This is a genomic window from Nocardia sp. NPDC102475, from assembly GCF_055584605.1.
In genome coordinates, this window is sequence record NZ_JBVJLS010000024.1 from 1 (window position 1) to 115,343 (window position 115,343).

At 65.4% G+C, this 115,343-nt stretch carries 97 protein-coding genes and 2 pseudogenes (1 of these 99 running past the window's edge); 39 read left to right on the top strand and 60 right to left on the bottom strand.

The genetic code is table 11. The features are described 5' to 3' along the window. Positions 1-223: 223 nt before the first annotated feature. Positions 224-1,441 (top strand): MFS transporter, encoded by a 1,218-nt coding sequence (locus ACZ60G_RS33895; protein ID WP_465815338.1) that lies wholly within the window; start codon positions 224-226, stop codon positions 1,439-1,441. A gap of 271 nt (positions 1,442-1,712) precedes the next feature. Here ACZ60G_RS33895 and glmS read toward each other — a convergent pair whose 3' ends face one another. Continuing rightward, on the bottom strand, positions 1,713-3,593 hold the full coding sequence (gene glmS, locus ACZ60G_RS33900; protein WP_465815339.1) for a glutamine--fructose-6-phosphate transaminase (isomerizing): 1,881 nt from the start codon (positions 3,591-3,593) through the stop codon (positions 1,713-1,715). A gap of 36 nt (positions 3,594-3,629) precedes the next feature. On the opposite strand from glmS, the gene ACZ60G_RS33905 reads away from it, so the two are divergent. After that, complete coding sequence (locus ACZ60G_RS33905; protein WP_465815340.1) at positions 3,630-4,487, top strand: dienelactone hydrolase family protein; 858 nt, start codon at positions 3,630-3,632, stop codon at positions 4,485-4,487. Here ACZ60G_RS33905 and ACZ60G_RS33910 read toward each other — a convergent pair whose 3' ends face one another. Both ACZ60G_RS33910 and ACZ60G_RS33915 read right to left on the bottom strand, forming a co-directional pair. Continuing rightward, positions 4,488-5,048: a TetR/AcrR family transcriptional regulator gene (locus tag ACZ60G_RS33910; protein ID WP_465815341.1), complete on the bottom strand. Its 561-nt coding sequence runs from the start codon at positions 5,046-5,048 to the stop codon at positions 4,488-4,490. Between the two features lie 26 nt (positions 5,049-5,074). Beyond that, positions 5,075-5,524 carry a DUF6640 family protein gene (locus ACZ60G_RS33915; protein WP_465815342.1) on the bottom strand — a complete coding sequence of 150 codons (450 nt, stop codon included), beginning with the start codon at positions 5,522-5,524 and terminating at the stop codon, positions 5,075-5,077. A 307-nt stretch (positions 5,525-5,831) separates the two neighbouring features. Between ACZ60G_RS33915 and ACZ60G_RS33920 the strand changes: the two genes are divergently transcribed. The 3 genes from ACZ60G_RS33920 to ACZ60G_RS33930 all read left to right on the top strand — a co-directional run bounded on the left by ACZ60G_RS33920 (position 5,832) and on the right by ACZ60G_RS33930 (position 8,303). Beyond that, on the top strand, positions 5,832-6,197 hold the full coding sequence (locus tag ACZ60G_RS33920; protein ID WP_465815343.1) for a DUF3558 domain-containing protein: 366 nt from the start codon (positions 5,832-5,834) through the stop codon (positions 6,195-6,197). Positions 6,198-6,212: 15 nt separating this feature from the next. Continuing rightward, a complete protein-coding gene (locus ACZ60G_RS33925; protein WP_465815344.1) occupies positions 6,213-7,376 on the top strand; it encodes a WXG100 family type VII secretion target in 1,164 nt (387 codons plus the stop codon). Positions 7,377-7,532: 156 nt separating this feature from the next. Then, complete coding sequence (locus ACZ60G_RS33930; protein ID WP_465815345.1) at positions 7,533-8,303, top strand: ESX secretion-associated protein EspG; 771 nt, start codon at positions 7,533-7,535, stop codon at positions 8,301-8,303. Between the two features lie 12 nt (positions 8,304-8,315). Here ACZ60G_RS33930 and ACZ60G_RS33935 read toward each other — a convergent pair whose 3' ends face one another. From ACZ60G_RS33935 to ACZ60G_RS33955, 5 genes are all read right to left on the bottom strand, one after another. Next, positions 8,316-8,702 carry a hypothetical protein gene (locus tag ACZ60G_RS33935; RefSeq protein WP_465815346.1) on the bottom strand — a complete coding sequence of 129 codons (387 nt, stop codon included), beginning with the start codon at positions 8,700-8,702 and terminating at the stop codon, positions 8,316-8,318. Between the two features lie 29 nt (positions 8,703-8,731). Then, on the bottom strand, positions 8,732-10,306 hold the full coding sequence (locus ACZ60G_RS33940; RefSeq protein ID WP_465815347.1) for a hypothetical protein: 1,575 nt from the start codon (positions 10,304-10,306) through the stop codon (positions 8,732-8,734). Positions 10,307-10,344: 38 nt separating this feature from the next. Beyond that, entirely contained in the window at positions 10,345-10,656 is a 312-nt protein-coding gene (locus ACZ60G_RS33945) for a hypothetical protein (RefSeq protein ID WP_465815348.1), read from the bottom strand. A 443-nt stretch (positions 10,657-11,099) separates the two neighbouring features. Beyond that, entirely contained in the window at positions 11,100-11,408 is a 309-nt protein-coding gene (locus tag ACZ60G_RS33950) for a DUF6802 family protein (protein WP_465815349.1), read from the bottom strand. 115 nt (positions 11,409-11,523) lie between these two features. Then, complete coding sequence (locus tag ACZ60G_RS33955) at positions 11,524-11,721, bottom strand: PspC domain-containing protein (RefSeq protein ID WP_465815350.1); 198 nt, start codon at positions 11,719-11,721, stop codon at positions 11,524-11,526. A 176-nt stretch (positions 11,722-11,897) separates the two neighbouring features. Here ACZ60G_RS33955 and ACZ60G_RS33960 point away from each other — a divergent pair, with 176 nt between their 5' ends. Then, the gene (locus tag ACZ60G_RS33960) at positions 11,898-13,556 is read left to right on the top strand and encodes an ABC-F family ATP-binding cassette domain-containing protein (RefSeq protein ID WP_465815351.1); all 1,659 of its coding nucleotides are present in this window, start codon (positions 11,898-11,900) and stop codon (positions 13,554-13,556) included. A gap of 61 nt (positions 13,557-13,617) precedes the next feature. Here the strand turns inward: ACZ60G_RS33960 and ACZ60G_RS33965 are convergent, their stop codons facing one another. The 6 genes from ACZ60G_RS33965 to ACZ60G_RS33990 form a co-directional block, all read right to left on the bottom strand. Then, on the bottom strand, positions 13,618-14,271 hold the full coding sequence (locus ACZ60G_RS33965) for a hypothetical protein (protein ID WP_465815352.1): 654 nt from the start codon (positions 14,269-14,271) through the stop codon (positions 13,618-13,620). Between the two features lie 308 nt (positions 14,272-14,579). After that, complete coding sequence (gene glmM / locus ACZ60G_RS33970) at positions 14,580-15,956, bottom strand: phosphoglucosamine mutase (RefSeq protein WP_465815353.1); 1,377 nt, start codon at positions 15,954-15,956, stop codon at positions 14,580-14,582. A 142-nt stretch (positions 15,957-16,098) separates the two neighbouring features. Then, positions 16,099-16,599 (bottom strand): 30S ribosomal protein S9, encoded by a 501-nt coding sequence (rpsI, locus tag ACZ60G_RS33975; RefSeq protein WP_397055801.1) that lies wholly within the window; start codon positions 16,597-16,599, stop codon positions 16,099-16,101. Beyond that, a complete protein-coding gene (gene rplM, locus ACZ60G_RS33980; RefSeq protein WP_040686710.1) occupies positions 16,596-17,039 on the bottom strand; it encodes a 50S ribosomal protein L13 in 444 nt (147 codons plus the stop codon). The genes rpsI and rplM overlap by 4 nt, the downstream gene beginning before the upstream one ends. A 144-nt stretch (positions 17,040-17,183) precedes the next feature. Beyond that, entirely contained in the window at positions 17,184-18,965 is a 1,782-nt protein-coding gene (locus tag ACZ60G_RS33985) for a hypothetical protein (RefSeq protein ID WP_465815354.1), read from the bottom strand. 64 nt (positions 18,966-19,029) lie between these two features. Beyond that, a complete protein-coding gene (locus ACZ60G_RS33990; protein WP_465815355.1) occupies positions 19,030-21,585 on the bottom strand; it encodes an FHA domain-containing protein in 2,556 nt (851 codons plus the stop codon). 162 nt (positions 21,586-21,747) lie between these two features. On the opposite strand from ACZ60G_RS33990, the gene ACZ60G_RS33995 reads away from it, so the two are divergent. Continuing rightward, positions 21,748-23,139, top strand: coding sequence for a neutral zinc metallopeptidase (locus ACZ60G_RS33995; RefSeq protein WP_465815436.1), 1,392 nt, complete (start codon positions 21,748-21,750; stop codon positions 23,137-23,139). A 332-nt stretch (positions 23,140-23,471) separates the two neighbouring features. On the opposite strand, the gene ACZ60G_RS34000 is transcribed toward ACZ60G_RS33995, so the two are convergent. After that, positions 23,472-24,767 carry an FHA domain-containing protein gene (locus ACZ60G_RS34000; RefSeq protein WP_465815356.1) on the bottom strand — a complete coding sequence of 432 codons (1,296 nt, stop codon included), beginning with the start codon at positions 24,765-24,767 and terminating at the stop codon, positions 23,472-23,474. Between the two features lie 142 nt (positions 24,768-24,909). Between ACZ60G_RS34000 and ACZ60G_RS34005 the strand changes: the two genes are divergently transcribed. The 9 genes from ACZ60G_RS34005 (at position 24,910) to ACZ60G_RS34045 (ending at position 35,159) form a co-directional block, all read left to right on the top strand. Continuing rightward, positions 24,910-26,115 (top strand): DUF7373 family lipoprotein, encoded by a 1,206-nt coding sequence (locus tag ACZ60G_RS34005; RefSeq protein WP_465815357.1) that lies wholly within the window; start codon positions 24,910-24,912, stop codon positions 26,113-26,115. A 191-nt stretch (positions 26,116-26,306) separates the two neighbouring features. Then, on the top strand, positions 26,307-27,506 hold the full coding sequence (locus tag ACZ60G_RS34010; RefSeq protein WP_465815438.1) for a DUF7373 family lipoprotein: 1,200 nt from the start codon (positions 26,307-26,309) through the stop codon (positions 27,504-27,506). 10 nt (positions 27,507-27,516) lie between these two features. Then, on the top strand, positions 27,517-28,704 hold the full coding sequence (locus tag ACZ60G_RS34015; RefSeq protein ID WP_465815358.1) for a DUF7373 family lipoprotein: 1,188 nt from the start codon (positions 27,517-27,519) through the stop codon (positions 28,702-28,704). 49 nt (positions 28,705-28,753) lie between these two features. Next, positions 28,754-29,980, top strand: a complete 1,227-nt coding sequence (locus ACZ60G_RS34020; protein ID WP_465815359.1) for a DUF7373 family lipoprotein — start codon at positions 28,754-28,756, stop codon at positions 29,978-29,980. 10 nt (positions 29,981-29,990) lie between these two features. Further along, on the top strand, positions 29,991-31,199 hold the full coding sequence (locus ACZ60G_RS34025) for a DUF7373 family lipoprotein (RefSeq protein ID WP_465815360.1): 1,209 nt from the start codon (positions 29,991-29,993) through the stop codon (positions 31,197-31,199). A gap of 8 nt (positions 31,200-31,207) precedes the next feature. Then, positions 31,208-32,413: a DUF7373 family lipoprotein gene (locus tag ACZ60G_RS34030; RefSeq protein WP_465815361.1), complete on the top strand. Its 1,206-nt coding sequence runs from the start codon at positions 31,208-31,210 to the stop codon at positions 32,411-32,413. 127 nt (positions 32,414-32,540) lie between these two features. Further along, complete coding sequence (locus tag ACZ60G_RS34035; protein WP_465815362.1) at positions 32,541-34,145, top strand: serine/threonine-protein kinase; 1,605 nt, start codon at positions 32,541-32,543, stop codon at positions 34,143-34,145. Between the two features lie 356 nt (positions 34,146-34,501). Further along, positions 34,502-34,837, top strand: coding sequence for a WXG100 family type VII secretion target (locus ACZ60G_RS34040; protein ID WP_063039111.1), 336 nt, complete (start codon positions 34,502-34,504; stop codon positions 34,835-34,837). Between the two features lie 31 nt (positions 34,838-34,868). Continuing rightward, the gene (locus tag ACZ60G_RS34045; protein WP_465815363.1) at positions 34,869-35,159 is read left to right on the top strand and encodes a WXG100 family type VII secretion target; all 291 of its coding nucleotides are present in this window, start codon (positions 34,869-34,871) and stop codon (positions 35,157-35,159) included. 95 nt (positions 35,160-35,254) lie between these two features. Here the strand turns inward: ACZ60G_RS34045 and ACZ60G_RS34050 are convergent, their stop codons facing one another. Both ACZ60G_RS34050 and eccCa (ACZ60G_RS34055) read right to left on the bottom strand, forming a co-directional pair. Further along, positions 35,255-36,703 carry a type VII secretion-associated protein gene (locus tag ACZ60G_RS34050; RefSeq protein WP_465815364.1) on the bottom strand — a complete coding sequence of 483 codons (1,449 nt, stop codon included), beginning with the start codon at positions 36,701-36,703 and terminating at the stop codon, positions 35,255-35,257. Next, positions 36,703-40,746, bottom strand: coding sequence for a type VII secretion protein EccCa (eccCa, locus tag ACZ60G_RS34055; protein WP_465815365.1), 4,044 nt, complete (start codon positions 40,744-40,746; stop codon positions 36,703-36,705). Before eccCa (ACZ60G_RS34055) ends, ACZ60G_RS34050 begins: the two co-directional genes overlap by 1 nt. A gap of 174 nt (positions 40,747-40,920) precedes the next feature. Here eccCa (ACZ60G_RS34055) and eccD (ACZ60G_RS34060) point away from each other — a divergent pair, with 174 nt between their 5' ends. Genes eccD (ACZ60G_RS34060) through ACZ60G_RS34070 form a run of 3 tightly spaced genes read left to right on the top strand, consistent with a single transcriptional unit; the run spans position 40,921 to position 44,609 of the window. Then, positions 40,921-42,387, top strand: coding sequence for a type VII secretion integral membrane protein EccD (gene eccD, locus ACZ60G_RS34060; protein ID WP_465815366.1), 1,467 nt, complete (start codon positions 40,921-40,923; stop codon positions 42,385-42,387). 8 nt (positions 42,388-42,395) lie between these two features. Then, complete coding sequence (gene mycP, locus ACZ60G_RS34065; protein WP_465815439.1) at positions 42,396-43,790, top strand: type VII secretion-associated serine protease mycosin; 1,395 nt, start codon at positions 42,396-42,398, stop codon at positions 43,788-43,790. 60 nt (positions 43,791-43,850) lie between these two features. Next, on the top strand, positions 43,851-44,609 hold the full coding sequence (locus tag ACZ60G_RS34070) for a potassium channel family protein (RefSeq protein ID WP_465815367.1): 759 nt from the start codon (positions 43,851-43,853) through the stop codon (positions 44,607-44,609). Between the two features lies 1 nt (position 44,610). Here ACZ60G_RS34070 and eccB (ACZ60G_RS34075) read toward each other — a convergent pair whose 3' ends face one another. Further along, entirely contained in the window at positions 44,611-46,098 is a 1,488-nt protein-coding gene (gene eccB / locus ACZ60G_RS34075) for a type VII secretion protein EccB (protein WP_465815368.1), read from the bottom strand. Between the two features lie 112 nt (positions 46,099-46,210). On the opposite strand from eccB (ACZ60G_RS34075), the gene eccE (ACZ60G_RS34080) reads away from it, so the two are divergent. Beyond that, on the top strand, positions 46,211-47,860 hold the full coding sequence (eccE, locus tag ACZ60G_RS34080; RefSeq protein WP_465815369.1) for a type VII secretion protein EccE: 1,650 nt from the start codon (positions 46,211-46,213) through the stop codon (positions 47,858-47,860). A gap of 126 nt (positions 47,861-47,986) precedes the next feature. On the opposite strand, the gene ACZ60G_RS34085 is transcribed toward eccE (ACZ60G_RS34080), so the two are convergent. After that, positions 47,987-48,547: an NADPH-dependent FMN reductase gene (locus ACZ60G_RS34085; protein WP_465815370.1), complete on the bottom strand. Its 561-nt coding sequence runs from the start codon at positions 48,545-48,547 to the stop codon at positions 47,987-47,989. Between the two features lie 142 nt (positions 48,548-48,689). Here ACZ60G_RS34085 and ACZ60G_RS34090 point away from each other — a divergent pair, with 142 nt between their 5' ends. Both ACZ60G_RS34090 and ACZ60G_RS34095 read left to right on the top strand, forming a co-directional pair. Next, positions 48,690-49,532, top strand: coding sequence for an NAD(P)H-binding protein (locus ACZ60G_RS34090; protein ID WP_465815371.1), 843 nt, complete (start codon positions 48,690-48,692; stop codon positions 49,530-49,532). 252 nt (positions 49,533-49,784) lie between these two features. Beyond that, a complete protein-coding gene (locus ACZ60G_RS34095) occupies positions 49,785-50,783 on the top strand; it encodes a GAF domain-containing protein (RefSeq protein WP_465815372.1) in 999 nt (332 codons plus the stop codon). 463 nt (positions 50,784-51,246) lie between these two features. On the opposite strand, the pseudogene ACZ60G_RS34100 reads toward ACZ60G_RS34095, so the two are convergent. Together ACZ60G_RS34100 and ACZ60G_RS34105 are read right to left on the bottom strand one after the other, a co-directional pair. Beyond that, positions 51,247-52,215 (bottom strand): annotated as a pseudogene (locus ACZ60G_RS34100) (NAD-dependent epimerase/dehydratase family protein); the annotation flags it as partial. Positions 52,216-52,268: 53 nt separating this feature from the next. Beyond that, positions 52,269-53,078: an S-methyl-5'-thioadenosine phosphorylase gene (locus ACZ60G_RS34105; RefSeq protein WP_465815373.1), complete on the bottom strand. Its 810-nt coding sequence runs from the start codon at positions 53,076-53,078 to the stop codon at positions 52,269-52,271. A gap of 106 nt (positions 53,079-53,184) precedes the next feature. On the opposite strand from ACZ60G_RS34105, the gene ACZ60G_RS34110 reads away from it, so the two are divergent. Next, positions 53,185-54,009 (top strand): EamA family transporter, encoded by an 825-nt coding sequence (locus ACZ60G_RS34110; protein ID WP_465815374.1) that lies wholly within the window; start codon positions 53,185-53,187, stop codon positions 54,007-54,009. Positions 54,010-54,086: 77 nt separating this feature from the next. Beyond that, positions 54,087-54,440 carry a metal-sensitive transcriptional regulator gene (locus ACZ60G_RS34115; protein ID WP_465815375.1) on the top strand — a complete coding sequence of 118 codons (354 nt, stop codon included), beginning with the start codon at positions 54,087-54,089 and terminating at the stop codon, positions 54,438-54,440. Between the two features lie 3 nt (positions 54,441-54,443). Here the strand turns inward: ACZ60G_RS34115 and ACZ60G_RS34120 are convergent, their stop codons facing one another. The 5 genes from ACZ60G_RS34120 to ACZ60G_RS34140 all read right to left on the bottom strand — a co-directional run bounded on the left by ACZ60G_RS34120 (position 54,444) and on the right by ACZ60G_RS34140 (position 59,885). After that, positions 54,444-55,349, bottom strand: coding sequence for a TAXI family TRAP transporter solute-binding subunit (locus ACZ60G_RS34120; RefSeq protein ID WP_465815440.1), 906 nt, complete (start codon positions 55,347-55,349; stop codon positions 54,444-54,446). Beyond that, complete coding sequence (locus ACZ60G_RS34125; protein ID WP_465815376.1) at positions 55,349-56,773, bottom strand: sensor histidine kinase; 1,425 nt, start codon at positions 56,771-56,773, stop codon at positions 55,349-55,351. The genes ACZ60G_RS34120 and ACZ60G_RS34125 overlap by 1 nt, the downstream gene beginning before the upstream one ends. A gap of 40 nt (positions 56,774-56,813) precedes the next feature. Continuing rightward, on the bottom strand, positions 56,814-57,473 hold the full coding sequence (locus ACZ60G_RS34130; RefSeq protein WP_063039141.1) for a response regulator transcription factor: 660 nt from the start codon (positions 57,471-57,473) through the stop codon (positions 56,814-56,816). A gap of 46 nt (positions 57,474-57,519) precedes the next feature. Then, on the bottom strand, positions 57,520-58,929 hold the full coding sequence (locus ACZ60G_RS34135) for an MFS transporter (RefSeq protein WP_465815377.1): 1,410 nt from the start codon (positions 58,927-58,929) through the stop codon (positions 57,520-57,522). A 131-nt stretch (positions 58,930-59,060) separates the two neighbouring features. Further along, the gene (locus tag ACZ60G_RS34140; protein WP_465815378.1) at positions 59,061-59,885 is read right to left on the bottom strand and encodes an LLM class F420-dependent oxidoreductase; all 825 of its coding nucleotides are present in this window, start codon (positions 59,883-59,885) and stop codon (positions 59,061-59,063) included. A gap of 150 nt (positions 59,886-60,035) precedes the next feature. On the opposite strand from ACZ60G_RS34140, the gene ACZ60G_RS34145 reads away from it, so the two are divergent. After that, positions 60,036-60,479 carry an Hsp20/alpha crystallin family protein gene (locus tag ACZ60G_RS34145; protein WP_465815442.1) on the top strand — a complete coding sequence of 148 codons (444 nt, stop codon included), beginning with the start codon at positions 60,036-60,038 and terminating at the stop codon, positions 60,477-60,479. A 66-nt stretch (positions 60,480-60,545) separates the two neighbouring features. Here ACZ60G_RS34145 and truA read toward each other — a convergent pair whose 3' ends face one another. The 9 genes from truA to ACZ60G_RS34190 all read right to left on the bottom strand — a co-directional run bounded on the left by truA (position 60,546) and on the right by ACZ60G_RS34190 (position 66,724). Then, a complete protein-coding gene (gene truA, locus ACZ60G_RS34150; protein ID WP_465815444.1) occupies positions 60,546-61,352 on the bottom strand; it encodes a tRNA pseudouridine(38-40) synthase TruA in 807 nt (268 codons plus the stop codon). A gap of 134 nt (positions 61,353-61,486) precedes the next feature. Continuing rightward, the gene (gene rplQ / locus ACZ60G_RS34155; RefSeq protein ID WP_465815379.1) at positions 61,487-62,014 is read right to left on the bottom strand and encodes a 50S ribosomal protein L17; all 528 of its coding nucleotides are present in this window, start codon (positions 62,012-62,014) and stop codon (positions 61,487-61,489) included. A 49-nt stretch (positions 62,015-62,063) separates the two neighbouring features. After that, positions 62,064-63,122, bottom strand: a complete 1,059-nt coding sequence (locus ACZ60G_RS34160; protein ID WP_040686662.1) for a DNA-directed RNA polymerase subunit alpha — start codon at positions 63,120-63,122, stop codon at positions 62,064-62,066. Between the two features lie 107 nt (positions 63,123-63,229). Continuing rightward, positions 63,230-63,835: a 30S ribosomal protein S4 gene (gene rpsD / locus ACZ60G_RS34165; protein ID WP_327095488.1), complete on the bottom strand. Its 606-nt coding sequence runs from the start codon at positions 63,833-63,835 to the stop codon at positions 63,230-63,232. Between the two features lie 20 nt (positions 63,836-63,855). Further along, positions 63,856-64,269 (bottom strand): 30S ribosomal protein S11, encoded by a 414-nt coding sequence (rpsK, locus tag ACZ60G_RS34170; protein WP_014349147.1) that lies wholly within the window; start codon positions 64,267-64,269, stop codon positions 63,856-63,858. Positions 64,270-64,279: 10 nt separating this feature from the next. Next, positions 64,280-64,651 carry a 30S ribosomal protein S13 gene (gene rpsM / locus ACZ60G_RS34175; protein ID WP_062983099.1) on the bottom strand — a complete coding sequence of 124 codons (372 nt, stop codon included), beginning with the start codon at positions 64,649-64,651 and terminating at the stop codon, positions 64,280-64,282. Positions 64,652-64,826: 175 nt separating this feature from the next. Further along, on the bottom strand, positions 64,827-64,940 hold the full coding sequence (gene rpmJ, locus ACZ60G_RS34180; protein WP_040686659.1) for a 50S ribosomal protein L36: 114 nt from the start codon (positions 64,938-64,940) through the stop codon (positions 64,827-64,829). A gap of 116 nt (positions 64,941-65,056) precedes the next feature. Continuing rightward, a complete protein-coding gene (gene infA / locus ACZ60G_RS34185) occupies positions 65,057-65,278 on the bottom strand; it encodes a translation initiation factor IF-1 (RefSeq protein ID WP_003418601.1) in 222 nt (73 codons plus the stop codon). 186 nt (positions 65,279-65,464) lie between these two features. Further along, positions 65,465-66,724, bottom strand: coding sequence for an MFS transporter (locus ACZ60G_RS34190; protein ID WP_465815380.1), 1,260 nt, complete (start codon positions 66,722-66,724; stop codon positions 65,465-65,467). A gap of 237 nt (positions 66,725-66,961) precedes the next feature. Here ACZ60G_RS34190 and ACZ60G_RS34195 point away from each other — a divergent pair, with 237 nt between their 5' ends. Next, positions 66,962-71,050 (top strand): nucleotide-binding protein, encoded by a 4,089-nt coding sequence (locus tag ACZ60G_RS34195; RefSeq protein WP_465815381.1) that lies wholly within the window; start codon positions 66,962-66,964, stop codon positions 71,048-71,050. 262 nt (positions 71,051-71,312) lie between these two features. On the opposite strand, the gene ACZ60G_RS34200 is transcribed toward ACZ60G_RS34195, so the two are convergent. Continuing rightward, entirely contained in the window at positions 71,313-72,287 is a 975-nt protein-coding gene (locus tag ACZ60G_RS34200; protein WP_465815382.1) for a GlxA family transcriptional regulator, read from the bottom strand. Between the two features lie 100 nt (positions 72,288-72,387). Between ACZ60G_RS34200 and ACZ60G_RS34205 the strand changes: the two genes are divergently transcribed. After that, entirely contained in the window at positions 72,388-72,819 is a 432-nt protein-coding gene (locus tag ACZ60G_RS34205) for a VOC family protein (RefSeq protein ID WP_465815383.1), read from the top strand. A 218-nt stretch (positions 72,820-73,037) separates the two neighbouring features. Then, positions 73,038-73,310 (top strand): hypothetical protein, encoded by a 273-nt coding sequence (locus ACZ60G_RS34210; RefSeq protein WP_465815384.1) that lies wholly within the window; start codon positions 73,038-73,040, stop codon positions 73,308-73,310. A gap of 73 nt (positions 73,311-73,383) precedes the next feature. Here ACZ60G_RS34210 and ACZ60G_RS34215 read toward each other — a convergent pair whose 3' ends face one another. Further along, entirely contained in the window at positions 73,384-73,845 is a 462-nt protein-coding gene (locus ACZ60G_RS34215; RefSeq protein ID WP_245721274.1) for a DUF4254 domain-containing protein, read from the bottom strand. A gap of 213 nt (positions 73,846-74,058) precedes the next feature. On the opposite strand from ACZ60G_RS34215, the gene ACZ60G_RS34220 reads away from it, so the two are divergent. After that, positions 74,059-74,868 carry a GntR family transcriptional regulator gene (locus tag ACZ60G_RS34220; protein WP_465815385.1) on the top strand — a complete coding sequence of 270 codons (810 nt, stop codon included), beginning with the start codon at positions 74,059-74,061 and terminating at the stop codon, positions 74,866-74,868. A gap of 30 nt (positions 74,869-74,898) precedes the next feature. After that, the gene (locus ACZ60G_RS34225) at positions 74,899-75,504 is read left to right on the top strand and encodes a GNAT family N-acetyltransferase (RefSeq protein WP_465815386.1); all 606 of its coding nucleotides are present in this window, start codon (positions 74,899-74,901) and stop codon (positions 75,502-75,504) included. Here ACZ60G_RS34225 and eccCa (ACZ60G_RS34230) read toward each other — a convergent pair. Genes eccCa (ACZ60G_RS34230) through eccD (ACZ60G_RS34240) form a run of 3 tightly spaced genes read right to left on the bottom strand, consistent with a single transcriptional unit; the run spans position 75,486 to position 82,473 of the window. After that, positions 75,486-79,541, bottom strand: a complete 4,056-nt coding sequence (gene eccCa, locus ACZ60G_RS34230) for a type VII secretion protein EccCa (RefSeq protein WP_465815387.1) — start codon at positions 79,539-79,541, stop codon at positions 75,486-75,488. The two genes, ACZ60G_RS34225 and eccCa (ACZ60G_RS34230), sit on opposite strands and share 19 nt — an antisense overlap. Positions 79,542-79,549: 8 nt before the next feature. After that, complete coding sequence (gene mycP / locus ACZ60G_RS34235; RefSeq protein ID WP_465815388.1) at positions 79,550-81,001, bottom strand: type VII secretion-associated serine protease mycosin; 1,452 nt, start codon at positions 80,999-81,001, stop codon at positions 79,550-79,552. After that, positions 80,998-82,473, bottom strand: coding sequence for a type VII secretion integral membrane protein EccD (eccD, locus tag ACZ60G_RS34240; protein ID WP_465815389.1), 1,476 nt, complete (start codon positions 82,471-82,473; stop codon positions 80,998-81,000). Before eccD (ACZ60G_RS34240) ends, mycP (ACZ60G_RS34235) begins: the two co-directional genes overlap by 4 nt. 271 nt (positions 82,474-82,744) lie before the next feature. On the opposite strand from eccD (ACZ60G_RS34240), the gene eccA reads away from it, so the two are divergent. Further along, entirely contained in the window at positions 82,745-84,565 is a 1,821-nt protein-coding gene (gene eccA / locus ACZ60G_RS34245) for a type VII secretion AAA-ATPase EccA (RefSeq protein WP_465815446.1), read from the top strand. A gap of 4 nt (positions 84,566-84,569) precedes the next feature. Here eccA and eccB (ACZ60G_RS34250) read toward each other — a convergent pair whose 3' ends face one another. Further along, a complete protein-coding gene (eccB, locus tag ACZ60G_RS34250) occupies positions 84,570-86,075 on the bottom strand; it encodes a type VII secretion protein EccB (protein ID WP_465815390.1) in 1,506 nt (501 codons plus the stop codon). A gap of 224 nt (positions 86,076-86,299) precedes the next feature. Between eccB (ACZ60G_RS34250) and eccE (ACZ60G_RS34255) the strand changes: the two genes are divergently transcribed. Further along, entirely contained in the window at positions 86,300-88,030 is a 1,731-nt protein-coding gene (gene eccE, locus ACZ60G_RS34255; protein WP_465815391.1) for a type VII secretion protein EccE, read from the top strand. Positions 88,031-88,116: 86 nt separating this feature from the next. Here the strand turns inward: eccE (ACZ60G_RS34255) and ACZ60G_RS34260 are convergent, their stop codons facing one another. From ACZ60G_RS34260 to ACZ60G_RS34315, 12 genes are all read right to left on the bottom strand, one after another. Beyond that, complete coding sequence (locus tag ACZ60G_RS34260) at positions 88,117-88,407, bottom strand: hypothetical protein (RefSeq protein ID WP_465815392.1); 291 nt, start codon at positions 88,405-88,407, stop codon at positions 88,117-88,119. Positions 88,408-88,454: 47 nt separating this feature from the next. Next, positions 88,455-88,757, bottom strand: a complete 303-nt coding sequence (locus ACZ60G_RS34265) for a WXG100 family type VII secretion target (protein WP_465815393.1) — start codon at positions 88,755-88,757, stop codon at positions 88,455-88,457. Positions 88,758-88,855: 98 nt separating this feature from the next. Further along, on the bottom strand, positions 88,856-89,698 hold the full coding sequence (locus ACZ60G_RS34270; protein ID WP_465815394.1) for an ESX secretion-associated protein EspG: 843 nt from the start codon (positions 89,696-89,698) through the stop codon (positions 88,856-88,858). Further along, on the bottom strand, positions 89,695-90,654 hold the full coding sequence (locus ACZ60G_RS34275) for a PPE domain-containing protein (RefSeq protein ID WP_465815395.1): 960 nt from the start codon (positions 90,652-90,654) through the stop codon (positions 89,695-89,697). The genes ACZ60G_RS34270 and ACZ60G_RS34275 overlap by 4 nt, the downstream gene beginning before the upstream one ends. A 29-nt stretch (positions 90,655-90,683) precedes the next feature. Beyond that, entirely contained in the window at positions 90,684-91,016 is a 333-nt protein-coding gene (locus ACZ60G_RS34280; protein WP_465815396.1) for a PE family protein, read from the bottom strand. Positions 91,017-91,041: 25 nt separating this feature from the next. Continuing rightward, a complete protein-coding gene (locus ACZ60G_RS34285; protein ID WP_465815397.1) occupies positions 91,042-92,325 on the bottom strand; it encodes a hypothetical protein in 1,284 nt (427 codons plus the stop codon). A gap of 2 nt (positions 92,326-92,327) precedes the next feature. Continuing rightward, positions 92,328-92,639, bottom strand: a complete 312-nt coding sequence (locus ACZ60G_RS34290; RefSeq protein ID WP_387295211.1) for a type VII secretion target — start codon at positions 92,637-92,639, stop codon at positions 92,328-92,330. A gap of 138 nt (positions 92,640-92,777) precedes the next feature. Then, positions 92,778-93,077: a YbaB/EbfC family nucleoid-associated protein gene (locus ACZ60G_RS34295; RefSeq protein WP_465815398.1), complete on the bottom strand. Its 300-nt coding sequence runs from the start codon at positions 93,075-93,077 to the stop codon at positions 92,778-92,780. A gap of 28 nt (positions 93,078-93,105) precedes the next feature. Further along, positions 93,106-93,447, bottom strand: coding sequence for a hypothetical protein (locus tag ACZ60G_RS34300; RefSeq protein ID WP_465815399.1), 342 nt, complete (start codon positions 93,445-93,447; stop codon positions 93,106-93,108). Positions 93,448-93,459: 12 nt separating this feature from the next. Next, positions 93,460-94,245 (bottom strand): ESX secretion-associated protein EspG, encoded by a 786-nt coding sequence (locus ACZ60G_RS34305; RefSeq protein ID WP_465815400.1) that lies wholly within the window; start codon positions 94,243-94,245, stop codon positions 93,460-93,462. After that, the gene (locus ACZ60G_RS34310) at positions 94,242-96,053 is read right to left on the bottom strand and encodes a hypothetical protein (RefSeq protein ID WP_465815402.1); all 1,812 of its coding nucleotides are present in this window, start codon (positions 96,051-96,053) and stop codon (positions 94,242-94,244) included. Before ACZ60G_RS34310 ends, ACZ60G_RS34305 begins: the two co-directional genes overlap by 4 nt. Positions 96,054-96,423: 370 nt before the next feature. Continuing rightward, a complete protein-coding gene (locus tag ACZ60G_RS34315; RefSeq protein ID WP_465815404.1) occupies positions 96,424-97,638 on the bottom strand; it encodes a hypothetical protein in 1,215 nt (404 codons plus the stop codon). Positions 97,639-97,975: 337 nt separating this feature from the next. On the opposite strand from ACZ60G_RS34315, the pseudogene ACZ60G_RS34320 reads away from it, so the two are divergent. Both ACZ60G_RS34320 and ACZ60G_RS34325 read left to right on the top strand, forming a co-directional pair. Then, positions 97,976-98,579, top strand: a pseudogene (locus ACZ60G_RS34320) (MFS transporter); the annotation flags it as partial. Positions 98,580-98,716: 137 nt separating this feature from the next. Beyond that, positions 98,717-99,382 (top strand): response regulator transcription factor, encoded by a 666-nt coding sequence (locus ACZ60G_RS34325; RefSeq protein ID WP_465815405.1) that lies wholly within the window; start codon positions 98,717-98,719, stop codon positions 99,380-99,382. On the opposite strand, the gene ACZ60G_RS34330 is transcribed toward ACZ60G_RS34325, so the two are convergent. Both ACZ60G_RS34330 and ACZ60G_RS34335 read right to left on the bottom strand, forming a co-directional pair. Further along, positions 99,379-100,974, bottom strand: coding sequence for a hypothetical protein (locus tag ACZ60G_RS34330; RefSeq protein WP_465815406.1), 1,596 nt, complete (start codon positions 100,972-100,974; stop codon positions 99,379-99,381). The two genes, ACZ60G_RS34325 and ACZ60G_RS34330, sit on opposite strands and share 4 nt — an antisense overlap. 178 nt (positions 100,975-101,152) lie before the next feature. Further along, positions 101,153-101,806, bottom strand: a complete 654-nt coding sequence (locus ACZ60G_RS34335) for a hypothetical protein (RefSeq protein WP_465815408.1) — start codon at positions 101,804-101,806, stop codon at positions 101,153-101,155. A gap of 227 nt (positions 101,807-102,033) precedes the next feature. On the opposite strand from ACZ60G_RS34335, the gene ACZ60G_RS34340 reads away from it, so the two are divergent. After that, a complete protein-coding gene (locus ACZ60G_RS34340; RefSeq protein ID WP_465815448.1) occupies positions 102,034-102,192 on the top strand; it encodes a BRO-N domain-containing protein in 159 nt (52 codons plus the stop codon). Positions 102,193-102,342: 150 nt separating this feature from the next. On the opposite strand, the gene ACZ60G_RS34345 is transcribed toward ACZ60G_RS34340, so the two are convergent. The 3 genes from ACZ60G_RS34345 to ACZ60G_RS34355 form a co-directional block, all read right to left on the bottom strand. Next, the gene (locus ACZ60G_RS34345) at positions 102,343-102,588 is read right to left on the bottom strand and encodes a hypothetical protein (protein ID WP_465815409.1); all 246 of its coding nucleotides are present in this window, start codon (positions 102,586-102,588) and stop codon (positions 102,343-102,345) included. Positions 102,589-102,599: 11 nt separating this feature from the next. After that, on the bottom strand, positions 102,600-102,986 hold the full coding sequence (locus ACZ60G_RS34350) for a hypothetical protein (RefSeq protein ID WP_465815410.1): 387 nt from the start codon (positions 102,984-102,986) through the stop codon (positions 102,600-102,602). 352 nt (positions 102,987-103,338) lie between these two features. Then, on the bottom strand, positions 103,339-103,482 hold the full coding sequence (locus ACZ60G_RS34355) for a hypothetical protein (protein WP_465815411.1): 144 nt from the start codon (positions 103,480-103,482) through the stop codon (positions 103,339-103,341). A gap of 529 nt (positions 103,483-104,011) precedes the next feature. Between ACZ60G_RS34355 and ACZ60G_RS34360 the strand changes: the two genes are divergently transcribed. Both ACZ60G_RS34360 and ACZ60G_RS34365 read left to right on the top strand, forming a co-directional pair. Continuing rightward, on the top strand, positions 104,012-104,548 hold the full coding sequence (locus tag ACZ60G_RS34360; RefSeq protein WP_465815413.1) for a DUF6879 family protein: 537 nt from the start codon (positions 104,012-104,014) through the stop codon (positions 104,546-104,548). Continuing rightward, positions 104,545-105,384 (top strand): helix-turn-helix domain-containing protein, encoded by an 840-nt coding sequence (locus tag ACZ60G_RS34365; protein WP_465815414.1) that lies wholly within the window; start codon positions 104,545-104,547, stop codon positions 105,382-105,384. The genes ACZ60G_RS34360 and ACZ60G_RS34365 overlap by 4 nt, the downstream gene beginning before the upstream one ends. 306 nt (positions 105,385-105,690) lie before the next feature. Here the strand turns inward: ACZ60G_RS34365 and ACZ60G_RS34370 are convergent, their stop codons facing one another. Continuing rightward, positions 105,691-107,067 carry a tetratricopeptide repeat protein gene (locus ACZ60G_RS34370; protein WP_465815416.1) on the bottom strand — a complete coding sequence of 459 codons (1,377 nt, stop codon included), beginning with the start codon at positions 107,065-107,067 and terminating at the stop codon, positions 105,691-105,693. Positions 107,068-107,381: 314 nt separating this feature from the next. On the opposite strand from ACZ60G_RS34370, the gene ACZ60G_RS34375 reads away from it, so the two are divergent. Further along, on the top strand, positions 107,382-107,675 hold the full coding sequence (locus ACZ60G_RS34375; RefSeq protein WP_465815417.1) for a hypothetical protein: 294 nt from the start codon (positions 107,382-107,384) through the stop codon (positions 107,673-107,675). Next, entirely contained in the window at positions 107,672-108,013 is a 342-nt protein-coding gene (locus ACZ60G_RS34380) for a hypothetical protein (RefSeq protein WP_465815418.1), read from the top strand. Before ACZ60G_RS34375 ends, ACZ60G_RS34380 begins: the two co-directional genes overlap by 4 nt. Before the next feature lie 314 nt (positions 108,014-108,327). Here ACZ60G_RS34380 and ACZ60G_RS34385 read toward each other — a convergent pair whose 3' ends face one another. Beyond that, positions 108,328-115,343, bottom strand: partial view of a WXG100-like domain-containing protein gene (locus ACZ60G_RS34385; protein ID WP_465815420.1) — the end only. Its footprint extends 19,408 nt past the window's final position; 7,016 of the gene's 26,424 nt are visible here — the last part of the coding sequence; its start codon lies off the right edge, out of view; it ends in the stop codon at positions 108,328-108,330.

A 115,343-nucleotide genomic window follows, 5' to 3' on the forward strand; every position in this document is an offset into this window, starting at 1 on the left:
TCCTGTGGGCACTGCTGCGCGACGGGAGAGAATTCACCCTCGACACACCCGTCCCGACGGCAGTCGCGGCTTGACACGATCATTGAGAGTCCTTCTGCGTCGGGGCTCCTGCCTCCAGGATAGATGAACGCCACAATAGCCCGCGTTTGCAATTAAACCGCGTCTGCAATTATTGTTTACGCCTGTAACGCTCAGACGCAATATCACGTGGAGGCTCGTGCTCATGCCGCTCGCACTACTGGCCCTGACACTCGGGGCCTTCGGAATCGGCACCACCGAATTCGTCGTCGTCGGGCTGCTGCCCGACATCGCCGACACCTACACCGTGTCGATCCCCACCGCGGGCCTGCTGGTCACCGGGTATGCGCTCGGCGTGCTGGTCGGCGCGCCGATCATGACCGGGTTCGGCACCCGGGTCTCCCGCAAGCGCATGCTGCTCATCAGCCTGTTGCTGCTGGTCGTGGGCAACGTATTGTCTGCGCTCGCACTGACTTTCGGCTTCATGCTGACCGGACGCATCGTCGCCTCGCTCGCGCACGGCGCCTTCTTCGGCATCGGATCGGTGGTCGCCGGAAATCTGGTCGGCCCGGATCGCAAGGCCGGTGCGATCGCCATGATGTTCACCGGACTGACCGTCGCGACAATCCTCGGCGTGCCGCTGGGCACCCTGCTCGGCCAGCAGTTCGGTTGGCGGCTCACCTTCCTGCTCGTCGCATTGGTCGGCCTGGCGGGTCTCGTCGGCGTCGCCGCGCTGGTGCCCGAACAGCCCGCACCCCGCGACGCGCGCCTGCGGCACGAACTCGCCGTCCTCACCAACCCGCAGGTGCTGCTCGCGATGGCCATGACAGTGCTCGGCTTCGGCGGCGTCTTCGCGGCGATCACCTACCTCGCGCCGATGATGACCGAGGTCACCGGCTATGCGGAGAGTTCTGTCACCTGGCTGCTCGTCCTGTTCGGCATCGGCTTCTTCCTCGGCAATCTGATCGGCGGCAAATTCGCCGATCGGCATCTGATGCCGATGCTCTACACCACCCTCAGCGGCCTCGCGCTGGTGCTCGCACTGTTCACCCTCACCGCGCACAACAAGGTCGCGGCCGCAATCACGGTCGTCCTCATCGGCGCCCTCGGCTTCGCGACCGTTCCGCCGCTGCAGAAACGTGTCCTCGACCAGGCAGGTAGCGCACCGACGCTGGCCTCGGCCCTCAATATCGGCGCATTCAACCTCGGCAACGCGATCTCCGCGTGGCTCGGCGGGGTCGTCATCGCCGCGGGATACGGGTACACCTCACCCAACTGGGTCGGGGTCGTCCTGGTCGTGAGCGCGCTCGGCCTGGCAGTCCTGTCGGGCAATCTCGAACGTCGCGGTGCCGAAACATCAAGCGAGCCAACCGAATCCCTGGCAACGGCCGGGCACCCCTCCCATACCCGGCTGCGGTCCTGAATCGGCGCCGGGTCCGAGGGGTCCGCCGCGATCGGCTGCATCCAGGTCGCGAATCGCTCACCATCGAGTCCGGAGCCATCAGGGCCCGCGCAAGAATTTGCACCCAAGCTGTCGCTCACTGGATATGCGCCATCCTGCGAGAGCAGTACTGCGCGCCGAGGCATCGTCGGAGTCCGAGCGCGGCCATCCCCCGCTGGATCGCCGTCGCTCCCGGCGTTTGCACTGAGGGACGCTTGCGTTGCGGCGCTCGGCGAGCGAACCGGTTCGGGCGCTATTCGACGGTGACGGACTTGGCCAGGTTGCGCGGCTTGTCAATGTCGTACCCACGAGCTTGCGCCACTTCGGCTGCGAAAATCTGCAGCGGGACAGTCGACAGCAGCGGCTGGAAAAGCGTTGGCGCCGACGGGATCTCGATGAGATCGTCGGCGAACGGGCGCACCGTGTCGTCGCCCTCCTCGGCGATCACGATGGTGCGGGCGCCGCGGGCCTGGATCTCACGGATATTGCTGAGCAGCTTCGAGTGCAGTACCGCGCGCCCCTTGGGCGAGGGCATGACGACGATCACCGGCAGCCCCTCCTCGATCAGCGCGATCGGGCCGTGCTTGAGCTCACCCGCCGCGAATCCCTCGGCGTGCATGTACGCGAGTTCCTTGAGCTTGAGCGCACCCTCCAGCGCCACCGGATAGCCGACGTGGCGGCCGAGGAACAGCACGGTCGGCACATGCGCCAGTTCCCTGGCGATCGCGCGCACCTGCGGCGCGGTCTCCAGTACCTGCTGCACCAGGTGCGGCATGGCCTCGAGTTCGGCGAACTCGCGGGCCACCTCATCCGGATACTTGGTGCCGCGCGCCTGCGCCAGGGCCAGTCCGACCAGATAGTTCGCGGCCACCTGCGCCAGAAACGCCTTGGTGGACGCGACGCCGATCTCCGGTCCGGTCCTGGTGTAGAGCACCGCATCGGACTCGCGCGGAATCTGTGCGCCATTGGTATTGCAGATGGCGAGCACGCGCGCCTTCTGCTCCTTCGCGTGCCGCACCGCCTCGAGGGTGTCGGCGGTCTCACCCGACTGCGAGATCGCCACCACCAGCGTGGACCGGTCCAAAACCGGGTCGCGATAACGGAATTCGCTGGCCAGCTCGACCTCGACGGGCAGCCGGGTCCAGTGCTCGATCGCGTACTTGGCCAACAGTCCGGCGTGATAGGAACTGCCGCAGGCGACGACGAACACCTTGTCGAAGTCGCGCAGTTCCTGATCGGCGAGGCGCTGCTCGTCCAGCACGATCCGGCCACCGGCCTCGTCGTGAGTGAAGTGGCCGATCAGCGTGTCGGCGACACCGGCGGGCTGTTCCTCGATCTCCTTCAGCATGAAGAAGTCGTGCCCGCCCTTTTCGGCGGCGGCCAGATCCCAGTCGATGGTGAACGGGCGAGTACGCGCCGATCCGTCATTGCCCGCGAAGTCGGTGACCGTGTAGGTGTCGGCGGTGATCACGACGGCCTGGTCCTGGCCGAGTTCGACGGCCTCGCGGGTGTGCTCGATGAATGCGGTGACATCGGAGGCGATGAACATCTCGCCCTTGCCGACACCGACGACCAGCGGCGTCGAGCGGCGCGCGGCGACAATGACGTCCGGGTGGTCGGCATGGGTGAAGACCAGCGTGAACGCACCCTCCAACCGGCGCAGCACGGCCAGCGCGCTCGCCGCGAAATCACCCGCGGTGGGGCCTTCGGCGTACGCGCGCGCCACCAGGTGCACGGCGACCTCGGTGTCGGTGTCACTGCTCAGTTCGACGCCGGCGTCTTCGAGCTCCCGGCGCAGCGGGGCGAAGTTCTCGAGGATGCCGTTGTGCACCACGGCCACCTTGTTGGTGATGTCGCGGTGCGGATGGGCGTTGCGGTCGGTCGGCGCGCCGTGGGTGGCCCAGCGGGTGTGTCCCATGCCGGTGGTGCCCGCGAAGCGGTCGGCCCCCACTTCGGCGAGTTCGGCCTCGAGATTGGCCAGTTTGCCCGCCTTGCGTTCCACCGCCAACACGCCCGTGCCATCCAGGATCGCGACGCCCGCGGAGTCGTATCCTCGATATTCCATGCGGCGCAACGCGTCAACGACAACGCCGAGAGCGTCCCGGTACCCGACGTACCCCACGATTCCGCACATGGCTCACCAGAGTACTTATCGGATAACGTTCACGTCGTGTCGGCGTCTGTGAAATCACTCCTGAGCACCCTGACCAGCCGGGGGCCCCACCGCGTACTGCGCGGCAATCTCGCCATCGCCGGTCAGCCCGGCGTGGTGTTCACCCCGGAGTCCGGACTGAATCTACCCGCGGTCGCCTTCGGCCACGGCTGGCTGACCGGCGCCGCCAACTATCGCGCCACGCTCGAACACCTGGCGTCCTGGGGTTTTGTGGCCGCGGCCCCGGATACCGAGCGCGGGCCGATTCCGTCACACCTCGGATTGGCCACCGATCTGCTCACCACGCTCGATATCTGCACCAGCGTCCGGCTCGGCGACGGTGCGATCAGCGTGCATCCGGACCGGCTGGCACTGGCCGGGCACGGCATGGGCGCGGGCGCCGCGGTGATCGCCGCCGGACAGCGTCGCGTCGCCGCGGTTGCCGCCCTGTACCCGGCGCCGACCGCGCCGACCGCCGAGACCATCGCTCCGGATATCGACACGCCCGCGTTGGTGTTGGCGGGGGCGACCGATATCGAATCGGTCAGCTCGAATGCGATCCCGCTGACCGCCGCGTGGGCCGGGCCGGTGGTGCTGCGGACGGTCGACGGGGCGTCGCACAACGGCATTGTCGAAGGGCGCCGCGCGTTGGCGGCGTTGGGGGTAGGCAAGCACGAAGCCAAGACCGCGCGGACGACGCGGGCGCTGCTCACCGGGTTTCTTCTGCACAAACTGTTGCGCGATAAGACATACGCGGCGTTTTCCGATCCGGAAGCGGTAATCCCGCACGCCACGGTTGTCGATCCGGAAGCGCCGCGCGAAGAGGAGAAGCCGAAGCTCTCGGTCATGCAACTCGCGCAGTTGTTGCGCAAGTGATCATGGCCGGAGGCCGTCGAGCGCGAGTTCGATGAACCGCCGCCAATCGCCGAATCCGTCGCGGCTGATCGTGGCGACCGCGCCGACGATCATATAGAGGTCGGCGACGGTCGCATCCGCGCGAATACTGCCGTCGCCTCGCCCCCTGGCCAGCAGTTCCGCACCGAGTTCGGCCAGGTCGTCGCGTACCGTACCGCGCGGTTCGGTGTCGCCGAGCATCGATTCGATGGTGCCGGACAGTGCACGCCCCTGCTCATGCACTTCGGCGACATGGCTGAGGAAACCGGCCAGCGCCTGCCGCGTATCCGGATTGGGCAGGCTGGTGCGGCGCACATGCTCGAGGATCCCGGCGAAACGCTGCTCGGCGGCCGCCTCGATCAGGGCGCGGCGGGTCGGGAAATGGCGGTAGATGGTGCCGACCCCGACCCCGGCCGCGCGTGCCACATCGGCCATCTGCACGTCGTCACCACGTTCGGCGAACAATGCCGTCGCGGTTGCGAGGACCTGGTCGCGATTGCGGGCGGCGTCGGTGCGGAGTTTGCGGGTGTTCGGGTCGGTCATCTATCTCCCTGTCTGCCGGTCGTAGGTTAGACCCGGATCGGTGCGCGGGTGCGCTCGACGACGACCGCGACCGCCAAGGCGATCAGCATCACCAAGGCGATGAACAGTTGCGGGTCCATGCCGATGACTCTGGTGGCGTCGGCGGCGTGCTCCGGATCCTGGGCCGCGGTACCGGGGAAGAGCAGCGCGCCGAACATGGCCAGCCAGGTGACCGATCCGAGTGCGGCAGCCAGGAAGAACTGGGCGCGCAGGTGCCCCGTTCGCTGCCATAGGACCACCAGCCCGATCGCGCCGATGAGTGTGCCCATTCCGATGTATTGGGCGTCGTGGAATTTGGCATGCGGGGGCCAGGCCGCGTTGTGCAGGTGCAGGTCGGCGATGTCGGGGATGACCAGGTCGGCGAGGAGGGGGCCGATGAGGGTGTTGAGGAGGACGGCGCCGACGAGGATTCGCGGGAGGGTCCAGTGGGTGGTCATGGGGTCCTATCGGTCAGTTGATGGAACCGGAATCCGATTCCGATTTAACGGTAGGACCATGGGCCGCGGACTGTCAACGGGCCGTTGACATTCCGGGTAGTTCGGGCCGTGGACGACCAGTGGGAACTCGGTTGTGGGGCGCTTGCACGGTGGTCGACTGCTCGGTACGGTCGACCCAGCTGAATAGGGGGCGGGGAGCCGGTCCGGCCCTGTTCGATGTCATCGACATCCGGCGACCGGGGAGGACCACATGGTCGGCAGGGGGAAGCTTGTGGCTCAGCCGTCTACGACGAGTGCGGGGCCGTCGTTGGCTGCAGATGCGCCGAGCGGTTATGACCCAGGTAAAGACATCCCGCAAAGCGTGCTGGATTCGGACAAGCTGCCGAAGACTCGCGTGTCCGATGATGATACGAGCGCGGGGGTTAAATGGCGTGGTTGCGCCTTTGTTCGGCCGAGCAGCTACAGGGTGAGCATCCGCACCACCAACCTGACCATTGACGCGACTCGCGGCCGAAACTTCCCGGAGCCCACCGAATTCACCATCCATGGCAGGCGAACGATCTCGACCCGCCAATTCGACGGCGCCTACATCAAAGCAGCAAGGGCTTGGAGGAGAACCCTGCCGCAGCAGGCCCCGGCGACACCGAAGATCTTCTCCTGGCCAGGTCTGTAGGGAAGGGGCGATTCAATGTCAGGCAATGAGCCCACGAGAATCCCCCCGCACGGGGAGAACGTATTCCATTGGGAACGTACAGAAATCGAGGAAGCGTTCAAGCCGCTGGATCCGAAGAATGCCCACGGTGCGGCCATGACCTACTCCAACGTGGCCACCCAATGGGACCAAGGGCTAGAAACATTCGCCCGATCCGTTCAGGGCTCGATCGCCGAAGCATGGGAAGGCTCGGCCGCAGATAAAGCCAAGGACGCGATCAACCGCTACGTCACCAGCGCCCACGAGCTGACTCCATTGATCACCCAGATGTCGAACGACATGGAAGCCGCCGCCGACGGAGTCCGCAACGTCGCCAACGGAATTCCGGAAGCCAACCACCACTCCTGGACCGCGAACGTCTGGCCGCCCCGCGCCCACGAAGAAGAGAACACCAAGAACGAGGCGACCGCCGGCGCCCGCAACGCCATGCTCACCAACTACGTGAACAAATTCGCCGAGTTCGACGGACGAGTTCCCGTGCTGCCCACCGCACTCGACCCGACCAGTCCACTGGACATCTCCGGGCCGATCAAATCCGGCGGCAACGAACCGGGATCGTCCGGTCCCGGCGGGACCTCCGGAGGACCGACGGGCGGCACCTCGACTGGCGGCGAGACCAAGGATGGGACCGAATCCGAGGGCAAGTCTCCAGAGGAGACCACGTCCACGGACACCAACCCGACAGATGCCAGCTCGAGCTCGACGAACCCGAGCACCACGGCGTCGACGACACCGACTACGACGACACCGAGCACCACAACCGCGACAACGCCGAGCACCGCGACAACCCCGAGTTCCACCCCGACCGGCACGGGTTCGCCGGGCTCGCCAGGCAGTTCCACCTCGACGTCGCCGAGTCCCGGCCGCACCGTATCCGGCACGCCCAGCACAACTACGACCAATCCCGCTGCGGCAGCGGCCACTACATCCACCTCGACCGGACGCAGCGGTATGGGCATGGGCGGTATGGGTGCCGGCGCGGGCCGCGGCAAGTCCGATGAGGACAGCACCCACCAGATACCGGACTACCTCATCAACGCCGCCAATACCGAAGAACTACTCGGCGAGATCGCGCGCACCCTCCCCGGCGGCGTGATCGGCGAAGATCCGGAATCCCCGCCCCCGCCGGCCCGCACCTGACCGCCGCACAACACCCTCCGGCCGCGCTCGACGCAGGCCGGGATCGTCCATGCGGGCCAACGCCACCCACCCGTGGCCGAAACCTGTTGGCCAGAAACGCAAACGGACGCACCGCACCCGTCACGAACCACCCGCACGATCGATTGGAATCTCCAGATGGCTGAATGGACTTGGGAGCCGGACGATTTCGCCGCACTGTGGTTCAGCCCCGCGAACGACCGCTTCCCCAATCCACTCCGCTTCACCAGCCGCTTCGCCTACCGTGACAACTTCGACACGCACCGGGCCACCATGCGTGAGCGCTACTCCTCCGACGAACTAGAGGAGATCCACCTCGCCCTGCACACCCTCACCGCCTCGACCATCCGCATCCAGATCTTCGGCGGCACAACCCAACACAAGAACCCGGCAGGCGGCGTCCGCGTCTACCGAATCGTCGGCGCCCGTACCGACCACCACGCCATGTCACTGGCCCAAGCCACTTTTGGCGAAACCAATGGCCCCATCCGCTGCCGCCTGTTCCCCGTAGACCACCTCCCCGCCCAACTAACCAGCTCCCTGCCTCCCTGCACTCCTGGTGCCAACCCACCCGACACCTTCCACCCCGACGACATCTACGGCCGCCCCAACAGCCACCTCGAAAGCGTCACCCGCAACTCTCCTCGCGAGCGCTACCAACGCCTCCTCAACCGCCCCGCCGATGGCGGCGGCTCCGCCCTCCTGCACACCGGCCCCGCAAACAAACTCACCACCCCCCTGACCACCATCCAATGGCACGACATAACCAACGACGGCCGCTACACCGAACACCGCTCCCAGCACATAACCGTCCGCCCCACCACCCCCACCGCCCTGACCACCCACTTCACCACCTGGATCGACCAAACAACCCAACGCCTCCGACGAGCCGAAGAAGACCGCTGGTAGACCCAGCAATCCTCAGATCAGCCAGCTCTTACGGCGGTAGTACTCGGACTCAGGGTCGTCATCCTCGTCGATCGGTGTGACGACATTGTGAGCTTTGCGGGCTGCGATCGACCGTGCGATCGCCTCGCGCTGCTCCCATGCCTCGGCGGCGAGGCGTTCCTGCTCGGCACGAGCCTCGGTCTCGCGACGTTCTCGCTCGTCCGCCTCCGCCTGCGCCTTCTCCAACTCCTCAGCGTGTTCTTCCCAGAACGTGCGCATTTCTTCGTTCATTTGTTCAACGAAGTCGCGTCCCCGCTCTGCGCTTCGCTGCTCGATCTCCACCAGTTCCTCGCGCAGCATCCGAGACTGGCGGTCGTGCTCTTCGAATATCCGCTCGATCTCTTCCGAGTAGTTCGTCATCCTGCACCTCCACTAATCGCATCCACTTGCTAGAGCGGGCCGGCCTCAGCGAGTTGCGCCCCACTATCGAAAGGTTGCTCGGGTTTCTCTTCCTCGGTGCCGGTAAGCGCCGGGTCCGGCGTGTGCTCGCCGTCCTCTTCTCGCTTGGTGCCCGTTCCGGGAGGCACGCCGGAGGTTGTGCCCGGACTTCCGGTGCCCTCCTCCTGCTGCGAGTTGTCAGAGGAGGAAGCGCCCCCCGGGTCTTCGCCTTCCTTCTTGACCTCGGCGTCCGAGATAACCGGTGCACCGTTCTCGTCCAGCTTCATGCTGTACTCATGAGACTTTCCGTCGGCATCGGTCGAGACGAGTTTCAACTGTCCGTCCTGGCCCATCTCGAACTTCAAATGCTTTCCGGCCAAATCGAACTCGGCACCCGATTTACTGTTGTCATCCGGCTTGCCGTCGCCATCCTTGTCTTCAGTACTCGTCGGGTCGAGCATCTTTTCGATCTCCTGCACCGCATTATCGATCCCGTCTTTGATCGAAGTGCCCAGAGAGGTGAGTCCTTGACCAACGGTCTGACCGAGTGAAGTCAATTGCGATGCCGCAGAGGTAAGGGAGGACAGCCCGGACAGGAGATTGCTCGCCGTAGTGGTAGCGGTGGGCATCGTTGCCGTGGTTGCAGTCGTCGGCGTCGAGGTATTCGTGCTCGGGGTCGTCCCGGGGCCGGGGGTCGACGAAGCCGTGGTGGAGTTGTTGTTGGTGGGATTGTTGTTGTTCGAAGGCGTCTTGTCCGTGGTGGTCCCTTGCGGGCGTGGATAAGGATTGCTGTCCAAATCCTCCATGGCCTTGACCAGCAACGGATACGCCTCTTTAATCGCCGTATCGGTCGAGTTGCACTTGTCCACGAAGTTGGTCAGCGTGTCCTCGAACTTCTTCTTGAAAACATCATCGAGCCACTTGCGGCTGACCTTCTTTGTCGATTCCTTATCGAGGCCCAACACTCCGGCTGCGGCCGAAGTGCCGGCACCGACGGTAACGACACCAACCGCGGCAACAATACCCCAATCCTTCCACGAAAAATCCGACCAGCCGGTATTGGCGCCTTTGATTATCTCGTCGATATCCGAGGGCGACTTGCCGTCGACCTTTACTTCGCCAGAACTGCTTGCCAGTTCATGGACGTGATCCGCCTTCGATTGAACCGCCGATCGCAACTTCGGCACTACGGTTGTAATCGCATCGAGCGCAGCCCTAGCCTTACTTCGGTCCTCCTTGGCCATCGCGAGCTGCTGCCCGAACATATGCTTCGCGGCAGCAGCCGCCTGCCCCTGCCATATCGTGTCCAACTTCTGCGACAGTGCATACTGCGTATCCCACTGGGTATCAACCTCATTGAGCGATGAACGGAGAGCAGTAGCCGTATTGGCCAACTTTTCCAGGTTCATGCCGCGCTGTTCGTCATACCTGGCGTAGATTTGATTCAGGGTCAGACTCGGATCATGCCCGAACGCTTTCTTATAACGTTCGATCAACTGAGCAAAGAACTGCAGTCCTGACGACCCCGTATCGAGAATTGCATCGGCATTCTTACCGTTGAGGTCGGGCGACGTGGTATCCGCCATGCTATGACTCCTTCGAACCCGCCAGCTCCTGCATATGACTAAGCATTTTTGGTCTTGTCCGCATTCTCTTTGTCGGTATCGGAATAGACGATGCTGGCCGCACCAGCGGTATCACCGATGGCCGCACCGGCCGATCCCCAGGCTTTCAGCCATTTCACGACATTTTCCAACCCGCTATGGATTGCTTTCCCCTGGGTCCCGTAGTTACGCCCGGCATCCCCGTCACCGAACATATTGTCGGACACCCGCTTGGCGCTGTTCGTCACCACCGCCGCCGACAGCTGCAAGTCGCTGCCGAACTGACCGAGTTCCCCGGTCTTGACGCCCAACATCTGGCTCGAATCGGTCATCGGTAAGGCCCCTCCAGTCCTGTCGTCCGATCGTGCGGCGGCGATCCAGCTCGCGCCGAGTACTTGCCTTACTTCCTTCGACGCGTACGGGCGGGATCCGGTTCCATCGGATCGATCGGCCCAGGTCGTATGCGCAGAAATCTACTGGGTGGGTCTATCGGCTATAACCAACCGTCGACGCGTCGCAGAAGAACCGGTCGTCGGGTATGGCCGACACGGGATTCGTTCCGCAGGTTCCAATGATCCGCACGTGCGCCGCGCGGATCATTGCAGCCTGCGGCCGGGTGGACCCACGAAGGATCTGGTTGTGGGGGCCGTTGTCGCACAGTGTAATTGGATTTCGCACAACGGACGAACGTGTAGAGACGAAGTCGACAACGAGTCAGTCGATGCGATGAGGACGGCCCGACCCCGAGAACAGGGCCGGGCCGACAAACCAGAGGTTAGTGCCCGATCTTCCCCTGATCGGTCCGCACCCACTCCGAAGTCCCGTCCGGATGCCGATGGAACTCCCATGCGGAGTAATCGCCGTCCTTCTCGACCACGGTGACCTGGTCGGCGATGCCGTCGTGGTCCCAGTCGGTCCACACCTGCATGGCCTCGGGGCCGGTGGTGGTGATGGTGTCGAGGGTGCCATCGCCGTCGATGTCCTGGGCCGGGTGGTGCAGTTCGACTTCACCGAGGCCGTCCAGGGAGGAGGATGCGTCGATGCCGGGTAGATCCATGCCCGGGAATTCACCTGAGGTGATCATGACTCCTCCTGGTCGGGACTCGCGTGGGTGACACGGCGGTCGATCGGTGGGTACCGGTCCATAGTGTCATCCGTGAGTCCCGAACGCAGCTCCCCGCCCTAATTGTTGGGGACAATCACTTTTTCGGAATGATCAGCCACAGCACCAGATACACGACGAACTGCGGGCCCGGGAGCAAGCAGGACAGGACGAACAGCAACCGGACAACGTTGGCGTTCCAGCCGAAGTATTCGGCGATGCCACCGCAGACGCCGGCGATCCACTTGTCGCGGGTGGAGCGGGTGAGTCGGCGGGTGGGCGCGGGGGCGGTCATTGTGTTCCCTCTCTGGTGATGTTCGGTACGACATCAACTCTGCCGGGGAAAACAGCGCTGCACATCGGTCGCATGACCTATCCCGACCCTGATTTCCGCAGGCCGCGGACTCAGGGTGCAACCCCGAGCACCGACCAGACCCCGCGGTGCCGGTGCGGCACGGACACGGCAGACTCATGCTGGTGAGCACCACTCTGCACGCGCGCGGACTCTCCGCGGGCCACGGCGAACGCACCCTGTTCGACGATCTCGATTTCACCCTCGCGCCGGGTGATGTGATCGGTTTGGTCGGCATGAACGGTGCGGGCAAGTCGACGCTACTGCGCATGCTCGCGAACCGATCGACACCCACCGGCAGCATCACGCTGTCCCCGCCCGACGCCACCGTCGGGTATTTGGCGCAGGAGCCCGAGCGGATCCCCGGGGAGACGGTGCTCGAATTCCTCGTCCGCCGAACAGGTGTCGCCGAAGCACAGCGCATCATGGATGCCGCGGCAGAGCGCTTGGCCGACGGCGGTGCGGACGAATATTCGCCGGCCCTGGAGCGCTGGCTCGCACTCGGCGGCGCCGATCTGGACCAGCGGGCCGAGGAGGTCGCGGCGGATCTCGGTCTCGCGGAAAGCCTGCCGAACGGCCTCGACACCGTGATGACCGGCCTCTCCGGCGGCCAGGCGGCCCGCGCCGGACTCGCTTCGGTTCTGTTGTCCCGCTTCGACATTCTGCTGCTCGACGAGCCGACGAACGATCTGGATCTCGACGGTCTCGCCCGGCTGGAACAGTTCGTGACCGGCGTGCGGGTACCGCTTATGGTGATCAGTCACGACCGAGAGTTCTTGGCGCGCACCGTGAATCGCATTGTCGAACTCGATCTCGCGCAGCAGCAGGTGGGGATCTACGACGGCGGCTACGAGGCGTATCTGATGGAGCGTGAGATCACCCGCCAGCACGCGCGCGAGGCCTACGAGGAGTACGCCGACACCAAGGCCGGGCTCGAAGCCCGCGCCCAAATGCAGCGCAACTGGCTCGAACACGGCGTTCGCAATGCTCGCCGAAAGGCCCGCGACCCCAAGAAGGTCGATTCCGACAAGGCGGGCCGCAAGATGCGCGCCGAATCCACCGAGAAGCAGGCCGCCAAGGCCCGCCAGACCCAACGGCGCATCGAGCGTCTGGATGTGGTCGACGAGCCGCGCAAGGAGTGGGAACTGCGCATGTCCATCGCGGCGGCGCCGCGCAGCGGCTCGGTGGTCGCCACTTTGTCGAATGCCACTCTCACCCGAGGGGATTTCGAGCTCGGCCCGATTATCACTCAGGTCGACTGGGCCGACCGCATCGTGCTGACCGGCGCCAATGGTTCGGGTAAGTCCACACTCCTGGCACTGCTACTCGGAAAAATCCAGCCGGACAACGGAACTGCCACACTGGGCTCCGGCGTCGAAATCGGCGAGGTCGACCAGGCGCGCGGGCTCTTCAGCGGAAGTGCCGCCCTCGCAGAAACTTTCAGCGCCGAAATGCCCGACTGGCCCGACGCCGAGGTCCGCACCCTACTGGCGAAATTCGGCCTGCGCGGCTCACATGTCCTGCGGTCCTGCGAAACCCTCTCTCCCGGCGAGCGCACCCGCGCTGCACTCGCCCTGCTCCAAGCTCGCGGCGTCAACCTGCTGGTCCTCGACGAACCGACCAACCACCTCGACCTACCCGCCATCGAACAACTCGAGCAGGCCATCGAATCCTTCGAAGGCACAATGCTTCTGGTCACCCACGACCGCCGCATGCTCGACTCGGTCACCGCGACCCGCCGCTGGCATATGAACAACGGCCACCTCACCGAAAGCTAGGTGATTTCTGCGGCTGATCGGGTCGGGTTGCTCGCCCGGCGAACTGTGGGTGCCGCTTGCTTCATCGACGCGCAACCGGGGATGGCGTGGGCCCAGGGTCGGGGCGGGATCGTCCCGTGCAGTGCCGTCGGGTGGCGAAGGGCGATTTGGGGTGGCAGGCGGCCATGGGGATCAGTTCGGCGGCTTGGGTGTAGCCGCGGCGTCTGTGGTGGCGTTGGAGTTCGGCGGTGAGGGCTGTGTGGGAGATGCCCAGGTGCAGTGCGGATTCCAGGGTGGCCAGGGCTTCGGGGCGGGGGGCGGTGCGGGCTAAGTCGATTGCGGTTCGGGTGGGGTTGGTGGCGACTACGCCGTGGATCAGTTCCAGTTCGGCCTTGTCGACGTGGTCACGATGGACGATCAGGCGGCGGGAGCGTGAATCCTGAATGCCGAGTACGTGGGTGGGTTGGCTGTGCGGTATCGGGAAACCGTGCAGTTCGGCGGCGGTGTGATAGGCGGCGGTCAGGGTTGGCACTCCCATGGATAGTCGGGCCGCTTCGACGCGGAGTTGGGCGGAGGGTGGGGTGGTTGCTTCGCGGAAGACGCCGCGGAAGACTCGGACCCATTCGCCTCGGTCGAGTAGCGTTCGCAGCTCCGCGCGGGTGTACTCGCATAGCACCTGCCATGAGGTGAATACCCCGAATTGCTTGTCCCGTACTTCTTCCAGGCCTGGTCGCATACGCCAACTATCGGCGAAACCGAACCTCGCCCTCGGTGCCCGACCAGCGCGAACAGAAAGTCTGTGGATAACCGATTCCCTGTGGACAACTCGCCGTTGCCGCAGCGAACCTTCGAGACTCCCGCCGACCCCGCCACCGAAAGCAGCCGGCTCGCAGGTGGCCGTCGAGGCCGATCGAAGGAGCGCTCGAGGTGGGGCGCAGAACCATCATTCGATTCGACTCGACTCCTCGGCTGCATGGCCCCATGCGGCTTACCTTCCGCAGCCCAGGCGGAGCAGACGTGCGGCCGATCGTGCCGCTGCCCCAACTACACCGCGGCGACGCGCTTGGCCAGATCGTCGGCCAACTGCTGGGCTTGAACCGGGTCGGTCGCCTCGACCATCACCCGAACCAGTTGCTCGGTTCCACTGGGGCGCAACAGGATTCGCCCGGAGTCCCCGAGGGCTCGTTCGGCTTCCGCTACCGCCTCGCGGATTTCAGGTGCCGCGGCGACCGTGGCCTTGTCGGTAACCGGGACGTTCACCAGCACCTGCGGCACGGTCTGCAATACCGAAGCCAAATCGGACAGCGTTCGGCCGGTTTGCGCCATACGAGCCATCAGTTTCAATCCGGTCAGGATGCCGTCGCCGGTGGTGCCGTAGTCGGGGAAAACCACGTGGCCGGACTGTTCGCCACCGAGGTTGTAGCCGCCGCGACGCAACTCCTCGAGGACGTACCGGTCGCCAACGGCGGTGGTGCGCAAGGCGATTCCGGCTTCGCGCATCGCGATGTGCAGACCCAGATTGCTCATGACCGTGGCCACCAGCGTGTTCTGGACGAGCGAACCGGTCTCGTGCATGGCAAGCGCGAGGATGGCCAGGATCGCGTCACCGTCGACAACGGCGCCGTCGGCATCGACGGCCAACGTGCGGTCGGCATCGCCGTCGTGGGCAATGCCGAGGTCGGCTCCGTGCTCGCGTACCGCGTGCTGAATTTGTTCGAGATGCGTTGAGCCGCAACCATCATTGATGTTGAGGCCGTCCGGTTCGGCATTGATCGCGATGACCGTCGCACCGGCCGCTCGATAGGCCGCGGGTCCGACCTCGGAGGCCGCGCCGTGCGCACAGTCGACGACGACGGTCAGCCCGGACAGGTCCTGTCCGGTCGCCTCGACCAGATGCTCGACGTACCGCTCGTGTGTGCCCGCCTCGCTGTATTGATTCGGGATCACCAGCCCGTGATCGCGGGCGCCGGAAGCGTTCAGCACGCGACCGATCCCCGCACCGATCGGCCGCAGCGCCGCGTCTTCGGCGATCAACGCCTCGATCCGGTCCTCGATCGCGTCGTCGAGCTTGTGCCCACCGGCCGCGAAGATCTTGATTCCGTTGTCCGGCATGGGATTGTGCGAGGCCGAGATCATTACGCCGAGGCAGGCGTCGTACAAACCGGTCAGATACGCCACGGCCGGAGTCGGAAGTACACCTACCGAAAGCACATTCACGCCCGCGGCGGTCAGACCCGCGGTGACCGCGGCTTCGAGCATCTCACCGCTGGCGCGTGGATCGCGACCGACCACGGCGAGCGCGCGCTCCTTGCCGCGACTCAGGATCTGCGCGGCGGCACCGGAAACCCGCAGCGCCAGTTCCGGACTCAGCGATTCATTGGCAAGCCCACGGACTCCGTCGGTGCCGAACAAACGTCCCACTACCCTCGCCCCTCATCGTAGATACAGCACGAGAGCAGGCGCCCAGCCGTGCTGGGAGCCTGCTCTCGCACAGGTGCCCCGCCGACCGTACCGCCTCCGGCACCTCCAAGGTGCCGGATGACGGTGGCCGACGTAGCCAAAATCAGCGCTTCGAGTACTGCGGCGCCTTACGGGCCTTCTTGAGGCCGTACTTCTTACGCTCGGTGGCACGCGGGTCACGCGTCAGGAAGCCGGCCCGCTTCAGGGCGGGACGGTCATCCGGGGTGACCTCGATGAGCGCACGGGCAATGGCCAGACGCAACGCACCGGCCTGGCCCGAGGGGCCACCACCGACGAGACGCGCGTGGATGTCGAAGGACTCGGTCCGCTCGACGGTCACCAGCGGCGACTTGACCAGCTGCTGGTGCACCTTGTTCGGGAAGTAGTCCTCGATGGTGCGGCCGTTGAGCACGAAGTTGCCGGTACCCGGCAGCAGGCGCACGCGAACGACGGCCTCCTTGCGACGACCGACGGTCTGCACCGGGCGGTCGATCACGATCGGGGCGTAGGCGGCGGGCTCGGCCTCGTAGCCGTAGTCCTCCTCGACGACCTCGACGTTGGCGTCCTCGGCGAAGTCCTCGTTGAATTCCTCAGGAGCGGTCACTGGGCCACCTGCTTGATCTCGAACGGAATGGGCTGCTGAGCGGCGTGCGGATGCGTCGGGCCCGCGTAGACCTTCAGCTTGCCCGCGATGGCGTTGCCGAGCTTGTTCTTCGGGATCATGCCCTTGACGGCCTTCTCCACGAGACGATCGGGGCGCGACTCCAACACCTGACCGACAGTGCGCGACTTGAGGCCGCCCGGGTGTCCGCTGTGGTGGTGGATCAGCTTGTCCGCCTTCTTGTTACCGGAGATGGCAACCTTGTCGGCGTTGATGATGATGACGAAGTCGCCACCATCGAAGTTCGGCGCGTAGGTCGGCTTGGTCTTGCCGCGCAGCAGATTCGCTGCCTGGACGGCGAGACGGCCGAGCACTACGTCAGTGGCGTCGATGACGTACCACTTACGGGTCACGTCACCCGCCTTGGGGCTGTACGTAGGCACAGTGGTTCCCTGTCTGTAGTCGGTGTTGCCAGCCACGGCGTGCAGTCGAGCGGCTCCCGGCGGCCGGTGGAGACCCAGGGCTCGACGTACTTCCACACGCCAACGGGCAACGATACCAGCCATGCCCCAGCGGTATGAAACCGGTCAGATCTCGATCGGCGGGCCGTGGTCGATGGCGCCGGGCGGGCCCGGGACCACGTAGCGGGGGACGTCGATGCTCGGCTGCGCGCACTCCGCACCCGCGACGTCGAATCCGGAATCGCCCGGTTCCGGCACCAGGCCCGGGTCGTATCCGCGAGCCGCGGCAATGCCTGCACGCTGCTCATTGGTGACGTACGGGGTCAATGGGCAGGAGACCGGCGTCCCGGCGACCGAAGCGGCCAGTTCGACCCGATCACCATCGGAGGGCATGGCCATCGCGGCCAGTACGGCGGCACCGGCAACCGCAGGCGCGCCGAACAGCTTGCCCCAGCGCTTGCCCTTGCGCGGTTTGTCCGCGTCATCGTCCGATTCGTGCGGATGCCACTCCGACTGCGGCGGTCCGTCCTGCTGTGGCTGGTAGGGACCGCGCGGACCCGGCGGCGGCACCGGTCCCTGGGGTGTGGGAGCCCGGCCGATAACGCTGGGCCGCTGCTCGTCCGGAAACTGCCCGGGCGGGCGGGTGAATCGGCTACCCAGCTCGGCGAGGTTCGGCGGCAAGGACTCCCGGCTGACCCGGGTAGTCGGCTCGTCACCCGTCGGCTCGGTCGACGGTAGGACGGTCGGATATCCGGGCCCGTACTGAACCACCGGCGGATGCGACTGCGCGGCCTCGCGCTGGCCCTGCCCCTGCTCAGGCCGAACCGGCCCTTGCTCGGGACGTCCCTGCTCCGGCCGCCCCACCTGCTCCGAACGCGACGGCTGCAACGTCTCCGCCTGCCGCTGCGCCGACAACGCCTGTGCTTGCGCGGCCTCCACCTGCCGCTGCACCGAAAGCGCCTGCTGCTGTGCCGATTCGGTCTGATACTGCGGCTCCGCCTGCCGCGCCCGCGGCGGCTGCGCGGGCTCGGCATGCCGTCCCGCCGACTCCGGCTCACCGTTCTCGTTATCGGTCACCAGCAGGTGCGAGGCCCCGAGCACCAGCGCGTGCATCGGGTGATCGGCCACATGCAACCGGTGCCCGAGATGGTTCTGGAATGCCAAGCGCAGCGCGTCGTTGAAGCAGACATTGCCGGACAGCAGGACCGTCGAGGTGTCCGCGCCGATCGAGCGGGCCGCGGCCATCACCTCGATCACCACATTGTCGGCCGAACGCGCATCGCGCATGGCCTCCGCGGTGACCGGCACGTCGACCGATTCGGTCGGCTGCTCATCGTCGCCGTGCACCGCGACGACCAGCATGGTCCGTCCGTCGGAGTACACCCCGGTCGCGCCGATGCCGTGTGGATTGCGATCGTCCGGGGACCGCACCAAACCGAGCGCACGCACATATCCGGACAGCGCGACACTTTCCGGCAGCGGTTCGACCGTGACGTCCAGCCGTTCGACCAGGTCGACATACACATCGACCTTCGCGTCGGGCCAGCCGTCCGGGAACGGCAGCGCGACCAGATCCGGTTTGCCGCGCAGATATTTGCCGATGGCCGCGAGCGGGTTGTACATGCGGGCACGGAAGACCAGTTCGGCGGGCCAGGTCGCACCGGCCACCACGATCTGCGGATGGCCGAGGATGTCGCGCACGTCGGCGATCGCCATCCCCAGATCCGGCCGCTGCCGCTCCACCCCGGCGGTATGCAGCCGACCCGACGAATCCGCCAGCAGATATGCCGGCGGCGTGTATGTACCTTCTACCTGCACGGGCCGGATCGGTGTCCCACCGCCGCCCGCGGCAACGGACACCACATCCCATCCGAGATGTACTGCCCCAACTCGCACCGTCACAGGCATAAGTGTGCCTGCTGCGCGAGCGACATGCTCACCACATCCGGTGAGAGCCCGCCTGAGCGGCCCCTCACGCGTTCGACTTCCGCAACCGCAGCCGGCGCCAGGTGATGATCGCCAATACCGCGGTTATCGCGACGAGCAGGCCGATATCGAGATACCAGATATTCGGCTCGTGCTTCCACAGCGCGTCGGGTTGCGAGTTGGCGAACAGTGTCCGAATATCCACTGTCGACGCCCCGGCCGCATAGCCCCACCGTGACGGGAACAGCCACGAGACCTGCTCGAGCACCACCCGGTCGGTCACCGGAATCAGGCCGCCCGCCATGACCAGCTGGACCATGATCATCACCACGAGCATCGGCATGACCTGCTCGTTGGACTTCGCGAGACTGGACAGCAGCAGGCCGAAGACCACACAGCACACCGCGGTCAACGCGATATCGAGATAGAGCTCGGTGGGCCCGTTCGGGATCACCGAACCCTCCAGCGGCGGCTTCTTACCGACCAGCGTGATGCCGACCAGCACCGCCGCCTGCAGGAAAGCGGTAATGCTGAACACCGCGATCTTGGCGAGCAGATACGCCGAGGGCAGCAGCCCGACCGCGCGCTCGCGATAGAAGATGGTGCGCTCACCGACCAGATCACGCACGGTCAGCGTGGATCCCATAAAGCACGCGCCCAGGATCAATACGACAAGCAGTTGCTGCGTCTCGCTGCCTCCAGACGGGACGAAGAGCACCTCGTTGCCGCTCTGCACCTGCTCCAGCGGACCGCTCCGGAAACCGTTGCTGCCCGGCACCACCAGCGACAGCGCGCCGAGGATAAAGGGCAGGATCAAGAGGAACGCCAGGTAACCGCGGTCGGCGAAGATCAATCGCACCTGCCTTCGCGCCAAGGTGGAGAACTGCTTGGCGCGCCCGGATTGCGGCGGGCTGCCCGCCGAGCCCTGCCGCGGCGGCGCGGGCGGTGGCGGCGGTGGCGCGAAGGCCAGCCTGGACCGGTACGCGGCGAATGCCTGATCAGGGTTCGCGGCGACCCGCCCGAAGATCTCAGCCCAGTCACTGGTCCCCATCGCGGCGCCGACGCTGGCCGGATGACCGCAGAAGGCCGTCTTGCCACCGGGCGCGAGCAACAGCACCTGATCACACATGTCCAGGCAGGCCACCGAGTGGGTGACCACGATGACGGTGCGCCCGGCATCGGCCAGCTCGCGCAGCATCGTCATCACCTGACGGTCCAGCGCCGGATCCAGACCCGAGGTCGGTTCGTCCAGGATCAGCAGCGACGGACCGGTGAGCAGTTCCAGCGCCACCGACGCGCGCTTGCGCTGACCTCCGGAGAGCCGGTCCACCCTGGTCTCGGCATGTTCGGTGAGCGAAAGTTCTTTCAGCACACCGTCGATCACCTGCTGGCGGTCGGCCTTCGAGTTGTCCGGCGGCAGTCGAAGTTCGGCGGCATAGCCGAGGGCTTGGCGCACGGTCAGCTGACGGTGCAGCACATCGTCCTGCGGCACCATGCCGATGCGGGAACGCAGCGCCTCGTATTCGGCGTGCAGATTGCGACCTTCGAAGGTGACCACACCGCCGGAGGGCTGTGTGCTGCCCGCGATCAATTTCGACAGCGTCGATTTGCCCGCACCGGAAGGTCCGATGAGTGCGGTGAGCGTGCCCCGGCCCGCCTGCATATTCACATCGACGAGCAGCTGCTTGTTGCCCTCGACGGTGAATCCGACGCCGTGCACGTGCAGGCCCTGTTCGGCGACCGGCTTCTGCCGATGCACCAATGTGCCCTGCTGGACGACGAAGTCGATATTGCCGATGGTGATGATGTCGCGCTCACGCAGCACCGTGCGCTGTTCGCGACGGCCGTTGACGAAGGTGCCGTTGGCCGAGCCGAGGTCCTCGATGGTCAGGCCCTCGGAGTCCGCGACCAGCCGGGCGTGCTTGCGCGAGGCCAGCGGATCGTTGACGACGATCTGATTGTCGGAGGTACGACCGATATTCAGCCCGCCGGGCGGCAGGCGGTCGGCCCTGGCGATCGGCGCGGTGGACGGGCGGGTGCGGACCGGCGGCAGCATCGAGGTGTCGGCCTTGAAGGTCATATTGACGTTCGGCTGCTGCGGTTGGGAGGGCGGTTGCTGCTGGGGCTGCGGCTGCGAAGGGGGTTGCTCCGGGCGTTGCTGTTGCGGACGCTGCTGGGACGGCGGCGGCGCCTGTGGTGTCCGTCGCGGATGCTGATAACCCGGTGGCACCGACGACTGCGGTTGCGACGGTGGTTGCGCCGCAGGCGGCCGCTGCGGCCGGGCCGACGGCGTCGCGGGCAGCAGATGCAATAGCGGCCCACTGATCGCATCACCGAGCCGCACCTGCGTCGGCCGATTGATCGGCACCGGCTGACTCAACCGCCGCGCATCCACGAAAACGCCGTTGGTGCTGCCATTGTCGGTGAGTACCCAGCTGTTCCCCTGCCAGGCGAGCGTCGCATGCACCCGCGAGACCAGCGGGCTGTCCACGAACAACGTCACTTCCGGTGCGCGGCCCATCGTGACCTGTTGATTCGAATCGAAGACCCGTTCGGTTCCATCATGGCGCACGGTGATGGTCTGCGCCCCCGGTAAAGACATGCAGCGGATACTATTCCATCACCCGGACTTCGGCGGTGCCCCCGATGCGCCTTCATGCCCCGATCCGGAGACCGTTATGAACGTGCGACCGGCCGACTAGGGGGAGCCTTGCCGAAACTCCGAGCGACCGCAGTCATTGCCGCAGCACTATGCGTAATCGCAATGTTGGCGGGCTGCACTCGCGCGGTGCACGGTCGAGCGGTTTCGGTCTACGACGATCCGTTCAAGGTCGCCGGACTGCCCACCACGAACGGTCCGAGCGGACCGCGCGACGGCGTCCCCGATAGCTCGCTCACCGCGGTGAACGGCGACAGCGGCGAGGTGGATGCCCTGGCGCTCAACGCGATCGATGATATCCAGACATACTGGCGTGCGGAATACAGCAAGGACTTCGACGGCGAATTCAAGCCGGTCGACAAGCTGATCTCCTGGAGCGCGAAGGCGCCGCGCACCCAGGCGCTCGAATTCTGCAGGGAATCCACCTATCACCTGGTGAACGCGGCCTACTGCCGACTGGACAACTCGATCGGCTGGGACCGCTCGGTACTGTTGCCGACGATCGAGGACACCTTCGGCAAAATGGCCGTGATCATGGTGCTCGCCCATGAATACGGACACGCCATCCAGACCCTGGCGAAAATCGTGCAGGCGAAGGACCCGGTGATCGTCAAGGAGCAGCAGGCGGACTGCTTCTCGGGTGCGTTCATTCGCCATGTGGCAGAAGGCAAATCCAAGCACTTCACCATCAATACCTCCGACGGCCTGAACTCGGTGCTGGCCGCGACCGTCGCCATTCGGGACTCCAATCCGGATGATCCCGAGAGCGTGCACGGTTCGGCATTCGAGCGGGTCACGGCGGTGCAGATCGGCTTCACCGATGGCCCGAAGGCGTGCAAAGCCATTGATATGCATGAGATCGAACGCCGCCGCGGCAATTTGCCGCAGAGCTTCAAGGACGATCCCGGCCATGGTGAGAATCCGATCGACAAGGACAGTCTGATCGAGCTCAGCAAGGCACTCGCCGCGATCCTGCCGCTGAAGCAGGCACCGACCTACGACTACTCCGGCGCGAAGATCGACTGCAAGAACGGCGTTGCCACACCGCCGGTTTCGTATTGTCCGGCCAAGAACACCATCGCGACCGATGTGCCCGCGCTCGCGCAGCGCGGCACCTCCGATGCCGATGACAATGATCCGTTGCCGCTCAAGGTGACCGGCGATTACAACGGCTACGTCGTCTTCATCTCGCGCTACACCCTCGCCGTGCAGCAGAGCAACGGCCAGCAACTCGTCGGCGCCAAGGCCGGATTGCGTGCGGCCTGCCTGTCGGGTGTGGTCACCGGCAAGCTCGCGCAACCGGGACGGACCCAGGCCCAGGGCGATATCGTCTTGGCCGCAGGCGATCTCGACGAGGCGGTCTCCGGTCTACTGGCCGACGGGCTAGCGGCCAGCGATATCGAGGGCAAGACCGTACCGAGCGGGTTCTCCCGGGTCGACGCGTTCCGCGCGGGTGTGCTCAACGGAGAGCACACCTGCACGTCACGGTATTCCTGAGCTCCCGTTCGTGAAATGTGTCAAAACGCGCAACACTTGCACGACCTGATGAATTGCTCCACCAGGGTTGGCCTGCAACCAAAGTCACAGGTCTGCTCGTGGCAGTACGCGGCCCGGCGACACCGGGTCTTACATGGTTTCCATCGAGCATTTAACGTCCGACGTAACTCGCCTAGACGACCTACAAAAGACTTCCCGAGATGCGGTTTGGTTATCGCCGCACCCCGCGACCGACGCAGATTATCACTGGATGTCATATCTTGACGACGAGTTACCTATGTACGCACGAAATCAGCTGTTGCGTGGGCAGATGCTGCGGGTCGGCTGGTCGATCACCCGAAAGGCGGCGGGGCGGCAGGCTCGAATCGCAGCACTCGGTTGCCGATCATGATTTCGGTGCCGGGTATCAGGCCCATCGGCTGGTGCGGTGGTAGGCGGATCCAGTCGCGGTAACCGGGCAGGCGGGTGCGGGTGCCATTGGTGGAACCCCGATCCACCAGGGACACATCCCAATTCATCAGCAACACCTCGGCGTGCGCGCGGGACATGCCGCCCGAGGAATCCTCGACCTTCAACGGCACCATGCCGCGGCGGGCCTGTTCGGAATGTTCCGGATCGCGGCCGAGGACCGCGTCCGCGGCCAGCATGTAGGTCATGCCGTCGTCGAGGACCAGCATGCCCAGCGGCGGGCGGACCACCTCGATCAGCTGCTGCGTCTGATCAACCGGCATCCCGCAGACTGTGCAGAACGCCGAGCGCGGATCGCTGGGATGCGCACGCGCACACTTGAATCCCAGCACCTTGACGGTGAGGGCGGTGGCCTTCGCGGTGGCCTCCAGCCTGCGCTGCAGATCTGGATCCGGGCGCGGGGCCGGATTGGTGCCGCCCATTTGGGTCGGCGCGTGATGCGGGTCGACCGGTTCTTGTTCTTGAACCGAATCGAGCATCGCGGTCGAGGCACGGGTCTCGGTCAGCTGTTCGGCCTCCGGCTGCGGTTCGGGCTCGGGACGCTGGGTCGGTCCCGAGTCGATGCGCGCGGTCGGGGGTGGATGCGCGTGCTCGGATCGCACCGGTTCGGACCGGCCGCGCACCGCGTCCGACCAGACGATCGCGCCGCCCGCCTGTGCGATCCCCTCGACCAACCAGCCGATCCCCCGCTCGGCGGGCAGATCCGGAATGCGACCCTTCGGGTCGTCCACGAAGAGCGCGACCGCACTGGCGGGCACCGTCGCGACCCGGTCCACCGTGAAGGCGGCATCGCTGCCCCGATAGCGCTCGAGCGTTCCGTCACCGGCGAGCACCGCGGTGACGGCACCATGCAGGAAGATCGCCACCCCGCCGGTCTCTGCCGCGGACAGGATGCCGAAATCGACTGGCGCACCGGGACTGATCCGCTCGGCATGCGTCATCAGCCAGCGGGTTGCCGCCCGCGCGACCAGTGCGCCCGGCCCCTCCGGATGCTGTTCGGCGGCGTCGCGCACGAGTTCGGCCAGCGATTCCAGTGCGATAACGGCTGGTGCGTCCGGAGTCGGGCGCGCATGCCCACGATGTGCGACGACCACCACCGCACCCGCGACCCGGGCGACGGCGTGACCTCCGACAACGACCTCAACCTGCCGATCCTTCAACGGTATCGGCCTTTCGGAGGTGCGCATTGCGGGGTCGTCGCCACATCGACAAGGGTATTGCAATCCAAGCCCTAAGGGGTCCCCCTCCCCGGCGTCCGTCCGGTAACTTCAGATGGACATCGGGAGGAACGAGGGGCCTTTCATGGTTAGGACTTCGCGCATCGCGCTCGCCGTGGCTTGTATCGCGGTGACCGGCGTGCTGGCGGGCTGCAGCGGCGTGCAGGGTACGCCGCTGGCGGCCGAGCAAGACGTGCGCAAACTGGAGGTCGGCACCTATCCGGTCGATCGGCACAAATACGAGCAGGACGCGGGCTCGAACGGGGCGCTGGTCGAGGGCATGCGGATGTCGGAGGCCGTGGTCGCCAGTTCGAAGATCGACCCGTCGCTCACCTACGGGCGCGAAGGCAAGGTGCTCAGCAGCATCGATGACGCCGTCGAACACGTCGCGGCCGCGTCCAAGCCGGTGCTGGTCAATCGCAAGTACCTCACCGGATACGCCACCAGCGGTTCGGATAAGCCCGATCCGCCCGGTCAGACCCGGCCGTCGGCCGACACCACCGCGATCACCAATGTGGTGTTCCGGTTCCCGGACGAGGCCACCGCGAAGATCGCCGCCCGGGAACTCGAAGACGCCGATATCAACATCTCACCCGACAACCGCAAACTGACGTCGAGCAAATATCCGGATGCCTATCTCCACTGGCGCCCGGGCATTGCCAATATCGGAACCTTCATGGCGCACAAGGAGTTCGTCATCTCGCTGTTCGTCGGGCGGCCGCGCGCGGACAGTTCGGACCTGCAGAGTTGGGTCGAGAAGACACTCGACGCCCAGGTCCCCGCGTTGGACAAATTCCAGGCCACGCCACAGGACAAATTCAGCAGCCTGAAGGTCGACCCGGAGGGCATGCTCGGGCGCGTAGTGGTCGCGGATCGTCGTGGGCACACCCCGAATGCCGATAACTTCGCGACCTACGGTCCGAGTTACTTCGTGCAGTCGGCCGAGGACGAGGCCAAGACCCAGAAGCTGGTGGACGAGGTCGGGGTCGAGCGGTTCGCCATCGTCGACAACGGCTCGATCACCCGCGTCCGCGACTATCCGGCCGGCCAGAAGTTCATCGACGGGCTGATCGACGAGGTGCGCAACACCTTCGACCCGATCGACGCCCCCAAGGATGTGCCGGGCGCGAAGTGCTTGCAGCTCAACAGCAAAGGCGACCCCGAGCGGCAGTACAAGTACCGCTGCTATGTCCCGTACAAGCGGTATGTCGGTGTGGTCACCAGTGATAAGGAGCCAGATGTGCGGCAAAAGGTCACCGCGCAGTACGCGCTTTTGGCGAATAGCCTCTGACACCTCGCTGACCGCGCCCTCGACCTGCCCTGCTCGACCAACTGCGCACTGACCACGGCCCAAATGATCACCCGGCCATGGGATCCCGGATCGACTGCTCGTTTCCGTCCCGATGCTGACGGTACTGCGTCGAGTAGGATCCGGCAGAAGGGAAGCCGAATAGGGCGACGGGACAAGGGGGGAACGTGAGTATGCGTGGCGGGTTCGTCGCACTGCTCATGGTGGGTGCCATGGCGAGTGCGAGCTGTGCTGGGAGTGTGACCGGGCATCCCGGACCAGGGCTGACGCCGGTGGATCTCGGGACCTTGAATACTGGCCCCTACAAGGCCGAACCCACCGCCTACGAACCCGACATCACCAGCGCGGCCGACGTGCGCAATGTCGAAGGGCAACGGCTACTCAATTATCTGACTCCCTCCTACGAGATCGACAGCGACATCGACATCCTCGGCGACATCAAGGTGTTCTTCGACGGCAACCAGCTAGCCGAGTCGAATACTTTCCCGGAGAAGTACCGATCCGCCGCAGTCGACAACAACCTGCTGCTCGGGGTCTATGTCTCGCGGATCAACGAGAATCTCCGGAGTCGAAAGAAACTCATCATCTCGGTGCTGCGGTTTCCGACCGACACCGCCGCTAAGAAGGCAGCCGACGATTTCGACTCGACAACGAACTCCGACCCTGGCCGACACCAGGTTCCGATCACCGGCCATCCGGATGCCAAGGCGTCCTCACCGGATGACGTCACCGGTATTTCTTTTCTGGCACACGGCCCTTACGTCGTCATGGCGAATGTCGGCATCCCGGAACCGAATCGGGCCGCACTGACCGAAGTCATCCAGAAGACCCTGGACAAGCAGACAGCCCGGTTGGACCAGACTCAGCCCACCCCACTCGACGATATCCTCGACCTTCCCCTCGATCCGGACAGCATCATGCGGCGCGCGCTGCCCAAGGCACCCGATTACAGCGACCCCTACATCTACGACTGGGATTTCGGCCCTTATCAACCGACCGGCGAACTGCACTTCGAACGCAATCCTGCCGAGGTCGCGAAGGCATTCGACGAAAGCGGTGTAGATCTCGTCGCGCGACGCGGCGGGGTCGTCTATCGAACCAGGGATTTGTCGGGTGCCTTCCGTCTGCAGTCCACGCTGACCAAGGTCGGAAAGAACGACGAGGTACTGGATCCTCCACCCGGTCTGCCCGACGCCCGGTGTGTGAAGCTCGACAAGACCGATCCATATCGTCTCTTCGACGGCCTGTGCGCTGTCGTGTACGGAAGGTATGTCGGCGTAGTCATGTCGAAGATGCTCTCATCCGCCCGGGTGGACCATTCCCTGTATCAGCGTGCGGCCGCGCAGTATTCGGTCCTGACTAAGAGTGAGTAGTGAGGCTGTCATGCGACTCCCACACATTCTGCGCGTCCTGCTCGCCACCGCGATTGCGGCCACCGCCGGATGCGGCGGTACCGACCGCACGACGACACCGACCATCGACATCTCGAAACTGGATTCCGGCAATTACCCGGTAGCTCCACGTGACATCGAGGCGATCAGAATGTCGCGAACCGGGCCCGCGCTGGAAGCGATCCGAATCGGCAATTCGACTCCACTGCCTTTCGACGTGGATGGAAAATACGCTTTCCAGCGGCTCACCAACACTGATCGTCGAATCACTCCGAATGCCACACCGACTGTATTCTCATTGAGCGACGCAGAATTAATCGAATCGACTCGAGGGATGGTTGCCGGATGGGATAGCAGTGGCGAGCGCCGCAAGAACCCATCCGTAGGACGGCAGGTCAACCTTTCCCTGCTACGGTTTCCGGACACCGCGCAGTCCGAAACCGCACTTCGCCGTCTGACCGACAGACAATCCGATAATTTACCCGGCGATTCGGTGCAACTACCCAAGTTCCCACAGGCGCGGGCGAAATGGTCGGTCAGCAAGAAATATCTCGATGCATGGCTCACACACGATGCGATGGTGCTATACGTGCATATCGAGGACCCGCTCAGCGAACCAGCGGAGCCGGCCCCGCTTATCGACTTCGCGCAGAAGTATTTCGAAAAGCAGATCGAGATGCTGGCGAGCTACTCGCCCACCCCGATCGACCAGCTCGGATCACTCCCCCTCGACGTGGACGGCCTCCTCAGCCGGACCTTGCCGTTGGAGGAGAAGGAGCGGATCGACAAGGACTACGACAACTCGATGGTCCTACCTGTCCATGCCGCGCTACATTTCGAGAATCTACCCGGCATCACCAAGGCCGCTTTCGATGATTCCGGCGTAGATTTTGTATCTTTTTCCGGCGCAAGGCTATTTCGCGCCCGTGATACCGACAGCGCCACTCGTCTGCTGGCAGCTTTTGCGGAGCGGGACTCGGATGGCTACCGGAAGATCGACAGCCCGCCGAATATGCCTGCCGCGCGGTGCTTTGACACCGACAACGCGAGGTCGACTATCACTCGCTATCCGCCGGTGTGCTTCTTCGCTTACGACCGATACGTCGCGCGCGTAACCGGCCACAATCCCCAGGAGCTATACCAACGGACTGCGGCGCAATACAAGCTGCTCGCGCACTGATCACAGCTAGTAGGATCCCGCGGGAACCACGCGAACGAAGGGGAGGGCGTTGAAGCTCGCAGTGAAATCGACGCCGATTCGGGCGACCTGGACTCTGCTCGCGGTCGGCGTCCTGGCGATGGGCGCTGTCGGTTGCGGTACCGAGGTCCCTGGCACCGCAACGCGGGTTCAAACCGATGTGTCCAAACTCGATGTCGGCAACTACCAGACAAAGCCGCGCACCATCGGTAATGCTAAGAGCGACAAGCAAGCTCGCGCACGCGAAGCGCAGCGCCTTGCCGATTACGTCGCGTTGCCCTATGAAGCCGATCCCTCGTATGTCGAAGATGTATGGAGCCTTCGCTCGCATATCGTGCTCAACCGAAAAACCCTGGGCAACCTCGTTATCAACGACACCTTCGACGAGGTAGCCAAGGATCTGACTGCGGGTTGGGTCAATGCCTGGTCCACCGGTGGCGCGCCGGAGGACAAACGGCGGACGCTGAACGTCGCGGTACTGATGTTCCCGGATGCGCAGACCGCGACGACGGTCGGCCCGATGCTCGAGCACGACGACTTCACCTATAACCGCGACAATCAACCGGTTCCGATTACCAAGCACGCCAACACAACCGCGCACTGGCGACCGGATATCTCATCCATCGGCTCTTGGACCGTGCACGACCGGTATGTCATCTTCATCAAGGTTGTGGACGACACCTCCGCACCCGACCTCCCCGCATTGACATCACAGGTCGAGCGGATGCTGGATGTGCAGGTTCCGCTGCTCGACAAGTTCCACCCGACACCGGCCAACGAGCTCTCACACATACCGCTCGATCCTCTCGGACTCCTCGGACGGACGATCCCGAGCAATCCAGAGCAACCGTTGCGCGGCGAACCGGACGGCTCATACGAGGGCCGCGGCATGCTGAGTCTGTTGAATTCCAAGCCGACCACGATGGGGACACTGGAGAAGGGCGAGGTCGATCTGGTCTCCTTCGGCGATGCGGCGGTCTTTCGCAGCAAGACCGCCAAGGGCGCGGACGCGCTCTGGCAGGAATGGCAGCCTTCCAAGAACCTGGCGGCGAACAAGAAGATGGTCGAAGCGCCTTCCGGACTCGGCGAGCACGCCGAATGCTATGCGGATCTGGTCGGATCCGGCGATAAGCAAACCGTCTCCATGAATATCTGTGTGTTCCAAGTCGACCGGTACACCGTGCAGGCATTCGGAAAGCAGTTGCAGGATCTCCATCAGAAGGTATCGGCGCAATACGCCTTGTTGACCAGCGTGTGAGGGTGATCGCGTGAGCAAGAGACTGTTGGCAGGCGCTACGTTGGGCTTGGCGCTCACCATAGCGACGAGCTGCTCGAGCCCGATCACCGGAAATCCGCAACCGGGTCTGACCCCGGTCGAGCTGCGCAATCTGAAGACCGGAGCGTTGGCCACCGAACCGTCCGACTACCAACTGCATCTCAGCGACGGCAAGAAGGACGTCCGATTCATCGAAGCGCGCCGCATGTTGAACTACCTCGTGCACCCGTTCGACGTGGACAGCGATCTCACCGACGTCGGATACACCAAGCTGATGGCGGATCCCTACAGCATGACCGCGGACGGGGCCCTGCCCGAATTCTATAAACCCGTCACCGATAAGTACGATCTCATCGCGGGCGCCTACGTATCCCGGACCAATGGCAGTCTGCGCAGCACGAAACGACTGATTATGGTCATCCTGCGCTTTCCCACCGCCGCCGACAGCACAGGTGCCGCAGCCGAATTCGATCGGATCACCAAGGAACAGCGCGAGCGCCACGACATCCAGATCACCGGCTACCCGGATGCGCGGGCCTCGTCGCCCGACGATTTGACGGTCACCGCATTTCAGTCGCACGGCCCCTATCTCATCCTGACCAATGCCGCACTGCCACAGCCGAATAGGGACGGCCTCGCCGACCGCGTCAAGAAGGCCATTGATCTGCAGATCGCTCAATTGGACAGGCAGCAACCCGTTCCGCTCGATGATCTGCTCGATCTACCGATCGACCCCGACGGCATCATGCGCCGTGCCGCGCCGCGCGCAAAGGATTTCAGCGATCCCTTCTTCGGCATCGCTGACTTCGGCCCGTACCAGCCATCGGGAATTCTGCATTTCCAACGGAACCCGATCGAAGTCCGAAAGGCCATGGAGGACAGCGGTGTAGATCGCGTCGGAAGACGAGCGGGCACCGTCTATCGAACTCGCGATCTCGCGGGCGCTTTCAGATTGCAGACAGCATTGACCAAGCCCGGCAAGGACGACGCGATCGTCGATCCACCGCCCGGTCTACCGGACGTGCGCTGCCTCCGGCTCAACGCCACGGATTCGAATCGGCTGTTCAACAGCTTCTGCGCGATCGTGTACGGACGCTATGTCGCGGTTGTCGAATCGTCGACGCCCTCGACCACGCGGGTAGATCTGCGACTGCAGGAACGCGCCGCGGCACAGTACTCGATCCTTGCGAAAAGTGAGTGAGCGAATCAATGCGCCTACGCCACCGAGCCTTTACCACGGCATTCGCACTGCTGCTCGCGACGAGTGCTTGCGGCAGTGACTCCGACACTGCCGGACCGAACACACCCGCTATCGATATCAGCAAGTTGGATACCGGAAACTACCCGGCCACACCCGCAGATATCGAGCAGACCAGAAACTACGAAGCGGCCGTACTCCGGGAGGCGATCCGGATCGGCAATGCCATGCCGCTCGTAATGGATGTCGACAATCGATTCATCTTCGAACCGCATCAGTACTTCAACCGCTGGTTTTCGTCGAGGTTTTCGCCGTCGTTCAGTGGTTCCGGTGTGAACGGCGATGATTTCAACTCGGTCGCACCCGGGCTGGTGGTCGGCTGGTACACCTACGGACAGCGCCGCGAGGAGTTCGACGTCGGTCGCGCGGTGGCGATCTACACGCTTCGGTTTTCGAACGCCGACCAAGCCGCCGCGGCCGCTCGCACCCTGGCGGATCGCTCGGTCGGGGAAGCCTTCCAGATACCCGGCTACCCGGCCGCACGGACCACTTACCGCGCCAAGACCGAACTCGGCACGCCCGCGATGTACACCTGGCTCACCAAGGGCGATCTGGTCCTGCATGTGCGGATCGACGATCCGATCAGCGCCCCCTTCGACCCGGTTCCGCTCGCCGATATCACCAAGCGAGCGTTCGACAAGCAGATCGAGATGCTGAAAAACTATGCGCCGACTCCAGCAGACCAGATCGCGGCGCTGCCGCTCGATGTGGATGGTTTGCTCAGTCGGACACTCCCACTCGAAAAGGACAATATGCCGGTCGACGGGTCCAATCCGTCCGCTGTCTATCCGAAGCAGGCCGCCCTGCATCCGGAGAACTATCCGAACCTGGCGAAGGCCGCATTCGACGACGCGGGGGTCGATTATGTCGCCGTGGGTGGCGCCCACATCTATCGCACCCGCGATGCGGCCGGCGCGGCCAGGTTGCTGGCAGCGGTAGAGGCCCAAGTCGCCGCGAAGTACGACAAGATCGACAGCCCGCCCAATCTGCCGACCGCCCACTGTTTCGATACCAAGGCGGGCACCGCCTCCTGGTCCTACCCACCGGTGTGCTTGGTCCCCATCGACCGGTATGTCGCCCAAGTCCACGGCAGCAACGTCCAGGACATGTATCAAAGGGCGGCGGCCCAATACAAGCTATTGTCAAGCGCGCGTTGAGCGGCCGGGCATAACGTGCCCACCAGTGTGTACATGACGAGATGCGAGTCGAATACCCACCGTCGACTTGCTAGATTTTCCCCGAAGGCTCGCAGTCCGGGCGTTCGACATCGTTGAGGAGGACCGAATGGCGTTGCGGCCCGGCGCAATCGTAGGCGGCTACCGGGTACTGCAGGTTCTCGGCAGCGGCGGCATGGGCACCGTCTACCTGGCACAGAATCCCATTCTGCCCCGCCGCGATGCACTGAAGGTCCTCAGCGCCGATCTGTCCACCGATGACGAGTTCCGGGCGCGCTTCGAGCGCGAGGCGAATCTCGCTGCCGGACTCGATCATCCGAATATTGTCGCCGTCTACAACCGCGGTGAAGAAGCCGAGCAGCTGTGGATCGCCATGCAATACGTCGATGGCGTCGACGCCTCGGACGAGGCCAGGAAGGGGCCGACGGTGATGACGCCGCAGCGGGCGCTGCGCATCGTCTCCGAGGTGGGTAAGGGGCTCGATTACGCGCACCGGCGCGGGCTGCTGCATCGCGATGTGAAACCGGCCAACTTCCTGCTCTCCGCGGCCGAAGAGGGCGATGAGGAGCGGGTGCTGCTCACCGATTTCGGAGTCGCCAAATCCGCCGAGGACGGCCAAGACCTCACGGCCACAGGCAATTTCATGGCCACCGTGGCCTATGCCCCGCCCGAACAGTTGGTCGGAGCCAGCCTCGACCACCGCGCCGACATCTACAGCCTCGGCTGCTCCTTCTTCAAGCTCTTGACGGGCCAGAACCCGTATCCGTCGACCATGCCGGCCGTGGTCATGATGGGCCATCTGCACGAGCCGCCACCGAAGCTGAGCGCCGTCCGGCCCGGCCTGCCGCCCGCGCTGGACGCGGTGATCGAGAAGGTGATGGCCAAAGATCCGGCACAGCGCTATGCGACGTGCCGCGAGTTCACGCAAGCGGCCGAGGCCGCGCTGTACGGCAATCAGTTCCGGGCGCCCGAGGCCGGGTACTCGACAGACGTTCGCACGTCGATTCCGGGATACGCTACGAATCCCAATACACCGATCCCGGGATACGGCACCGATTCGGGCATCCCGACCTACGCCGCGAACACGGGGTACGGGCCGCTCGGACGTGAAACCACCGATCAGAGCCTCATAACGACCCAGCGAAATGGCAACGGAAACAACCGGTCCGGCGCACGCCGCTTCCTTGTGCCCGCCATCATCGGCTTGGTGGTCGTCGCGGCCGTCGCGGCGGGCACCTTCTTCTTCACTCGCGACGGCGGGACAAACGACGCGGGCAGCCGAGACAAATTGGCCCAGGTCCGCAACGACTATCCGCAATTCGACGGAAAGACCGTGACGGCCTTCAATTACGGCAATGCCACGCTTTCGGTAGCGCTGAATCCGAGCGCACAGTCGAAATTCCTGCAGGACATCGGTTTCCGGTACAGCAGCAAGTACAAGGCCGTCGGAGATGAGAAATCACCGCGACAGCTGTCGGCTAGCAGCTACTCGACAGATATCGACACCGATATCGTCATCGTGCTGCGATCCGACAGCGAGGCGGGCAACGGTGGGCTGCGTGGCCTGCCGGGCGCGATCCTGACCAGTTCGGCCAAAGTGGTGGTGGTGGACGATCCGGCGACCGTCCAGGCCTTCCAGGTCTGGACCGACCAGTCGACGAACCTGTTGGCCGACAAGATGGTCCCGACCATCGCCAAAGTCGTTACGAAGTAGCGCGCTGCCTCGGTGTTCGTCGGCTGCGCGGTAGACGTGACGCCGGGCCGTTCGGTAGGGTGTTCGCAGCCAGCCCACTAGCCAGTTCAGGTGGAAAAGCGAGCGAAGGGGGAAGGAGGGGAACGCTGGCAGCGACCGATTTGCGGCACCGCGGTACGAGATGTCCAGGGGGAGTTCATGCAGCCTCCAATCACGGTGTACCAGTCGATAACGCGCAGGCGACGGGACGCACATGAGCCCAACAGGTTTTCCGAAAACTGAATGGAACCGATCGAGCCTATGAAGCGTCCAACCATATGAACAGGTCAGCTGGCACCTGCAATGTTTGACCATCAGTAGAACCAGGAGGAGCCACAGTGGCTAACACCGGCAAGCTCGAAGCGAGTCCCGAACTCATCCGCCAGAAGGCCAAGGAGTTCCAGGAACAGCACGACAGCCTGATGGCCGCCATCAGGCAGCTGAAGACCGACGAAGACAACGTGACGAACGGTGCCAACTGGCAGGGCGCGGCCCGTGACGCGTTCAACGCGTTCATGGAGCGCTACTACTACCAGGCCGACAAGATGAACGACAAGCTGGCGGAGACCGCTGAGAAGCTCGTCAAGATGGGCACTTCGTTCCAGGATCAGGACGACGAGTTCTCCAGCAAAGTGAACGCTCAGGTTTCCAGCCTGGATCTCCCTGCCGTCTAATCATTCCCGACTTACTCCCAAGGAGACTTCCATGAGCCAGACCATCTCCGCCAATTTCGACGGCGTCGCAGAAGGCGCTCGGCAGATCGTCAAGCGTGCCGGGGACATTCAGACCGAGCTCGAGTCCTTCCACAAGAAGGTCGAGGAGTACATCACCACGTACGGCTCGGGTTCCGCGAACGAGGCATTCGGCCAGTTCCAGGCCAGCTGGAACCAGATGACCATCCAGCTGAACACCACCCTGCAGGGTGCCGGTCAGCTCATCGACAAGGGCAACTCGGAGCTGCAGGGCACCGACGTAGCGCTGTCGAACATCTTCTGAGTCGAACTCGGACAATTCGAGCCCCCGGCGATTGTGCCGGGGGCTCGAATTATTTGTGCACTGAGTGCGGCGAAACCATACTGGGACAACACCGTTCAGGGATTGACCTGTAGCGAGGCCGCGAACTGCTCGCAGGGTTGTTTGATCGAGTCGGTGCCACCGAGGTACTGACACCCGGTGCTGACCTGAAGTCCGTGCTCGACCAGGACGTGCCAGCTCACCGTCGAACCGTCGCCTGGCTGTTCGGTGTAGGCGAGCCCGGACTTACCGCCGAAGACCACGTCGCGCTTCAGATCGCTCAGCTTGCCGTTGGGCTGCTGCTTCATCTGAGTTTCGAGATTGGCGGCGACCTGCTCGTATCCGGTACCCGGGGCGACCGGGGTCTGGATCAGTGTGATGCGGGCACGGGTTCCGTCCGACGGGACGAGGTCGACTCGCGATTTGGTGGGGTCGATGGCCTGCGTCAGGCGCCACCCGGACGGGATCTGAAAGCGTACGCGTCCAACGGTTTCCGATGATGGCTTCGAGGTCGTCGGCGGTTGGGTGACCGGCAACTGTGCGGTCGTGCCTGCGGCCGCTGATGTGGTCGCCGCCGAGACCGCAGAGGTATCGTCCGAGCCACCGAATGCGAATACGGCACCGGCGGCCACTGCGGCGACCACCAGCACTCCCGCAATACCAGCGATCACATAGGCCTTGGTATTTCGGCCGGGTGGCTGCATGGCCGCGGCTCGCTGACGCAGCGGCTGCATCCACTCGGTGGTCGGCAAAGGCGCGACTTCGGGCTGATATCCCGGTTCCTGCTGTGGTCCGCGCATCAGATCCGCGCCCGCGATCGGACGCACTTCGATCGTCTGTGTGCAGACCTGTTGCACCGCTGAACGAATCAGGTCCAGCTTCGCCGGATCGGAAACTCCAACGGCCTGAACAAAATCGGCGGGCTGACCCGCGAGCACGCGATCGATGAGCTCGCACAGATCGTAGTAGCCACTCGACTCCGGCTCGACATCGGCGACCGCGAGATTCGGTTCGTGCTCACACGATTCGATTCGGATGCCCTGATGGCTGCGCACTACCGCGGTCGCGGTGGTGCAGAGCGGGCCGCATTCCAAGACGACCGTGCGACGGCTGCGGGCGGTGCCGACATCGGCGATCACCGCGCGAATCGCCATGTCCTCGAACACCACATCCGCGGCGAAGCGGCGGGCGGCCTCGGCGAATACCGCTCGCCGACGACCACCCCATTCGGTCGGACAGACGACGGTGAGCTGCGCACACGGAACCGGGACGCCGAGGTTGCGCATTACGGTGCCGACTACCGAGCCCATCGCCTCGGCGAGACTCGGCACGCGCGGCAGCAAGGCGATCCGATCCGCCGCCACGTACTGGACGGCTGAGCTGACCTGTGTCGGCGGCGTAAGTGGCTCGCCGACAACGAGATCGCCGTTGCTGCCGAGCACCACCGACGGCGGCACATCCCAATGTGTGGCCGGACCGCGCGCCCATATTCGGGTGTCGGTCACCACCAGATCGACGTTCGACATCACTCGGCCGGTGGCATCCAGGCCAGCTGAATCAAGCCCTCGGTATTGCGCGTGACGTAGGTGCCACGCCCAGGCGGTTTGATACCGGGGCGGGTGGTGCCGAAGAGCACGCCCTCGTCCTTATTGCAGCTCATGACCAGAGCGGCCGAACCGAGATCCTTCATGCGTGCCACCGTCGCCTCGTACATGGCCCTGCTGGCACCACCGGAGCGCCGCGCGATGATCACGTGGAAACCGAGGTCACGCGCATGCGGCAGGTGGTCGACCAGTGCCGACACCGGGTTGCCGCTGGAGGAGGCGACCAGGTCGTAGTCGTCGACAATGACGTACAGCTCCGGACCACGCCACCACGAGCGGTCGCGCAACTGCTGTGGCGTGACGTCGGGTCCCGGCGTCCGCTGCGCGACATAGGCGGCGAGATCGGTCATGTTCTGGGTGAACTGCGGTGCGGTGGAACCGTATCCGGCGAGATATCCGTCGGGCACGAGTCCCAGCATTGACCGTCGGTAGTCGCCGAGGATGAAACGCGCCTGATCCGGGGTATTCGACGCCGCGATGCTCTCGATGATCGTCCGGAGCAATGTCGTCTTACCGCTCTCGGTATCACCGAGGACGATGAAGTGCGGGCTCTCGTTGAAGTCGAGATAGACCGGGGCCAGCTCGGATTCGTTGATACCGAGCGGAATTCGCATGCACTTGACTTCGGGGTCGACCTGCGACGGCCAGTTGCCCGCGAGCTGCAGCAGCTGCTCGCGCGGCAGCATTTCCGGCAGCATCCTGGCCGCGGGCGCCGGGCGGCCGGGGGTCAGCCGGGCGATGGTCGCCACCGCATCGGCGACGGCCTGGCCGAGGTTGTCCTGATCCGCGCTTCCATCGATGCGCGGCAGACCGGTCAGCATGTGCAGGCACTCGGGCGTCATACCGCGCCCCGGACGGCCCTGCGGCACAAGCGAAGCGAACTTGCGGCCGAGATCGGAGTCCATTGGGTCACCGAGGCGGAGCTCGATGCGGGTGCCGATCTGGTCTTTCAGGGCGGGGCGTGCCTCGGCCCAGCGGGCGAGGGCGATGATCACATGGACGCCGTAGGACAGGCCCTGAACCGCGAGGTTCATGATGGGCTGCTCGAGGGGGTCGAAGTCCTGGCGGATAGAGCCGAAGCCGTCGATGACCAGGAAGACATCGCCGAAGGGGTCCTCGTGCGCACCGGCTGCGGCGGGACTGCTCGCCGGATCCATGGCGCGGAGGCGGCGGAATTCGGTCATCGACTCGATGCCGAGTTGACGGAACCGCGCCTCGCGCTGGCGGACGATGGTGGTCATCTCGGCGATGGTGCGGCGGACCTTGTCCTCGTCGAGACGACTGGCCACCGAACCCACGTGCGGCAGGCCTTCGAGGCTGGCCAGGGTACCGCCACCGAAGTCGAGGCAGTAGAACTGCACCTGTTCGGCGGTGTGGGTGAGGGACAGGGCCATGATCATGGTGCGCAGAGCCGTCGACTTACCCGACTGCGGGCCACCGACGACCGCGACATTGCCTCGCGAACCCGACAGGTCCACGACGAAGGGGTCGCGGCGCTGGTCGTAGGGGCGGTCGACAATGCCCATGGGCGCGCGCAGGGTGGCGACGGCGGAGTACTCGCCGGTGAGCACACTGCGTGGGATGAGTTGGTCGAGGGTGGGCGCCTCTTCCAGGGGCGGGAGCCAGATCTCGTGGGCCGCGCGGCCGTGGCCGCGAATGCGGGAGGCCAGCATATTGAGGTTGGAGATCTGTTCGCCGTCCTCGGACTGCGGTTCGGGATCGTGCGTCGGCTCGGACGGCAGCGGGACCCGGTCGATGGTGCGGAAGTCGACGTGGGTGGCGGTGAAAGGGCGTGCCTTGATGTCGATTTCGCCGCCCGCGACACCGGCCTGGGTGACCTCCCGCTGGGAGCCGCCGCCGACGTAGGGGCCGGAGACGTAGGAGGCCTGGAAGCGCTGGATCTCACCGGAGTCGGACTTGAGGTAACCACCGCCGGGGACGCCGGGCAGGTTGTAGGCGTCGGGGACACCGAGGACCTGGCGGGATTCGTTGGCGGAGAAGGTCTTCAGACCGATGCGGTAGGACAGGTGGCTCTCCAGACCCTTCAGCTTGCCTTCTTCGAGGCGCTGCGAGGCCAGCAGCAGGTGCACGTGCAGCGAGCGGCCGAGGCGGCCGATCATCACGAACAGTTCGGCGAAATCCGGGTGCTGGGTGAGCAATTCGGAGAACTCGTCGAGCACCACGAACAATGCGGGCAGCGGGTCCAGATCGGCACCGGCGGCGCGCGCCTTCTCGTATTCGGAGACGTTGGCGAAGTTGCCCGCCTGGCGCAGCACTTCCTGGCGTCGGTTCATCTCACCGGCCAGGGCGTCGCGCATACGGTCGACGAGGTCGGCTTCCTCTTCGAGGTTGGTGATGACGGCCGCGACGTGCGGTACGCCGTCCAAGCCGAGGAAGGTCGCACCACCCTTGAAGTCGACGAGCACCAGGTTCAGCTGGTCCGGCGAATGGGTCGCCAGCAAGCTGAGCACCAGGGTGCGCAGGAATTCCGATTTACCGGAACCGGTTGCGCCGATGCACAATCCGTGCGGGCCCATACCGCTTTCGGCGGCTTCCTTGATATCGAGTTCGATGGGCGCGCCGTCCGCGCCGACACCGAAGGGCACGCGCAGCCGCTCGCGGCCGTATCGGGGACGCCAGGCGTGCTCGGGATTGAATGTGCCGATATCGCCGAGCTTCATCAGCTGGGTCCAGGTCGAGATCACTTCGGCGTCATCGTTTTCGACATCGCTGCTGCGCTGGGTCGCGGCGCGGTACGGCGCGAGTCTGCGCGCGACCTGCTGGGCCTGCTGCGGACTGATCCGGTCGATGAGCGCGAAACGCTCCTGGTTGCCGGTGGCGCCGCGACCGACGCATTCACCGTTCTCCACGACCATCTTGATGCCGCGCGAAACCGCCAAACGCGGTGCGTAGCCGCACAAGTCGATGATGGTCACGCCCTCGTAACCGGATTCGCGAAGTTGGTCTTCTTCGGCCTCGAGCAGACCACCGTCGACAACAATGACGATATGCACCAGGTTGGCGTTGGCCGGCTGGTTACGGGAGTAGCGAACGCGGTTGGCCAGCAACGGATGCAGGCCCGCGGTGGCCTCCCGGATCGAACCGTAGAACATGCGCTGGGTGCCGATGCCGTCCTGCGCGTCCGGATGCTGGGTGTGCGGCAGCCACTTGGTCCACTCCCATTCGCGGGCGGTATCCGGGCCGCAGACGACGGCGATGAGCACCTGGTCCGGCGCCTGGAACATGCACAGCTGCAACAGCATTGCGCGGGTCATATCGCGGGCCTCGGCGCGGTCGCCGTCGAGTGCGATGGTCGCGAAGCCCTTGACCGCGATCGCGGTCGGCAGATCCGGAACGGTGGAGTGCGCGCGCACGAAGCGACGCAGCGAAACCGCCGCGATCGGCTCCAATTCCTCGACCGGACCGGTCTCCGGCGCGACCAGGCGGGTGGCCAGGCGCTGTCCGCCGGTGCCGATGCGGGCGTGGCAGAAGTCCTTGTCCCCGGCGCGGCGTTCCCACATGCGGGAAGTTCCGGCCAGCATCCAGATCAGGGCTGGTTCCGGATGGCTCCATTCGACGGAAGCGCGCTGCTGCGTGGCGGTCTGGTCGACGTCCTTGCGAACCTGATCCAGGTAGCGCAGGTAGTCCTTGCGGTCCTCGTTCGCCTCGGCCGCCTTCTGTCCCTTGCCGCCGCCCTGACCGGCGAACATGCCGACCATGGAGACGACCATCATCATCGGGAACATCATGCTCATCGGGTTCGACGTGATGCTGCTGCCGCCCTGGGTGAACATCAGCGCCATCATGCCGACCATGCCGACGACCATCACGACCGGCATCAGCTTCGATACCAGGCTGCCCGGTGTCACCCTTGGGATTTCGGGCGGCGGCTGCAGCGTGACCTCGCCACCTGGCGAGCGCGGCATCTCGCGACGCGCGCGCCGCTGAAACCGGACGGTACTCATCGGACGAGATCCCCCTCTTCGCAAGCTGCGCTTTTTCGGCCTCAGTGTAGAGGGCACAGCTGACATGTCGTACAGTTCGACCAGCATTCTGCTGCCCGAACGGTGGGTTCGCAAGCTTGGCCCCCTCGCTCACGGAACGCGGAAATACGAGGTAGAGACCGAGTTGGGGGAAGCTTGACACACGCGCGACTTGACCACATCGACGAAGAATCCTCGCGCGGCATCGTCCGTGCGCCCGACCTTGCCCGGGTCACGATTCTCGCGAAGCACACCCAGGTGGATATGGCGATTCCGGTCGATGTGCCGGTCGCGCTGGTGATCCCGAGTGTCGTCGATATGGTCGCTCAACACAGCCGCACCAACGATTTCGACAATGAGGGCGAGCGCTTCGAGCCCGCTGAATGGGTGCTGGCCAGAATCGGCCATCCGCCCTTCTCCAATTCGCTGAGCCTCGGTGAGCACGGTGTGCGCGACGGCGAACTGCTCATGTTGGAGAGCGCCTCACATACCGCGCCGACGCCGCTGTTCGACGACATCATGTACAACGTCGCGATCGCCGACGCCGACCACTACCGCAGCTGGACCCCGAAGGTCGCGCGGATCACCGGTTCGGTGCTCGCCGCGCTCACCATGATCGTCGGCTGCCTCGGTCTGCTGCTGTCCAAAGACGCACTGCCGGGCTGGATCAGCGGTTCGCTCGCGTTGACCGTGGCGATTCTGCTGGTGGTCGCGGGCATGGTGCTCAGCAGAATGTACGGCGACACCTCGACCGCGCTGGTGCTCGGCGGCTGTGCGCTGCCCGCCTCGTTCACCGCCGGAATGCTCTATGTGCCAGACGATTACGGCTGGGCGCATCTGCTGCTCGGTTCGGTATTGGTCGGCGCGACAGCGGTTCTCGCATGGCGTGTCACCGGCGTCGGACTCGCGCTGTTCATCGGCGCGGCCACGCTCGCGGTGTACGCGGTACCGGCCGCGCTCGTCGGCGTGCTCACCGACCAGCCGCAGAAGGCCATCGGCGCCGCCGTCGCCGCGCTCGGACTCGCGGGTCTTTCACTCGCGCCGCGGATTTCGATGCTGCTGGCAAGCCTTCCGCTGCCGCCGGTGCCCTCCCCCGGCACCCCGATCGACCCGACCGAGGACGATCCGGACGATCACCGCGCGCTGCCGACCATGGACGCGCTGCGGGTGAAGTCGGAACGCGCCCGGATGTACCTGGCCGGACTCGTCTCGGCGACCACGCTGCTTTCTGTGGCGGGTGCGTTGGCGGGCACCGACCCCGGCGCGGAGGATCCGTATTGGCCGGGTATCGCGCTGGCGCTGGTGATCGCCGTAGTGCTGATGTTCCGCAGCCGGACCTACGCGGGTGCCGAACAGGCCGTGGTACTGATCGCGGGCGGCGCGTCGATCGTGCTGATCATGATGGTCGGCGTCGCCGTCGGCATGGAGCAGCCGCTAGCCGTCTTCGGTGCGGCAATGGTGGTGCTGGTCGCCGCGCTGATTCTCGGCATCATCATTCCGAACCAGTCCGCCACACCGCCGATGCGCCGCGGCGTCGAATTGCTCGAGTACGCGTTCGTGGCCGCCGTGCTGCCGCTGGTGTTCTGGGTGGCCTCGCTCTACTCGCTCGTTCGCGGGCTGTGAACAGGCAGATGCGCGTCGCGGCGGCAGCCGTGGCGTTGGGTCTGAGCGCGTCGCTGGGGCTGGGGGCCGGTGCTGCTTCCGCGGACCACCCGCCCGCGGTGAATCCGGGACTGCTGCCCGCGGGCGATCCGGCCGCACCACCCGAAAAGACCGAGCGCCCAGCGAATTCCGATTGCTCGAATACGGTCTCCGGCGGTGAGGGCGCGACTATTCCCACCGCGCAGCGCTCCCTCGATCTGGAAAAAGCGTGGCAGTTCTCCAAGGGGGAGGGCCAGACCGTCGCGGTCATCGATACCGGTGTCGCGCGGCATCCCCGGTTGCCGGGACTGATCGCCGGTGGCGACTTCGTGGCGAACTCGGGCGACGGCACCGAGGACTGCGACGGGCACGGCACCTTTGTCGCGGGACTGATCGCCGCGTCGAAGATCGACAACCAGGGATTCTCCGGTGTCGCACCGGAAGCACGCATCATGACCATCCGTCAGACCAGCAAGATGTATCAGAAGGAAGGCCGGTCCAGGGAGCGCAATCCCGACGACCTGCCCGAGGGCTACGGCAACCTGGCCACCATGGCCTCCGCGATCCGGCGCGCGGCCGATGCGAACGTGAGCGTCATCAATATCTCCGAGGTGTGGTGTGGCTCGTCCAATGACGTCGACGGATCCATTGGCGCGGCAGTGCGATACGCGACGCTGGAGAAAAACGTGGTCGTGGTCGTGGCGGCCGGAAACCAGGACGGCTCCTGCAAGACCGAACAGCAGATCATCGATCCGCTCAATCCGTCCGCCGACCCATGGAGCAATGTCAAGGTCAATGTGAGCCCGGCGCGCTGGGACGACTATGTGCTCTCGGTGGGCTCGATCGATTCGAACGGCGCGCCGTCGAAGTTCACCGTGCCGGGACCGTGGGTGAGTGTGGCCGCGCCGGGCGAGAATATGACTTCGCTCGACCCGCGCGGCACGGGGACCGCGACGGGCACCACGAATCAGCAAGGGCAGCAACAGGCGATGAGCGGGACGAGCTTCGCTACGCCGCTGGTCTCCGGTGTGGTCGCGCTGGTACGTGCCCGCTTTCCGCAGCTGAGTGCATTGGACGTGGTCAAGCGGATACAGGCCACGGCGCACGCGCCCGCCGAGGGGTGGAGTCCGTATATCGGCTACGGCGCGGTCGATCCGGTCGCGGCGCTGACCGATGAGGTGAGCAGCACGCCGCTGCCGCCCAAGCGGCCGAGCCCGGCCAAGAGCGCCCAGCTCGCGGTGCCGAAACCGGCGCCGCCGCCGGACAATCGGGCCCGCAATGTCGCGCTGATAGGCACCGGGATCATCGGTGCCGCTTTGGTGCTCGGCTACCTCGCCTCGTTCCCGATACGCCGCCGGTTCGGCGTCAAGTCGGACGATATGTAGCGTCTTCGTGGCAAACGGCGGTACATAGGGTGTCGCACCCGATCGATACAGGTAGTTCCCATGCACGCAGCACAACACGACGGCGGCCAACCGAGCCGTAGACAAGCCTGGGAACGCACGACCGGCATCCCGATGCTGGTGCTCGCCGTGCTCTTCATCTGCGTCTATGCCTGGCATGTGCTGGATACCGGAGCGTCACCGCGACTCGATGCCTGGCTCGAACGGGTCGACATCATGATCTGGGCGGCATTCGTCGCGGACTTCGGCATCCGGACATGGCTGTCCACCGATCGCTGGCGATTCGTGCGTACGCATCCGCTGGAGCTGTTGATCGTGCTGTTGCCGCCGTTTCGTCCGGTGCGGTTGCTGCGGGCGGCGCTGTTGGTGCTGGACCAGCTCAACCGCAATCGGGTGACGCGCGCCCGGCTCGCGATATTCGTCGGCACCAGTTCGGCACTCACGCTGGTGCTGTGCAGTCTGGCGTTCTTCGATGCCGAATACGGCGCACCCGACAGCAAGATCCACAACTTCGGCGACGCGCTGTGGTGGTCCATGGTGTCGGTGACCACGGTCGGCTATGGCGATGTGTATCCGGTGACCGTGCAGGGTCGCATGATCGCACTGATTCTGATGACGCTCGGCATCGGCCTGATCAGCTTCGCCATCGGCACCACCACCAGCTGGGTGATGGACCAGCTGAAGTCCGTCGAGGTGACCGCCGACCGCACCGAAGTGGAGATCACGATGCTGATCGACGAAATCCGCTCGCTACGAAGCGAAGTCGCCGAGTTGCGCGCGGCCTCGAAGTCCGAGGACTGACTCAATTCGCTGAGGCGACAGGTGATTTCGACGGTGACGGGTCTGCGGCGACGCCGTCGTGGGCGACCATCGCATCCGCGCGGGACAGGCTCGGACCGGCTGCGAGCAGGCCGACGATCGGCCACGGCGCCGGTTCGGCCTTGGTGCCCGAATCCGTGTCCATGCCGAGTGCCTTTTCGGCGTCGGAGTCCTTGATGCCGTAGCGGACACCGGTGTCGGCGATGTAGAACTTGCTGTCCTTGCGGCGGCTGTCGGGCTCGATGCCGGTGGTCTGGACGAAGGCGCCGGTGCCCGGCGGGATGTATACCGAGTCTGCGTTGGGGCCGGTACCGTCCGCTTGAGCCAATGGTACGAGTTTGGCGTTATCCGGAATCGGCAGGGCCACACCGGTGAGCACCGTCAGTTCGGCGCGATTGCCGCCGTCCTTGTTGTCCGCGGCGGCGGCCAGCGGCTTCCAGGACAGGCAGCTGACCGGCTGGTCCTTGTAGTCGACGATGGACGGCACAGCCTGCGGATACATGCCGACCGGCAGTGCGTTCGACACCGGCGCGTAGGTCTTGTCGATCTGATCGACTACGTCGTTGCCGGACGTCGAGCGGTTCCGGTTGCGGATGATCTCGGCGGTCACCGGCGAGATCGGCTGCAGACCGTCTTGCAGCACAACGTATTCCGTATTGGGCTGCGCGGGCACGTGCACCACGTCGCCGATCCGATGGTTGCCGATCGAGTAGCTCACCGAGCCGCCCGGGTTATCGATCTTGGGCGGAATGATCGGCAGCACTTCGGGAATCGTATTGAGCAGCCCCTCACCGATCGGCCGGGCGGTAGCGCCGGTGATCTTCAATGCGTCGGTGACCGCGCGCTCCTTGAGGTCGACGCGGGCACGCTTGCCGTCGTAGACCAGATACGCCGACTCCTTGCCCTGCACCAGCAGCGCCCGGTCCTTACCCATGACCGAGGCCTTCTCGCCGAGCGAGAGACTCCCGGCGAGCACCGAGGTGGTGAGGTCCTTGCTGCCGTCCACCTTCATCTGGTCGCAGACGGTCCAGATCCGGCCCTTGCCGTCCTTGTCGAAATGCAGTGAGGAAGGTGCGCCCGGAATGCCGATCAGCTGGCCCCGCGTTTTCTTGCCGATCTCGGATTCCTTGACGATGACGGCCTTTTCCGGCGATCCCGCGGCCAACCTGGCCGAGGCGAGGTTCAGCGTCGGATGCGCCACGTCGTTGATCATCACGTAGACGGCGCCGGATTCCTTGCCGATCAGGATCTTGTTACTGCCTACCTTGTCCTGCGGACGCAGCAGTGCGAGCACGCCGCAACCGGCCAGCACCACGATCGCCATGATCAATCCGGCCGCGTAGGCGCGGGACTGGGAGCGCATCGGATCGTGCAGCATGCGCACATCCCGGCGCACCAGCGCGTGTTCCATCCGGCGGACCAGGAAGCGGTAACCGCTCACCTGCCACCGTGTAGTGGGTTTTGAAGGCATGTTTCCCTCCCCGAACAATGCTCGCGTTCGCGGAACACAGTACAGTTTCCGAGGACTATTGTTCAGCTCGGCCGCTGCGATACGGCCGATACCGGGTACTTGGGGGACGACGATGGCCGAACAAGCCGGCGCGGGACCACGCCCGCTGCTCGGGCGCATCTCACTGCGGAATCTGTTGATCGCGCAGGTGATCGGGCTCAATGCCGGACTGCTCGCCCTGTTGGTCGGGCTCGGCGCCTGGCCAGCGCTCGGCGTCGCGGTGGTCGCCGGACTGCTGCCACTGATCCCGATTGCCAAGCGCACCATCCTGGATTGGATCGCCACCTGGTGGCGCTACCTCACCCACCGCGATTACGAGCTCGGCGATACCGTCGACTTCCGTGGCTCGGACGGTCGCTCGCTCGGGCTGTACTGGGACGGCAGCCGGGTTGTCACGGTCGTCGAGGTGCTGGCCCCCAAGGGTGGGCTGACCCGGATCGCTCGCACCACCGTGCACGCCTCGCATCTGCTGCCGCTGCCGGAATTGGCGAAATGCCTGAACCAGCACGACATTCTGCTCAGCGGTATCGACATCATCAGCCACGGTCACCGCAGTCGCTCCGGTACGCCCGCAGGCAAGATCTATGAATCGCTGCTGGGTCCGCTGCCCGCGACCGCACACCGGAATGTGTGGCTCGCCATCAGCTTCGACGCGATCGCGTGCCCGGAGGCCGCGGCCCGGCGCGGTGGCGGCAGTGAGGGTGCGTCACGCGCGGTAACCATTGCGACGCAACGCATTATGCGCACCCTGGAAGACGCCGACTGCAGCGCCCGAATCCTTACCGCACCCGAGATCCGCAAGGCGGTGCTGCAGGTCACGCAGGGCTTCGATCCGCGCACGCTGACCCATCGCTGGCGGAATGCCGAGATCGGCAACAGTGTGAATATCGGTAGCGCGGTCGACCCGAAGCGACTCGGTTCGGATCTGCTCTCGCAGCTGTGGGTCGCGCCGTCGCGCGGTACGACAGTCGCGGTGCGACTGCGCCCCGGTAGTTCGGCCGAATCGGTGAGCATCGGCGCGGCTTGGCGGCTGACCACACGGGAGCTGCCGGAGCGCACGAAGCTCAAGGGTCTGATCTCGATGAACGGGCGGCAGCGCGATGGTCTGCTCGCGCATCTGCCGCTGGCCATTCCGGATCTCGACGACGCGGTTCCGGTGATCGAGTACCCGATCGAGGTGATCGATGCGTTGCATCTGCCGTCATCAGGGTGCGGTCAGCTGATCGGTTCGGATGACGAGGCGCAGGGTGTCGCGGTCCGGATTGTCGGTACCGGTATTTCGACGGTGTATGTGGCCGGTGAGTTGTATCTGGCTCAGCAGTTGGTGTTCCGCGCGTTGGCAGTCGGTGAACGCATCCTGATCCGTACCGATCGGACGCATGCCTGGGAGAACCTGGTGACGACCATCGGGAACCCGGAGCGGCTGCAGATCGCGGTGGAGACGCATCAATCCGATGCCGGGTTCACCGCGACGGTGGTCGACGGTGTGCTGGCGCCCGCGCCGCACGCCGGCGTCACGACGATCTATGTGACCGGAGATCCGATGGGGTGGCCCGCGACTCGGCCGGACCTGTCGATCCATCAGCCGGGGGCCATCGGAAACCATGTGGTGCTGCGGACCGGGACTGCTCAGGTCGATTTGACGTTGGTGTCGATTCCGCGTGAGGCGACGTATATCGGGCATCCGCGCGGACGGCGGGCGATGGCTGGGAGTCCCCAGTAGCTACCAGCGTAGTCATCTGGCTGTGGTTGCGTTCCAGGCTTTTTTGGCGAGGGTAGTGAAATGGTGGTAGTAGTCGGCGCGTCGAACCACCATTCGACTGCCCTCGATGGGTTCTGCTCCCGATGGTCAGCCTGGGTAGGGGTCTGTGGTGCGGGCGGTGCGGAGAGTTCTTGCCCACCAAGCCAATTGGCGGATCAGGCGATCGGCGGCATCTATGGCGGCGCCGTCTTGGGTGTCGCCTGATTCGTCGAATCGCCTTTTGGCCTGATGGAAGCTGACGGTTTCGCGGATGGAGACCATGTGGATTTCCGCGACTACCTGGCGGAGTTGTTCGACGGCGCGCAGGCCGCCGGAGAGGCCGCCGTAGGAGACGAAGCCGATGGGTTTGGCGCGCCATTCGTGTTTCGCGTTGTCGAAGGCGGTTTTCAGGGACGCCGGGTATCCGTGGTTGTACTCGGAGGTGATGGCGACGAAGGCGTCGGCGTCGGCCAGGCGCCGGCGATAGGCCTCGACCTCGGCTGTGAAGGTCAGGTCGGTCGGCAGTGGGGTGGTTATGAGGTCGATGACGCCGGTGTCGAATTCGGGGGTCGCCCGGACCGTGCGCAGGAACCAGTCGGCGACCACCGGAGCGAATCGCTCCGGGCGCGTGCTGGCCACGATGACCTCTAGCCGTAGCGGAGTATCCACTGCGCGAGCCTAACTCGGTGTGCCGACGGTACGGTCGAGGCGGGCGCGGCGATCTCGATTCATTCGCGGGATCGGCCGGCGCGCGGCTCGGTGATTCCGCATGATTGACGGGGCAACCCGGTGCGACTCTGGAGGAAACGACATGATCCTGGTGACCGGCGCGACCGGCAATATCGGCACGGAACTGGTTGCGGCACTGAGCAAATCCGGCGCTGCCGTGCGCGCATTGGTCCGCGATCCCGCGCGGGCACAGCTGCCCGCCGGTGTCGAGGCGGTGACAGGCGATCTGAACCAGCCGGAAAGCCTGACCGAAGCCCTGGACGGGGCCACCGGAATGTTCCTGCTGCCGGGCTACGCCGACACCCCGGACCTGCTCGCCCGCGCGAAGAAGTCGGGCGTCCAGCACATCGTGCTGCTTTCGGGTGGTTCGGCGGCACTCGAGGATATGAACAACGCGGTCTCCGCTTATATGACGCAGGCCGAGCGGGACGTGCGCGAATCCGGCCTGGCGTGGACCTTTCTGCGCCCGCGCTCGTTCATGTCGAATGCGCTGCGCTGGTTGCCGCAACTCGAACAGGGTGATGTGATCCGCGCCCAGTTCCCCGATGTACCGGTCGCCGCAATCGATCCCGCCGATATCGCGGCCGTCGCGGCGGTCGCCCTGACCGGCGGCGGACTGGCCGGGCGCGTCCTCGAGCTGACCGGCCCGCGAGCGCTCGTGCCCGCCGATCAGGTCGCGGTGCTCGTCGAAGTGCTCAACCGGCCACTTGTCTGCCAGGGCTTGACGAATGCGGAAACCCGGGCCGAACTCGAGGCCTCCATGCCGCAGCACTACGTCGACGCATTCTGGAGCTTCTTCGTCGACGGCACCCTCGATGAATCCCAGGTCTACCCCACCGTGCGGGAAGTGACCGGCCGAGAACCGCGCACCTTCGACCAGTGGGCCCACGCCCACGCCGACGCCTTCGCTCCCCCGAAGGCGTGACCGATCGCAGTATCTATTCGACGGCAGGCTCATTCCTCACCGCATCTCCCCGACGCAGCCGCCCGCCCGAAACACACACCTTTACGGTCGAGCCGCGCGCTCACAACGTCGCCAGACGCAGCTCACCCACCCGCGACGGTCGCAATCGAAACAGTGCTGCGGAATCCCGGCTGCCCCCGTTCGAATCGTGCACGATATGCATTGGCTATCAGCGGTGATCGTGGCGTAGGTTCGAGATGGGGAGGGGACGAAGTGATCATCGAGCGCTGGCTATTGATCGAAACGCTCGGCCGTGTCGACAGCTGGTCGGTGTTGGCCATCGGTACTACGCCGCGTGAATGGAAGTCGTTTCAGCGGGCCGTGCCCAGTCGGTTGCAGCCGCTGGTCGCTGCCGCGTGTGCGAGTGGATCGGTCGTGGATCAGGTGCTGCCGACTTCGCGACAGGCATGGTCGCAGCGGCGTGTGCGGGCCGTGCCCATATCGGGTCCGGATGAGCAGGTGTACGCGATCCATCTCTGGGTCGGCCCCGGAGATCCCCCGCCCGCGCCCGGGGTTGCGCCGTTTCTGGTCGATGCGCGCACCCGCCGTGTGGACGCGCTGATGCAGGGACTCGGGCCGGATTTCGCGCCCCACCGCACACGCTGGGTCGGTGCCGAAATCTTCGAGATGGTCGAACGATTCGACGGCGCACTGGATTTCGTCGCGAACCTGACTCGATCCGAACCCGATTCCCGGTGGCTCGGGACGGCAACCGTGCACTCGAAGGCGGGCCCGCGCTCCATACTGGTGGCCACCCGCAACGCGGATACCTCCGCCGACCGGCACCGCTGGCGCGGCCTGGCGGTCGACGTCACCGATAGCGTTGCGCCGCAAGGCAAATCCTTCGAGGCGACCGCCCTCGATATGCTGCGCCGCGCCCAACCCAACCTCTACCTCGCGATCGTGGACACCGCCCAGATCCGATTGATCCGCTGGGTCACCGAACCCGTTCCGACAATGCGCTGGGCCGGCACCGACGAACGCACCGTCCCGCATCCGGCGGACCGCGCCCGAATCATCGAAGCCCGCAACGCGATGCGCTCCGGCGCAGCACACCACCAACTCCGCGCCGTCCGCCTGGCCGGCGAAAACAACGATTGGATCATCGCCCACTTGGAAATCTCCCCCCTCCCCGGCGGCACCCCGAACTCCGCCTCTCCCGAATTCGTCCTGGTCCAACTCGAAATCGTCGAGAACCCCGGCCTCGCCTGAGCACCCGCCGAACCCAGACCCGATCGACGCAACCTCCGACTTTGCCGACCCCGATCACCGCGACCGCGATCGGCACCCAGCGGGCGCGGACCATCGTCGAGGGCATCGAGCCGGTCGCCGAACACCCCGAGAGCACCACCGCCAAGAGATCGCGCGCTTGCAACGCTCTGGCGGGGCGCAACCGCCTTCAGATCGGCGAGCCCGCGCCGGCCTCCGGTTTCGCCGACTCGGGTTGGGGTGCAGGCGTCCGCATATTCGGTCCGGCACTCTCGATCATCGGCTCCGGCCGGGGCGCATTCACGTTCGGCGCCGGAGCATCCGGGCGGGAGCCTGGCCGCGCGATCGGCGCGGCGGCCCGTGGGGCCGGGTGCACCTGCTGCTGGGGTGCGGTCGGCGGCGGTGCGGCTCGCACGTGTAGTGGAGCGGGTTCCCGTTGGGGTGTGGTGGTCTCGACCGCGGGGGCAGCGAGTTCGGCTAGGCCGTGGATGGGTGGGATTCGGGCGGTGAAACCCAGTGCGCGCCTGGCCCGTTCGGGGTCGGCGGCGAGGTGGCGGGCGTCGGCGAGGAGGTAGCGGCCGGTTACCACGGGGGCCGGGCCGCCGCGGGCTTTGGCCATGATCGAGGCGACTTCCCACATGGTGATGGGGTGGCCGGAGGCGATGTTGAGGGGGACGAAGCCGGGTGGGCGGCGGTCGACGGCGGCCACGGTGGCGGCCACGATGTCGTCGACGTGCACCACATCCCTGACCTGTCCGCCGTCCTCGTCGACCAATGGCGGGCGGCCCTGATCGAGTGCGGCGAGGAAGTTTCCGATGAAGCCGGAGCGCGTGCCTTCGCCATAGCCGTTGTGGTAGCGCAATGCCGTGACGGCCGCACCGTTGGCCAAACCCCAAGCGAGCGCGTAGTTTTCCTGCGCCAACTTGCTGGCACCGTAGAAGCCGCGCGGACGCAGCGGCGCGTCCTCGGTGACCGGCTCCCAGGTGAGCAACTCCCCGGTACGCGGCGCCAGGTGGTCGAACATGCCGCGATCCAGATCGGCCCGCCTCCGCAACCCGGGATAGATCGGCCCGCTGTTCATCCCGCGATAGCGCCCCTCGCCGTACACCACGATGGATGACGCGAGCACCAGATGACGCACCTTCGCCCGACCCATCACATCGAGCAGGACCGCCGTCCCGAGATCATTGTGCGCGGCGAACACCGCCGATTCCGGCCCGGAGGTGACGGCGGCGAGGTGACAAACCGTATCGATACCGCGCAGCAACGGCTCGAGCGCATCGGCATCGCGCACGTCCACCCGCGACACCCCATCCGGCACTTCCACATCCGGCCCGAGTAGATCGAGCCCGACCACCTCGTGCCCGGCGGCGGCCAGTGCCCGCCGCAACCGCGACCCGACAAACCCGGCTGCCCCGGTGACCAGCACTCTCATCGCATTCGCACCCCGCGTTCGGTTCCGAACCCAACCTGACTAGCTGCTCGAACTCACGGTAGTTCGAACGGCAGCGACACTCCCGCATGGACACGGCAACGGTCGCAGGTATCGGTTCCGGTGACCGCCGAAACCGAGCGCCGGATCAGCTCCTTGAACGGCCCGAGGTTCTTCTTGAACTCGGCGAAGACGTCGACCGCGTGCACACCGTGACCCTCCTCCAGCCCCGCATCCAGGTCGGTCACCAAAGCGACTGCGGCGTAGCACATTTCGAGTTCGCGGGCGAGCACCGCCTCGGGATGTCCGGTCATATTCACCAGTTCCCAGCCCTGCGCGGCGAACCAGCGGCTCTCGGCCCGGGTGGAGAAGCGCGGGCCCTGCACCACGACCATGGTGCCCGAGGATTTCATCGGCAGCGCATCCGTCGCGGATTTCGTTGCCGCGGAGCGCAGTTCGTCGCAGTACGGGTCGGCGAAGGAGACGTGCACGCCACCGCCGTCGAAGTAGGTCTGCGGACGGCCGGAGGTCCGGTCGACCAGCTGATCCGGCACCGCGACGGTCCCCGGCCCCCAATCCGCGCGCAGGCTGCCGACAGCGCACGGCGCGAAGATCCGCCGCACACCGATCGAGCGCAACGCCCACATATTGGCCTGATAGGGCAGCGTATGCGGCGCGAATTCGTGCTGTTTGCCGTGCCGGGGCAGGAAGGCCACCGGGCGACCCTCCACTTCGCCGACCGCGATCGGCGCGCTCGGCTTGCCGTAGGGCGTCTCGACCTCGACGGTGGTCGCCTCGTTATCGAAGAAATCGTAGAAGCCACTACCGCCGATCACGGCGAGCGCGGGGCGAACATCCAAACTCATGCACCGATTCTCTCGCTTGTTCCCGATTCCCGGCCAGACGGGTCCACATCCGGCCAACTGGACCTTCGTTCATCATGACCTGAGTCGTTGGGTAGTGGAGGTGTCGGTGAGTTCGTCGCGTACGCGCGCCGGGGTGACCCTCGCCGCGCTCAGCGATCCGGGTGGATTGCGCGGCAGCCCGCGCCACCTGCGCACCGTCGGCGGGTTCGGCGTGATCGCGGTCGCCGGGGTGCAGGCCAGCTTCTTTCTTTCCCTGCCCTACCTGCAGGTCGGTGTGACGCTGATGATCCAATTCCTGGCCCCGATAGCGGTGATCGCCTGGAACTGGGCCGCGCGCGGACGGCGACCATCCGGGGCGACACTTCTCGGCGCGGCAATCGCGCTCGGCGGCGCGGCGCTGGTCATCGATATCTTCGGCGCGGGCGGGATCAGTCTGATCGGGCTGGGCTGGGCAGCAGTCTCGATGCTGTGCAATGCGGTGTTCTTCCTGCTGTCGGAGCGCACCTCGGATTCGCTCAGCCCGGTCGTACTGCTCGGCTCCGGCCTGTCCGTGGCCACCGCGACCGCTTGGACGCTGGGCCTGACCGGCCTGCTACCGGTGCTGTTCGGCGATGCCGACACCGCGCTCGCCGAGCATCACCTGCCGGTCTGGCTGTCGCTGACACTGCTGGTCACGATCAGCACGGTGGTGGCGTATGCCTGCGGAGTAGCGGGGGCGGCGCGCATCGGCTCCACGCTGATGTCGCTGATTCTGCTGAGCGAGGTGCTGTTCGCGGTCGTGTTGTCGTGGCTGTTGCTCGACGAATCGGTCGCGCCGGTGCAGATGGTCGGCGGCGTGCTGGTGGTCGGCGGCATCGCGCTTGCCCGCAGCGGCGCCGAACACCGGCCCCGCACACCCGTGGCCGACGCGGCGCAGAGCGCGGTAACCTGACAACGCCCTCGCAGCACTGTACCCTAGGGGGGTATTAATGAGGCCGGTCAAGCCGGTGAGCAGCGAGGAGACAGTCGGTGACACCCACCCCGTCGCACAATGACACCGCGCCAGGCAGTGACTCGGCGGGTACTAGCCACGACCATTCCGGCCACGGCTACATCACCGCCAAGGACGACTACCTCAAACGCCTGCGCCGGATCGAGGGCCAAGCCCGTGGCCTGCAGCGCATGGTCGAGGAAGAAAAGTACTGCATCGATATCCTCACCCAGGTCTCCGCGATGACGAAGGCACTGCAGGCCGTTGCGATGGGCCTGCTGGAGGACCACATCAGCCACTGCGTAGTGGACGCCGCGGTCGCCGGCGGCCCCGAGGCCGACGCCAAGATCAAAGAGGCCACCGACGCCATCGCTCGCCTGGTGCGTTCCTGACGCTCAGCCGTGTCGCCGCCGGTACACCGCGGCTGCACCCGGATGCAACGGGACGGCATCGGTTCCGATGAGCGAGCGGGTATCCAGGAACTGGGTGCCCGCCGCCTCGGCGGGCACCAACCGGTCCGCTCGGGAAACGAGCAGATCGACGATCGCCCCCGCCGCGGCATCGGACATGGCCGGGGCGGCGAGCAGCAGATTCGCGACGCCAACAGTGCGGACCGAACGACCGCCGTCGTAGGCGTCGGCGGGAATTTCGACCAAATCGTAGAGGTGACCGAAGCGCTCCCGCATCGGCGCGGCCAACTCACCGAGTTCCACCAACCGCAACCGCTGCGGCACATCGAGCGCGTCGGTCGGCACGCCGCCCGCCCAAAGCAGCGCATCCAGCTCACCGGATTCCACACCCGCCACCGCATCTCGCAGCGGTCGATGCGAAATATCCACATCCGAAACGGGATTCACGCCCGCAGCCCACAGCAGGCGCTCACCGGTCACCGCCGCACCGGATCCCGCGGCCCCCAGGTTGACCCGGGTCCCGCGCAAATCGGTGACCCGCTGAATCGGCCCCTCCGAGCGCACCGCCAACTGCAGATAGTTCTCGTACACCCGACCGAGCGCCACCAACGGAGCCCGCTCACTCTGCACCGAATCCGCCAGCGCCAGTGCGGCATCCACCTGCCCGTTCGCCAACATCCCCAGATTTTCCTGCGAGCCGGTTGTCGTCACCGGTTCGATGCGCACCGTGCCCTCCTCTTGGGCAACCGCCGCGAGCAGTTCCGCGAATGCGTGATAGAAGCCGCCGACTTCGCCCGAGGCCAGCCGCACGAGTTCTGGACTCCGACCACATCCGACGGCTCCGGCCGCCACACCGAAGACGGTGAGCGCCAGGAACTTCCGCCGCCGCATCACGACTGCACCGCCTGCGGCAGCCGGATCTGAATCGCGAGACCGCGCGGCTGCGCGGGGAGCACGGACAACGTGCCGCCGCGCGCTTGGGCCAGTGCCGTCGCAATCGGGAGCCCCAGGCCCGAGCCGCCGGACGACGCACCGGAGCCGCGGAAGAACCGGGTGGTCAGCTTGTCGATCTCGGCCGGTTCGACGCCGGTGCCGTTGTCACGGACGGTCACCGTCACCCAGCCCGGCTCGGCGTCGACCACGATGACGGTCTGCGTGCCCGGCCCGGCATAGCTGCACGAATTGCTCAGCGGCACATCGAGAATCTGGGCAAGTACATCGGCGGAAACCGCGGCTTCGGCCTCGGCGATCTGCGGTTCCGCCCGCAATTCCTGCCCGGCGCTCTCGTAGGCGGAATACCAGGCGTCGACCCGATCGGCAACAACTTGCACTGCGTCGCAATGGATTTCAGTAGTAGATGGAGCGCGTGCAGCCTCGAAGGCAGCTGGGGTCTCGGCAACCGCCAAGCTGAGCAGGCCATCGAGCAGCGCGGTCAACCGTTCGACCTCCGCGCCCGCGCTACGGAATGTCGCCACCGCACTTTCCGGAATGGCGGCTTCCAAAGAGTCGAGACGAATTGTCAAGGCGGCGAGCGGGTTTCGCATGGCATGCGCGGTATCCGCGACGAGCTGACGTTGCGCATCCGCCGAATCGGCGACCGCCAATGCCATGGCATCGAAAGATTCCGCGACCGCCCGCATTTCCGGCGGCCCGCCGTGGTGGCGGGCGATCGAGACATGCGCGGCGGCCTCGGCGCGTGGCTTCGGCAGGGTCGCGGTCAATTCGGCGACCGCCTGCGACAGCGCTGCCAGCGGGCGCAGCACCCAGCGCGCCAGGCTCAGCGCCAGCATGGTGAACACCACCATTGCCAGCACCGCGCCGACCGCGATCACCGCCCACGCGCGGGCGATATCGCGTCGGGCGCGTGCGGTGGATGCCTCGATCACCACCGCGCCGTTGACCTGTACTCCGGTGCCGACCGGACGAGCGATCAGCACCGTCGACGCACTCCACGGGGTCAGTCGATACACCGGCTGCGGCCGCTGGTTGCGGCGGGCGGCGGCAACAGCGTCCTCGACGGGATCGGCGGCCGCATCGACGCCCGCATTCACCGTCCGCGCACCACGCGCATCTACCACGAGCACGTTTTCCCCATAGAGATCGTGGTAGCGCCCGGCCTCGTCGGCCAGCGCCCGGCTGTCCCCCTCGGCCACCGCCGCATCGGCGAGGCTGGCGAACCGGTCGGCATCGCCGGAGCGATCGGCAACGAACTCCTGGGTGCGGCTGGTCGCGAAGGTCAGCGAGAGCGGTACCGCGAAGGCGAAGACGGCGATCGCCGCGAATACCGTCAGCGCGACGAGTAGTCGTCTGCGCATTCCGGGCTCCGCTCCTGCTAGGTCTTTCGGGCCGGCACGATCACTGGCCCCAGCGGTAACCGTAGCCGCGAATCGTCGTTATCAGCCCAGGTCGGTCCAATTTCGCGCGAAGTCCGGTCATGTGCACATCCAGTGAGCGCGATACCGCGACGAACGCGTCACCCCAGATCCGATCCATCAACTGCTGGCGGCTGACCGCGGCACCGGGCCGCTCCACCAATGCCTCCACCAATTCGAATTCCTTCTGGGTCAACGCGATCGGCCGCCCAGCCACCTCGACCACCCGGGCCGCCAGATCGACCCGCACATCGCCGGTGACCACGTCGGCACGCTCCGGCTGCGATCCGGCGGCGGCGCGCCGGACCACATTCTCCAGCCGAGCCATCAATTCCGCGATCCGCGGCGGCTTCACCAGATAGTCGTCGGCACCGCCGCGCAGTCCGCGCACGATCGAGCGTTCGTCGCTGCGCGCGGTCAGGATCAGCACCGGCACGGAACTCACCTCGCGCAGCTGGCGCAGTACCTGCAGGCCGTCCCCGTCGGGTAGTCCGAGATCCAGGATGACCGCGTCGTAACCGCGGTGCGCGATGAGCAGATCGGCGCCGCGGCGCTTGCGCTCGGCCTGATAACCGCGGGCGTTGAGCGCCTCTACCAGCGCGTCGCCTACGCCGTCATCGTCCTCGACCACCGCAAGCCGCACACGCCGATCCTCCCATAGCAATGGAGCGGCGTGTGCGGTCGGGCGGTCAGGGTCGAGCCGCCGCGAGGCCACGGTCCGGCTCGGTGGCTGAGGTATCCGCCTTGGTGAGCGAAATATCGTCGATGGCGGCGGCATCGGCGTCGATGGCGGATCCGCTCGAGGTCTCCCGCATGAACCAGTAGGTCAGCAGCGAGATTCCGATGCATCCGGCGACGTACCAGAAGTACAGCGATTCATGGTTCGCCTGCTTCAGCGACAGCGCGATGGTTTCGGCCGTACCGCCGAAGATCGCCACGGTCAGCGCGTACGGGAGTCCGACGCCGAGCGCGCGGATCTTGGTCGGGAACAGCTCGGCCTTCACGATGGCGTTGATCGAGGTGTAGCCGGTGATGATGACCAGCGCGCCCATCATCAGCGCCCAGGCAGCGATCGGATTCTTGGTGTGCGCGATCACGGTCATGATCGGCACGGTGAGCAGGGTGCCCGCGACGCCGAAGAAGATCAGCAGCTTACGTCGCCCGATGCGGTCGGACAGTGCGCCGGCCAGCGGCTGCAGTACCACGAAGACCAGCAGTGCGATGAAGTTGATCCAGGAGACCGTCGACTTGGAGATGCCGGAGGTATTGATCATGAATTTCTGCATGTACGTCGTGTAGGTGTAGAACGCGACGGTGCCGCCGAGCGTCAGCCCGATCACCAGCAGGCATTCCCGCGGGTACTGCAGCAGCATCCGCAGCGAACCGCGCGCGGGCTGGTTCGCACCGGCGCTGCTCGCCGCCGGATCACGTTCGGCCTCGACCTCGGCCTCGAAGTGCTCCGATTCGTCCATGCTGCGCCGCAGCCACATCACGATCAGCGCGGCCGCCGCACCGATCACGAACGGAATGCGCCAGCCCCAGTTGTTCATCTGCGCGTTGTTCAGGAACTGCTGCAGGATGATCTGCACGCCGAGCGCCACCAACTGACCGGCGACCAGCGTGACGTACTGGAAGCTCGAATAGAATCCACGCTTACCCGTCGAGGCAACCTCGGACAAATACGTTGCGCTGGTTGCGTATTCGCCACCCACCGAAAGGCCCTGCAACAACCGGGCCAGCAAAAGCAGTGCCGGCGCGGCGATTCCAATCGTCTGGAATCCGGGCGTCAGCGCGATCAGCAGCGAACCCGCCGCCATCACCGTCACCGAGAGCGTGAGCGCCGAGCGACGTCCGAACTTGTCGGCATAGCGGCCGAGCAGCCAACCACCGAGCGGCCGCATGAGGAACCCGACCGCGAAAATCGCTGCGGTGGAAAGCAATTGCGCGGTCGAATCACCCTTCGGGAAGAACGACTTCGCGAAATACACGCTGAATGCCGTGTAGACATACCAGTCGTACCACTCGACGAGATTGCCGATGGAACCACGCAATACATTCGCGACCACCCGGCGCTCGCCGACAGGCTGTGTCGTAGTCACAAGATCTCCTTCTTCGACGCGGCCTTGCGTCGGTCGGAGACCAGTGTGTGCGCAGTCACAGCACCGATGGAAGCGGACGACGCCCTTTCTAACGCTGTCTTAGGACGATTGCCGTCTGTTGGGGCGCAGGTCTATTTCGCGAGCAGCGGTGCGAGGGTGCGGAGAGTGGCGGGTTCGTCGGCGAGGACTTGGATGGCGACGTGGTCGGCGCCCGCGCTCAGGTGGGCCGAGAGGCGATCGACGATCGCATCCGCTTCGCCGTGGGCTACCAGGGCGTCGATGAGGCGGTCGCTGCCGGGTTTGACCAGGTCGTCGTCGGTGAAGCCGAGGCGACGGAGGTTGCTGACGTAGTTCTGGAGGTCGAGATAGAACTCGACGCGCGGGCGGGCGGCGGTACGGGCCCGGACCGGATCGTCGTCGAGGACCACCTTGTGTTCGGTAGCCAGCAGCACACCGTCACCGAGCTCGGCGCGGGCGCGGGCGGTGTGTTCCGGGGTGACGAGGTAGGGCAGCGCGCCCGCGGACCGTTCCGCCGCGAGCCGCAGCACGCGGGGGCCTAGCGCGGCGAGGGCACGGCGCTCCTTCGGTACGCCCGCGGCATCCAGTTCGTCGAAGTATTCGCTCAGCGCGTCGTAGGGCTTGCGGTATTCGCCCTGGTGTTCGGGGTGGCCCGCACCGAGGCCGAGCAGGAACCGGCCGGGGAAGCGCGCTTCGATCCGGTGGAACGACTCCGCGACCTGCTTCGCGGGCGCCGTCCAGACGTTCACGATGCTGGTGGCGACGGTGATCGACTCGGTCGCCTCGAGCAGCGACTCGACCACGGGCAATTCGGCGGGCGGGGACCCGCCGAGCCACAGCGTGCCGTAGCCGAGTCCTTCCAAGTCCTGCGCGTCCTGCGGGGCGAATGCCCCGTAGTAGCGCCATACACCGAACCGTCCGAGATCTGCGATCGCCATGTTCCGAGCCAACCACGCTGTCACGGTTCCTATTCCGACCTCGAATCGGGTTAGCACTCTCTATCCCGGAGTGCTAATTTGGATAGTGCACAGCTTCCGGCGCTTGCCGTCGTGGCAGGCGTCGCCGCTAGTGAGATGGAGGTGATTGCTGTGCTCCGGTTCGATCCATTCCATGACCTCGACACCGTTGCCCGCCAACTGCTCGGCGAATCCATGGGGACATCACGCGCGCCACGATTCATGCCGATGGATCTGTTCAAGGCAGGCGATCATTACGTACTCAACGCCGACCTGCCCGGTGTGGACCCCGGCTCGGTGGATGTGAGCGTCGACAACGGCACACTCACCCTGCGCGCGCAGCGCAGCCTGCCGAGTGACGAAGGCGTCCAGTGGATCGCGTCCGAGCGCTTTGCCGGCACCTATATGCGCCAGCTCAGCCTCGGCGACAATGTCGATGCCGACAAGATCAGCGCAACCTATAACAACGGCGTGCTCTCGGTGACGATTCCGATCGCCGAACGGGCCAAGCCGCGCCGTATCGAAATCTCCGGTTCCAGCGAGCCACGGACGATCGAGGCGGGTTCGTCCGGCTAGATTCGCTGGGTCATGCTCCCGCACCGCCCGTGCCCGCCATTCGCGGTGCGGGAGCGCCCCGTCAGCTCAGCCGCCGCAGCAGCCTTCGGTTGGGACAGTACGCATTTCGCGGGTTTCGGCATTGCGCGCGGCGAGGGCGGCATCGTCCGGATAGTCGACGGCGACGAGACTCAGGCCGTGTGCGGGCGCCACGGTGACCGAGCTGGAGCGCTGGGTTTCGTTGAGTAGCGCGGCGACCCAGTCGGGCGTGCGACGCCCCTCCCCCACCGCGAGCACCGCGCCGACGAGGCTGCGCACCATGGACCAGCAGAACGCATCCGCGCTGACATAGGCGGTGAGCAGGTCGCCATCGTGCTCCCAGTCGAAGCGCTGAAGTTCACGGACGGTGGTCGCACCATCGCGGCGGCGGCAGAATGCGGCAAAGTTGTGCAGGCCCAACAACTTTCGCGACGCTGCGCGCATGGCTTCGAGATCGACGTCGTGACGACAGGCGACAACACTGCGAGCTTGGAGCGGCTCGGCCCCATAAGGTGCGGTGGTCAGCCGGTACACGTAGTGGCGGCGGATCGCCGAGAAGCGTGCGTCGAATTCGGGCGGAGCGACTCGAATATCCTTGATCCGCACGTCTTTCGGGAGGAATCGTGCCATGCGATGGATGAGCTTGGCCGCATCCGGTTCAGCGCCGGTATCGAAATGCGCGACCTGCCCCTCGGCGTGCACACCGGCATCGGTGCGGCCCGCGACGGTCAATTGGATCGGCTCCCGGAACACCTTGCTCAGCGACTCTTCCAGCACGCCCTGCACCGTGCGCAGACCGGGCTGTCGCGCCCACCCGATGAAATCGGTGCCGTCATAACTGATATCGAGCCGAATTCGAACCGAGTCGGCAGCGGCCGTCGACCGCACGGTCGAATCCTCTTCGGTCACAGGCGATCTCCTAATAGATACGAACGAGCCCGCCGACCCAGCAGGGGCGGCGGGCTCGTTCGAGAACTCCAACGCGAGCGTCAGGCGTCCTTCTTGTCCTCAGCGGCCTCGTCGGCAGCGGGGGCCTCGGCCTCGACGGTCTCGGCGACGGCCTCATCGGCCTGCTCCTCGACCACGGTCTCGGCGACGGGCGCCTCGGCCTTCTTGGACGCGGCAACGCGACGAGCGCGGTCGGCCTCGTTGGTCACGGTCTTCTCCCGGACCAGCTCGATGACCGCCATCGGCGCGTTGTCACCCTTGCGGGGCAGCGTCTTGGTGATGCGGGTGTAGCCACCCTCGCGGTCCTCGAACGACGGACCGATCGAGGCGAAGAGCTCGTGGACGACATCCTTGTTGCGGATAACCTTGAGCACCTCGCGACGGTCGGCCAGGGTGCCGGCCTTCGCCTTGGTGACCAGCTTCTCGGCGTAGGGGCGCAGCGCCTTGGCTTTGGCCTCGGTGGTCGTGATACGACCGTGCTCGAAGAGCGCCGTGGCCAGATTGGCGAAGATCGCCTTCTGGTGCGACGCCGACCCGCCGAAGCGGGCACCCTTCTTGGGCTTGGGCATTGTTTGTTCTCCTTGTGTGAGGCCGCGCCGGGGTGCCTACCCCAGCGGCCTAGAGCTGTTCGGTCTCGGCGTAGTCCTGCTCGCCGCCATCGGTGTCACTGAACGTGCCGCTGTCGCTCCACGTTCCGGTGCTCGCGTCGTAACCCACCACGGACGAAGGATCGAACGAGGCCGGGCTGTCCTTCAGCGAGAGGCCGAGCGCATGCAGCTTGACCTTGACCTCGTCGATGGACTTCTGGCCGAAGTTACGGATGTCCAGCAGATCCGATTCGGTGCGGGCGACGAGTTCGCCGACCGTGTGCACGCCCTCGCGCTTGAGGCAGTTGTAGGACCGGACGGTGAGGTCCAGATCCTCGATCGGCAGACCGAACGAGGCGATGTGATCCGCCTCGGCCGGCGAAGGGCCGATCTCGATGCCTTCGGCTTCGACATTGAGCTCACGGGCCAGGCCGAACAGCTCGACCAGGGTCTTGCCCGCCGAAGCGAGCGCGTCCCGGGCGGTGATGGAGTTCTTGGTCTCCACGTCCAGGATCAGACGGTCGAAGTCGGTGCGCTGCTCGACACGGGTGGCCTCCACCTTGTAGGTCACCTTGAGCACCGGCGAGTAGATCGAATCCACCGGGATCCGGCCGATTTCCGCGCCGGACGCCTTGTTCTGCACCGCCGGGACGTAACCGCGACCGCGCTCGACGACGAGCTCGATCTCCAGCTTGCCCTTGTCGTTCAGGGTGGCGATGTGCATATCCGGGTTGTGCACGACAACACCGGCAGGCGGCACGATGTCACCGGCGGTGACGGTGCCCGGGCCCTGCTTGCGCACGTACATCGTGACCGGCTCGTCCTCCTCCGAGGACACGACCAGACCCTTGAGGTTCAGGATGATGTCGGTGACATCCTCCTTCACACCGGGAACGGTGGTGAACTCGTGCAGGACGCCGTCGATGCGGATGCTGGTAACCGCGGCCCCCGGAATCGAGGACAGCAGGGTACGCCGCAGCGAGTTGCCGAGGGTGTAACCGAAGCCCGGCTCGAGCGGTTCGATGGTGAACTTCGAGCGGTTTTCGGCGACGACCTCTTCGGTCAGCGTCGGACGCTGTGAAATCAGCATTAGGATCATCCTCCTGTACGGGCGCCCACTATTTGACGCCCACGTCTTGGGGGTTGTGCGTGATCGCCCCGATAGAGACGATCACGCACCAGCAGCGTGAAAGCTGATTACTTCGAGTAGTACTCGACGATCAGCTGTTCAGACAGCGGCACATCGATCTGAGCGCGCTCCGGGACCTGGTGCACCAGGATCCGAAGACGACCCGGGATGACCTGCAGCCAGCCGGGAACCGGACGGTCGCCGACGGTCTCACGCGCGACCTGGAACGGCAGCGTGCCCAGCGACTTCTCCTTGACATCGATGATGTCGTACTGGGTGACCTGGAAGCTGGGGACGTTCACGGCCCGGTTGTTCACCAGGAAGTGACCGTGGCTGACCAGCTGGCGAGCCTGCCGACGGGTACGGGCCAGACCGGCGCGGTACACGACGTTGTCGAGACGGCACTCGAGCAGACGGAGCAGGTTGTCACCGGTCTTGCCCTTGAGGCGGTTGGCCTCTTCGTAGTACCGGCGGAACTGCTTCTCCATGACGCCGTAGGAGAAGCGCGCCTTCTGCTTCTCCTGCAGCTGGAGCAGGTACTCGCTCTCCTTGATCCGCGCGCGGCCGTGCTGGCCCGGCGGGTAGGGACGACGCTCGAACGCCTGGTCGCCTCCGACGAGGTCGACCCGCAGACGACGCGACTTGCGGGTGATAGGGCCTGTGTAACGAGCCATTTTTCGTTATTCCTTTCCCGCTAGACGCGACGCCGCTTGGGCGGACGGCAGCCGTTGTGCGGCTGCGGGGTGACATCGGAGATCGTGCCGACTTCCAGGCCTGCGGCCTGCAGCGAACGGATCGCGGTCTCGCGGCCCGAACCCGGGCCCTTGACGAACACGTCGACCTTCTTGACGCCGTTCTCCTGCGCCTTGCGGGCAGCGTTCTCGGCGGCGAGCTGCGCGGCGAACGGGGTCGACTTGCGCGAACCCTTGAAGCCGACGTGGCCCGAGGACGCCCACGAGATGACGTTGCCGGACGGGTCGGTGATCGACACGATCGTGTTGTTGAACGTGCTCTTGATGTGCGCGTGGCCGTGCGGGACGTTCTTCTTTTCCCGGCGACGCGACTTCTGGGTCTTCTTGGGGCCGGAGGCCCGACTCTTCGGAGGCATCCTTTATCCCCTACTTCTTCTTGCCTGCGACGGTGCGCTTCGGGCCCTTGCGGGTGCGCGCGTTGGTCTTGGTGCGCTGGCCACGCACGGGCAGGCCACGACGGTGGCGCAGACCCTGGTAGCAGCCGATCTCGATCTTGCGTCGAATGTCGGCCTGCACCTCGCGGCGCAGGTCACCCTCGACCTTGAGGGCCGAACCCTCGATGTAGTCACGCAGCTGCGTGACCTGCTCGTCGCTGAGGTCCTTCGAGCGCAGGTCCGGGCTGACGCCCGTCGCCTCGAGGATCTCCTTGGCGCGGGTACGGCCGATGCCGAAAATGTAGGTCAGCGCGATCTCCATGCGCTTTTCGCGCGGAAGATCAACGCCCATGAGACGTGCCATGTGGCAGGTTCCTTAATCGTTGCGGAGGTCTGCTCCCTGTCCGTCCCCTCGTCTTGGTGGGGCCCCGGCCTCCGGTCCGGGGGTAGGCGGGCACTGTGTGTGCCCGCTGGCGCTGGGAGGTCTTCTTCAGTTGGCCAAGCCGATCAGTGATCGGTGCCCGGCTGGTGCTGCGAACTCAGCCCTGACGCTGCTTGTGGCGCAGGTTCTCGCAGATCACCATGACCCGACCGTGACGGCGGATCACCTTGCACTTCTCGCAGATCTTCTTGACGCTCGGCTGAACCTTCACGTCCGTCCAATCTTGTTCGGTTCACACGGGTGTGAACACAGTTTTTCCCCAGCCGACGACTGGGGAAGTCTCTGTGGTGAGCCTTGTGGCTCGATGGTCACGCCTCGCGGGCGTGATCACTTGTAGCGGTAAACGATGCGGCCGCGCGACAGGTCGTAGGGCGAGAGCTCGACGACCACACGGTCCTCGGGAAGGATGCGAATGTAGTGCTGCCGCATCTTTCCGCTGATGTGCGCGAGAACCTTGTGTCCGTTCTCGAGCTCGATCCGGAACATCGCATTGGGCAGCGGCTCGACAACTCGACCCTCGACCTCGATGGCCCCGTCTTTCTTCGCCATGTCCTCCGCGATCCCGGTTTATGCTCAAACCTGGTTTGATTGCCTTGTATCTGCTTCCATGTACCCATCGGTCGTCCCGATCGGCGGCATGCAAACAGTCGGCGCGTAGGTGCACCGCCGACCAAGCTTACCGGTTTAATTGCGGGCAGGCCAATTCGCCCTGTTCATCGCATTCGCAACCGCCTATTATTCCGCATCCAGCGCGCGTCGGCCGGTGCGCGGACCCCGGACCGCCACCAAAATAATCATGGTGACCAACGCCGCCGTGATCACGGTGAAGACCGCACCGGAGCCGTGGTTGTCGAGCAGCGGCAGCAGGACGAACGGAAGCACGGCGGTGCTCACCTTCGACAGTGAATAGGTCGCGCCGGATGCGGTGCCGCGCACGCTGGTCGGGAAGGACTCCGGCAGGTAGGTGTGCAGCGCGTCGGAAAAGACGTTGCTCGCGAGGGTGTAGAGGCCGCCGGAGATCAGGATCAGCGCGACGCTGGTGGCGAAGCCGAAGGTCAGGCCGAACACGGCCATCAGGCCCGCGGTGGCCATCAGCAGGTGTTTGCGCTCGACGCGTTCCATCAGCGGGATGGCCAGCAGCGAACCGAGTGGATAACCGAGATAGGTAATGGCCAGGTAGCCCAGAGAGGCCACCACCGCGAAACCCTTGTGCTGCAAGACCAGGACGGCCAGCGTGCCGAAACCGTAGTAGCCGAAGACCTGCAGGATCATCACCGTCGCGAATAGTGCGGTGCGGCCGCGGTATTCGCGACGGACAATGGCACGGAACGGCACCGCCTCCTTCTTCTCCCGCTGCCCGGCTAGCCAGTGCGGGGACTCCGGCATCTGCCTGCGCGCCACGAAGACCACGGCCGCACCGAGCCCGCCGAGCACGAACAGCCAGCGCCAGCCGTCGATCCCCAAGGGCTGCAAGGGAACCAGCCATTTGGCCAGGAAACCGACGGTGGGCACGGCGCAGAAGCCGATGGTGTAGGCCATCGCGATCATGCGGCCGCGGACCGAAGGCGGCACGACCTCGGAGAGATAGGTATCCGAGACCGTCATCTCGGCACCGATGCCGAGCCCTGCCAGGAATCTGGTCGCCATCAGGAAGACGACGGTCGGGCTGAACGCGCCGAGCAGGGTAAAACCGGAGTACAGGGCGATATTCACCATGAACATGCGACGGCGGCCGAAGATGTCCGAGAGGCAGCCGATGACCAGCGCGCCGAGGAACTGACCGGCGAAGGCCGAGGCCAGGATGCCGCTCAGCTGGAATGTCGACAGATGCAGTTCGGACTTCAGTACGCCGGTGATCGTCCCGGCCAGGAACAGTTCGTAGAGATCGAAGAACAGTCCGGCGCCGACCAGAGCGACGAGTCTGCGGTGGATCGGCCGGACCGGAAGTTCGTCGAGCCGCAGATCCTCGCGACCGTAGTCGACTGCTGTCGTCATTTCGTCCTACTCCTGAGAAGGCAGAAGCGGCAATCGGCCGCGCCGGTTGCGCGCCACCGCGCAACGCCGCGTATTTTCCGCCTCCTTGCCGACGAGGTGCACAGGGAGCCAACGGAACCCGCCGAGGGGATGTTCGGAAACCGGTCATTCGGCCCACTCCCCAGCCATGATGGGCGCGAGTCGTCGCGTAAACTAACCGCAGCCCAGATATAGGTCGAGCAGATCCAAGGGGGACGTGTGAGCCGTAATAACGACAGCCTCCCCATGCTGCCTCCGTGGCTGTCGGAAAGTGACGTCACCGGCGGCTACGAAGCGCCCGTTCAGAACCTGCCACACGAGGACCTCATCGACGAAGCGCCTTCCCGGCGTGGACGTTCCAAGCGCGCTCCCGAGACCGAGCGGCCCGAAGCCGGGCGCCGGGACAAGCGCCGCTTCGGTCGACGCAAGGGTAAGGACGAGCAGCCCGAGGAACAGTCCGGCCCGCAGGGCCGCGGTCCACGCGAGTTGTCCGGGCCGGGTTTCGAACTGCACCGCGGGCCGGATATTCAGAGCGGCCCGGATGGCTTGCGCGGACCTGAGCATCACAGCGGACCGGACGCTTATCGGGGACCGGAGCAGCAGCACGGACCCGAGGGGTATCGCGGCCCCGCACAACAACACGGACCCGACGCCTATCACGGACCCGAATCGCACAGCGGGCCCGAACCATACGGCGGCCCCGCACAACAGCACGGACCCGACGCCTATCGCGGGCCCGAGCCGCATGGTGGCCCCGAATCACAGCACGGCCCGGAGCTGGGCGACCCGCGCAGGCAAGGCCCCCCGCAACCCGATGCGCGCCATGACTTCGGCCCACACGCCCGCCAAGACGTCCCGTTGCAGGGTTCGGCGCGCCCGGACAACGCGTGGCAGGGCGGGCAGCCGCTGCCAACCCGCAACCCGCGCCAACCCTCCGCCGCCTTCGAACCCCTCGGCAGCAGGCCCCCGACACCCCCTTCCCAACCCCTGGTATCCCCGCAGCCGCCCGCCACCCATCATTCAGGCCACACCGACCACCTGGGTGCTACCCAACAGTCAGGCGCTATCCAACCGACTGCTGCCACAGAAACGCCCGCGTCGGTCGAGGAGACGGTGCGTTACCGGTCGCGTCCCGACCTGCCCCCACCGCCGAACCAGGCTGCCGCACAACCACATTCGCCCGCCACGCCCGCGCAGCCGCCGACCGGTGAGCTGTCGACGACCGAAGATCCCGACGGGCCCCCGCCGTGGCTCGACACTCCGCGCACCGAGCAGGCCCGCCCGAGCTCCGAAGTCGCAGGTACGGGACCGCACACCCCAGCGGCTCCGACACGGCCCGAACCCACGCCTGCTGCCGAACAGCACTCGGGCAGCGGCCATCTCGCTCCCCCGCCACCACACGACGCGCCGCGCCCACCGGCTGTACATCGCACTGACGGCCCGCCGTCGCAATACGACCCAGCACACCCACAGGGCTCCCATCCAGCCGACGACCCGCTCTCGCGACACGAGCCGCGTCCGGCGGCCTCGCCCGGAAACGATGCCCCGGCCGCACGCCACGACGAACCACACTCGACCGGCGCATCGGGCACCGAGAGCCGACCGCAGCGAGTCGGGGAGCCGCGTCCATCGGCCGACAGTGGGACCGCTGACCCCGCCACACGCCTGGACGAAGCAGTCCCGCTCGGCTCCCCCGGAACCGGCGGCGAACGACACCGGCACGATGAGGGGCTTCCGCCCGGTGCCGACCGCCCACCATCACTACACGACGAGACTGGTACACCGGTTTCGAGTGATGCCGATGGGCCACCGGCTTGGCTTCCGCCTCCGGCGCCGACCCAGGGCCCGCCCGCTCCCGAGCAGGCGACCGCGCGGGTCGGTCAGCGGCCCGAACTGCCCCCGGCGCCAGGGGAATTCGACGCACATCAGGGGGCCGACGCCGGTATGGCGTCGACTGGTCCCGCGACGGGGAGTCCCGGCACCGAGGCGATCGCGAACGAGCAAGACCAAGCAGGTCGTCCGGACCTGCCACAGGTGCCCGGCATCGAGCACACCGAAAATGGCACAGCGACTGCTGCGGAGCCGACGGCGGCCGCGACGGGTGATCGCTCGGAATCCCATGGTGCGACACCGATTTTCGATTCCGCGACCGTCGACCCAACCAGGCGGGCGGGTGCATCCGCGGCGCCGGTTCCAATCGCCCCGTCGTCATCGGAATACGGACCGGCTCAGCGTGATCACACCCGGGATTCGGCACCGATCACCGCGCAGACATCGACACCTGCCACCGACTTCCGTGGCCCGGCCGCCGCACCGCAGGCTCCTGGCGGCGACTTCACCAGGCCACCCCGCGCACCGCAGGCACCCGATTCCCACGGCCCGACCGGCACCGGTGGTGCACCGGCACAGCCGGTATGGGGGCAGCAGCCGCAACCGGATCGCGGGGCGGTACCCGACTGGGCTACCCATCCCGGCGTCGGGTCGGCGGGCGGGTCGATGGATCCGGGCTCGGACTCCCGACCGGGATCGCAGGCCCCGGTCGACGATTTCGGTCGTCCGGGGTCGACGTCACAGGGACCTGGGATCGACGGGCCGATAGGGCCCGATGATGCTGCCGCACAGCCGGAATCCGGACGGACGCAGCAGGATCAGGGGTTGGCGGCGCCTGGTTGGGCTGCGCACCCCGAGCCTGGGACAGCGGGTGGTTCGGCGGCCGTTGGTGGGCGTCATCGAGTGCCGTTGGAGATCGATGCGGGCGCGGCGGGTGCAGCCGAGGGCGATGGCGCCGTGCGTCCGAGCGATGGGACCGGCGATCAGCCGACCGGCGAGCTGTCGGGACCGTATGGGGCGGGCGAACCAGGTCACAATGCGGTCGACGCAGGACAATCCGTTGGTGCGGATGCGCAGAATGGCGACCGCAACGCGGCCGGATTCGTCCGGCCTGCGGCGGGCCAGCAAGCGCCCGGCGGCGATCAGCTGAATGATCAGTGGCGCAATGGAACTGGGTATCAGCAGCCGGGGCAAGCGCCGGGTGGCGCGCCGTGGCGGAGTGGGCCTGGTTATGCGCAACCGCCGATCGGTCGGGCGCCCGAGGGTGAGCACTGGCAGAATCCGGCGGCGCGGGCTGCGTTGGGGCAGCAGTCGCCGACCGGTGAGCAGCCTGCCGACCAGTGGCAGCAGGGTCACGGTTATGCGCCGTCGCCGATGGGACAGCAAGCGCCCGTTGGGGATCCGCATCCGGGATACGGGCGGCCACCTGTCGGGGATCCGCAGGCCGGGTACGGGCAACCGCCTGCCGTTCCGGGTTATGGACAACCGGGTGGAACGCCGCCCGGGTATCAGCCGGGTGCGCAGTATCAGCCGCAGCATCCGCATGGACCGCAGCCCTCACTCGATGACGTGCCGTTGCGCCGGGCAAAGAAATCGCCGGGCAGTGGGTGGCGCAAGGCCGTGCATCACGTATCTGGTGGCGCGATCAATCCCGGCTTGTCCGCGGAGGAGTTGCGGCTACAGGAGTTGGTGGCGCGGATCCGGCAGCCGGTGCGCGGTGACTATCGGATCGCGGTGCTCTCGCTCAAGGGTGGTGTCGGAAAGACCACCACGACAATGGGTCTCGGTTCGATCTTCGCCTCCATCCGTGGTGACCGGGTGATCGCGGTCGATGCCAATCCGGACTTCGGCACGCTCTCGCAGCGGGTGCCGCTGCAGACCCGCTCGACCGTGCGCGATCTCTTGCTGGATCCCGCGATCCAGCGCTATTCGGATGTGCGCAGGCATACCTCGCAGGGCACCAGCCGATTGGAAGTGCTTGCCAGCGAACGGGATCCGGCGGCGTCGGAGGCGTTCAACGACGAGGAGTACCGCGCGGTCGCGCGCATCCTGCAGCGGTTCTACAACATCATCCTGACCGACTGCGGTACCGGACTGATGCATTCGGCGATGGGCGGCGTGCTCGACCTCGCGCATTCGCTGGTACTGATCTCCTCGGCCGCGATCGATGGCGCGCGCAGTGCGGCGGCGACGCTCGACTGGTTGTCCCTGCACGGCCACGATCATCTGGTCCGCAATGCGGTCGTGGTGATCAACCTGCCGCGTGAGGGTTCCCCGAATGTCGGCATCCAGCAGCTGCGCGAATACTTCCTGTCGCGCTGCCGCGCGGTGCACATCGTTCCGTACGACTCGCACCTGTCCGAGGGCGCCGAGATCGATCTGCACCGCCTGCACAAGACCACCAAACGCGCGTACGTCGAATTGGCCGCTACGGTCGCAGACGAATTCGGCATCGATCACCGCCGCTATAGCGTCTGACCGGCACCGGTTGGTACAGCGCTGCGTGTTCGCGGCTTCCCTGACGCGTCCTGTGCCCGAGCCATAGCGATGGCCACGGCATCTGGTCGCCCGACGAGAGCCTGCCCCGTCGGCGTGGGTCCGGCGGTACCGCGTGCCTGATCGCTGCCGGGCGCTTGCCCCGTTGGACCGGGTCCGCGCCTCCGCGGGGACGTCGGACTGCCCGCGAACGCCGGTCGAAACACTCGCTCCGTCGTCGTCACCCAGGCTGTAACCATGCGTCTCACCAGGACAATCTGGACGCACGCACCTCTGCGATCGACCGCCCGCGACGGCGGCGGAACAGGCCGCGCAGTGTGCCCGCGTTCAGGTAGCCGACCTTGATCGCTATCGCGTCGATGGTCAAGGTCGTGGTGCGCAGCAGTTGGGTGGCGCGTTCCAATCGGACCTCGTGCACGAAATCCCGTGGCGACATTCCGATTTCGGCTTGGGTGGCGCGCTGTAGCGTGCGTTCGGTGACGCCGAGCAGATGCGCGGCGTCGGCGATGCGGAATTGGTCGGCGACGTGGTCGCGCACCCAGCGCTCGAATGCGGCGACCAGGGAGTCGTTGCGGGCGATCACCTCGGGAATCGCGGAGTCGCTCTGCGATCGGCGATCACCGACCACCAGATATCGGGCGGTCAGCTCGGCCAGGGTCGGACTCTGCGCGGCGATCAGCGCCAGCGCGAGGTCGATATGCGATAGCGAGGCCGCCGCGGTGGTGAGCCGATCCGCCCGGCACAGGATTCGACTCTCGTCCAGGTCGATGCGCGGATATCGGCGCCGAAAGGCCGGGCCGAGCCACCAACTCGTCGTCGCCACGACACCGTCCAGCACACCCGCCTCGGCCAGATAGAAGGTGCCGGTACAGGCCGCGGCGAGGTGCGCGCCGGATTCGTAGGCCCGCGTCATCAGTTGCAGCACCGGCCGATTCGCGGGTGCGGAGACCACGCCGATCAGCCCATCCGCATCCAGGACGCGCGTTGCGGGGACGACGATCAGACCGACATCGTCGGGCAGTTCGGTTATCGGTGTCGTCTGCGCGCGCAAACCGTGCGCTGTAAGCACTTGTTCGCCATCGGCGACGATGTGCACCCGCCATGGATCGGGAGCCGTATCCAGTTCCTCGCGTAGTCCGTTTGCGGTCGCGAAGGTCTCCAGCACGGCGGTGAGTCCGAGGTCCGCGACGCCGTCCTGCACGAAGACCGCAACATCCATGTCGCAAACAGTACTGAATATGTCGTTTCCGACACTCGGAACTGCGGAATAAGCGGCTTACTGTTCGTACTACTTATTCGGCCTGCCCTGCGGAGTTCATATGACGATCGTCGAAACCACCGGTATCCACCACATCCGCCTGACCGTGACCGATATCGATCGCTCCAAGGCGTTCTATCGCGACGTGCTCGGTTTCGAGATCGCGGTGGAATCGCCTGGTCGGCCCGAAGATCCGCAGGTACGCACCGATCCGGCCCAGTTCTACGGCGGCGTCGTATTCCAAACGAACGGAATGCTGTTCGGACTACGACCGGTGGCCGAACCGAGCGATAAATTCGATTCCGAACGCGTCGGACTGGACCATCTCAGCTTCACCGTGCCCTCGGTCGACGAACTCACCCGTACCGCCGCCCGTTTGGCCGAGGCCGGAATCGAACACGGCGAGGTCACGCCGCTGGACGGGCTCGGCATCGCGATCCTGTCCTTCAGCGATCCCGACGGTATCCACCTCGAGCTCACCGCACCGCTGTGAACGCGCCGGCGCACTGTAGTAATCCGACATTCCGTCGGACTCCGGCGCTGGTGCGCACGAATGCCGGCTCCGCACTGCCGAGCACCAGCGAACTACTGTGCGCGCTGAGCGGAAAACAGGTCCGCGGACATGTCTGCCGATGGTCGCGTGATCTGGTCCGGTTGCACCGCATAAGACGCGAGCATCCCCGGTGTGCTGCCGTAATCGACTGTCTCCGAATGGAATTGGTTGCCAATATCAATACCTGGGCAACCGAGCACCTGACGCTACGCACCGCCGACCGGCACGACGCCGAACTCGGCGACATCATCGATCGCATCGCGGCCACGGCCGACCGCGCCTTCCACCTGCTGATGACCGATGATCTGACCAGCGAACATATGCACGCGACATGGACGCGACTGGCCGAATTGTCGATCGTCTACGGCGATCTGGTTCGCGAGGCCGAGGACGGGCGCTGGTGCCTATCACCCAACACCAGACATCGGTGAGCCGACCACCGCGAATCGGCAAGGGGCCGTGGCTACCCGGTGGGAAGCCACGGCCCCTCGTCAACCCGGGTCGTCACCACTCCGGGAGTCGCCGCCGTCCCGCGAGTACATCGCGCACCAAATCGTCATAGGCATCGGCCAATTCGGCCAGATGATGCCACGCGACGTGTAGCTGTTCGTCGTGGGCGTCCAGGGTCATCAACGCGTGGTGGGCGCGCACCGAGGATTCCGCGATCCGGTCGATGACCGAGCCCACGGTTTCGGTGTGTAGCGTCGCGCCGAGCCGGTGCTGCGGCACGCTGCGCGCCACCCAATCGTCGATAGCCATGACCAATTCGATTCTGCGACGCTCGATTTCGAGGATCGTCGCCGGATCGGTCGATACCGATCCGCCACGACCGACGAGTCGCTTCTCATGCAGAATCGCCAGATCACGGGCGAACCAGAGCAGCGGACCACCGACAACTCGGTGACCGCGACACGCCCGAACAAGTAGATCCGACGTCGGAAGTAGCCCGGGAGTCAAGGACTGCACCGTCGAATCGACACACCTCGGTGTGCCGGGAAGAGCCATCACAACCGTTGATGAATCCGAACCTGCCACGTTGCCTCGCCGTCATCGCCGCACAACACCTGGATCAGGACGTTCATTACAATAAACCTCTGAAGGCACCTGTCAAGCGTTACCCGGCCGTAGGGTGTGACGAAGAGTATACTTCGTTACCTGCACGACTGACCGAGGAGCAAGATGGCGGACGGTCCGACGTATCTCCGGATCGCAGACCTCCTCCGCGAGGAGATCCGCGCAGGCAAGTGGAATCCGGGCGATCGGTTGCCCAGCCATACCGAGCTGGCCGATCAAATGCAGGTTTCGATCACTACCGCGCGCAACGCTATTCAGGTCTTGGTCACCGAAAATTTGGTCTACACGGCTACTTCCCGTGGCACCATCGTCCGAAACCAAGAAGTCCTGGAATCGGTTGTCACCGACCATATTCGTCCAGATCGTCCGCAATCGGCCCACGATATCTTCGAAGAGATCGCGCGCGCCGCACATCGCGAACCGACCAAGGAGTTCAGCGCGAAGATGGAACCCGCGAATCCGGAGGTGGCGCACTGGCTGGGTGTGCCGGAGGATTCCTGGGTGCTGGCCAGGACGGTCGTCCAGTTCTTGGACAACGAGCCGTGGTCGTGGGAGGTCAGCTTCTATCCACGGGACTTGGCGGAGGCGACCGGTATCGACTCGCCACACGATATTCCGGAGGGCACGACACGCCGACTGGCCGACCGCGGCCACGCCGAGACCGCGCACCGCGACACACTCGTCGCCCGCCCGGCCAGTGCAGAGGAGGCCATCGTGCTCGGCGTCGCGACCGGCACCATTCTGCTGGACCATCTACGCATCGGCGCCAACCACGAGCGCATCACCAGGGCCACCCGGCATCGGTCGATCGCCACTCGCAACCGGCTGGCCTATGAACTCGGCGACGACCAGGGCAGCAACGTGATCCGACACACGCTCGGCATCTCCTACCGGCCGGGTATCTCGTTGCCATGAAAAACGTTCCGCCATGAATACGGTGCAGTCATGAAAATCATCCGCCCGGCGACTCTGAGTGATCTCGGCACCATCTGTCGACTCCGGATCCAGCGCACCGCGTGGCTCACCGCGCGCGGCACCGATCAGTGGACCGTCGCGGGCCGCGGCCTGCCCATCGAGATCTTCGCGCAGGCGGTCGGCGAAGCGCTGGACGCGGGCGAAACCTGGATTGCCGAGGTGACAGGGGAACCGGCCGGGACGATCACCGTCAACGACCGCTCGGATCCGGGGCTGTGGTCGCCATGGGAGCTGGCCGACGCGGTGATCGTTCATTACATGATCGTCGACGTACGCTTCGCCGGCCAGCGCGTCGGCCACCGCCTATTGGCCCACGCCGCATCGCTTGCGCGCCAACGACAACGCCATTGGGTCCGGCTGGACGCCTGGACCACCAATACCGATCTGCACGACTACTACCGCAGGGAAGGCTTCCACCTGGCCAGGATCGCGGGCCCGGCCACCTCGGGACCGTCCCGCGCGCTGTTCCAGCGCCGCTCCGACAGCTGGGCCTTCGAGCCGATGACGCCGGTGCTGACCCACGTGCCGCAGTCGGCGTCACAGCCCACGCCGGAGGCTCACAGCGGCGGCAGATAGGCGATCTGCACCATCTCCTGACCGCGATTGCGCGACACCAGGATGCCGCGCCCGGGCGGCAGCTTCATCGGACGGACGTCACCGATCAGCTTGCCCTCGTCCTTGGGGCCGCTCATGATCAGCGCATCGACGGAGAGGTTCTTCATACCGCCGAGCACGTTGTCGTAGAGCGCGCGCGAAACGCCGCCGGTGCGTCGGGTGACGACCACGTGCAGACCGATATCGCGGGCCTGCGGCAGGTACTCCAGCAGTGGCAGCAGCGGATTGATGCCAGCGGTGATCATGTCGTAATCGTCGATCAGCAGATAGATTTCGGGTCCGGTCCACCAACTGCGCTCGCGCAGTTGCTGCGGGGTGATGTCGGAGCCCGGGATGCGCTCGGACATGTAGCGGGCGAGCTCGTTGACCATCGGTCCGCAGGTCTGCGATGAGGTGGAGTAGCCGCCGAGATGGGCCTCGTCGACGACGCCGAGCAGGCCGCGGCGGTAGTCGATCAGGATGATCTTGGCCTGCTCCGGTGTCGCGTTCTCGGTGATGCCCATGGCGATATTGCGCAGCAGTGTCGTCTTGCCGCATTCGACGTCGGCGAAGGCCATGAAGTGCGGCTCCTGGCCGAAATCCAGGACGAACGGGTCCAATTCGTTCTCACCGAGCCCGACCAGCACCTTGGTCGGGCCGAGTTCGACCTCGTGTTTGCGCGCGATCGCCACGACCTCGTCGCGACTGATCTGCAATGGCAGCATGCGCACCTCGGGGGCGCGTCGGCCCGGATATTGCTGCTGCATCTGGTCTCTGGCCTGGGCGGCGCCCTCTGCCAGGGTCTGCGGATCGGAATCGGAATCGAGCCGGGGCAGGGCGATGAGCATATGCAGTTCATCGGGCGTGAGACCGCGACCGGGACGACCCACCGGCACCAGAGCGGCGGTGCGCCTACCCATTTCGGAATCCGTCGGGTCACCGAGACGCAGCTCGACGCGGGTGCCGATCTGATCTTTCACATTGGGCCGGATCTCGCCCCAGCGCGCGGCGCCGATGATCAGGTGGATGCCGTATGAAAGCCCCTGTGCCGCAATGGCGGTGATCTGCGGTTCGACGGCGTCGAACTCCTCGCGCATGGCCGCCCAGCCGTCGACGACCAGGAAGACATCGCCGAATTGGTCGGCGGCAAGCGGATCGTTGGGATCGGCCTCGGTCCCATTGATGAGCCGGGCCTCCATCTGGGAGTACTTGCGGCGCCGGAACTCCACCATGGATTCGATGCCGAGTTCGGCGAAGCGCTCCTCGCGCTGGCGCATCAGCGTGGTCAATTCGGCGACCGTGCGGCGCACCCGATCGCCATCCAGGCGGCCCGCGACCGAACCGACATGCGGCAGACCGGACAGGCCGGCGAGGCTGCCGCCACCGAAATCGAGGCAGTAGAACTGGACCTGTTCGGGGCTGTGCGTCGCCGCGGCGGCCATGACGATCGTGCGGATGGTGGTCGACTTACCCGACTGCGGACCGCCGACGACCGCGATATTGCCTTGGGCGCCGGCCAATTGGATGGTCAGCACGTCACGGCGCTGTTCGTAGGGTTTGTCGATGATGCCGATCGGCATCCACAGCTGGCCGTGCCGGTTGACCGGGGAACGCCAATCCGGATCGGGCAGCAGCATATCCACCGTCGGCGATTCGTCCAGCGGCGGCAACCACACCTCGTGCGCCGGACGGCCGTGTCCGGTAAGGCGTTTCACGACAACCTCGAGCAGCGTCTCCGGAACGCCGCCGCCCAGCGGCTCCGCCTCTTCCGGCTCGGCACCCGGAGGCGGGGGCAGATCGGGCAGTTCCATCCGCACCGGTTCGGGCCGCTCTTTTGCCTCGACGGGTCCCGCGGTGAACACCGTCGGCGACTGACCGCCGACCACCCGGCCGTCCACCTGTCGGCTGCCGCTAGGTGACACATACGGACCGGAGACATAGGTCGCGTTGAACCGCAACGGATCGTCGGCATCGCTCTTGAGGTAGCCGGAGCCCGGAATGCCGGGCAGGTGATAGGCGTCGGTGATGCCGAGCACGGCGCGGGATTCGTTGGCGGAGAAGGTGCGCAGACCGATTCGGTAGGACAGGTGCGAGTCCAGCCCGCGCAGCTTGTTCTCCTCGAGTCGCTGCGAGGCCAGCAGCAGATGGACGTGCAGTGAGCGGCCGAGGCGGCCGATCATCACGAACAGATCCGCGAAATCCGGCTTCTGCGAGAGCAATTCGGAGAACTCGTCGACGATGACGAACAATGCGGGCAGCGGGTCGAGCGCGACGCCCGCCGCGCGAGCCTTCTCGTAGTCGGTGACATTGGCGAAATTGCCTGCGGCGCGCAGCAATTCCTGGCGGCGGTTCATCTCACCGGCCAGCGCGTCCCGCATGCGGTCCACCATCGAGAGTTCTTCCTCGAGGTTGGTGATGACCGCGGCGACGTGTGGCAGCGAGTCGAGGCCGAGGAAGGTCGCGCCGCCCTTGAAGTCGACGAGCACCAGGTTCAGCGCGTCCGGCGAGTGCGTGGTCACCATGGAAAGCACCAGCGTGCGCAGGAATTCGGATTTACCCGAACCCGTTGCGCCGATGCACAATCCGTGCGGACCCATACCGCTCTCGGCGGATTCCTTGATATCGATTTCGACCGGGGTGCCGTCGGGTGTGACGCCGATCGGCACCCGCAGCCGCTCACGCGCGGTGCGCGGACGCCAAACCCGCGACGGTTCGATCTGCGCCGCATCCGGAATCTTCAGCAGCGCCATCAGTCCCGGATCGGTCCTGGTGCCGTCGCCGAGGCTGACGATCTGTGCGGCCGTCGCGATCCGGAATCGGGCCAGGCTGCGGGCGAAGGAGGCGGATTCGGCCGCGCTCACTTCGTCAGCGGTGGCGAATTTCTCGGTTCCCGCAGCACTTTTCGCACTCACCGCACCGTCGCCGACGACCAATTGGAGACCGCGCCGGGCGGCCAGGCCGTTCTCGGGTGCGGTCAGATCGAGCACGGTGACCGAATCCAGACCGGATTCGCTGATCAGGCGTTCGGTGCCGTTGACGTAGCCGTCATCGACGATGACCACCAGATGCAAGCGGCCCTGTGTCGGTTGCGGATTGCGCATGAAGCGGCCGCGTTCGAGCAGCTCGGAGGCGAGTGCGGTTTCGAGTTCGGCCAGTGAGCCGTACATCATTCTGGCCGAGCCCATACCGTCGCGAACGGTCGGATGTTGCAGGTGCGGTAGCCATTTCGCCCATTCCCAGGCGGGACCGTCCGGATCAGCGCAGACGATGGCGACCGCGACGTGGTCGGGTCCGTGAAATGCGGTGAGCTCCATCAGCATCGCGCGCGCCAGCATCCTGGCTTCCTCGGCATTGCCACCGATATTGATGGCGGGAAAAGCGCGCAGCGACACTGCGGTCGGCAGTTGGTGCACCACCGAATGGGTTCGTACGAAACGGCGCAACGCCACGGTGGAGACCGGCTCCAGATCCTCCAGCGGGCCGGTTTCCGGACGCGCCAACTTGGTCGCCAACCGGTGGCTGCCCACCCCGACCCGCACATGTCCGAAGTCCGGATCGTTCGGCCTGCGCTCCCACATCCGGCGGGTGCCGACCACCGACGGCAGATCGATCGGTTCCGGATGACTCCAGATCAGCGATTCCAGCTGCTTATTGCCGGTGCGGCGGACGTCCTTGCGCATCTGGTCCAGATAGCGGAAGTAGTCCTTGCGCTCCTCGTTGAGTTCGCCCGCACCCTTGGGGCCGTTGCCCCGCATGCCGAGCATGATGCCGCCCAACGACATGAGCATCATCATCGGGAACATCATCATGAACGGGTTGGCGAGCAGGTTGCGACCCATCATCACCATCATCGCGATCATGCCGACGACGGCGACCACCATGATCACCGGCATCAACTTCATGATCAGTGGCCCCGGCAGGGCCCGCTGGATCTCCGGCGGTGAATTCAACGCCACCTCACCGCCCGGCGCGCGTGGCGGGGCGATGCGGGGGCGGCGCACGAAACCTTCGGTAGCCATGGGTCCCTCTACTGCTCTGTTACTTCGGACTCGAGATCGCCGGCGGACTCGAGATCGCCGGAACCGCGAGCGCGCCGGAACGGAATCGACAGTGCCGCACCGAGTCCCAGCACGATCAGACAGGTGACCGAGCCGATGATCGCGATACGGCGCGGCAGCGGATCGGGTCCGGCCGGATGTACCGGCGCCGCCATCACACGTGGGACATCGGCGCCGACGCTCACCGGCTTATCCGGGAGTTGCGCGGTCAGTGCGGCCAGCGGATCGATCAGGCCGTGGCCGACCCGATCGTCGCGGCCCGGGCCGGGCTCTTGTGCGGTGCGGGTAATTCGGTCGATCACCTGTCCGGCAGTGAGTTCCGGGAATCGGGACCGGACCAGTGCGGCGAGTCCGGCGACATAGGGTGCGGCGAAACTGGTGCCCTGGATGGTTCCAGTGCCCTCCTGGGTGACCGCGCCGTTGACCAGTCCGGTGCCGCCCGGCCTATTGTCGAGCGAGACGATATTGCGCCCGATAGCGGCGGCGCCGACCCACGGCCCGTGCAGCGACAGCGCCGACGGCGAGCCGTTCGGATCGATGGAGGCCACGGTCAGGACGTAGGGCTGGAACCACGCGGGACTCGCGATGGTCTGCACGCTGTCCCAGCCGTCACCGTCGTTCTGCTTCTCGCATGCGCCGCCGTTCTCCACATTGCCCGCCGCGGCGACTACCACCACATTGTGGTCGTAGGCGTACTTCACCGCGGCACCGAGCGGAACGTCGGCGGTGTCGGTTCCGGCTGCGCTGCAGGAGACTTCGGAAATATTGATAACCGTGGCGCCCATATCGACGGCGCGAACCACCGCGGCGGCCAAGGCGAGCACACTGCCGTAACCGGAGCGCACCATGGCATCCGGCGGCTGATCACCGCCCGCGCGATCCTTGCGCTCGTAGTGCGTGCTCAACTGGCGGATGGTGAGGACCTCGGCATCGGGCGCGACACCGACGAAGGCATCGTCCGGGCTGGGGCGCGCCGCGATAATGCCCGCGACGAGGGTGCCGTGGCCGTCGCAGTCGACGGTGCCGTCGGAGTCCGAGACATAGTCGCCGCCGGCTTGCAGTGCGGGCAGTCGCGGATGCCGATTCACGCCGGTATCGATGACCGCAACCTTTTGTCCCGCACCGCGACTGAATTGCCAAGCCGCTGGCAGATCGAGCACACGCTGCGGCAGCGGCGACTCCGCGAGCGGGCCACCGATGAGCGACAGTTCGGCGCAGACGACCTTCTGCTCGGTCGGCTCCAAAGGCGCGGGCCGACCGCTGAGCGCCTGCGCGGGTCCGAGCGCACCCGGGTCGATCCTCGGTGGCGGGACAGCAGCGGCCGGCGCGGACCAACCGAGCACAGATGCGCCGAGAACCGCTGCGGCGCAGACGATTCCGGTTCCGCGCCGCCAGCCGGGCTTACTCGCCCGAGCAGTCATATGTTCCTGGCCATCGAATAAACTCCCATGATCCACAGCACCAGCGGGATCACCGCGACGATCAGCAGATATTCGGCGATCTCCATGGCGCGGCGGGTCACCGGCGTCACCTCGAGGTGCGGACCGATCACGCCGAGCACCAGCACACCCGCCGCGACGGCCAGCAGCAGCACACCCGCGAGCAGCAGCAGATCCGAATTGCCGAAGGCCAGTCCGGTGATCAGGCCGATGACGATGACGCAGCCGCCCGCGATCAGCGCACCGGCCTGCACCAGGTCGGCGAAGGAACGGCCGCGCAGACTGATGATCACCGCTGCGATGACGGCGAGCGTAATTCCTTGCCAGCGTGCGGATCCCAGTGGATCGGCGGCGCCGAGCGCACCGATGACCGCGGCAATGGCGCAGGCGATGAGCATGCCGGTCTGGTACTGGTTGGCGGCCCTGGCCCGCTCACCGAGTCCGGCGGCCGAGGGCAATGCGGTCGCGCCGATCGCGCCGATGCCCTCGATGGTCGGGCGCGGTTCGTGATCGGCCGGATCGATCGCGCCACCCGCGGTCGGCACCGGCGGGATCGGCAGCCGGGCCAGCACCGCCGCCAGCCGCGGCACCGCGGAGATCAGTGTGATGGCCACCACCAGGATGGCGGCGGAGATCTGGGGCAGGTCGAAATCCCAGATCATCCGTACGAGCGCGGCAATTCCGCCGAACAGCGCGACGGTCACCGCGGACGCGGCGAGCGCGGCACCGGTCGCGGTGGCGCGATAGATCACAGCCGCGGCCACCAGCGTGACCGAACAGCCGAGCAGCAGATGCGGACTGCCGAGATCGCCTGGCACGAATAGTGCTGCGCCGCCGAAGAACAACAGCAGCGCGCACAGTGACAACCAGGTAGCCGTCAATTGATCCGCGTACTGACGTGCCGCGATGCCCGCGGCGACGGCAGCGATGATGGCGACTCCGGTCGCGAGGAACGGCGCGGCCAGACCACCGCCGTGCGCATGCCCAGCGGCGAGCACCAGCAGCGCGAGCAGCACCGCCGACACCGCGGCGACCAGACCCGTCCAACGGGCCGCAGTGGGCGACCAGCCACGGAAATCGGCACTGGTGAGCCGGGATACCGCATCGATGACATCGTCGAAGAGCGCGGGCGATTCCTTCGCGGTGACCGAGCGCAGCACCAGCAGTTCGCCGTCGAACACCTCGGCCTCGGTCAGGCTGCGGCTCGGTGCGATGGCGTCACGGCCCAGCCGGGCCAGGGTCCAATGTTCGGTATGCAGTGGGGTGCCGCCGTCGTCGCTCTCCACCACATCGGAATTGCGCGATTCGATCAGGGAGACGAGATCACCGATAAATGTGGCGATCGGCACGGTCGCCGGAAGCCCGACATCGACCTGGGTACTTCCCCCGATGACGGAGACTCGGCACAGTTCGGGTTCGGCGGCGCGGGTGCCGCTGCTCAACGGTTCGGTCAATTGCGCACCGATCCCAGCTCTTTACGGAACGATCCAAACACTTGCGCCCGGTTTCCTACCTGTCGAACCAACTCTACGACTCGGATCCACTCTCGCACGAACGTTCCCCCGTCGCATGTGGTCGTCGCGCACTTTGCAACCTATCGGTAGCAAAACATAATCTATCGGACGAGCCGAGCCGACGCGATCGCTAAGCTGGTCGGAAGATGCACGCGGACAATCGCGCAACAATAAAAGATAGCTCCAACCAACACTTCGGGGTTTGACAGCAATGACCGGCAACCGCCAAGCACAACGGGCCTTCGACGCCGGAATCCTGTCGCTGGGCCTGACCATCGACGGACAGGAATCGGCTCGCGATCTCGAGTACGCGAAACTGGCGTTTCAGCGTGCCACCGAGTGGGACCCGACGATGTGCGACGCCTGGCTGGGCCGGGCCGCGGCGGGTGAAGTCACCACCGAGGTGCTCTACAACCTGTACAAGAACAGTGGGACAACACTTTTCCGCGAGCAACGCCGGTTGGGGCTGGCGCCGCGGGCATTGGCCGGACGCTTCCTGGCCGGGCTGTACATCGACTACCCGCTGGCCGGTTACACCGAAATCTGGCTGGCCCAAGCGGCCCAGTTGATTTCCGAGAAGGAGTACGACGAGGCCGAACGGGTGCTCGACGAACTCGCCACCCATCGCGCCTCGATGCTCTCGGATACCGATCGGGAGATCGACGACCGGATCTGCGCGTATATCCGTGGCGTACTGCACTTCAACACCCAGCGCTGGCCCGATGTGATGGCCGTGCTCGCCGGATCCGCCGAATGGGACGACCCGTATCTGGCGGCGGGCGCGCATGTGATGGTCGGCTCGGCCTGCGCCCAGCTCGGCCTGTTCGGCGAGGCAATCCGGCGCATGGAACAGGCCGAGGCGGGCCCGATCCCGGCGGCCCGGACCACCGCCATGTTCTGCCGCGGCCTGTGCCTGCGCGAGAACGGCAAAGAGGCCGAGGCGCAGGCCCTTTTCGAGAAGGTGTATTCGCAGGCACCGGATTTCGCCGCCAATACCGCAGCCATGCGCGATCGCACCTACCGGCTCACGGTGACCACCAAGGAGTCGATCGATGCGCGCACCGACCGCTGGGATCCGGCCTCGGCGCCCTCGGTGGAGGCGATGCAGACCGCCGACGCCGAGGACCGCGCCAAGAAGATCCTGGCCGACGCGCGCGCCGAACTGGATTCCCAGATCGGCCTCGAATCGGTGAAAACACAGGTCGCGAAGTTGCAGGCGACCGCGCAGCTGGCCAAGATCCGGGCCGAGAAGGGTATGGCCAGCATGGCCCGCGGCAACCACCTGGCCTTCACCGGTCCACCCGGCACCGGTAAGACCACCATCGCCCGGGTGGTGGCCAAGATCTATTGCGGCGTGGGTCTTCTCAAGACCGATAAGGTCGTCGAGGCCAAGCGCGTGGACTTCGTCAGCCAGAATCTCGGCGGCACCGCGATCAAGACCGACAAGCTGATCGATACCGCGATGGACGGTGTGCTGTTCATCGATGAGGCATACACGCTGATCCAGACCGGTCTGCAGGGCGGTGACGCGTTCGGCCGCGAGGCGGTGGATACGCTGCTGGCCAGGATGGAAAACGACCGCGACCGGCTGGTGGTGATCATCGCGGGCTACGACGGCGAGATCGACCGGCTGCTCGCCGCGAACGACGGTCTGGCTTCACGTTTCGCCAAACGCCTGCAGTTCCCGTCCTACACCCCGACCGAACTCGGCCAGATCGGCAGCCTGATCGCCCGCTCACGCGATTCCGAGTTGTCCGAGGGGGCAATGGAACTGCTGATCGAGGCGTGCGGGCGGCTGTACGAGACCGAGCGCGTCGATCAGAGCGGGCAGCCGCGGCGTGGCATCGATCTCGCGGGCAACGGTCGATTCGTGCGCAACATCATCGAATCCGCCGAAGAGGAACGCGAATTCCGCCTGGCCAATGACGAATCGCTGGATCTGAGCGCGGTGGACGAGACGGTGCTCATGCGCATCGAGGCGCCGGATATGCAGGCCGCGCTCACCGGTGTGTTAGCTTCGCTCGGCGTCTGAAAATTCAGTTTCCGACGGGCAAGATATCGTGCTTGACCAGCGCATCGTTCTTCGACAGCGTCGGTCCCGGCACCAGCGGACCGATGATCGACCAGGGAGCCAGGCGCGGTTCGCTGCCGAGTCCGAGCACCTGGGCGGTGGCGATATCCGGAATGCCGTAGCGGATTCCGTTGTCCGCCACATAGAACAGGCCACCGCGCCGCAAACTGCCCGGCTCCGTTCCGGTTACCTGCACGAACTCCCCCGAAGCCGGTGGGATGTAGGCGGAATCGACCCGATCGCCGGTGCCGTCGGAGGTGGCCAAACTCACCGGTTCAGCCGAACCCGGCAGCGGCAGTCGGTTGCCCGCGAGCAGGGTGACAGCGGCTCGGTCGGTGGGGCTTTCGGTCGCGTCGTTGGCGGGCTCGGGGCCCTTTGCCCAGCTCAGACAGGTGACCGGAGCGTCCTCGGCGGAGACGATCTTCGGGGTGGTCGCCGGGAAGTGGTCGAGGGAAAGCTGGTGCAGTACCGGCATATTGGTCAGCACGTCCGGCGGTTCGGCCTTGATCTCGCGCATGCCCTGGGAATTCGCGGTGCGGATGACCTGCGCGGCGAAATCGGTGACCGGCTGCACACCGTCGCCGAGCACCACATACAGCTGGGACTGATCGGTCCGACCGGTGCCGCCGACCGCGATGACACCGCCGATCGGCACATCGGAAAGCTTTGCCGGGCCAGGCTGTCCGGCCTTCGGAATATCCGGCACGGCCAGCGGCGGAACCGCGATGGCGGCATCCAGCAGGCCGGTGCCGACCGGCCGCGGCTTGTGCCCGGCCAGGTTCAGCGCGCGGGCCAGCACCGAGTTGCCGGGATCGACCTCCGCACGCTTGCCGTCGTAGATCAGGTAGGTCTTATCGGCGCGCCGCACCAGCAATGCATCCGATAGGCCGAGGGTCCGAATGCGTTCGTCCAGTCGGGGTTTGCCCGCGAAGACCGCGGTTTCCACGCCGGTCGCCGCGGCCGCGCTGCCGGTGATCGAGAGCTGCACCGTTTCGCACAGTGACCAGTCCGAGCGGCCGCCCTGGGTCGAACCGGGCAGTGCCGCGGGCGCACCGGGGATACCGAGCATCGGACCGCGCGGCATCGACGAAAGCTTCGAATCCTTCACCGATTTGGGTGATTCGTTGCTACCGCTGATCAACCGGGCCGAGGCCAGGTTGAGCACCGGGTGCAGGCGTTTGTCGTCCTTCTTGTCCTCGGATTCGGCCACCACCACATACAGCGCGCCGCTGTCCTTGCCGATCACGATGTTCGCGTCGCCGATCGCGCCCTGCGGCCGCAGGAAGGCCAGGATGGCCGCGCCGGCTACCACGAGCAGGCCGAGGGTGGCGCCGACGAGCATCGAACGCAGCTGAGATCGCATGGGGTCGTGCAGCATCCGCACATCGCGTCGGACCAGTGCGTGATCGAGTCGGCGCAGCAGAAAACGGTAGCCGTTGACCTGGGCCTTGGTGGTCAGCTGAGCCGGCACATGGTCTCCATCGAACTACGGGAAGGACAGGATAATTACAGTATCGTTCGGCGCCACGGTGTCAATCCAGCGACAATTGGGCAAACTATTTCCCATCCACGAACACCGGTGTGGCGCGGTACTGTTATCGCAATACTGGTCTGATTATCGGGGACGGGACTGTGAACAAACGCGATACCGACTCCGGAGCGAACACGCGTGAATTAACCGGAAACAAAAACTCCGTGAACGCGACGCACACAACGTTACGTGATCCGGAATTCTGGCTGCTGCGTCAAATGCCTTTGCGACTCATGATTCCGCTCGCACTGTTTGCCGCGATCGCGGCCTGGATCGCAACGGCGCTGCATACGCCGACGGTCGCCGTTATCGCGGTCGCCGCGGTCGTTCTCATTGCCGGCGCGGTACCGGTGCGTCGTCGCGAGCCACGCAATATCGTCGGCATGCTGGCGCGCACAATCGCCTTTCGCTGGCGGCGGGCCCGGCCCGGCCCCGCCGATACCGGCCAGGCCGCCTTCGATGTACCGCTGCCCGAGGGCGGCAGTTTCGGCGTGCGCTGGGACGGCAATCTGCTGCTCACCATGCTGCGCATCGATCCGCCGCCGGATGCGCTGACGCTGCTGCGGCGCGGTTCGCTGTCCACCGACCAGGTGCTCCCGCTCACCGAAATCGGCCGCTGCCTCAGTCAATTCGATATCAACCTGGCCTCGATCGATGTGATCAGCACCGGCGCGCGGACCGCGGGCGGCGGCCCGGTGGCCCAACTCTACGATCGCATCCTCGGCCCACTGCCCGCCATCGCGCATCGCACGGTCTGGCTGGTGCTGCGATTGGATCCGCTCGCCAATGCCGAGGCCGTGGACAACCGCGGCGGCGGCGGTGCGGGTGCGCTGCGAACCGCGATCATCGCGACCCGCCGGGTGGCCAATCGACTCGCCGGCCGTGACATCTCGGTATCGGTGCTCACCGCAGGCGAGATGAACAGCGCGGTGCGCCAACTCACCCGCGGTATCGCACTGGACGGATTCGTCGATACCCCGAAATCGCTGGTGCACCAGGGCCTGTACCTCACCAGCTACGAGATCGGCCCGGAGTTGATCGGGTCGCGCGGCTTCGCCGATATCTGGGCCACCCCGAGCCTGACCACCACGGTCACCGTGCGCCTGCGCCCCGGTGCGCAGCGGCCCGGCGAAGTTCGCGAAACCGGTTCTCCGCCGATCAGACTGGGCGCGCTGGTCCGCTTCGACACCGCGGCCGAACCGGTCGAGCCGCCGGTGCCCGGGCTGCGCACCCTGCCGGGTGAGCAATTCCGTGCACTGCTGGATTGCCTGCCCGCCCGCACTACTCGTCGCGACGGCGACAACGCCGGTGACTACCGCGGTCCGCTCGCCGCGCTCGACGGCATTGTCGTGCCGACCGCCGGTTGCGGTCAGCTGATCGGCGCCGACAGTGCGGGTCAGGGCATCGCGGTGCCGTTGATCGGTGACGGCACCAGACATCTCGAGGTGATCGGCCGATTGGATCTGGCCCAGCAGGTGATCCTGCGGGCCATCGCCCTCGGCGCACACACCATCGTGCACACCGACCGGCCCGAGGCCTGGCAGTCCATGGTCGCCAATGTCGATGCGCCGCATTCGCTCTCGCTGGCACCCCGGTTCGCTGGTGCGGGGCATCACGTCGCCCCACCGCAGCCCGGCGGGCCCATACCCGCCGCGACCGTCGTGGTTTTCGACGGTATCGCCCCCACCGCGCTGACCGGTGGCGCGACCATCGTGCACGTTCGCGCGCCCGAGCAGCCCGCTGGGCAGTTCGATGCCGATATCGTTCTGGTGCAGGATATTTCGGCTCCCAACCTGATCACGGTGCGGACCTCGACGGCCAGCGCGACGGTCAATATGGTCACAACTCCGGACGAGATGTGGTACATCGGCGAATCCCTCGCCGCGGCACGGTAATCGAACGCACCACGGCCGGTCCGGAAGCATGATGCTCTGGACCGGCCGTGTCTTGACGAGCGCCCGCACGCGCTCGCTACGGTGTTTCAGGCTCCGAAGCCGTCACCGATCTTGCTGTCGGTGCCGAGCGCGCGGTGCAGCGAATTCTCCACCGCCGCGGCGACATTGTTGAGCGAGGTGAGCGTGTCACCGTACTGGGAGTGCCAGGCGTCGTAGACCCGCTTGAAGTCGGCGTGGGCCACGTTGCCCTCCCACGCCACCTTGAGCACGCCGCCCGCGTCCTCCATGTCGCTGCCGTACTTGACCAGGTCGCCGTGCAGAGTGACCAGATCGTTGAACAGAGCCGTCATCGGGCCCTTGGCGTATGCCATAGTCATGGTGTTACCTCCGAATCGAAGACTGAATAATGTGTCGGCCCACGTGATTACAGGCTGATGTGCTCGAAACCTTCGCGGTTCTCCTGCTCCATCTGGATGTACTGCTGGGTACCGTGACCGACCTGCTCGGTAATGGCGTTGAGCTTCTTGTGCAGTTCCTGGGAGTTCTGGGCCCAGTTGGTCGAGGCCGCGACGAACGCCGCCTTCGCATCGCCTTCCCAGTGCGTCGCCGCGGCGACCTCGTCATCGATCTTCTTCAGCGTGCGCTGCATGTTGTCGACCGCGGCGGCCATGAACTCCTCGGCCTTCTTCGCGGTCGCCTCGTCTACGTGTACACCTTCACCACTCATCGTGGACACCCTCTCGTGTAGTGATTCCAATGCCCGGAAACGATGTCGGGTGACATCGCCGGAAGGTCGGCGGCTGACTTACTGCGCGCCCTCAGGGTCTACTGCGGAAGCCACCTTCCCCCGGGCAGTGATTCGATCAATGCCGAAATCGCTTGCGCGATACGGTGATCGGTGCCCGGTGTCACCGTGGACCAGACCTGCTGATCCGCAGCAATCCCGGGCGCGGCCACAATGCGACCGCGTCCGGTGTCATAGACCGCGACCGCACCGGGCGGCCGGGTGGTCGCACCGTCGAGATGGGCGTAGGCCACGATCTCGGCGAAGGCATGGCAGGAGGCGAAGGCCAGCCCGTAGGCGGTGGCGTCACGATCGGCGACGCCCAACGCGTAGACGGCGTCCGCGAAGTCCTCGGAGGTCTGCGCCGCAGTGTTGTTTCGAGCGACCTGCAAGCAGTCGCTAGCGGTGAGTCGCTCGCTCAATTCGCTCGACAGCGCGCTGAAGTTGGTCACCTCCGCCGGTGTTCCGGCTCCGAGCGCCTCGAGCAGCGGGCGCACCAGCGCCGCGCCCGACCCGTCCGCCCAGACGGTCCGCACGTCGAAGGTGTCGCCGGTGCGCACCGCGATGGCATGCTGTTCGCCGCGGCGGGCCAGGCAGATCCGGGTCACGGCCGGCGTTGCGTCGGGCCCGGTCGCATAGATGCGGGCGACCAGCTCACGATCGGGTTGGGCCAGCGTGAACATGGCATCGGCCAGTTCGGAGTCGACATCGCCCTCGGCGTCGAGCACGCCCGCGCCGACCAGTTGGGTCACCGCGCGCTGCTGCGCCTCGGCCCAGGCGTCGAACGAATCCTGTTGTGGTCCAACGGAAAGCACCAGCGGCAAGGTCTGGACTCCGAGTCGCTCGGCCACCGCGAGCAGACCGTCATTGGTCATGGTCGTCATTCGGCGCCTCCCGATGCCGTCCGACCGGTGGCCGCAGGTGCTTCCGGAGCGCCGAGCACCGCCGGGGCGGCGGCGATACCGAGATCGGCACCGATGGCGTCGCCGGTCACCGCGGCCGCGCGGGGGGCGTATTCCTCCTCCTCGGCTCCGCCGCCCGCCGCCATCGCACCGGGAACCATCGGCAGCGCACTGGAACTCGCGGTGGTGGTCGGAACCGGTTGTGGCGTGGTCACTTCCACCGGCGCGGATGCTTCGGTGAAGACCGGTGCCCGATAGGGCCGCAACTTCGTGAGCGTCGGGACCGCACCGATTCCGCCCGGCATGAACATCCCGGGCGTGATCGCGGGCAGCGCCGCCGCCGGTGCGCTCGCTTCTTCGGCCGCCAGCGCGGCGGGCGAGGCGATTACCGGCGGATCCTGCTGAATCCACGGTGTCGCAAGCGGTTCGGTCGCCGCCTCATAGGTCTGCATCACCCGTGCGGCCGCCGCCTTCGCCATATCGGCGTCAGTGTCGGCCTGGGCGGCCACCGCCTCGAGCGGTGCGCCGAGCGCGCCGCCGATCGATTCGAGCATCCGCTGCACCGCCTGGATGGCCTGGATCTCGGCGGTATGCGGCATCGTCAACCGGGCCAATTCATAAGCGGCGGCCTGGGTTTCGGCGCGCACCGCATTATTGCCCGCGGCCGTCGCGGCATCGGCGAGCCAATCGCGCAACCGCGAAATCCGGTCCAGCACCGGGCCACTCGTGGTGGATTGCCACGCACCGCGCATCGACGCGACGATCAGTTCGTATTCGGCGACCGCCGTACCGAATCCGGCGGCCAGCCGGGTCCACGCGGCACCGGCCTCGGCCATCGGTACCGCGCCGGGACCGGTGGACAGTTCACGCGCCAGCCGATCCGGCTCGCGCGCGCCCCAGACCACACCGGTGAAACCGGGCTGCGGTGGTTCGATCATGGTGGCTCCGTGTCGTATTCGCTGTGGTGTCAGGCCGCGCCGAGGACGCCGAAGTCGGCGACACTGTCGTTCTCGGCGCGACCGAACTGTGCGGCCTGCGCGCGCAGCGTCGCCGCCAGCTTGCGCAATTCGACGATTCCGGCGGTCGCACTCTGGCCGTAGGAGGCCGCGACATCGTTCATCGTCTGCGCCGCGCGCCCCGAAACCTCGTCGACGCCGGCCGGCGGCACTGTCAACGCGGGCGAGCCCTCGCGCAGTTCCGCTTCCAGTCGCGCCGCGAGTCCGTCGAGCCGGGTGGCCGCGTCCCGGGCCGCCGCCGGATCGAACATCACTCCATCGAAATCCGTACCGCCGCTTGCCATCGCAACCTCCTGAATCAACGAACCCTTAAAGGGTGAGTTCCTTATCGGGTGGTGGCTCCGAGATCTGTTCGGTCGCGCCGACCACCGGCAGCGAGACCCCCTCGATCGGTCCGACGACCTCTTCGCCGTGTTCGGCATTGACCAGGAAACCGGGCATATCTCCGCCCGCATCCCCCGCCCCGCGCGCACCCGCCCCGCCAGCCGCGCCGTAGGGCATCATGCCCGGGCTGCCCGGCGCACCGGTGGTGCCACGCACGGCGGCAGCGGGTTCCACTGCCGCGGAACCGGTTCCGGTGGCATTGAAACCGGGCATACCGCTGAGTCCGGCGGTGCGCGGTCCACTCCACGGGCTCAGTGGCGTCGATATCGGGGCCGCGCCGATACCGCCCACACCGCCACCGCCACCGCTCGCGCCACCACCAGACGCGCCGTGCTCGGTCTCGTCCTTCTCCGTAGCCTCGCGCTGCTCCTTCGCGATGGCGTCGGCTTGCAGTTTCTGTGCCTGCGTCGCGTTCTGCGTCGCCACCTGGGTGAGCGTCTGCGCGCCGGTCTGCGCCATGGTCATCAGCGGGGTGAGCAGCTGCATCACCTGCTGCATCGAGTCGACGCCCTTGGGAGCATCGGTGACCTTGACCTTCTTGCCGACCGCGGTCATATTCGCCGAATGCGCGGTCATTTCGACCCGGGTTTTCGTCACCACCGCGATGCCCTCGGTGATCGCCTCTACCGTCGCCGCCGCGATAAACGCTTGTCCGCCACCGGTTGCCAGCCACGGCGTCGCCGCGGCCACGGTGGCCATGTATTTGGCGATGACCGAGGCCATCAGCGCGCCGCCGGTCGCAACCGAGGTCGCGCCACCGGCGAGCGACGCCTTCTCCTGCGCGCTCTGCGTGGCGAGTTCCGCGCCGTTCTCCGCGGCCTGTCCGGACTTGTTCGCGGCCTGCATCGCGGCCAAGCCCTGCCACAGCGACATCACGGTCTGCAGTGCCTGGGTGCCGAGTTGGATCGCGGTCTGCGCGGCCTGCGCGGTATCGGAAAGCACCTTGGTCGGATCGGGTCCGCCGCCCGCGGGCACGCCGAGATTTCCGGTGCCGAAACCGCTCGCCATATCGGTGAGCGGCCTGGCCAGTGCGGCTAGATCGATGACCGGCAGCGGCGGCAGTTCGGGCAGCGGTGGCAGCCCGGAGATTTCCGGAAGCGGGCCGAGGCCCATATCCTTCAGGATGTCGTTGACCGGTCGATCGATCAGCGGCGCAAGGGCACTGCCGCGCAGCAGATCCACGATCGACGGGTCGAGCGGCGCAGTCATTGCTAGACGCCGGCAGCGCCGAATTCGGTGCCGGATGCCGCCTCGGCCGCCTCATAGGCAGCGGCGCCCTGATGCGCGGTCAGCGCGGTACCCGCGTGCACACCGGCCAACTCGAACATCGAACTCACGTGATTGGACTGCGCGTAGGCGAACGCCATCAGAAAGTCCTGGCCGATCAAGCCGAATACCGGCGCGGCCGCCGCCACGGTTGCCACCTGGTCGAACGCACCGGCCGTCGCGACACCGGTGGCCATGGCCACCGCCGAGTCCCCGTACGCGCGAATCGCATCAGGCGTTGCCACGAGTTCGCTCATCGTGATCCCCCATCCCGTAATGGAATTGACCGACTCTTCATCGAACCTATCGATCGAACTGCAAAGCCCGACAGCAAACTTGCACAAACTCAAGGTTCTTGACAAAAGTTTTACGGGGACAGCGTGAACGTCGGGTGTCTACTCGGCAACTTCCTCGTTGAAGGCAGTGACCAATTCACTACGTCGCTCGAATGCCTGCCGCACCGCAGCGGCCGCTGTCGCTACCAGCGTCGACTCGAATTCGGCTGGTGTCATCCGCGAAACAGCCTGGGAGAACCGCAGATCGAGCAACGCTCCGTTGCCGTCGACCTCAACGGTGATCGAACCGTCCTGCGCGGTCTCCCGACCGCGCACTCCGGCCATGTCGTCGGTCAGATCCCGGATCCGATACAGCCGCCGCTGCACGCCGGCCATCAGTTCGTCCATGGTCTCGTACACGATGAAAACTCCTCTCGGACAACGGGAACTACACCTGACGCAACCAGCTATCCGGCTCGGTCTCGTACTCCTGCTCATCAGCTAATTCCTGGCGCGCAACATCTTCGGCGGTCGGCAACCCGCTCAGCGCCAACATCTCCGCGGGCACTCCCGCCGCCGCCAACTCCGCCCTACGCGCCATCCCGGCCCGTTCGGCCGCCTGCCTGCACAACCGCAACACCTCGGCCGCCAATGCCTGCGGATCGCGCTTCAACTCGGCCGGATCGGCCGAAATACCCAGTGGCAGACCTTGTTCGGTGGTGCGCACCGAGATCGCGCCGCTGCGCGAGGTCGCGGTCCATTCGGGAATACCCGGATGCGCTCGGTCCATGGCGGCCACCTTTCAGGCTCGCTCGTCCTTGATCGCACGGACCACCTCGGCGACTCGCGTATTGATCATCGCGGTGAGGTGTTCCGCATCGGTGGCACGCGCCACCGGAGGATTCTGGTCGTCGATCGCATATCGGCCGTCGTCGCGAATGTCGCGCCACTGCAGCCGATGTCGAGTGATCCCGCGCGGGCCGAAACGCGAGCGCCCCTGGATCACATCGATCGTCCCGGAACAGGATGTCGGTAGTGCCAAGAATTCCGCGGAGCGATCGGCGATCGAATCGTCGAAGGAATCGTGCACCGGCGATCGGCCGAGCGAGTAATCCATGCCGTCCCCGTCGTCCTGGGTGGACAGCACCACGGTGGCGCGGCGTCCCGGCTCGGCCTCCGGCAGCGCACGCACGATCGCACCCGCGAGATCGACCGCATCGCATTCGTTGATCGTGAAATCACCTGAATGCCAGTATGTTTCGCCGGACAGCTCGGAGATGACATAGCCGCGGTCACCCCGGCGGACACCGTGCAGCCGAACCGGCACGTCCGGCTTCCACGGTTCCGCCGGGTCGTAGCCTTCCGCGACGATGCGCAGATCCGGGAAGGCCAGCACGTCCAGCACATCGTCGAACGACCGATCTCCGGAGTGCCGCAGCCGCGCCAGCGCATCCTGTTGTTCCCGGACATAGTCCTCGTTCACCCAGGTGCGACAGGTGTACACGAATGGTTCCGGCAGGTAGTCCTGCTTCAACGCCTCCCACTGGACGATGAATTCCAGGTCGGTGAACTTCCAGGTGCGATTCATTGCTCGACAACGGGTTTGACGACGACTGGCGCGGCGCCGAGCGCTTCTTCGATATGCTCGACCGAATCCAGATACGCGGCCCGCTTGTGTTCCTTGTTCTGACCACCGGCACCGTGGCCCGCGGGTCCCATACCACCGGGCGAACCCGCCTGGCCGGTGCTCGCGATGCCCGCGCGGCTCGCCGTCGCGGCCGCGGCCATCTCGGCAGCCGCCGCCCGCGGGAACAGCTTCGAATTCTGCAGGCTATTGGGTGAAAGATTGGCTCCGGCACCGCTACCCGCACCGCCGCCTGCGCCACCGCCCTTACCTGCGCCACTACTGCCGGCCGCTTTGAGCGCGTCCTTGCCCAACCCCGACAGCGCGGACGGCAGACCGGCGAGACCTGCCGACTGCATATCCTTGGCCGCGGCGGCCTGCGCTTGCTGTGCCGCTGCCTGTGCAGCCTGGTCCATTGCCTGCTTCACGCCATCCAGGCCCTGCTGCGCGGACTGACTGGCTTGCTGGGCAGCTTGCTGCGCTGCCTGTTGAGCCGCCTGCTGCTGCGCGGCCTGCTGCTGCGCGGCCTCGCGCTGCGCGGATTCCCGCTCGGCCTGCTGACGCTGCTGTTCGGCCTGCTGGCGTTGCTCGGCCGCGGTCTTCTCGGCCTGCTGGGTCGCCCTGCGCTGATCGGCGAGCGCCTGCTGAGCTGCCTGCGATTGGGCGGCCGAGGTCCCACCTTTTCCGCTGCCGGTCCCGCCGGTGCCGCCACCAGGTCCGGTCTGCTGGGTCTGATTGGGCGACGGCGTCGGCGCGGTCGGCTGCACCACCGGGCTCACCGGCTGAACCATGAGCGGAATCGCATTGCTGGATGCCGCGAGTCCGGGTACATACCAGTCGTTGAAGATCCGCCTGGCCTTGTCGACTTCCTCACGCGCGTACTGGGTCCCGACCGTTTCCGGCGTGATATTGGGAGTATTCGCCTGCACCGCCCATAGCCAGCCCGAGGTGTTCAGCAGATTACTGGCGACCAAGCGCATGCCGTCGACCATGTTCTGCACACCGGACACATAGGCCTGAACCGCGCCGCCCGCCTTCACGGCGGCGTCGCTGTTCCAGTCATCCGAGGTCTGCATCGCAGTCATCTGGTTGCCCAGATTCGCGGCCGGCCCCGTCACGTGCTCGGCCATATCACTCCAGATGCCGGAGGCGTCGGACGTGTGCCCCATCCCGTTGATCAGCGATTGGTGCCAGGAGAAGGCGGTCGGGTAATCGAGGATGCTCGCCGGCTCCGGACGAACCGGTTCGGTATCGCGTCCGTCCTTCTCGTTGGCATATTGCTTCAGGTCGGCCGGCGGTCCGCCGTATTTATCGGTTCGGCCGGTCTTCCCGCCCCAATCCGGGATCTTGGTGGTGCCGTCGGCGGGCAGACTCCAGCTGCCGTGACGTTCGGCGGAGCGGGCATTCCTGAGCCGATCGAATCCGGAGGTATTGGCCTCCTCGGCGGCGGTGTACAGCTTGCCCGCGGTAATGAACTGCTGTGCCAGGTCCTGGAGAATGGTCTTGTGGCTCTTGGCCCGGTCGTTCAGATCGCGGCCCGCGCGCTGGAACTTTCCCTGCAGCGCGATGCCGGAGGGGAGATTCCCGAACCCATCGACCTTCTCGACGAAGTGTGTCCAACCCTCGATGGTGTCGAAGACGTCGTACAGGTCGATGGCGTACTTGGCCAGAGTTTGCAGACTCTTCTGCTTGACCGTCAGATTCTGTGAATCCTTGCCGATATCGTTCCCGGAGAGCTGCCACGGATTGGGCTTGTCATCTGTCGGCGCCATTGGTCAACTCCTGTCCCGCTCGGTGCTGCCTCGACGCGCGGTGTGCGCCCCCTCACGTCGCCCCTCATCCGCGCACATACGACACCGATCATCCCATGAGCTGCGTGAACGGTCGGTGACCTCATCGTGAATCATGCTGGCGCTCATGGGCCCTCCGGTTGTTCGTCCGATGGGTTTTCGAGCAGCGCAGATCCGTGGCGATGAGATCGGCCAACTCCGGAGAGCCTGATCCCATAGCGGATAGACGGTGAGTTCGACCCTTTCGCTCGGACACCGAAGACGACTCGGGCCGTTCAGCGGTCGGAGGGACTTCGTACGACTCCGTGTCCAAAGGCAGATCGAGCTCTACAAGCCCTCCTCCGGCCTCGGGCTATAGCACAATTCGATCATCGGATGGACGTCTGCCGTCCAAAAAGTGAAGTCCCATCGCATGGAGTCGATTCGGCCGCGGCGCGAGCAGCTCGGCCGCCGACAGTTGACGCGTCGCGGCTTCGAGATCGCTGTCGCGACCGAAGGTGTCCACCAACAGGTCTTGGGTGACCTCCCCGCACTCTGTGGCAGTCAGCAAGCGCGCCACCGCGGTTCGTGTTCGGGTGCCCGGATCCCCCGACAGTAACCGGGCCACCGTCTCGATCACGGTGTGCGACTGCCAGATTTCCGGCATTGCCACACCGCACTGCTGCACCGAGGGCGATTCCCCGCAGTACCACCGCTGACCGTCCCACCAGAAGCAGAACGAGAGCAAGCCGACGGCCGCGCGCGGGCTCAGCACCGCGTTGGTCACCCAATCCGGCGCTCCCGCATAGAGATTCGGCAGATCGACGCCGCCGTTATAGGCCGCGTTCAACGCCGGTGCGTCCCATACTCCGCCCGAGAGCACGGCCCGGCCGCCCGGCACGGCATACAGTGTGGAGCCGCTGCTGCCGTTCCCGCCGCTTTCGAACCAGCCGTTCGACGGCACTACCCGTGGTCCGCGGTCGGACGAAACGGCAACGTGCGCGGCCGAAATCATCGACCAGCGGGCCCACAACTGCGGAAACGACGGAAGTTCCGGATCCACCGGCCGCGCGGTCACCCCGTGCGCCCGGTCGACGAGCGCGGCGGCCACGGCGCGGCGCGGGCGGCGACACTGCCGGTCACGGTGACTCATGTAGGCCGCCAACCACACCGGCAGTCGCGGCCGCGGATACGCCGCCACATCGGCGCGATACGCCTCCGGGCGGAAGAGCTGGTCGGCCGGGAACGGCTCGTCGCCGTAGTCGTAATCGACCTCGACATCACCGTATGCGTTGGCCCGCAACAATAGTCGCCACCACGGCTCGGTGCCGGACGCGGCGACCTCGGCACGATACTGCCGTACCAGCGCGACCACCGACTCCGGGACTTCCAGGCGTACCGGCCGATGCTCGCCGGTGAACTCGACGCGCGCCGACTCGACGGTCACGGTCAACGCGAATACCGCGTTCAGACGCTGCCAACCGAGTGGGCCGAGTTCCCCCAACTCGCTCGCGATGCGCGAAACCAACGTGTCGGCGTACCGGCCGTGGTCGGTGACGACGGAATCGCTACGCGATGCTCGAGTCATTGCTCTCGTTCCTGTTCCAACACAATCGATTCACCGATCGCGCGCTGTTTCGAGTGCCGGGCACGTAGTCGCCATCGATGTCTTTTCGATAGTGGCACGCGGATCGGCGCCCGCATCGCGTTACTGATGGTGACTAGCTAAAGAGACTGTTAAGAATTCGTTCCGGCCTCCGACCAGGGCATCTGCGACTTCGACGGCCGAATTATCAAAAGTTGAATTAGGTTCGGACTTTTTCCCAGGGGACTGTTAGAACATCGGTGGACCCCTGGCAATGTGTTGTGACTGCGCTCACCGTCGCCTTTACGGCGGTAAGTGCGGCGCCAGAAGGAGATTCACGATGAGTACGACACAACTCACGGGCGAGCGCGGGGTCGTTGCCAACGTGCTGCGTGGCTCGCTCGGCAATCTCGCCGAGTGGTACGACTGGTATGTCTACGCGCGGTCGCCTTCCTGATGCGCCCGAGCGGCGGCTGGATGCTCGGCCGCTACGCCGACCGCGGGCCAGTTGGTCGCGCTCGGTGTGCAGATTGTGCTGCAGAACATTCTCAGCGACGCGCAGATGCACAACTGGGGCTGGCGTATTCCGTTCCTGATCGGCGCGGGCGGTGCGCTGCTGATCATGTGGTTGCGGCGCAGCATGGATGAATCCGAGCAATTCCAGGCCGAATCCGATCGTCAGGCGCGCGGGTCGCTGCGGGTATTGCTGCAATACCCGCGCGAATGTCTGATTGTTTGCGGACTGCCCCCTCGGCGGAACTGTCGCGTTCTACACGTACACGACCTATATGCAGACGTTCATGATCAATACCGCACATATCTCCAAGCCGATCGCGGCCTGGATCAATTTCATCGCGCTGTTGGCATTCGTGGTGCTGCGGCCGCTGGCCGAACGCATCGGCCGACGCACGCTGCTCATCTGTATCGCGATCTCGTCGACGATCTACTACTTCATGCGGGAGACCTCGAAGAACTCCGCAATCGAGGCGCAAGCCGATGCCGATGCCGAGGTCGCCGTGCGTTGAGCGTGGCTATCCGCAAACGGCTGCGCGTCGAACCTTCGCTTTGCAAGGATCGGCGCGTGCGGCTTGTGCTGGTGGAAGACGATGACGGAGTCGGGGAAGCGCTGCAGGCCGCGCTCACTGCTCGGGGCTACCTCGTCGACCGCAAGCGGCGCGGCGCGGACCTACTGCGCACCCACCGCGACTACGACGCGGTGATCCTCGATCTCGGACTACCGGATATGGACGGGCTGGAGGTGTTGCGGCGGCTGCGTGAAGTCAGCTCGGTCCCCGTGCTGATCCTCACCGCCCGGGCCGGTGAGCGCGCGGTGGTGCTCGCGCTGCGCTCCGGCGCGGACGACTACCTGGTGAAACCGCCGCGCATCGCGGAGCTGGTCGCGCGGCTGGAGACGGTCACCCGTCGCGTCGTTATCCACACCTCGCCCATGGAAGCGGTTGTCTCCCAAGATGTTCGGGTGGATCTGATGGCTCGGCAGGTCGAGGTGGCCGGGGTGCCGATCATGCTGACCCACAAGGAGTTCCAGCTGGTTCGGATCCTGGCGGAGCGGCCCGATACCGCCGTAAGCAGGCAAGAGTTGATGGACCGCATCTGGGGCGACTCATCGGCATCGGTATCGCGGGCACTGGATGTGCATATGGCGGGATTGCGCGCGAAACTCGACCGGCCCGGTTTGATCACCACCATCCGCGGTTTCGGCTATCGCTGGCGCACCGACGGATCCTAGGTCTGCACCGAACCGTGCCGCTGCTGGAAGCGCTGCTCGAACTCAGCGGCATAGACCGACGGCGCCACCGATGACGAAGATTGTTCCAGCACACCGTCATCGGCGACATAGAAGATCGCGCGCCCGATCGAGATCTCACCGGGTTCGGTCGGCACGTACACCATCCAGCCGACGCTGATCCGGTCTGCGCGCAGATCTTCCAGCGGATAGCCGGTGGTGTCCATATTCTGATCCAGAATGAACTGGCGGACCTGGGCCATCGCGGCGGCTCGCGAGATGGGCTCCGGCAAGGTGATCGTCACACCGGCCAGCGTGAGCTGATAGAGGGCGCTGTCGATATCGAAGGTGCCGTCGTCGCCGAAGACCTCGACAAGCGTATCCCGGGTCACCACACCGATTTCCGCCGCCGACACCAGATTCGCCACCGCAGCGCGCTGCCCATCGCTCGGCTGCTCCGCGACCAACCCCGCGACCACGCCGGCCACCGTATCGGAGGTCCAGATGCCGGGTACCGCCTCGCTGAGCCGGTCCGCGGTCGGCGACTCGCCGCGATACCACCGACCGCCGTCCCACCAGTAGCAGAACGACAACAGCCCGCTGGCCGCGCGCGGATTCAACACCGGATTGGCGACCCACTCCGGGGCGCCGGCGAACAGTGCGGGCATCGGCGTCGCGCCGTTGTAGACCGCATCGAGTTCGGGCGCATTCCACACGCCACCGGACAGCACCGCGCGACCACCAGGCAGGGCATACAGGGTCGACCCGCTGCGTTTCGAACCTTCGAACCAGCCCAAAGCGGGCAAAACCCTTGGCCCCCACTGTGATCCGGCGGCCACGAAAGCAGCCGCGATAATCGCCCAGCGGGCTGACAGCACCGGGAAGGCCGGAAAGTCCCGCTCGGACAGCACCGGGCGCACACCGGTCTCCCGGTCGGCCCTGGCCGCCGCGGCCGCCGCGGCCGCCGGGCGCGATTGCCGGTCACCGTGGCCGATATAGGCCGCGAGCCAAACCGGGAGCCGGTCGCGCGGATACGCCTGCAAATCCGCGAGATAGACCTCGGGAAGGAATAGGTGATCGTCCGGGAAGGGCTCGTCACCGTAGTCGTAATCGACCTCGATCTCGCCGGTGCTCGCCAACTCGATCAACAGCCGCCACCAGGGGCCATCGCTCAATTGAGCAGAGAGATGGCGCTGTTCGCGGACCAGTTCGACCACATCATCGGCAGGCTGGACCTGCGCCTCGCGCTGCTCGTCATCGGCGAAGGTCACCAACCCGATTTCGGTGCTCGTGGTCATCGCGAAGACGGCCTCCAGGCGCCGCCAGCCCGGTGGGCCACCGGCCGCGAGCGCGCGGGCGATCCGGTGCATGAGCTGTTTGGCTCGGTCGGCGACGTCCACCGGTTCGTCGACGGTGAAGCCGATATCGGGGGCGTCCTCTTCGTCGGTTGGGTTGGCGTCGGCCGCATCGAAGGCCTTCATGAACTCGGCCATGAACTCCGCGTCGCCATCCGGTACGGCCGCGCGCTGCTCGTGATTCGGGGTCGGCTCTTCATTCGACTTATCGCCGGATGCTTCGCCATCAGGTGTGGTCACGTCGCCGCAATCTCCCTCATCTGCGCACCGCACATGAGAACACACGCACAGTGCCCGAGCCTATTACCGTTCCTATCCTGGCACAGCGCCGAGTTACGCGATTCACGAAAGCTCGGGGCTTAACCGTCCCTGAAAAAAGAGCTCCATCGGCGTGCGACTCGCTATCGACCGCGCGCCACTACTTTCCGTCGGGATGGCCGACGGTGGCGAGGGCGGTGGTCCAGTCGGCGACGATGGCGTCCTGGGCGTCGGTCAGTGCCACCTTGCCCGAGCAGACCAGCGAATGCAGCTGGTTCTCGACGGTGTCCTTCGGGTTGTTGGGTCCGGCACCGGGCTTGTGGTCGGGGGAGGGCGGCTCCACCCACAGGTTGCGCGGGTCGTTGGGGTCGCCGCCGAGTTCCAGCGAGACCAGGTGGTCGTATTCGGCGTCGTGCAGAGAGCCGGTGTACCCATAGGACTTGGCGTTGGCGTCCTTTTCCCGGTTGGTGATGTTGGCCGGCGGGCGGATCGAGGACGTGTAGCCGCTGGCGCAAATGGTGCTGCCCAAGGTGTCGGCGGTGACCTTGGGGTTGGTCGCGCCCGGGGTACAGGCCGAATCCGGTAGCGGCTGACCGCTGGCGGACTTGCCGAAATGGCAGCTGCCCTCGGCCGGTTGCGGCTGAACCGTATAGGTCCCCGACGGGCCCGGACCGACCGGCACCCGTGCGGCCTCGTGCGCGGCCGGCGGATGCGGCACTGCCTGGGAGATCGGTTTCGAATTCTGGTGCGAGCAACCGGCTGTCAACAGCGGCACGGACAGCAATGACACCAGCAGGAGTTTGCGCTTATTCATGACTTCCTTCGGCAGACCTTCATCTGTACCCAATTGTCTGGTACGGCAGTCGATATGGCAGCGCGATGCGGAATGTATTTGAATAGTGCTGGTACGTAATAGATTTGATGCACACGCTGATGCTCACCCCTACCTTGTGCACCACGAATCAAGTCGCGAATAGCTAAGCTAAACGCCTTCTGCTGGAAGGGCAGTTCAATACCCTGATTCCAGGTATAGCGTCTGAGCTGGGCTTTTCCGGTGGACGTGGTATCACACTTGTCACAGAGCCCGGTCTCTACCGCCTGATCATGCGCTCTAACGTCCCTGGTGCTCAGCGATTCCAGGCATGGGTTACTGATGAGGTCTTGCCTACGATCCGCAAGACCGGGCTATGTTCAACATAGGGCGGTCTACCTGGCGTTGTTAGCGTGCGCTACCCCGCTTTGATCGCCTCCGCCCAGCGGGTTAGGCAACCCTTATCGGCGCATCAGGACAGCAGAAGGCCACCTGTAAGGGTGGCCTTATGCGTCCGCTGAATTTTGGTTAGCCCCCGGTCACTCGTCCGGGGTGTACTCGGCGTACCCGTTCAACTTCGGGAACGTCACGGCGGTTATCTCGTGCGCTGCATTGATGAGCGCCCGGATAACCGGATGCTCCGGCCCGAGGTACGGATTCACGGATTCAGCCATCTGCTGGAGCTGTTCACGCAACGGAGTCGAGAACTCGCGCGGGAGCTTGCCAGGGAACTCCGGAGGGTTCTCCGGGTCTATCGGGTACTCGACCGGTTCAGGTGCAGACACTCTGGGCTCCTTCAGAATCGGGGGTGACACTGCGAGGTCGGTACCTCCACCGTGCCGGATGCGTTGGCGTAGGTGAACTGGCGACCCTGGATCTTCCCTCGTATGCCGACGCTGACGCGCCATCTCCCGGCGTAGCACGCGGCCGACACCGTGTAGGTGTGTCCACCGGCCCGATACGGCGGCGGGATGCTCGAATCGGTTCGCGTCGAGGCAACCTCCCACCGGCCGCCCTCTTCATGCTCCAGCGCCAAGGCAACTATGTGTTCGTCTGGCGGTACGTCACAGGCCGCGATGCCGTTCCCGGTGATCTGGGGCGATAGCACGGTCGGCACCGAGCGCGTGAATTCGAAATCGCAACTGCGGGCAGCGTGGGCCGTGCCATTAACCGCTGGACTCATGCCGATCAGCATGGCCGCAGAGACAAGCGCAATATTGGTCTTCAAAGGGAACCCCCGATTTTGATGGATTCGAATCTTTCAGTCCGGACGTAACCCGCTCGAGAAGATCGGCCGGTGGAGGCTCCCACTCGTCAAAGCCAGAGAGAAGAAAACAGACCCGATCTCGCACCGGGATCACGCTCCGGAAGGTCTTCCTCAGTCATCTACAACCCCGCGTCTTCACGTTCGATCCGTTCCCGGACCGCTCGTACAGACTTGTCTTTCGGTATCCGCTGAGGCCAGAACACCGCCACGGCGAATACGCCCAGCGGGATACAGATCGCCACGACCAATCCGATATGCCAACCGAGCATTACGAAGCCTCGGGGTCGGCGGCTTGTTCAGTGTCAGATAGGAACAACTCGAGGTACAGCGACCCGTCGTCGGTGTCGTCCCCGTTGTCGTAGACCTCCAACAACCCACCTGGGAACACGAACAGTCGTGTGCGCCTGTCCATCTCGACTCCTGTAGTCCGATGTTGGTAGGCACCCCGTGACCGGTTGGCGTCACATGCCACGGGGGCCAGCTCAGACGCTACGAACCGGCTACCAAGCTCGTCTATGACTATGCCGAACTATGCCGAAATCGGCCTTTGCCTGGTCCCTCGCACCAAGTACAGGCATCATGAGTATCGGCGCGAGCATAGTTGCGCCTAACACGAATAGGAGGCCAAACCATGCGGCTAAGGTTCCTGGGCAAGGGTGGATCGGGCGACGGAGACTGCCCGACGTTGTACGCCACCGACCAAGACACGTACCTAGTGCAAGGCTGGGAAACCAAAACCGTTGGGACAGTGGAGATTCCGCACTTACTGACCGGGTTTGCCGAACCCGATACCTTCATCGGTGCGGCCATGGGCGACACCGGTCGGGGAACATTCCGGCTCAGCGGTCGGCCAGTGACCGAGCCAGACGTACTCTCGCAACTCACCTTGGCGCAAGATGAAACCGCTATCGAGGTTCCGAAGAAACGGAGGACTTACTACGGTGGAGTTGATTAAAACTACCCCATGGCCCGAACTATTTCGGCAAGCTCGGAAATCCGCTTTCCACCTTGAAGTGAGGGACGCTTACGCCGTTCCAAGCGAATCGGAGCCGTTCCGGAGATTTCTCGCCGGGGAGCCGCCGCAGGAGTACAGCAAACGGGCTTGGACCGATCTTGTCGAAGAAACCGCAGCGCGCGGTGTATCAGTGAGCCGGGTAAGGGTTGTCACTGTTCCGCACAGCGACTATCACCGGTGGTTGCTATCCATAACCGGAACCAACGTAGACGCTGGCGAAGACATTCGATATCTACCTCGTCATCTGGTCGATTCAACAGAGGTACCTACCGATGATTTCTGGATATTCGACAGCCAGAAAATTGCATTCAACCTGGTTGATCAGAGCGGGAAGCCTGCCGGGGCAGCGGTAACTACCGATCCTCGTATCGCAGACTCGCTCGTAACCGTGCAAGCTCGGTTGTGGGAACAGTCGATTCCGTATCGTCAATACATCAGTTCGGCAGTGAACGTCGGGCAGTGACAAACTCGGTTCAACAACAGCAGGAGGCGCTAGGGGCGCAGCTCAGAGAGCTGCGCCTCAGTGCTGGGCTCAGCGGCAGCGAACTAGCCCGTAGGGCCGGTTGGCATCAAACCCGTGTCCCGAAAATCGAATACGGCAAGACAAAACCGTCTGAGCCGGACATTCGTCTATGGTGCGAACTCACCGACGCACAGGATCAAGTACCTGACCTAATCGCTACAGCGAGAAACATTGCCTCCGCATATCTCGAATGGCGTCGGGTGCTTAATGCGGGAACCAAGCGACGGCAGCACATGTCGGTACAACTCGCTGAGAAAACAAAACTCATGCGGATTTATCAGCCGACGTTGATACCTGGAATCTTGCAGACGGCCGAATACGCGCAAGCGATCCTGAAACGCTCGATAGAGTTTCACCGGATACCGGACGACTTAGAAGCCGGTGTAGCGAAGCGGCTGGAAAGACAGCAACTTCTATACCGGGGTGAACGTCGGTTTCATATTCTCGTGGCAGAGCAAGCGTTATACACAACTGTCGGGGGTGATGGCGTCATGCTGGGGCAGTTGGATCGGCTACTTGCCGCTATCGGATTACCTCGCGTAGCTTTCTGCGTTATTCCGGCGACGGCAGAATTACCGATGCAGGTTACTAACTTTGTCATGTTTGACGACAAAACGGTGATGGTGGAAACCGCAGCGGCGGAGTTGACCATTACCCAGCCTAGAGAGACTGCCGTGTACGGCCGGACATTCGACGTGCTAGCCGGTCAGTCCGTGACCGGTGACGCTGCGCGTAGCCTAATCCGCAAGGCGTTAGAAATACGGGCAGGTAATTGATCTAGCCTGCGGACGGTCGTATTGCCGCCCAGCTTGCCCGTAGACGCGCGAAACAGGACATCGGGATTGCTGGTTATGGGTAAAGATGTTCCAATCCGAACTCGCCGTCTACGACGACGCATTCCAGAAGCTGCACGAAATCGCCATGCACGATGGACGCCGCACTCAGCGTCGATCTCCAACGTGATGGAGCAGCACGACACGGACCACTGGCCCGAGCCGGGACCGACTCCCCATAATCGATCACGCGGTGTCTTATGGTCGAAGCACCCTGTCTAGTGTCGAATTCCTGCCAGTGGGATTCAGTTATGGATTCCACTGGCTCGCGAACTCGGCCTGCACGTGCGCCGTGAATTCACGCACGGCTGCCATACGCCGGTAAGGGGTCAGGGTCTCGACAAGACCCCGAATATGCCCAACGCATCGCGCGGAATCAACTTGGCTTGTAAGGATTTCAACGGCCCGTGCGCCAACCGAGGATGCTTGTTCAACCTCACCTTGGCGAGCAAAGGTGTCGGCCAGAAATACCAGACGAAGCGCGCCCTCTCGGCTCTCCGGCTCTGTATGGAGTTCGACCGCCTGCCGCATATGCGCACGCGCCTTCGACCAATCCTCTAACTTGAGGTAGCAGTAACCAATCTGTTCATTCAGCTGCGCCTCGTCAAACCAATAGCACCAGTCGGGCTGACCATGCTGCGGCGGCTGACCATTGAGCGCCTCGTAAGCCCAGTCGATTGCTTGTCGGCATTCAAGAACATCTCGCGAGTTGGCATATGCCTGCGCGGCTCGCATGTGCAAAATGGCCGTGACTGATGGACTCCCTCCGCGGTAACCCGCTAGAGCCGTCTCGGCAAACTTCGCAGCCTCGGAGTAGCGGCCGAGGTCCTTTGCCTGACAACTCATAAACCCAAGGATATTTGCACCAAGGGCATGGTCTTTGGCTGTGTGAGCGGCATGTAGCGCGGCAATGAAGAACCGCTGAGCATCCACATGCCGTCCATTATCAAAGGATATCCAGCCTGCCAAGCGAAGAAGCTCCGCGACTGTCGCATGAAGCCGTCGACCTATTGACTCGTTATATCGTGACTCACGTAGGAGGTGGACAACGTAGTTGATTTGCGCACGCACAAGGTCGACGAGTGAGCCGCCGCCGAGCTTATCATCCATCTGCCTGAGTCGGCCGGTAATTTCATCGAGGTGGACGACTACATCGGCTGTCAGGGCACGCCCAGTCAGACCGACTACATTTGCGGCTGGTCGGGCTATCAGCCATTCGTGAGCGGGTGCAGTGAGCGAAGCGCCGGATATCAAAAGAAAAGAACGCCGATCCACCAGGCTTACCTCCGATACCTCGCGTACTGCGACAAATGTGCCATCAACGGTCCAAGGCAGGGAAAGACCGGAGTCGGCAGGGACAAACATCACCAATTCATCGCTCCGCCAGCCCAGGTCATCGAGCGTGATCTGTTCACCCAACTCGTGGGAAAGCAACATCACCACAAGCGACGGCCACGGCGCGCGTGGATGCACTCCCCGTAGCCATTTGTACGGCGTCTTCGGATCTACGAAATCGGCGCGGCCCATTTCGGTTGCCGTGGCATTGAGCCGCCTCGCCAACACCTCGGCACTCCAGTGGGCTTTGGCTAACAGCGTGCGCAGAGTCTCGTTGCCTGCTGGGCGCATTCCGCAACCGGCCTTCCATCTGGGCAGACAGAGTAGACCTCAGTCTAGTTGCCCTCGGTGCCGAAGGTGGCCGACAGAATCCGGTAGGCACCAACGGCACTTAACGCACCTGCTCGAACGGATGCAATCTACGAGACCAGCCTGTTCCATTGAATACACACCTACTCACGAAAGGACGGCCTGATCCCATGTGGCACAGCAGGATTCGGTTGGCACCGACCAAAATTCGCGGAATGACGAGTAGCCTGGTCGGGGGTACGGGGTTCGATGAGCGCTCTATTGGTTCTAAAGCCGTCGGCTTCGTTCGGGGTGATGTGTCAGGACCAGCGGCACCCCGGCACGAGGTCGCGGTGCAGCGGCACGCCCGGTTGTTGGGCTATCAGTGCGTACACATGGTCCGGCCTTCCCAGGGTGTCCCCGATCCGATCGGGTATGTCCTCGACATCGCGGTCGGGCTCGATGTGGCCGCGATTATTGTCTACGACCTGACTCAGGTCGACGATCAGCCGACGCGATTGTGTGAGGAGTTCGATCTCGAAACCGTCTGTCCTGCAACCACATGGGTGAGAGTCGCGGCCCCGGTTCCGGCCAAAACGAGGGTGGCATGATGAACGAGGGCACGATCGTGACGCCGCCGAAGGTCTGCGGCAATGCCGATGTCGAGTTGGCGCATGAGCAGATGCGCGCGCATCGCACCTGTCGGATCGGTCGGTGCGCGTGGAAGGCGGCGGCTTATTACACGCTGGTCGATGCGGGTCGGCTGGCACCGCAATCATTGACACCGCGTGAGCGGGCCGCGGCACGGGGGCTCGGGTTCCCGCCGCTGGAGCGCGGGGTATGCGCGGAAGGCGGGCCGACGGTGCAAACTTTGCATGAGGTGCTGAACAAACTCACTGAGCTGGGCCTACCGGTCCCAAGTACAGATGTTGACAGCGACCACGTATAGGCGATCCGGGAGTCCGTGATGAGCGAACATCGGACCGAGATGGACGGCTGGCAGGCAATCTGGCGACTCGATGACCAACGCATTCGAATAATGTTGGTAAGCAATATATTTGAGGCAACTACGATGATGTCTACCGCTGATTCAGCCACTGCGCCGGACCTGGTTCAGATGCGCGAGCAGTTCCCGAAACTGTCGCGGCTATGGGATGCGGTACGCCATGCGTACTGGTCTGAACTCCGTGTCCCGCAGAAGCATTCACAGGGAACGATCTGAGCGAGTCTGGGCAAGTACCCGTGTTCGATCAGTGCGGCGGGTTAACGGGTGAAGATTTGGGTGCGGCGGGTGGGGGAGGTGCAGACGTCGTGGATCAGGCGGCCCAGGTCGAGTTCGGGCGGGAGCGAGCGATACAGGAGTTGGCAGACTAGGGTGCCGGAGGCGGTGACAGCGAAGCGGGTTTGGCGGTTCTCTACGGGTTCCCATTCGATTGCCACGAGGGGGGTGTCAAGGTTGATGGTGTTGTCGCCGATGCGTAGGGCGAGGCCGGAGGGGTCACGGTAGAAGACGACCGGTGTGTCACCGAGATCGCCGTATACGCCGAGTTGCGGGCCGATTCCGCCGCCGACGGCTTGGAGTGCGCCGGTTTCCGGGTCGAAGTGTGCGGGCACGCCGAAGCCGGAGAAGGGTTGGACGAAAAGGGTTGCGCTGTTGCCGTTCTGGGATGGGCGATGGCGGTGGCCGTTGGAGCCTTGGCGGTTTCGGGTGGGTGGTGATGCGCCGATGGGCGGGGGTGTCATCGGCGGTGGAGTTGATTGAGTTGTCGGGTCTTGTTGCGGTGCGACGGGATTGATCGGTTGGTGGGATGCGTCGGGCCAGCCGGGAGACTGTGGGGCACCGGAGTGGTGCTGGTCGGGTGGATCCGAAGGCATGGGTGTACCCGGGCGGTACGGGGGTTCCGACGGGTGACCTGATGACGGTGGGTGTACCCGGTCGTGTGGGGGTGTGGTCGGGTCGTGGGGTAGGAACGTTGGGGGTTGCGGGGGTTCCGGCGTGGTCGGAGGGAACGGGGGCACCGGTGTCGTCGGCGGCACCGGAGGTACCGGCGTTGTCGGCGGGAAAGGCGGAACTGGCGGCACCGGCGGCGTTGGTGGCACCGGAGGTACCGGCGGCGGCGGGAAAGGCGGCACCGGCGTGGTCGGGGGCGTCGGCGGTGTCGGTGGGAAAGGCGGAACCGGCGGCGTTGGCGGCGGAATCGGAGGGGTAGGTGGCACAGGTGGAACCGACGGCTTCGGGGGGACCGGCGGTTTGGGCGGCTTCGGCTCATGTGGCGGCACAGGCGGTTTCGGTGGCACCGGAGGCTTCGGCTCTGGCGGCACAGGTGGCTGCGGCGGCACCGGAGGCTTCGGTGGGTGCGGCGGCGTTGGTGGGCGCGGCGGCTTCGGGGGTTCCGGCGGGTGCTTCGGCAGCGGCCACGTCGGATCGAACGGTGCCCGGCTCGGCGGATCGGGCATCTCGTACTCGTGGTTCAGCCTCGGCGGATGCGGGATATGGGAACGCAGCACCGAGCCGGGCAGCGGCGGCGGCTCCGAATCACCCGAATCCGACCGCCCCTCCGGCGGCTCTTGCCCGCCACCCCGATTCGACCGAGCGCCCCCCTCACCCGAACCCCCATCACGGCCACGACTCCCGCCCTCCCCTGCCGACTCCCCATCGCCCGCGCGACCACGCGAGGCACCGCCGGACGATTCCCCCTCACCAGCACGCCCGTGCCGCGCCTGCCCCGCAGACGACTCCCCATCATCTACCTGCTCGGGACGCGTTGTCCCTTCAGATGATTCATCACCCGCCCTGCCACGACCCGCCGCACCGTCGGACGATTCCTCCGCGCCGACATGATCACCAAGCGTCGCACCGGCATCCGATTCATCGTCACCGTCGCGATGCGCTGCGCCGTCGGAGGGCTCATCACTCGCAGAATCACGACGACCCGCACCCTGAGGCAGATCCTGGCCCTGCTGCGTGCCCGGATCCGTGGCCGACTGATCGTCTGTGCCCCACAGCTCACCGGGTTCCGAACCTTCGCGGACCTGCGGCATCTCGGGCGCGGACGATTCGCCGTCGCGATCACCATGAGCCGTGGCATCGGACGAGTCGGTGTGATCGCGGCTGTCTGCGGTGTCCGGCAGATCGTGACCGTGTTGCGGACCCGGATCGGTGGCCGAGCTCTCGTCTGTGGTCAGCGGCTGTGTCGGCTCCGAATCTTCGCGAACCGCAGGCACTTCCGTTGTCAGCGGCGGCTCAGCGCCGTCGGAGGACGAAGGCGGTACAGGGGTTTCGACCGGTGCTGGTTGTGGGAGTTCGTTGGTTGGGGTCGGGGGGAGAGCGAGGGGGGCGTCCGGGTTCGGGAGTGCGGGGGGAAGTTGGGGTTGGTGGTCTACTCGGGGTGGGGCGTAGGGGATTTTGGTGCGCCAGCCGGTGCGGGGTGGGCGGTTGGCGTTCCAGTCGAAGCCGATGCGGATGGCGTGTTGGTTGGCGTCGTGCCAGGCGGCGATCGGGTTTTGCTGCAGATAGTTCGATTCGGCGAGGGCGTCCTGTAGGAGCAGGATGTCTTGTGGCAGTGGGATGCCCGCGATCAGGCGGTTCCAGGCTTCGGCGACATCGGCGACGGCGTCGAGTGGGCGGCGACGGAGGATGCCGTCGTTCGGGTCGTGCACCAGATGCGGATCGCGCATGAGGTGGTTCTTGATCTGCTCGATCTCGGCGTGGGTGAAGGCCGGGGTCGAGTTGTCGAGTCGGTCGGCGACCAACCTGATCAATTCGGCGCGGTCGGCACCCAGGTTGCCGAGCTGATCGCAAAGATTGTCGACCAATCGTCTTGCGTCACCGGGCTGTTCGCCCCGCAGCTGGCCGGTGAGCGCGTCGACGATCGGGTCGAGGTCGCCGGAGCTGTCGAGTCTGCGGGCGATCTGATCGACGATCTCCGCCGCCCGCACGGCACGTGCCGCGCCTTCGGCATCCGGATGCGCGGCGAGATGATCGACGATGCTGGCGATATCGCTGTCGTCGGCGCGGAACCGCTGGTATTCGGTGTCGGCCCAGTCCTGCACGCGCGCCCACGCCGCTTCCTGATCCCGTTGGCGCTGTTTGAATTCCTCCGACAACTCGCCGCGATCTGGCACTCGATCCTGCGGATCCCATTCACGCGCCATCGGCTGCACATCGGCCGCGCGCGGACGGAAATAGGGATGTCCCTTGAATCCCGGACTGATTCGGCCCGGATGGTCCTTATCGCTGTACCAGGTGAATCCGGACAGCTTCGCCGATTCGAGGATGATGCGCATGGTGTTGTAGAACACACCTGCCATCGGCGGTTCGAAGGTTGGCACACCCGGATCGAGTGGGTCCATGCCAGGGATCCGGGGCAGCAGTTCCTCATCGATCGCGCCGGGTGGCGGATCCAGGAACGGATCGACTATGGACGACTGGAACGGATCGACCGCCCAACCACTGACGCCTTCCGGAAGTACGCGCGGCTCGAATGCTTTCGGCACCCTGGGACCTTGGCGGTTGGTTGTCCAGTCCGGGCGGGTCGGATTGACCGGATGCCAGTCACCATTGGCGTCCTGCCACCGGGTGAGGTGGATACCCGGCGAGCCCTCGCGCCAGCCCGCGGTGAGATAGTCGCGAAGCGGTGGTGCGAGTTCCTCGATGCGCACCGGCATCTCGCGCTCGGCGACGATCACGCGATATTCGATTCGCGTCTCAGGTCTTGTCATCGCCTGTGCCACTGCGGAATTGCGTCGGATCGCATCGGCGAGCGCCGCGTCGTGGCCCGCGCGCGGATGCTCCAATGTGCCGCGTGGGGCCACCACGATGATCCGCGGATCTTCGCCTTCGACGAGGCCGACGCGATCGGTGATCGGCCTGGCTCCCTCGGCGGCGAAGACGTCGCGACACGCTCCGGCCAGTTCGGCCATCTGATCCTGAATGCGGCCGATCCTGTTGTCCGCCTGGTTGACTCGGTCGGCGGCTGCACGCAGCAGTTGCAGTTGCCTGGTGTTCTCCTCGGTAGGCGCGAAACGGTTCGCCGCATCGCGCAGGGTCTGGTCGATCTCATCAGGGCCCAATGCGTCTCGGTTCACGCCGAGGCGGTCTGCGAGGTCGTCGCACATTCCGCGCCATGGCTTACTGGCAAGCACCTCGGTGGCGCGCTCGGCACCGAGCCGGTCGAGCTCAGCGCGTGCTTCTGCCGAAAGCGGCTGGTGCGCGATGACATCAGCGCCCTCCAACGCGGCAATGCGACGATCCAGTTCGGCGAGGGCGGAATCGGCTTCGTTGAATCGTTCCGCCGCGTCTTGCAGCTTGAAGATGTTGTTCTCACGCTGAGTGCGTTCGGCCGAGCCCACCAATTCCGGTTCCGGCCGCGATGTTTCGTCGCCGGTGCCCGCGATGTCCCTGCTGCCGACGATATCGCCACTGAGCTGCCGCAGGGTCGGCTCCAGGTTGTCCTGGTTCAGGGCGCGATCGGGATCACGAATATCGAAGCGTTCGGCGCGGTCATTGCGCTTGGCCCGCCAGAACTCGCATTCGGCCGCCATTGCGGCACGTTCCCGCACCAATGCGGCGTGCACGGCCTCCGGTGTTCCAGACAGTTCGAGCGTCGCGATCGCCTCGTCGAACCGGGCAACTTCGGCATCGGCACGGTTGAATTCGTCGGCCGCACGCTCGAGTGCGTCGATCCGCGCATGCCGCTCGGCCTGCTCATGGACCAACATGGTCTGGTTACGCAACTCTTCGAGGGTCGTCTCCAGCGGCAGGCCTGGCCGCAGCCCCTGCTCGACATCGACCGGTAGTCCTTCGGCACGAAGTCGACGGATATCGCGCAATTCCTCGCGATCGGCGACGGCCACGGCACGCTCCGCACGCAGCCGCTCGAGATCGGCTCGGACCTCGGGGGTCAGAGCGTCCGAATGCGGCGCAGTGTCGGGCGCGGTTCCAGGATCCGGCTCCGAGCCGCCAGGGTCTCGTGGTTCGGGCGTGGAGCGCGTGGGATCCGAACCGTCCGCGTCGGTGGTCCGTGTTTCCTGCGAAGGTCGCGTCGGATCCGAGGTATCCGCAGCGGCGTCCAGTGTCGTGGGCGCAGATCGCGTCGGATCCGAACCGTCCGCAGCGGTACCCCGCGACTCGGGCCCAGATCGCATCGGATCCGAACCACCCGGATCAGTGCCCCGTGTTTCGGGCGCGGATCGCCTTGGATCCGAACCATTCGCATCGGCCCGGGTCTTGGGCGCTGACCGTGTCGGATCCGAACTGTCCGCGGCGGGACCCTGCGGCCTGGATCGCGTCGGATCAGAACCATATGTATCGGCGCGTGGCGTCTCGGGCGATGTCTGCGTCGGATCCGATTGTGCCGCAGCGCGTTCCGGTGACGCCACAGAACCCGAACCCGGTGTCTCCGGCGGACCTGTCGGGCGGGCCCGTACCGCTCCTTCGTCGGGCGGGCGGATCGGGGTGACAGTGACGACTCCGGATTCATCGACCACGACGTGCAGATAGTCGACCTGGACGCGCTGATCGGCCAGCTGTCGGCGAAGCTCGGTGGGCATGACCTGTTCGGGTGCCGACGACGGCGACGCGACCACCACGCGCTGCCCATCAGGTGCGATCCCGACGCCCTCGGCGACCATATGCGCCTGTTCCCCGGCGAGCACGTCACGAGACGCGAGCACGGCGGCTCGCTGCCGGGCCACGTTCTCCTCGCCCATCGCGTGGATGTAGCGGCGCAGTTCGGCCTGATATGCACTGGCCGCATCCCTGACCTGGGCGGCATGTTGCTCGGCGGCCCGGAGATCCGCGAAATGCTGCACCATCTCATGGCTCGGGACGTTTTCACGATCCCGTATCGCGGCAGCCTGATCCTCTGCCGCGCCCACCAAATCGTTGACGGCACGCTGTATCTCGTGCGGGCTCAAACGGTCAGGGTTTATTCCGAGGCGCCTGGCACCTTCGGCAATGCCCGGTTCCATTGCATGGCGGGTAGCCGCAGTCTCCGCAATCCGCGCGGCCAAACCTGGCAACGCATCACGCAATTCCGGTGTGACAGGCTCGTGTACCCGCGCGGGCCCATCCTGCGGCCAACCGCCCGAACCCGACTCCCCCGGCTCCGGTTGCCCCGGACTGGGCGGCTCCTGCGGCGGATGCTGCGATCCCCCATCACCACCAGCCTCCGGCGCACCCGCTCCCTCCTGCCCACCGAGTGGCCGAACCCGCACGTCCCCGGGCTCACCACCGCGCCGCCCGCTCGCCTCCTCCCTCACCTCCGACACCGAATCCCGCCGTGATGCCGACGACTCCTCGCCGACACCCAAGGCCGAATCACCTCGTCGCCCAGTAGACGACCCCTCATCCGCTGCCGAGGCGGAACCCTGCCTCCCCGCTGACGATTCACCGTCCAGCGGCAACGCCGAATCACCGGACTGCCCCGCGTGCTGTTCCTGGGCCGCCGCCGGACCCGAATCGGGCTGGCCGCGCTCCAGAGCACGACCACTCGCGTCGGAGTTATGCCCCTCCAGCACTGTCGCATTCAACCAACGGTTGAACTCGTCGAACCTGCGTTGATTCGCCGCCAAAGCCTGTTCGTGCCAGGCATCGATCCGCTGCTGCAACTCATCCAGCCCGGCCTGGGCACGCTGGCGAAGCTCGTCGATCCTGCGCAGTAAATCGCTCTGCTCGGCGCCATCGTCCGGTCGCGGCCGCTCAGCCAGTGCCCGGAGGGCTTCTTCATGCCTCCGCTGGTTAGCCGCCAGCGCCTCCGCATGCCACGTATCGATTCGCCGCTGCAACTCATCGAAGCCAGCGGCGGTGCGTTGGCGGATCTCTTCGATCTCACGCACCGGATCACTCTGCCGTGCAACAGGATCCGCAGCTGGCGGGTCAGAACTCGTCGGCGGGCCGGGATCAGCCAAGGCACGCATGGCCTCGTCGAAGCGACGCCCGTTCTCTGCCAACGCCTCCGCATGCCATGCATCGATCCACTGCTGTAGCTCATCGAATCCTGCCTCGGCGCGCTGCCACGTTTCCTCAAGTCGCCGCACCGGTTCAGAGCTGACCACATCCGGAGGTTGCGAAGTCGCAGAATCAGGTTGCTCGACGCCGTCCGAGAGCGACGCTTCCCGCACCGGAGTCGATGAATTGTCGCGCCACACCGGCGGCTCCGGCGCACTCAGCGAGTTGATGGCCTCCTCATAGCGGCGCTCGTTTTCCCGCAACGCTTCCGCATGCCAGGCGTCGATGCGGCGCTGCAACTCATCGAAACCGGCCTCGGCGCGGTGGC

Coding starts and splice junctions, on each gene's coding strand:
- ACZ60G_RS34035 (WP_465815362.1), top strand. CDS start 32,541: ATGGCGTTGCGGCCCGGCGCAATCGTAGGCGGCTACCGGGTACTGCAG.
- ACZ60G_RS34305 (WP_465815400.1), bottom strand. CDS start 94,245: ATGAATCGCACCTGGAAGTTCACCGACCTGGAATTCATCGTCCAGTGG.
- ACZ60G_RS34355 (WP_465815411.1), bottom strand. CDS start 103,482: ATGGACAGGCGCACACGACTGTTCGTGTTCCCAGGTGGGTTGTTGGAG.
- ACZ60G_RS34070 (WP_465815367.1), top strand. CDS start 43,851: ATGCACGCAGCACAACACGACGGCGGCCAACCGAGCCGTAGACAAGCC.
- ACZ60G_RS33940 (WP_465815347.1), bottom strand. CDS start 10,306: ATGGCGGATACCACGTCGCCCGACCTCAACGGTAAGAATGCCGATGCA.
- ACZ60G_RS34280 (WP_465815396.1), bottom strand. CDS start 91,016: ATGGCAAGCGGCGGTACGGATTTCGATGGAGTGATGTTCGATCCGGCG.
- rplQ (WP_465815379.1), bottom strand. CDS start 62,014: ATGCCCAAGCCCAAGAAGGGTGCCCGCTTCGGCGGGTCGGCGTCGCAC.
- ACZ60G_RS34205 (WP_465815383.1), top strand. CDS start 72,388: ATGACGATCGTCGAAACCACCGGTATCCACCACATCCGCCTGACCGTG.
- eccCa (WP_465815387.1), bottom strand. CDS start 79,541: ATGGCTACCGAAGGTTTCGTGCGCCGCCCCCGCATCGCCCCGCCACGC.
- ACZ60G_RS34300 (WP_465815399.1), bottom strand. CDS start 93,447: ATGGACCGAGCGCATCCGGGTATTCCCGAATGGACCGCGACCTCGCGC.
- ACZ60G_RS33960 (WP_465815351.1), top strand. CDS start 11,898: ATGCTGGTGAGCACCACTCTGCACGCGCGCGGACTCTCCGCGGGCCAC.
- rpsM (WP_062983099.1), bottom strand. CDS start 64,651: ATGGCACGTCTCATGGGCGTTGATCTTCCGCGCGAAAAGCGCATGGAG.
- ACZ60G_RS34005 (WP_465815357.1), top strand. CDS start 24,910: ATGGTTAGGACTTCGCGCATCGCGCTCGCCGTGGCTTGTATCGCGGTG.
- ACZ60G_RS34010 (WP_465815438.1), top strand. CDS start 26,307: ATGCGTGGCGGGTTCGTCGCACTGCTCATGGTGGGTGCCATGGCGAGT.
- ACZ60G_RS34125 (WP_465815376.1), bottom strand. CDS start 56,773: ATGCGCAGACGACTACTCGTCGCGCTGACGGTATTCGCGGCGATCGCC.
- ACZ60G_RS33985 (WP_465815354.1), bottom strand. CDS start 18,965: ATGCCTGTGACGGTGCGAGTTGGGGCAGTACATCTCGGATGGGATGTG.
- ACZ60G_RS34350 (WP_465815410.1), bottom strand. CDS start 102,986: ATGAGTCCAGCGGTTAATGGCACGGCCCACGCTGCCCGCAGTTGCGAT.
- ACZ60G_RS33910 (WP_465815341.1), bottom strand. CDS start 5,048: ATGACCGACCCGAACACCCGCAAACTCCGCACCGACGCCGCCCGCAAT.
- ACZ60G_RS34160 (WP_040686662.1), bottom strand. CDS start 63,122: ATGCTGATTTCACAGCGTCCGACGCTGACCGAAGAGGTCGTCGCCGAA.
- ACZ60G_RS33895 (WP_465815338.1), top strand. CDS start 224: ATGCCGCTCGCACTACTGGCCCTGACACTCGGGGCCTTCGGAATCGGC.
- ACZ60G_RS34120 (WP_465815440.1), bottom strand. CDS start 55,349: ATGCGGCGGCGGAAGTTCCTGGCGCTCACCGTCTTCGGTGTGGCGGCC.
- ACZ60G_RS34190 (WP_465815380.1), bottom strand. CDS start 66,724: ATGACGACAGCAGTCGACTACGGTCGCGAGGATCTGCGGCTCGACGAA.
- ACZ60G_RS34285 (WP_465815397.1), bottom strand. CDS start 92,325: ATGACTGCGCCGCTCGACCCGTCGATCGTGGATCTGCTGCGCGGCAGT.
- ACZ60G_RS33945 (WP_465815348.1), bottom strand. CDS start 10,656: ATGACCGATTCGAGCCAGATGTTGGGCGTCAAGACCGGGGAACTCGGT.
- eccCa (WP_465815365.1), bottom strand. CDS start 40,746: ATGAGTACCGTCCGGTTTCAGCGGCGCGCGCGTCGCGAGATGCCGCGC.
- ACZ60G_RS33930 (WP_465815345.1), top strand. CDS start 7,533: ATGGCTGAATGGACTTGGGAGCCGGACGATTTCGCCGCACTGTGGTTC.
- rpsK (WP_014349147.1), bottom strand. CDS start 64,269: ATGCCTCCGAAGAGTCGGGCCTCCGGCCCCAAGAAGACCCAGAAGTCG.
- eccE (WP_465815369.1), top strand. CDS start 46,211: ATGGCCGAACAAGCCGGCGCGGGACCACGCCCGCTGCTCGGGCGCATC.
- ACZ60G_RS34275 (WP_465815395.1), bottom strand. CDS start 90,654: ATGATCGAACCACCGCAGCCCGGTTTCACCGGTGTGGTCTGGGGCGCG.
- ACZ60G_RS34260 (WP_465815392.1), bottom strand. CDS start 88,407: ATGACTATGGCATACGCCAAGGGCCCGATGACGGCTCTGTTCAACGAT.
- ACZ60G_RS33915 (WP_465815342.1), bottom strand. CDS start 5,524: ATGACCACCCACTGGACCCTCCCGCGAATCCTCGTCGGCGCCGTCCTC.
- ACZ60G_RS34030 (WP_465815361.1), top strand. CDS start 31,208: ATGCGCCTACGCCACCGAGCCTTTACCACGGCATTCGCACTGCTGCTC.
- rpsD (WP_327095488.1), bottom strand. CDS start 63,835: ATGGCTCGTTACACAGGCCCTATCACCCGCAAGTCGCGTCGTCTGCGG.
- ACZ60G_RS34225 (WP_465815386.1), top strand. CDS start 74,899: ATGAAAATCATCCGCCCGGCGACTCTGAGTGATCTCGGCACCATCTGT.
- mycP (WP_465815388.1), bottom strand. CDS start 81,001: ATGACTGCTCGGGCGAGTAAGCCCGGCTGGCGGCGCGGAACCGGAATC.
- ACZ60G_RS34220 (WP_465815385.1), top strand. CDS start 74,059: ATGGCGGACGGTCCGACGTATCTCCGGATCGCAGACCTCCTCCGCGAG.
- glmS (WP_465815339.1), bottom strand. CDS start 3,593: ATGTGCGGAATCGTGGGGTACGTCGGGTACCGGGACGCTCTCGGCGTT.
- ACZ60G_RS34370 (WP_465815416.1), bottom strand. CDS start 107,067: ATGCGCCCAGCAGGCAACGAGACTCTGCGCACGCTGTTAGCCAAAGCC.
- ACZ60G_RS34315 (WP_465815404.1), bottom strand. CDS start 97,638: ATGACTCGAGCATCGCGTAGCGATTCCGTCGTCACCGACCACGGCCGG.
- ACZ60G_RS33990 (WP_465815355.1), bottom strand. CDS start 21,585: ATGTCTTTACCGGGGGCGCAGACCATCACCGTGCGCCATGATGGAACC.
- ACZ60G_RS33935 (WP_465815346.1), bottom strand. CDS start 8,702: ATGACGAACTACTCGGAAGAGATCGAGCGGATATTCGAAGAGCACGAC.
- ACZ60G_RS33955 (WP_465815350.1), bottom strand. CDS start 11,721: ATGACCGCCCCCGCGCCCACCCGCCGACTCACCCGCTCCACCCGCGAC.
- ACZ60G_RS34210 (WP_465815384.1), top strand. CDS start 73,038: ATGGAATTGGTTGCCAATATCAATACCTGGGCAACCGAGCACCTGACG.
- ACZ60G_RS34265 (WP_465815393.1), bottom strand. CDS start 88,757: ATGAGTGGTGAAGGTGTACACGTAGACGAGGCGACCGCGAAGAAGGCC.
- ACZ60G_RS34140 (WP_465815378.1), bottom strand. CDS start 59,885: ATGGCGATCGCAGATCTCGGACGGTTCGGTGTATGGCGCTACTACGGG.
- ACZ60G_RS34200 (WP_465815382.1), bottom strand. CDS start 72,287: ATGGATGTTGCGGTCTTCGTGCAGGACGGCGTCGCGGACCTCGGACTC.
- ACZ60G_RS34380 (WP_465815418.1), top strand. CDS start 107,672: ATGATGAACGAGGGCACGATCGTGACGCCGCCGAAGGTCTGCGGCAAT.
- ACZ60G_RS34310 (WP_465815402.1), bottom strand. CDS start 96,053: ATGGCGCCGACAGATGACAAGCCCAATCCGTGGCAGCTCTCCGGGAAC.
- mycP (WP_465815439.1), top strand. CDS start 42,396: ATGCGCGTCGCGGCGGCAGCCGTGGCGTTGGGTCTGAGCGCGTCGCTG.
- eccA (WP_465815446.1), top strand. CDS start 82,745: ATGACCGGCAACCGCCAAGCACAACGGGCCTTCGACGCCGGAATCCTG.
- infA (WP_003418601.1), bottom strand. CDS start 65,278: ATGGCGAAGAAAGACGGGGCCATCGAGGTCGAGGGTCGAGTTGTCGAG.
- ACZ60G_RS33950 (WP_465815349.1), bottom strand. CDS start 11,408: ATGATCACCTCAGGTGAATTCCCGGGCATGGATCTACCCGGCATCGAC.
- ACZ60G_RS34290 (WP_387295211.1), bottom strand. CDS start 92,639: ATGAGCGAACTCGTGGCAACGCCTGATGCGATTCGCGCGTACGGGGAC.
- eccB (WP_465815368.1), bottom strand. CDS start 46,098: ATGCCTTCAAAACCCACTACACGGTGGCAGGTGAGCGGTTACCGCTTC.
- ACZ60G_RS34015 (WP_465815358.1), top strand. CDS start 27,517: ATGCGACTCCCACACATTCTGCGCGTCCTGCTCGCCACCGCGATTGCG.
- ACZ60G_RS33925 (WP_465815344.1), top strand. CDS start 6,213: ATGTCAGGCAATGAGCCCACGAGAATCCCCCCGCACGGGGAGAACGTA.
- ACZ60G_RS33965 (WP_465815352.1), bottom strand. CDS start 14,271: ATGCGACCAGGCCTGGAAGAAGTACGGGACAAGCAATTCGGGGTATTC.
- ACZ60G_RS34105 (WP_465815373.1), bottom strand. CDS start 53,078: ATGAGTTTGGATGTTCGCCCCGCGCTCGCCGTGATCGGCGGTAGTGGC.
- ACZ60G_RS34090 (WP_465815371.1), top strand. CDS start 48,690: ATGATCCTGGTGACCGGCGCGACCGGCAATATCGGCACGGAACTGGTT.
- ACZ60G_RS34050 (WP_465815364.1), bottom strand. CDS start 36,703: ATGTCGAACGTCGATCTGGTGGTGACCGACACCCGAATATGGGCGCGC.
- ACZ60G_RS34045 (WP_465815363.1), top strand. CDS start 34,869: ATGAGCCAGACCATCTCCGCCAATTTCGACGGCGTCGCAGAAGGCGCT.
- ACZ60G_RS34335 (WP_465815408.1), bottom strand. CDS start 101,806: ATGAATAAGCGCAAACTCCTGCTGGTGTCATTGCTGTCCGTGCCGCTG.
- ACZ60G_RS34270 (WP_465815394.1), bottom strand. CDS start 89,698: ATGACGACCATGACCAATGACGGTCTGCTCGCGGTGGCCGAGCGACTC.
- ACZ60G_RS33995 (WP_465815436.1), top strand. CDS start 21,748: ATGTTGGCGGGCTGCACTCGCGCGGTGCACGGTCGAGCGGTTTCGGTC.